Origin of the sequence: Neobacillus bataviensis LMG 21833 (assembly GCF_000307875.1) — a bacterium.
Taxonomy (GTDB): Bacteria; Bacillota; Bacilli; order Bacillales; family Cytobacillaceae; genus Neobacillus; species Neobacillus bataviensis.
The window spans coordinates 1-115,343 of record NZ_AJLS01000114.1 but is presented as its reverse complement, the minus strand read 5'-3'; the positions used below and the strand labels follow the sequence as shown (position 1 = coordinate 115,343).

110 protein-coding genes and 1 riboswitch (1 of these 111 running past the window's edge) are annotated in these 115,343 nt (G+C 39.2%); of the genes, 32 read left to right on the top strand and 78 right to left on the bottom strand.

What is annotated here, in order from left to right; genetic code table 11:
* Positions 1-419: the 5' portion of an SAM-dependent methyltransferase gene (locus BABA_RS14415; RefSeq protein ID WP_007085935.1), read on the bottom strand. 199 nt of this gene lie to the left of the window's left edge; the window shows 419 of its 618 coding nt (coding positions 1-419); it begins with the start codon at positions 417-419; the stop codon falls past the left edge of the window.
* A 252-nt stretch (positions 420-671) separates the two neighbouring features.
* On the opposite strand from BABA_RS14415, the gene BABA_RS14410 reads away from it, so the two are divergent.
* A complete protein-coding gene (locus BABA_RS14410; RefSeq protein WP_007085934.1) occupies positions 672-1,490 on the top strand; it encodes a PRD domain-containing protein in 819 nt (272 codons plus the stop codon).
* Between the two features lie 44 nt (positions 1,491-1,534).
* Here BABA_RS14410 and nagE read toward each other — a convergent pair whose 3' ends face one another.
* The 10 genes from nagE to BABA_RS14360 all read right to left on the bottom strand — a co-directional run bounded on the left by nagE (position 1,535) and on the right by BABA_RS14360 (position 11,499).
* A complete protein-coding gene (nagE, locus tag BABA_RS14405; protein WP_007085933.1) occupies positions 1,535-2,986 on the bottom strand; it encodes an N-acetylglucosamine-specific PTS transporter subunit IIBC in 1,452 nt (483 codons plus the stop codon).
* A gap of 202 nt (positions 2,987-3,188) precedes the next feature.
* On the bottom strand, positions 3,189-3,674 hold the full coding sequence (locus BABA_RS14400; RefSeq protein ID WP_040346455.1) for a PTS sugar transporter subunit IIA: 486 nt from the start codon (positions 3,672-3,674) through the stop codon (positions 3,189-3,191).
* A gap of 255 nt (positions 3,675-3,929) precedes the next feature.
* The gene (locus BABA_RS14395; RefSeq protein WP_007085931.1) at positions 3,930-4,841 is read right to left on the bottom strand and encodes a Gfo/Idh/MocA family protein; all 912 of its coding nucleotides are present in this window, start codon (positions 4,839-4,841) and stop codon (positions 3,930-3,932) included.
* Positions 4,842-4,939: 98 nt separating this feature from the next.
* Positions 4,940-5,857 carry a ribose ABC transporter substrate-binding protein RbsB gene (gene rbsB, locus BABA_RS14390; protein WP_007085930.1) on the bottom strand — a complete coding sequence of 306 codons (918 nt, stop codon included), beginning with the start codon at positions 5,855-5,857 and terminating at the stop codon, positions 4,940-4,942.
* A 14-nt stretch (positions 5,858-5,871) separates the two neighbouring features.
* Positions 5,872-6,843 carry a ribose ABC transporter permease RbsC gene (rbsC, locus tag BABA_RS14385; protein WP_007085929.1) on the bottom strand — a complete coding sequence of 324 codons (972 nt, stop codon included), beginning with the start codon at positions 6,841-6,843 and terminating at the stop codon, positions 5,872-5,874.
* 1 nt (position 6,844) lies between these two features.
* A complete protein-coding gene (locus BABA_RS14380; RefSeq protein ID WP_007085928.1) occupies positions 6,845-8,326 on the bottom strand; it encodes a sugar ABC transporter ATP-binding protein in 1,482 nt (493 codons plus the stop codon).
* Positions 8,327-8,344: 18 nt separating this feature from the next.
* Positions 8,345-8,740 (bottom strand): D-ribose pyranase, encoded by a 396-nt coding sequence (gene rbsD, locus BABA_RS14375; protein ID WP_007085927.1) that lies wholly within the window; start codon positions 8,738-8,740, stop codon positions 8,345-8,347.
* A 1-nt stretch (position 8,741) separates the two neighbouring features.
* Positions 8,742-9,620 (bottom strand): ribokinase, encoded by an 879-nt coding sequence (rbsK, locus tag BABA_RS14370; RefSeq protein WP_007085926.1) that lies wholly within the window; start codon positions 9,618-9,620, stop codon positions 8,742-8,744.
* Positions 9,613-10,602 carry a LacI family DNA-binding transcriptional regulator gene (locus tag BABA_RS14365; RefSeq protein WP_007085925.1) on the bottom strand — a complete coding sequence of 330 codons (990 nt, stop codon included), beginning with the start codon at positions 10,600-10,602 and terminating at the stop codon, positions 9,613-9,615. The genes rbsK and BABA_RS14365 overlap by 8 nt, the downstream gene beginning before the upstream one ends.
* Before the next feature lie 135 nt (positions 10,603-10,737).
* The gene (locus BABA_RS14360; RefSeq protein ID WP_007085924.1) at positions 10,738-11,499 is read right to left on the bottom strand and encodes a TerC family protein; all 762 of its coding nucleotides are present in this window, start codon (positions 11,497-11,499) and stop codon (positions 10,738-10,740) included.
* Between the two features lie 220 nt (positions 11,500-11,719).
* Between BABA_RS14360 and BABA_RS14355 the strand changes: the two genes are divergently transcribed.
* The 3 genes from BABA_RS14355 to BABA_RS14345 are packed head-to-tail and all read left to right on the top strand — an operon-like array spanning position 11,720 to position 14,803.
* A complete protein-coding gene (locus tag BABA_RS14355; protein ID WP_007085923.1) occupies positions 11,720-12,937 on the top strand; it encodes an efflux RND transporter periplasmic adaptor subunit in 1,218 nt (405 codons plus the stop codon).
* Positions 12,921-13,601, top strand: a complete 681-nt coding sequence (locus tag BABA_RS14350; RefSeq protein ID WP_007085922.1) for an ABC transporter ATP-binding protein — start codon at positions 12,921-12,923, stop codon at positions 13,599-13,601. The genes BABA_RS14355 and BABA_RS14350 overlap by 17 nt, the downstream gene beginning before the upstream one ends.
* Complete coding sequence (locus tag BABA_RS14345) at positions 13,598-14,803, top strand: ABC transporter permease (protein WP_007085921.1); 1,206 nt, start codon at positions 13,598-13,600, stop codon at positions 14,801-14,803. The genes BABA_RS14350 and BABA_RS14345 overlap by 4 nt, the downstream gene beginning before the upstream one ends.
* 56 nt (positions 14,804-14,859) lie before the next feature.
* Here BABA_RS14345 and BABA_RS14340 read toward each other — a convergent pair whose 3' ends face one another.
* Positions 14,860-15,837 carry an aromatic ring-hydroxylating oxygenase subunit alpha gene (locus BABA_RS14340; protein WP_007085920.1) on the bottom strand — a complete coding sequence of 326 codons (978 nt, stop codon included), beginning with the start codon at positions 15,835-15,837 and terminating at the stop codon, positions 14,860-14,862.
* Positions 15,838-16,148: 311 nt separating this feature from the next.
* Between BABA_RS14340 and BABA_RS14335 the strand changes: the two genes are divergently transcribed.
* Positions 16,149-17,492: a nucleobase:cation symporter-2 family protein gene (locus BABA_RS14335; protein WP_007085919.1), complete on the top strand. Its 1,344-nt coding sequence runs from the start codon at positions 16,149-16,151 to the stop codon at positions 17,490-17,492.
* A 73-nt stretch (positions 17,493-17,565) separates the two neighbouring features.
* Here BABA_RS14335 and BABA_RS14330 read toward each other — a convergent pair whose 3' ends face one another.
* From BABA_RS14330 to BABA_RS26080, 4 genes are all read right to left on the bottom strand, one after another.
* Positions 17,566-17,928 (bottom strand): fluoride efflux transporter FluC, encoded by a 363-nt coding sequence (locus tag BABA_RS14330; protein ID WP_007085918.1) that lies wholly within the window; start codon positions 17,926-17,928, stop codon positions 17,566-17,568.
* Positions 17,929-17,937: 9 nt separating this feature from the next.
* Entirely contained in the window at positions 17,938-18,309 is a 372-nt protein-coding gene (locus BABA_RS14325; RefSeq protein WP_007085917.1) for a fluoride efflux transporter FluC, read from the bottom strand.
* A 90-nt stretch (positions 18,310-18,399) separates the two neighbouring features.
* On the bottom strand, positions 18,400-18,804 hold the full coding sequence (locus BABA_RS14320; RefSeq protein WP_007085916.1) for a hypothetical protein: 405 nt from the start codon (positions 18,802-18,804) through the stop codon (positions 18,400-18,402).
* A gap of 71 nt (positions 18,805-18,875) precedes the next feature.
* Positions 18,876-19,247, bottom strand: coding sequence for a PepSY domain-containing protein (locus BABA_RS26080; protein ID WP_007085915.1), 372 nt, complete (start codon positions 19,245-19,247; stop codon positions 18,876-18,878).
* Between the two features lie 210 nt (positions 19,248-19,457).
* On the opposite strand from BABA_RS26080, the gene BABA_RS14310 reads away from it, so the two are divergent.
* Entirely contained in the window at positions 19,458-19,853 is a 396-nt protein-coding gene (locus BABA_RS14310; RefSeq protein WP_007085914.1) for a hypothetical protein, read from the top strand.
* A 106-nt stretch (positions 19,854-19,959) separates the two neighbouring features.
* Positions 19,960-21,285, top strand: coding sequence for a cation:proton antiporter (locus BABA_RS14305; protein ID WP_007085913.1), 1,326 nt, complete (start codon positions 19,960-19,962; stop codon positions 21,283-21,285).
* 66 nt (positions 21,286-21,351) lie between these two features.
* Here the strand turns inward: BABA_RS14305 and BABA_RS14300 are convergent, their stop codons facing one another.
* Entirely contained in the window at positions 21,352-22,551 is a 1,200-nt protein-coding gene (locus tag BABA_RS14300) for an MFS transporter (RefSeq protein WP_007085912.1), read from the bottom strand.
* 233 nt (positions 22,552-22,784) lie between these two features.
* On the opposite strand from BABA_RS14300, the gene BABA_RS14295 reads away from it, so the two are divergent.
* On the top strand, positions 22,785-23,951 hold the full coding sequence (locus BABA_RS14295; protein WP_007085911.1) for an acyl-CoA dehydrogenase family protein: 1,167 nt from the start codon (positions 22,785-22,787) through the stop codon (positions 23,949-23,951).
* Positions 23,952-24,002: 51 nt separating this feature from the next.
* Here the strand turns inward: BABA_RS14295 and BABA_RS14290 are convergent, their stop codons facing one another.
* The 13 genes from BABA_RS14290 to BABA_RS14230 all read right to left on the bottom strand — a co-directional run bounded on the left by BABA_RS14290 (position 24,003) and on the right by BABA_RS14230 (position 37,182).
* Positions 24,003-25,112 (bottom strand): FtsZ/tubulin family protein, encoded by a 1,110-nt coding sequence (locus BABA_RS14290; RefSeq protein ID WP_007085910.1) that lies wholly within the window; start codon positions 25,110-25,112, stop codon positions 24,003-24,005.
* Between the two features lie 155 nt (positions 25,113-25,267).
* Positions 25,268-26,515, bottom strand: a complete 1,248-nt coding sequence (locus tag BABA_RS14285) for a sensor histidine kinase (protein ID WP_007085909.1) — start codon at positions 26,513-26,515, stop codon at positions 25,268-25,270.
* An 8-nt stretch (positions 26,516-26,523) separates the two neighbouring features.
* On the bottom strand, positions 26,524-27,195 hold the full coding sequence (locus BABA_RS14280) for a response regulator transcription factor (RefSeq protein WP_007085908.1): 672 nt from the start codon (positions 27,193-27,195) through the stop codon (positions 26,524-26,526).
* A 97-nt stretch (positions 27,196-27,292) separates the two neighbouring features.
* A complete protein-coding gene (locus tag BABA_RS14275; protein WP_007085907.1) occupies positions 27,293-28,123 on the bottom strand; it encodes an RnfABCDGE type electron transport complex subunit D in 831 nt (276 codons plus the stop codon).
* Positions 28,110-29,006 carry an FAD:protein FMN transferase gene (locus BABA_RS14270; protein WP_007085906.1) on the bottom strand — a complete coding sequence of 299 codons (897 nt, stop codon included), beginning with the start codon at positions 29,004-29,006 and terminating at the stop codon, positions 28,110-28,112. The genes BABA_RS14275 and BABA_RS14270 overlap by 14 nt, the downstream gene beginning before the upstream one ends.
* A 4-nt stretch (positions 29,007-29,010) precedes the next feature.
* Positions 29,011-29,469: an FMN-binding protein gene (locus BABA_RS14265; RefSeq protein ID WP_007085905.1), complete on the bottom strand. Its 459-nt coding sequence runs from the start codon at positions 29,467-29,469 to the stop codon at positions 29,011-29,013.
* A 373-nt stretch (positions 29,470-29,842) separates the two neighbouring features.
* Complete coding sequence (locus BABA_RS14260; protein WP_007085904.1) at positions 29,843-31,534, bottom strand: metallophosphoesterase family protein; 1,692 nt, start codon at positions 31,532-31,534, stop codon at positions 29,843-29,845.
* A 173-nt stretch (positions 31,535-31,707) separates the two neighbouring features.
* Positions 31,708-32,646 carry an FkbM family methyltransferase gene (locus BABA_RS14255; protein WP_007085903.1) on the bottom strand — a complete coding sequence of 313 codons (939 nt, stop codon included), beginning with the start codon at positions 32,644-32,646 and terminating at the stop codon, positions 31,708-31,710.
* A 269-nt stretch (positions 32,647-32,915) separates the two neighbouring features.
* Positions 32,916-33,836 (bottom strand): ketopantoate reductase family protein, encoded by a 921-nt coding sequence (locus BABA_RS14250; RefSeq protein WP_007085902.1) that lies wholly within the window; start codon positions 33,834-33,836, stop codon positions 32,916-32,918.
* A gap of 137 nt (positions 33,837-33,973) precedes the next feature.
* A complete protein-coding gene (gene dmpG, locus BABA_RS14245) occupies positions 33,974-35,002 on the bottom strand; it encodes a 4-hydroxy-2-oxovalerate aldolase (protein WP_007085901.1) in 1,029 nt (342 codons plus the stop codon).
* Between the two features lie 24 nt (positions 35,003-35,026).
* Positions 35,027-35,914, bottom strand: a complete 888-nt coding sequence (locus tag BABA_RS14240; protein ID WP_040346480.1) for an acetaldehyde dehydrogenase (acetylating) — start codon at positions 35,912-35,914, stop codon at positions 35,027-35,029.
* A 46-nt stretch (positions 35,915-35,960) separates the two neighbouring features.
* Positions 35,961-36,734, bottom strand: a complete 774-nt coding sequence (locus tag BABA_RS14235) for an IclR family transcriptional regulator (protein ID WP_420805995.1) — start codon at positions 36,732-36,734, stop codon at positions 35,961-35,963.
* Positions 36,735-36,912: 178 nt separating this feature from the next.
* On the bottom strand, positions 36,913-37,182 hold the full coding sequence (locus BABA_RS14230; protein ID WP_007085898.1) for a hypothetical protein: 270 nt from the start codon (positions 37,180-37,182) through the stop codon (positions 36,913-36,915).
* A 219-nt stretch (positions 37,183-37,401) separates the two neighbouring features.
* On the opposite strand from BABA_RS14230, the gene BABA_RS28515 reads away from it, so the two are divergent.
* Positions 37,402-37,584, top strand: a complete 183-nt coding sequence (locus BABA_RS28515) for a DUF5381 family protein (RefSeq protein ID WP_162138367.1) — start codon at positions 37,402-37,404, stop codon at positions 37,582-37,584.
* Between the two features lie 211 nt (positions 37,585-37,795).
* A complete protein-coding gene (locus BABA_RS14225; protein WP_007085897.1) occupies positions 37,796-38,449 on the top strand; it encodes a carboxymuconolactone decarboxylase family protein in 654 nt (217 codons plus the stop codon).
* Positions 38,450-38,562: 113 nt separating this feature from the next.
* Here the strand turns inward: BABA_RS14225 and BABA_RS14220 are convergent, their stop codons facing one another.
* Entirely contained in the window at positions 38,563-39,546 is a 984-nt protein-coding gene (locus tag BABA_RS14220; protein ID WP_007085896.1) for an NAD(P)-dependent alcohol dehydrogenase, read from the bottom strand.
* A gap of 224 nt (positions 39,547-39,770) precedes the next feature.
* Positions 39,771-39,872, top strand: a riboswitch (SAM riboswitch).
* 81 nt (positions 39,873-39,953) lie between these two features.
* On the opposite strand from BABA_RS14220, the gene BABA_RS14215 reads away from it, so the two are divergent.
* A complete protein-coding gene (locus tag BABA_RS14215; protein WP_007085895.1) occupies positions 39,954-41,075 on the top strand; it encodes a 5-methyltetrahydropteroyltriglutamate--homocysteine S-methyltransferase in 1,122 nt (373 codons plus the stop codon).
* A gap of 116 nt (positions 41,076-41,191) precedes the next feature.
* On the opposite strand, the gene BABA_RS14210 is transcribed toward BABA_RS14215, so the two are convergent.
* Positions 41,192-41,899 carry a M48 family metallopeptidase gene (locus tag BABA_RS14210; protein ID WP_007085894.1) on the bottom strand — a complete coding sequence of 236 codons (708 nt, stop codon included), beginning with the start codon at positions 41,897-41,899 and terminating at the stop codon, positions 41,192-41,194.
* 28 nt (positions 41,900-41,927) lie between these two features.
* Positions 41,928-42,428 (bottom strand): YehS family protein, encoded by a 501-nt coding sequence (locus BABA_RS14205; RefSeq protein ID WP_007085893.1) that lies wholly within the window; start codon positions 42,426-42,428, stop codon positions 41,928-41,930.
* 793 nt (positions 42,429-43,221) lie between these two features.
* Between BABA_RS14205 and BABA_RS14200 the strand changes: the two genes are divergently transcribed.
* Positions 43,222-43,413, top strand: coding sequence for a hypothetical protein (locus BABA_RS14200; protein WP_007085892.1), 192 nt, complete (start codon positions 43,222-43,224; stop codon positions 43,411-43,413).
* A gap of 54 nt (positions 43,414-43,467) precedes the next feature.
* Complete coding sequence (locus BABA_RS14195) at positions 43,468-43,992, top strand: hypothetical protein (protein WP_007085891.1); 525 nt, start codon at positions 43,468-43,470, stop codon at positions 43,990-43,992.
* Positions 43,993-44,101: 109 nt separating this feature from the next.
* On the opposite strand, the gene yidA is transcribed toward BABA_RS14195, so the two are convergent.
* The 6 genes from yidA to BABA_RS14165 all read right to left on the bottom strand — a co-directional run bounded on the left by yidA (position 44,102) and on the right by BABA_RS14165 (position 51,522).
* Positions 44,102-44,917, bottom strand: coding sequence for a sugar-phosphatase (gene yidA, locus BABA_RS14190; RefSeq protein WP_007085890.1), 816 nt, complete (start codon positions 44,915-44,917; stop codon positions 44,102-44,104).
* Between the two features lie 87 nt (positions 44,918-45,004).
* Positions 45,005-45,673 (bottom strand): MOSC domain-containing protein, encoded by a 669-nt coding sequence (locus tag BABA_RS14185; RefSeq protein WP_007085889.1) that lies wholly within the window; start codon positions 45,671-45,673, stop codon positions 45,005-45,007.
* Positions 45,674-45,756: 83 nt separating this feature from the next.
* Complete coding sequence (locus BABA_RS14180) at positions 45,757-46,947, bottom strand: pyridoxal phosphate-dependent aminotransferase (protein WP_007085888.1); 1,191 nt, start codon at positions 46,945-46,947, stop codon at positions 45,757-45,759.
* A 136-nt stretch (positions 46,948-47,083) separates the two neighbouring features.
* Positions 47,084-48,889, bottom strand: a complete 1,806-nt coding sequence (locus BABA_RS14175) for a carbon starvation CstA family protein (RefSeq protein ID WP_007085887.1) — start codon at positions 48,887-48,889, stop codon at positions 47,084-47,086.
* A 136-nt stretch (positions 48,890-49,025) separates the two neighbouring features.
* The gene (locus BABA_RS14170) at positions 49,026-49,763 is read right to left on the bottom strand and encodes a LytR/AlgR family response regulator transcription factor (protein ID WP_007085886.1); all 738 of its coding nucleotides are present in this window, start codon (positions 49,761-49,763) and stop codon (positions 49,026-49,028) included.
* Positions 49,738-51,522, bottom strand: a complete 1,785-nt coding sequence (locus BABA_RS14165) for a sensor histidine kinase (RefSeq protein WP_007085885.1) — start codon at positions 51,520-51,522, stop codon at positions 49,738-49,740. The genes BABA_RS14170 and BABA_RS14165 overlap by 26 nt, the downstream gene beginning before the upstream one ends.
* Before the next feature lie 215 nt (positions 51,523-51,737).
* Between BABA_RS14165 and BABA_RS14160 the strand changes: the two genes are divergently transcribed.
* The 7 genes from BABA_RS14160 to BABA_RS14130 all read left to right on the top strand — a co-directional run bounded on the left by BABA_RS14160 (position 51,738) and on the right by BABA_RS14130 (position 57,092).
* Positions 51,738-52,073, top strand: coding sequence for a L,D-transpeptidase (locus tag BABA_RS14160; RefSeq protein WP_007085884.1), 336 nt, complete (start codon positions 51,738-51,740; stop codon positions 52,071-52,073).
* 1,428 nt (positions 52,074-53,501) lie between these two features.
* The gene (locus BABA_RS27705) at positions 53,502-53,678 is read left to right on the top strand and encodes a hypothetical protein (protein WP_007085882.1); all 177 of its coding nucleotides are present in this window, start codon (positions 53,502-53,504) and stop codon (positions 53,676-53,678) included.
* 219 nt (positions 53,679-53,897) lie between these two features.
* The gene (locus tag BABA_RS14150; protein ID WP_007085881.1) at positions 53,898-54,200 is read left to right on the top strand and encodes a WXG100 family type VII secretion target; all 303 of its coding nucleotides are present in this window, start codon (positions 53,898-53,900) and stop codon (positions 54,198-54,200) included.
* Positions 54,201-54,271: 71 nt separating this feature from the next.
* Positions 54,272-55,354 (top strand): hypothetical protein, encoded by a 1,083-nt coding sequence (locus BABA_RS27875; protein WP_007085880.1) that lies wholly within the window; start codon positions 54,272-54,274, stop codon positions 55,352-55,354.
* Positions 55,355-55,390: 36 nt separating this feature from the next.
* The gene (locus BABA_RS14140; RefSeq protein WP_007085879.1) at positions 55,391-56,143 is read left to right on the top strand and encodes a hypothetical protein; all 753 of its coding nucleotides are present in this window, start codon (positions 55,391-55,393) and stop codon (positions 56,141-56,143) included.
* Positions 56,144-56,158: 15 nt separating this feature from the next.
* The gene (locus tag BABA_RS14135) at positions 56,159-56,836 is read left to right on the top strand and encodes a hypothetical protein (protein WP_007085878.1); all 678 of its coding nucleotides are present in this window, start codon (positions 56,159-56,161) and stop codon (positions 56,834-56,836) included.
* On the top strand, positions 56,829-57,092 hold the full coding sequence (locus BABA_RS14130) for a DUF4176 domain-containing protein (RefSeq protein ID WP_007085877.1): 264 nt from the start codon (positions 56,829-56,831) through the stop codon (positions 57,090-57,092). Before BABA_RS14135 ends, BABA_RS14130 begins: the two co-directional genes overlap by 8 nt.
* 138 nt (positions 57,093-57,230) lie before the next feature.
* Here the strand turns inward: BABA_RS14130 and BABA_RS14125 are convergent, their stop codons facing one another.
* From BABA_RS14125 to BABA_RS14115, 3 genes are all read right to left on the bottom strand, one after another.
* Positions 57,231-57,626 carry a VOC family protein gene (locus tag BABA_RS14125; protein ID WP_007085876.1) on the bottom strand — a complete coding sequence of 132 codons (396 nt, stop codon included), beginning with the start codon at positions 57,624-57,626 and terminating at the stop codon, positions 57,231-57,233.
* 113 nt (positions 57,627-57,739) lie between these two features.
* Positions 57,740-58,426, bottom strand: a complete 687-nt coding sequence (locus BABA_RS14120) for an ABC transporter ATP-binding protein (RefSeq protein WP_007085875.1) — start codon at positions 58,424-58,426, stop codon at positions 57,740-57,742.
* A 1-nt stretch (position 58,427) separates the two neighbouring features.
* The gene (locus BABA_RS14115) at positions 58,428-59,462 is read right to left on the bottom strand and encodes an ABC transporter permease (RefSeq protein WP_007085874.1); all 1,035 of its coding nucleotides are present in this window, start codon (positions 59,460-59,462) and stop codon (positions 58,428-58,430) included.
* Between the two features lie 274 nt (positions 59,463-59,736).
* Here BABA_RS14115 and BABA_RS14110 point away from each other — a divergent pair, with 274 nt between their 5' ends.
* Positions 59,737-61,080 (top strand): C40 family peptidase, encoded by a 1,344-nt coding sequence (locus BABA_RS14110; protein ID WP_007085873.1) that lies wholly within the window; start codon positions 59,737-59,739, stop codon positions 61,078-61,080.
* Positions 61,081-61,225: 145 nt separating this feature from the next.
* Here BABA_RS14110 and BABA_RS14105 read toward each other — a convergent pair whose 3' ends face one another.
* Together BABA_RS14105 and BABA_RS14100 are read right to left on the bottom strand one after the other, a co-directional pair.
* The gene (locus BABA_RS14105; protein WP_007085872.1) at positions 61,226-61,720 is read right to left on the bottom strand and encodes a DinB family protein; all 495 of its coding nucleotides are present in this window, start codon (positions 61,718-61,720) and stop codon (positions 61,226-61,228) included.
* A gap of 36 nt (positions 61,721-61,756) precedes the next feature.
* A complete protein-coding gene (locus BABA_RS14100) occupies positions 61,757-62,950 on the bottom strand; it encodes an FAD-dependent monooxygenase (protein WP_007085871.1) in 1,194 nt (397 codons plus the stop codon).
* Positions 62,951-63,184: 234 nt separating this feature from the next.
* On the opposite strand from BABA_RS14100, the gene BABA_RS14095 reads away from it, so the two are divergent.
* Together BABA_RS14095 and BABA_RS14090 are read left to right on the top strand one after the other, a co-directional pair.
* Positions 63,185-64,135 carry a fumarylacetoacetate hydrolase family protein gene (locus tag BABA_RS14095; protein WP_007085870.1) on the top strand — a complete coding sequence of 317 codons (951 nt, stop codon included), beginning with the start codon at positions 63,185-63,187 and terminating at the stop codon, positions 64,133-64,135.
* An 80-nt stretch (positions 64,136-64,215) separates the two neighbouring features.
* Positions 64,216-65,340, top strand: coding sequence for a cupin domain-containing protein (locus BABA_RS14090; RefSeq protein ID WP_007085869.1), 1,125 nt, complete (start codon positions 64,216-64,218; stop codon positions 65,338-65,340).
* 67 nt (positions 65,341-65,407) lie between these two features.
* Here the strand turns inward: BABA_RS14090 and BABA_RS14085 are convergent, their stop codons facing one another.
* The 6 genes from BABA_RS14085 to BABA_RS14060 form a co-directional block, all read right to left on the bottom strand.
* Positions 65,408-66,289, bottom strand: a complete 882-nt coding sequence (locus tag BABA_RS14085) for a DMT family transporter (RefSeq protein ID WP_007085868.1) — start codon at positions 66,287-66,289, stop codon at positions 65,408-65,410.
* A gap of 151 nt (positions 66,290-66,440) precedes the next feature.
* A complete protein-coding gene (locus BABA_RS14080) occupies positions 66,441-67,841 on the bottom strand; it encodes a purine-cytosine permease family protein (protein WP_007085867.1) in 1,401 nt (466 codons plus the stop codon).
* 452 nt (positions 67,842-68,293) lie between these two features.
* The gene (locus BABA_RS14075; RefSeq protein ID WP_007085866.1) at positions 68,294-69,022 is read right to left on the bottom strand and encodes an amino acid ABC transporter ATP-binding protein; all 729 of its coding nucleotides are present in this window, start codon (positions 69,020-69,022) and stop codon (positions 68,294-68,296) included.
* Entirely contained in the window at positions 69,019-69,663 is a 645-nt protein-coding gene (locus tag BABA_RS14070; RefSeq protein ID WP_007085865.1) for an amino acid ABC transporter permease, read from the bottom strand. The genes BABA_RS14075 and BABA_RS14070 overlap by 4 nt, the downstream gene beginning before the upstream one ends.
* Before the next feature lie 53 nt (positions 69,664-69,716).
* A complete protein-coding gene (locus BABA_RS14065) occupies positions 69,717-70,487 on the bottom strand; it encodes a transporter substrate-binding domain-containing protein (RefSeq protein ID WP_007085864.1) in 771 nt (256 codons plus the stop codon).
* A 280-nt stretch (positions 70,488-70,767) separates the two neighbouring features.
* Positions 70,768-73,938: an ATP-binding cassette domain-containing protein gene (locus BABA_RS14060; RefSeq protein WP_007085863.1), complete on the bottom strand. Its 3,171-nt coding sequence runs from the start codon at positions 73,936-73,938 to the stop codon at positions 70,768-70,770.
* Between the two features lie 356 nt (positions 73,939-74,294).
* Here BABA_RS14060 and BABA_RS14055 point away from each other — a divergent pair, with 356 nt between their 5' ends.
* A complete protein-coding gene (locus BABA_RS14055; protein ID WP_007085862.1) occupies positions 74,295-75,737 on the top strand; it encodes a L,D-transpeptidase family protein in 1,443 nt (480 codons plus the stop codon).
* 137 nt (positions 75,738-75,874) lie between these two features.
* On the opposite strand, the gene BABA_RS14050 is transcribed toward BABA_RS14055, so the two are convergent.
* The gene (locus BABA_RS14050; RefSeq protein WP_007085861.1) at positions 75,875-76,774 is read right to left on the bottom strand and encodes a LysR family transcriptional regulator; all 900 of its coding nucleotides are present in this window, start codon (positions 76,772-76,774) and stop codon (positions 75,875-75,877) included.
* A gap of 179 nt (positions 76,775-76,953) precedes the next feature.
* Between BABA_RS14050 and BABA_RS14045 the strand changes: the two genes are divergently transcribed.
* The 3 genes from BABA_RS14045 to BABA_RS14035 all read left to right on the top strand — a co-directional run bounded on the left by BABA_RS14045 (position 76,954) and on the right by BABA_RS14035 (position 79,764).
* Positions 76,954-78,201 carry an LLM class flavin-dependent oxidoreductase gene (locus tag BABA_RS14045; RefSeq protein ID WP_007085860.1) on the top strand — a complete coding sequence of 416 codons (1,248 nt, stop codon included), beginning with the start codon at positions 76,954-76,956 and terminating at the stop codon, positions 78,199-78,201.
* Positions 78,202-78,269: 68 nt separating this feature from the next.
* Positions 78,270-79,187, top strand: a complete 918-nt coding sequence (locus tag BABA_RS14040) for an alpha/beta hydrolase (RefSeq protein WP_007085859.1) — start codon at positions 78,270-78,272, stop codon at positions 79,185-79,187.
* Positions 79,188-79,272: 85 nt separating this feature from the next.
* Positions 79,273-79,764 carry a flavin reductase family protein gene (locus BABA_RS14035; protein WP_007085858.1) on the top strand — a complete coding sequence of 164 codons (492 nt, stop codon included), beginning with the start codon at positions 79,273-79,275 and terminating at the stop codon, positions 79,762-79,764.
* Positions 79,765-80,095: 331 nt separating this feature from the next.
* Here BABA_RS14035 and BABA_RS14030 read toward each other — a convergent pair whose 3' ends face one another.
* Positions 80,096-81,481 carry an aminotransferase-like domain-containing protein gene (locus BABA_RS14030; protein WP_007085857.1) on the bottom strand — a complete coding sequence of 462 codons (1,386 nt, stop codon included), beginning with the start codon at positions 81,479-81,481 and terminating at the stop codon, positions 80,096-80,098.
* Between the two features lie 115 nt (positions 81,482-81,596).
* On the opposite strand from BABA_RS14030, the gene BABA_RS14025 reads away from it, so the two are divergent.
* Positions 81,597-82,316 (top strand): AzlC family ABC transporter permease, encoded by a 720-nt coding sequence (locus BABA_RS14025; protein WP_007085856.1) that lies wholly within the window; start codon positions 81,597-81,599, stop codon positions 82,314-82,316.
* Positions 82,307-82,633, top strand: a complete 327-nt coding sequence (locus BABA_RS14020; RefSeq protein ID WP_007085855.1) for an AzlD domain-containing protein — start codon at positions 82,307-82,309, stop codon at positions 82,631-82,633. Before BABA_RS14025 ends, BABA_RS14020 begins: the two co-directional genes overlap by 10 nt.
* Before the next feature lie 61 nt (positions 82,634-82,694).
* Here BABA_RS14020 and BABA_RS14015 read toward each other — a convergent pair whose 3' ends face one another.
* The 7 genes from BABA_RS14015 to BABA_RS13980 all read right to left on the bottom strand — a co-directional run bounded on the left by BABA_RS14015 (position 82,695) and on the right by BABA_RS13980 (position 91,323).
* Positions 82,695-83,318, bottom strand: a complete 624-nt coding sequence (locus BABA_RS14015; RefSeq protein WP_007085854.1) for a CPBP family intramembrane glutamic endopeptidase — start codon at positions 83,316-83,318, stop codon at positions 82,695-82,697.
* A gap of 486 nt (positions 83,319-83,804) precedes the next feature.
* Complete coding sequence (locus tag BABA_RS14010; RefSeq protein ID WP_007085853.1) at positions 83,805-84,374, bottom strand: dihydrofolate reductase family protein; 570 nt, start codon at positions 84,372-84,374, stop codon at positions 83,805-83,807.
* Between the two features lie 605 nt (positions 84,375-84,979).
* Complete coding sequence (locus BABA_RS14000; protein ID WP_007085852.1) at positions 84,980-86,410, bottom strand: Na+/H+ antiporter NhaC family protein; 1,431 nt, start codon at positions 86,408-86,410, stop codon at positions 84,980-84,982.
* Positions 86,411-86,468: 58 nt separating this feature from the next.
* Entirely contained in the window at positions 86,469-87,515 is a 1,047-nt protein-coding gene (locus tag BABA_RS13995; RefSeq protein WP_007085851.1) for an aldo/keto reductase, read from the bottom strand.
* Positions 87,515-87,859 carry a TIGR04076 family protein gene (locus BABA_RS13990; RefSeq protein WP_007085850.1) on the bottom strand — a complete coding sequence of 115 codons (345 nt, stop codon included), beginning with the start codon at positions 87,857-87,859 and terminating at the stop codon, positions 87,515-87,517. The genes BABA_RS13995 and BABA_RS13990 overlap by 1 nt, the downstream gene beginning before the upstream one ends.
* A gap of 811 nt (positions 87,860-88,670) precedes the next feature.
* Positions 88,671-90,041 carry a 23S rRNA (uracil(1939)-C(5))-methyltransferase RlmD gene (rlmD, locus tag BABA_RS13985; protein ID WP_007085849.1) on the bottom strand — a complete coding sequence of 457 codons (1,371 nt, stop codon included), beginning with the start codon at positions 90,039-90,041 and terminating at the stop codon, positions 88,671-88,673.
* Between the two features lie 715 nt (positions 90,042-90,756).
* Entirely contained in the window at positions 90,757-91,323 is a 567-nt protein-coding gene (locus BABA_RS13980) for a TetR/AcrR family transcriptional regulator (RefSeq protein WP_007085848.1), read from the bottom strand.
* A 197-nt stretch (positions 91,324-91,520) separates the two neighbouring features.
* Between BABA_RS13980 and BABA_RS13975 the strand changes: the two genes are divergently transcribed.
* A complete protein-coding gene (locus BABA_RS13975; protein ID WP_040346470.1) occupies positions 91,521-93,005 on the top strand; it encodes a DHA2 family efflux MFS transporter permease subunit in 1,485 nt (494 codons plus the stop codon).
* 366 nt (positions 93,006-93,371) lie between these two features.
* Here the strand turns inward: BABA_RS13975 and BABA_RS13970 are convergent, their stop codons facing one another.
* The 14 genes from BABA_RS13970 to BABA_RS13905 form a co-directional block, all read right to left on the bottom strand.
* A complete protein-coding gene (locus BABA_RS13970) occupies positions 93,372-93,932 on the bottom strand; it encodes a TetR/AcrR family transcriptional regulator (protein WP_007085846.1) in 561 nt (186 codons plus the stop codon).
* A 319-nt stretch (positions 93,933-94,251) separates the two neighbouring features.
* Entirely contained in the window at positions 94,252-95,097 is an 846-nt protein-coding gene (locus BABA_RS13965; RefSeq protein WP_007085845.1) for an MBL fold metallo-hydrolase, read from the bottom strand.
* 87 nt (positions 95,098-95,184) lie between these two features.
* The gene (locus tag BABA_RS13960; RefSeq protein ID WP_007085844.1) at positions 95,185-96,438 is read right to left on the bottom strand and encodes an MFS transporter; all 1,254 of its coding nucleotides are present in this window, start codon (positions 96,436-96,438) and stop codon (positions 95,185-95,187) included.
* Between the two features lie 197 nt (positions 96,439-96,635).
* A complete protein-coding gene (locus tag BABA_RS13955) occupies positions 96,636-97,562 on the bottom strand; it encodes an alpha/beta hydrolase (protein WP_007085843.1) in 927 nt (308 codons plus the stop codon).
* 132 nt (positions 97,563-97,694) lie between these two features.
* The gene (locus BABA_RS13950; RefSeq protein ID WP_007085842.1) at positions 97,695-98,801 is read right to left on the bottom strand and encodes an FAD-dependent oxidoreductase; all 1,107 of its coding nucleotides are present in this window, start codon (positions 98,799-98,801) and stop codon (positions 97,695-97,697) included.
* 155 nt (positions 98,802-98,956) lie between these two features.
* Positions 98,957-99,649, bottom strand: a complete 693-nt coding sequence (locus tag BABA_RS13945) for a GntR family transcriptional regulator (RefSeq protein WP_268870159.1) — start codon at positions 99,647-99,649, stop codon at positions 98,957-98,959.
* A gap of 59 nt (positions 99,650-99,708) precedes the next feature.
* Entirely contained in the window at positions 99,709-100,389 is a 681-nt protein-coding gene (locus tag BABA_RS13940) for a 3-oxoacid CoA-transferase subunit B (protein ID WP_007085840.1), read from the bottom strand.
* Positions 100,382-101,077 (bottom strand): 3-oxoacid CoA-transferase subunit A, encoded by a 696-nt coding sequence (locus BABA_RS13935; RefSeq protein ID WP_007085839.1) that lies wholly within the window; start codon positions 101,075-101,077, stop codon positions 100,382-100,384. Before BABA_RS13935 ends, BABA_RS13940 begins: the two co-directional genes overlap by 8 nt.
* A gap of 16 nt (positions 101,078-101,093) precedes the next feature.
* On the bottom strand, positions 101,094-102,044 hold the full coding sequence (locus tag BABA_RS13930) for an MBL fold metallo-hydrolase (protein WP_007085838.1): 951 nt from the start codon (positions 102,042-102,044) through the stop codon (positions 101,094-101,096).
* A 284-nt stretch (positions 102,045-102,328) separates the two neighbouring features.
* A complete protein-coding gene (locus tag BABA_RS13925; protein ID WP_007085837.1) occupies positions 102,329-104,026 on the bottom strand; it encodes a CocE/NonD family hydrolase in 1,698 nt (565 codons plus the stop codon).
* Positions 104,027-104,600: 574 nt separating this feature from the next.
* Complete coding sequence (locus BABA_RS13920; RefSeq protein WP_007085836.1) at positions 104,601-105,014, bottom strand: Zn-ribbon domain-containing OB-fold protein; 414 nt, start codon at positions 105,012-105,014, stop codon at positions 104,601-104,603.
* 3 nt (positions 105,015-105,017) lie between these two features.
* A complete protein-coding gene (locus BABA_RS13915) occupies positions 105,018-106,181 on the bottom strand; it encodes a thiolase domain-containing protein (protein WP_007085835.1) in 1,164 nt (387 codons plus the stop codon).
* A 130-nt stretch (positions 106,182-106,311) separates the two neighbouring features.
* Positions 106,312-107,316 carry a phosphotriesterase family protein gene (locus BABA_RS13910; protein WP_007085834.1) on the bottom strand — a complete coding sequence of 335 codons (1,005 nt, stop codon included), beginning with the start codon at positions 107,314-107,316 and terminating at the stop codon, positions 106,312-106,314.
* 21 nt (positions 107,317-107,337) lie between these two features.
* Complete coding sequence (locus BABA_RS13905; RefSeq protein WP_007085833.1) at positions 107,338-108,378, bottom strand: phosphotriesterase family protein; 1,041 nt, start codon at positions 108,376-108,378, stop codon at positions 107,338-107,340.
* Between the two features lie 391 nt (positions 108,379-108,769).
* On the opposite strand from BABA_RS13905, the gene BABA_RS13900 reads away from it, so the two are divergent.
* Positions 108,770-109,525: an IclR family transcriptional regulator gene (locus BABA_RS13900; RefSeq protein ID WP_007085832.1), complete on the top strand. Its 756-nt coding sequence runs from the start codon at positions 108,770-108,772 to the stop codon at positions 109,523-109,525.
* Positions 109,526-109,595: 70 nt separating this feature from the next.
* Here the strand turns inward: BABA_RS13900 and BABA_RS13895 are convergent, their stop codons facing one another.
* Both BABA_RS13895 and BABA_RS13890 read right to left on the bottom strand, forming a co-directional pair.
* Positions 109,596-110,048 carry a universal stress protein gene (locus tag BABA_RS13895; RefSeq protein ID WP_007085831.1) on the bottom strand — a complete coding sequence of 151 codons (453 nt, stop codon included), beginning with the start codon at positions 110,046-110,048 and terminating at the stop codon, positions 109,596-109,598.
* A gap of 38 nt (positions 110,049-110,086) precedes the next feature.
* Entirely contained in the window at positions 110,087-111,448 is a 1,362-nt protein-coding gene (locus BABA_RS13890; protein WP_051186053.1) for a DHA2 family efflux MFS transporter permease subunit, read from the bottom strand.
* 320 nt (positions 111,449-111,768) lie between these two features.
* Here BABA_RS13890 and BABA_RS13885 point away from each other — a divergent pair, with 320 nt between their 5' ends.
* Entirely contained in the window at positions 111,769-112,272 is a 504-nt protein-coding gene (locus tag BABA_RS13885) for a CarD family transcriptional regulator (RefSeq protein WP_007085829.1), read from the top strand.
* Between the two features lie 91 nt (positions 112,273-112,363).
* Here the strand turns inward: BABA_RS13885 and BABA_RS13880 are convergent, their stop codons facing one another.
* From BABA_RS13880 to BABA_RS13870, 3 genes are all read right to left on the bottom strand, one after another.
* Positions 112,364-112,816 (bottom strand): MarR family winged helix-turn-helix transcriptional regulator, encoded by a 453-nt coding sequence (locus tag BABA_RS13880; protein ID WP_007085828.1) that lies wholly within the window; start codon positions 112,814-112,816, stop codon positions 112,364-112,366.
* Between the two features lie 146 nt (positions 112,817-112,962).
* Complete coding sequence (locus BABA_RS13875) at positions 112,963-114,426, bottom strand: nicotinate phosphoribosyltransferase (RefSeq protein WP_007085827.1); 1,464 nt, start codon at positions 114,424-114,426, stop codon at positions 112,963-112,965.
* Between the two features lie 117 nt (positions 114,427-114,543).
* On the bottom strand, positions 114,544-115,089 hold the full coding sequence (locus BABA_RS13870) for a cysteine hydrolase family protein (RefSeq protein ID WP_007085826.1): 546 nt from the start codon (positions 115,087-115,089) through the stop codon (positions 114,544-114,546).
* Between the last annotated feature and the right edge of the window lie 254 nt (positions 115,090-115,343).

The window sequence follows — 115,343 nt, the reverse complement described above, 5'->3', positions numbered from 1 at the left end:
CTAAAAACCTGAATGGAAAATGGATTAAAGAAGTAAAATCGATTCTCCCTAGCATCAATCACATATTCCTCTGCCAGACAGCAATGAAACTGTATTCGATCCCCTCCCTTTTTAGTTTTCCTTTCGTAACTCCCCTGATTTTCAACCGCAGCCTGATAAAGTAATTCATTCATTTCCACTCCAACGACAGTAGCATGAAAAAAATAGTGGAGATAAAAATTCAATCGCCCTTTCCCACAGCCAAAATCAACCACCCTGTCACTGCTTTTCACTTCATAATGCCGAAATAACTCCTCCAACGCACTATACGGTGTCGGCTCATAGGGATGGTAATGCAACAACTTGTTAGCAGGCCCACCCCCACGCCGATTGCCCTTTGTTTTAATGTTCAATAATTTATCATAATAATATTCTTTCATCGCTTGCACCTATTCTAGTATATTTAAAACAGTAACAATACCACTTCTAGATTAAACTATTTTTTGAAAAAAAGACATTACGACAGTGATATCCCTACATGAATATGATTATCAGCAAAAAAAGAAGGAAAAAGTGGTATAATGACGAAAGTTCTATAAAGAGAAGAATGATTTGTCCTAGTTACTAATCGATGAAATCATTCCACCTCAATAATCCTCTGTTTGACAAAAAATCAAGGAGGTGGTTTCATTTTGAAGATAAAAAAGATATTAAATAACAACGCCGTTGTCGTTACAGATCATAATGAAGAAAAGATTGCCATTGGTGCGGGAATCGCCTTTCAGAAAAAGAAAAATGATATTGTTAACCCAAGTAAAATAGAAAAACTTTTTGTCATGAAGGAAAATGAGAAATTCCAGCAACTGCTACTCCAAATACCTGAAGAACATTTTGCCCTTTCAGAAGAAATTATCACCTATGCTGAAGAAGCCCTCGGAGGAAAATTAAACGACCATATTCACATTGCCCTTACAGACCATTTATCCTTTGCTATTGAACGTATCCGGGATGGCATCATTCTTAAGAATAAACTTTTAAATGAAATAAAAATCCTCTATAAAAAAGAATTTGATATTGGTATGTGGGCACTCAGGCATATTGAGAAAAAGACCGGCATCAAGATGCCCGTCGATGAAGCAGCCTTTATCGCCCTCCATCTTCATACCGCGAATCTTAATGGCGGGGACATGAAGCAAACACTCCGGCAAACGGCTATTATTGGTGATATGGTGCAAACGATTAAGGATTACTTGCATATTAACATAGACGAAGACGACCTTTCATACCAGCGCTTAATGACCCATCTTCGTTTTACCATCTCAAGGATTAGCAATGGGGAAACGAATACCATCGATGATGAAATGCTAAAAATGATTACTACTAAATTTCCTACCGCCTTTAATGGTGCAAAAAAGGTAGCCAAGGAGCTTTCCGTCAACCATAGTATTCACCTCCCCGAACATGAACTGGGTTATTTAACTCTTCACATCGAAAGATTAAGAAAACGTTAATAAAAACGCCTGGACTATTATCATGTCCAGGCATTTTTTCATTTCTATTTATTCTTGCGGATTTTAACAATTTCATCGGCAACAAATTGGACATTCGTTCCGACAATAACTTGAATGCTTTGTGGACCGACGATATTGATTCCCGGTACGCCTGTCGCTTTAATTTTCTTTTGATCGACGGCTTTCATGTCTTTTACTTCCATTCTTAGGCGTGTTACACAATTATCAACAGCCACCACATTTGCGTCGCCGCCTAAGCCTTCATAAATTTGTGCTGCCATCGCCGAAAATTTGCTTTCGCCTTTGGCAAGAGAAACTCCTTCATCTTCATCTTCATCATCATCTTCACGGCCAGGAGTCTTTAAGTCGAATTTGGTAATGATAAAGCGGAATAAGAAGTAGTAAATCACCGCAAACACCAAGCCTTGGACAATTAGCCAATATGGCTGATTTGCCATTGGATTTCGTAAGCTTAGGAAAAAGTCGATAAATCCGCCGCTAAAGGCAAATCCTGCCGTCCAATGGAATGCCGCTGCAATCGCCAATGATAGACCAGTTAAAACGGCATGCACAAGATAAAGCGTTGGAGCTAAGAACATGAATGCAAATTCAATTGGTTCTGTAACCCCTGTCAAGAAGGAAGCAAAGCCTGCTGCCAACATTAACGAAGCAATTTGTTTTCTCTTTTTTGTTTTTGCCGTATGAACCATAGCTAATGCAGCTGCAGGTAACCCAAACATCATGACTGGGAAGAAACCTGCTTGATACATACCGGTAACCCCTTTTACCCCTTTACCTTTCAAGAAGTTTCCAATATCATTGATTCCGGCAACGTCAAACCAGAACACGGAGTTTAACGCATGATGTAACCCTGTTGGAATTAATAACCGGTTGAAAAAGCCGTAAAGCCCTGCACCAACTGCACCTAAATCAGAAATTGTTTTACCAAAAGAAACTAAGGCAGTATAAATCACAGGCCAAATAAAGAACAATACACCAGACACAACCAACATTGAAACCGCTGTCATAATTGGTACCAGTCGTTTCCCGCTAAAGAAGGCAAATGCGTCTGGCAGCTTTACATGACTAAAGCGATTGTACATCATCGAAGCAACAATACCTGAAAGAATACCGACAAAGGCATTTCCAATCTTTGCGAACGCTGGGTCTACCTTAGCTGCATCAATTCCCTGCAATAATGCAACCGAGCCGGTTGAAAGCAAAGTGGTTACAACCAGATAGGCAACCAAACCACTTAGCGCCGATGAACCATCCTTTTCCTTAGCCATTCCAAGTGCCACACCAACAGCAAATAGAATTGGGATATTGTCGATAATCGATCCTCCTGCTTTAATTAAGAAAGCAGCTAACGGACTATCAGCTCCCCAGCCTGTTGGATCAATCCAATATCCAATCCCTAATAAAAGGGCGGCTGCAGGTAATATGGCAACCGGCAACATCAAAGAACTTCCAAGTTTCTGAAAATACTTCTTCATCTTCTAACCCCCTATAAAATTTTTAGCAAACTACTACTAGACATCAATAAATCTACAAATGAAATGAATAATTACAGCAAAAAGAATGACGAATAGCAGCCTAAAACCATTCTACTATTTTGTCAATCACCTCCTTAAAGGCAAATTTTTATAAAAGTGAGGTGCTGCTGCATATCGCAAACAGCACTTCACTTAAAGCACATTACTTTGCAGATGCTGTAAATAGAACCGTTTTACCGGAAGTACCTTCCTTTTCCTCAGTGAAAGTATATTGCTTCTTACCCTCTTGACTATTGGTAATCACAATCGGTGTAATGGTGCTTTTAGCGTTTGTACTAATATATTCCCAATCTACCTCCATTAGGAGTTGTCCGGCAGAAACTTTGTCTCCATCTTTAACGGCAACGTTGAAGCCCTTTCCATCTAGGGCCACAGTTTCTAACCCAACATGAATAAGAATTTCCGAACCATCTTCAGCTCGAATGCCAATTGCATGTTTAGTTTCCGCAACAAGAATGACAGTCCCTTTTACTGGGGAAACGATATCTCCGTTTGTAGGCATGACGGCAATCCCCTCCCCCATCATTTTTTGACTGAATACGGGATCCGGGACCTCTTCAAGAGAAACAATCTTACCATTTACCGGTGTATAAAATTCAACTGGTGCTTTTTTAAAAAAATTAAACATTACAATTACCCCTTTACTTTTTTGTTTATGGTTCCCAAAAGATGTAAGAAACAACAAAAAAGGCATGGGGGTACAAATAAACGGACATAGAAATCCATTCATTTTTACCACCATGCCTGATCGTATCAGTAACATGTGATCACTATTTAAATTTATAGTTCAATCATACCACTAATCAAAAAAAATACAAGATGCAAACGCAAGCATTCTCTTGGGGGAGATTAATTATTTGATCAACAGACCATTTTTAGTCCGTTAACCTTTTTTCACTAACTCTCCGATAATTTTTTCACAAATTTCATGGGTATCGAGCGCATCTAATGCCGTGAACCTTGGCTTTGCGTTTGTTCCAACAGCATCAATGAAATCAGTGGCCATTTGTTCAAAGCCACGTCTGAATAGAGTCGGCTCCCAGTCGCTGCTGCGAACTTCTACCGTTTCCATGCCCCTTGAGATCACTAGCTTCGATACATTATAAACTGTCCTCTTTTCCACCGGCCCCATGACTTCAGCAACTTCCTCATTCGTTCCATTATCTCTGTTCATGATGCCGATGGCTGTCGCTCCACCCGAAATAAATTGAACGACAACATGGTAAAGTTCGCCACCTTCCATTCTGCCATTTACAATCAGGTCTTCGATGGGGTGCGGAAATAAATATCTCATCGTATCAACTACATGTATGAAATCGTCATAAATAAACGTTCGTGGTTCTCCCGGCAGACCCTTGCGATTTTTTTGGACAATCACCATATTCGGATCAGCCACTTCCTTCAGCTTCATGTATGAAGGTGCATATCTTCTATTAAAACCAGTCATCAGGAGAAGACCCTTCTCCTCCGCCAATTCAACAAGCCTTTTTGCCCCTTCGTAATAATCCGTAATCGGTTTATCCACAAACACATGAATGTTGTGTTGTAATAGTTGATGGACAATTTCTTCATGAGTAGAGGTTGAGGAATGAATAAATGCTCCCTTAATCCCGCTTTCCAGTAAAGACTCAAGACTACTGTGAAGATGTTCAAAACGGTATTGGCTGCCAATAGATTGCAGCTTCTCTTGATTTCTTGTGTAAAAATGAAATTCCACATCTTTTATTTTACTGTAGACCGGCAGATACGCCTTTTGTGCAATATCACCCAGTCCAATTACACCAATTTTCAGCACTTACTATCCCTCCATTTTCCAAAACATTCCATTGAGTAAAGCTTATCATATTATCTATTAAAAAAGCCCCATCTATCGAAACAGATGAGGCTTAGGTTTTATTCTTTTGTTACTAATTTAAGTGGAGCTGGGATCATTTTTTCAACCTTTTTCCCTTGGACAACATCCCGGCCGGCATCTACCGCAAGCTTGCCGATGAGTTGCGGTTGCTGGGCTACAGTTGCTTCCAGTTTACCCGCTTTAATGGCATTGAGCGCATCATCGTTACCATCGAAGCCGATCACCATAATATCTTTGCCTGAGCTGTTAATCGCTTCAATTGCCCCTAATGCCATTTCATCATTATGTGCAAATACCGCTTTAATATCAGGGTTTGCCTGTATTAGATTTTCCATAACCGTTAAGCCCTTTGTCCGGTCAAAGTCGGCTGCTTGTTTCGCAGTTACGGTTAATTTCGTATCCGCAACGTTATGAAATCCTTTTCCTCGTTCCCGTGTAGCCGAAGCACCCGGAACACCTTCTAGTTCAGCGACCTGGACCTTTTCACCGAGCTGATCCACAATATATTCAGCAGCCATTTCACCGCCTTTAATATTATCCGAAGCTACTAGGGCTTCCACCTTCCCTTTGTCAGCCGAACGGTCAAGCGTGATGACTGGAATATTGATATTATTTGCTGATTGCACAGCCGTTGAGATAGCTGCGGAGTCCGTTGGATTAATGAGTAAAAGATCGACACCCTGTTGAATTAAATCCTCCACATCATTAATTTGCTTGGCAGAGTCATTTTGGGCATCTACTACTTTAACTTCCATTCCCAAAGATTTTGCCTCTTTGATTACACCATCCTTCAAAGAGACGAAAAATGGATTGTTTAAGGTTGAAACGGATAAGCCTATTTTAATATCTTTTAAGTTTTCTTTTTTAGCGGGCTTGGCCCACTCTGGCGGCTGCATCGAACATGCGCCTAAAAGCAAGAGTGTGAATGACATAAATATTGCGAGTAATTTTTTCATCAATAAGCCCCTCCTTATGCTGATTTTTTCCGATCAAGTAAGACAGCGATAATAATGACAATCCCTTTGACGACCATTTGATAGAAGGAAGATACACCAAGAAGGTTTAAGCCATTATTTAACGTACCAATGATTAACGCACCAACTAGTGTTCCAAAAATTCTTCCTTTTCCTCCAGAAAGACTTGTCCCGCCCAATACAACCGCAGCGATTGCATCAAGTTCATAGGATGTACCCGCTGTTGGCTGTGCTGAATTCAAGCGTGATGTTAAAATCGCACCTGCTAAAGCGGCAAGCAATCCGGAAAGACCATAAATCATGACCTTAACCTTGTCTACTTTAATCCCGGAAATCAAGGAAGCTTTTTCATTCCCGCCAATCGCATACGTTTTACGGCCAAACGGTGTTTTGTGAAGAATAATAAATAAAATAGCAAATGTAATAATCATGGTAATCGCTGGAACAGGAATACCAAGGAAATAGCCACGGCCAAATAATTGGAATAAATGATTATCGCCAAGTCCTGTAATAGGATTCCCTTTTGTATAAACAAGCGTCAGACCTCTAAAGGCCGTCATCGATGCTAATGTTGCAATAAATGGAGCCATTTTCCCTTTTGTAATCAATAATCCATTGACCATTCCCATAACCGCACCAAGGATACATCCGACTAGAATGGCAAGAATCGGATCAATTCCCGAAACTATCATCCCTGCAGTTAACGCGCTCGATAATGCGAGGATTGCTCCGACGGATAGATCAATCCCACCCGTTAAAATAACAAAGGTCATCCCAAATGCTATCAAAGCATTGATTGCTACCTGTCTCAACAGGTTTAAGATATTTAATGGTTCAAGAAAACTAGGGTTTAAAACGGAAACGATAATAATCAACACGATTAATCCAAGTAATGGACCAAGTTTTTGCGTCATCGTATTGATAAAATTGGCTTTGCCGGCTGGAGCACTTTCATTGATTGCTTTCATCTCACAGACCTCCTGTTGCGAATGTCATAATTTTTTCTTGGGTCGCTTCTTCTTTCGTAAGCTCGCCCGTTATTTTTCCTTCATGAATAACAAGGATGCGGTCACTCATTCCAAGAACTTCCGGTAATTCCGACGAGACCATGATGATGGCTACTCCCCGATCCGTCAATTCATTCATTAATTGGTAGATTTCCCGCTTCGCACCGACATCGACACCCCTAGTAGGTTCATCTAATATGAGCACCTTAGGACTAATTCCTAACCATTTCGCGATGACGACCTTTTGCTGATTTCCACCTGATAAATCTCCCACTCTCGTATCTGCCGATTCAGTTTTAACGGTTAAACGCTTGACCAGCATCTCGACAAAGTCACGCTCACTTTTTTCATTAATAACCCCTTTTGGCGCAAAGCTGTAAAGTGTCGGTAAGGAGATATTTTCCTTTATTGAAAAATCTAAAATTAATCCTTCATCTTTGCGATCCTCTGTGATGAAGCCAATTCCAAGTTTGACTGCCTGGTCAGGTGATTTAATCGTGACATGCTTGCCATCCAGCCAAATTTCACCGCTGTCCATTGCATCAAGACCGAAAATGGCGCGCATGATTTCCGTACGTCCAGCACCCATTAACCCAGATACCCCGACAATTTCTCCGGAACGAACGGAAAAATTTATCCGATTGAATGCACCCTTTTTCGTTAAATCTTTTACCTGCAGCATGGTCTCGCCAAGTTTGGATTCGCGACTTGGAAAGCGGTCTGTCAGTTCCCTGCCGACCATTTTTTTAACCACTTCATCAAAATTTGTATCTGGAATTGACTTCGTATCAACGGTTTTTCCATCACGCATGACGGTTATCCGATCACAAATCGCGAATATTTCCTCCATACGGTGTGAAATATAGACAATCGCGACTCCCTCTTTCTTTAGTGAAGAAATGACCTCGAAAAGCTTTTCGATTTCCCGTTCCGTCAAGGCGGCTGTCGGTTCATCCATAATAATTACTTTTGCTTCAGTCATTAACGCTTTGGCAATTTCAATCATCTGCTGTTCACCAACTGAACATGCCCCTGCCTCTTTATCCAACGGAATCGAGACAGCCAAGCGATCAAACTGCTTTTTCGCCAGCGCTTTCATTTCTTTCATTTTTAATAAGCCGAAAGGAGTCTTCAATTCTTTCCCAATAAACAGGTTTTCCAGCACCGTCATATCACGCCAAATATTTAATTCCTGATGGATAAAAGTAATCCCCTTTTGCTCCGCTTCCTTTGGATTATGGAAATAGGTTTCTTTGCCATCAATCGTAATCGTTCCTTTATCACGAGCATGAAGCCCTGTCAGGACATTCATCATCGTTGATTTCCCGGCTCCATTTTCACCCATTAGTGCATGGACCTCGCCTGCCCGTAGATCAAAATCAACGCCTGTTAATACTTGATTGGTTCCAAATGCTTTATAGATGTCCTGCATCATGATTTGCATGTTCATCACCTCAATTTTTTAGAAAAATACGCCTGATTGTAAAATAATATTGGCATACGGTGTAATCTCACCTGTGCGAATCACAGCCTTAGCATGTTTCGTCAGCTGTTTAAAGTCTTCATGAGAAACCTGCTCGGAAATAGCGTCAGTAAATTTCTCTTTTAGGTATTTAGCTGTCTCAGGATTTTCTGTTTCAATTTCAGAAGCGATGATGACTTTTTCAATCACCATATCCTCTGCAACGGCATCTACCACTTCTGTAAATGTTGGTGTCCCCGCCTTAATGGCTAAATCGATTTTGGCGACTCCTTCAGGAATCGGTAATCCCGCATCTGCGATAACGATATAATCCGTATGGCCAAGGTCGCTTAAAACCTTTGAAATATGGCTATTTAACATTCCATGACGTTTCATTTTAGAGGCTCCCTTCTACTTCTGTGCGTGTCGGCATTCCGCCTTGGGCTCCGAATTTTGTAACGGACAGCGATGCTGCCCTGTTAGCAAAACGGACGGCTTCTTTAAGTCCTTGACCCTCTGCTAGCGCTACTGCAAATGCTGCGTTAAAGGTATCACCCGCACCAGTTGTATCAACCGCCTCTACTGTATAAGTAGGAACTAGTACTTCTTGTTCACCATCGTGATAGCGGACACCATTTTTTCCTTCTGTAATAAATAACTTGTTTGGATTTTCCGCCAACGCTTCGTGGATATCTTTATTTTGAAAAAGAACAGCCGCTTCCAATTCATTTGGTGTTAGATATGCTGCCTTGGCGATCACGTCTTTACTGATCGGCCTTGATGGTGCAGGATTCAATAATAATGGCACGTGATGGGCATGACATAGTTCACTCACATACTCGACCGTTTCTTCAGGAATCTCTTGCTGAATCAGAACAATATCAGAAGTGCGAATAACATCTAGTGCCTTTCCAACAAACTCCGGTGTGACATGATTATTAGCACCCTTTACGACGATAATACTGTTATCACCTTCAGCAAGGGTTATATGTGCAGTACCGCTTTCTGAATGTGTAACCGGTTCCACATAGTCGGTTAAAACACCGTTTTCTTTAAAATTATCTAAAATTTCTTTTCCGAAGCCATCCTCGCCTACACAGCCAACCATAAAGACCTCTGCCCCTAACCGTGCGGCGGCTACTGCCTGGTTGGCTCCTTTGCCGCCAGGCACTGTTTTAAATGATTCACCTAGAATCGTTTCACCCTTATCTGGCCTTCTTTCCGCTGTAACAACTAAATCTATCGAAGAGCTTCCGATTACTGTAACTTTAACCATGTTCCTCAACCTTTCTTGTCGTCTGTCTTTCAATAAATGCAACAGGCAATTGAATATTTTTTTCAAATCCTTTTTCATTGTTTATTAATCTAATTAACAGTTTCGCTGCTTCCCTCCCCATCTCATAAGCAGGCTGCTTAATGGTTGATAAAGGCGGGAAAAGTAAGCGGCTGAGAGGAATATCATCATAGCCGATGATTTGAAGGTCGGCTGGAATCGCTTTCCCTTGGCGCAGTGCCTCATGTAGAACGGCAGCAGCGACCACATCATTACTGGCAATCACACCATCTGTATCAGGATATTTTTCAAATAACTCTTTCGCCCATTTTTCAGCATCTCCAAAAGCAAATGAATCCGTTATAATGACATTGAAATTTACATTTGCCTTAACTAGCATATCGATTGCCCCTTGAAATCGATCTTGGGCCGTTTGAACTTCAATAGGTCCTCGCAGTAAGGTAATCCTTTTACATCCCCTCGTTATCATTTCTTTTGCCGCTTTTCTTCCTCCCTCTAAACCATCAGCATAGACAGAAGGGTACTTGTCAGAAGTTCTGTCAAGAAAAACAACGGGTAAGGAGAGATTTTCATAATGACTTATATCGGTATGATTTGTTGCTGAGATGATACCGATTACATTATTCTGTTTAAATGTTTGAATATAATCCAGTTCCTTACTCTTTTTCTCATCCGCATTGCCAATAATCAGCCTGAAATCACGTTCTTGCATTTCATCCTCGACGCCGCGTGCCAATTCAGGAAAAAATGGATTGCGGATGTCCGGCAGTAACAGCCCAATTAATCGTGACTTTTTCTTATATAAAGATCTGGCCACTTCATTCGGTTTATAATTTAATTTTTTAATCGCATCTTTTATTAGCTTTCGTGTGTCTTCATGTACGTAGCCATTGTCATTTAATGTTCTTGATACCGTAGCTACTGACACACCAGCCTCTTTTGCAACATCTTTTATTGTTGCCACTTGAGATTCACCTCTATTGTGTAACCGGTTCCACATACAGATTAACATAATTTTTTTCCCTATGCAAGTCCCTAGATTTTGAGTTGTCCCAAATCCTGAGCCAGTCCCTCTCCTTGATGAGGAACTGAACCCAAATCAGTGGGAAAGTTTTTCAGCCCTTGACTTCCGAATCGAATGGATAATAAACGTAATGACAAACGCAAGCACCATGACCAAAATAAAAATTTCATTTGAAATATGGATTTCTACGAGCGTCAGCCCCATCTTAACCGCAATAAAGGTGATTAACACGTACGCAGTTGTTTCAAGTTCCGGGACTCTATTCATAAGACTAATGAAAAATGTAGCAACCCCCCGCATTAACAGAATCCCAATCATCCCGCCAAGCAGGATAACCCAAACTTCCTCTGATACAGCTAGTGCAGTCAAAATACTATCAACAGAAAACGCTAAATCCATTAACTCAACACTAATGACTGTCGCCCAAAATACACCAAACGTTTTCGTTAACCAGCCTTTTGGCTGATGTGTTTCTTCCTCTTCGCCACCATCTTTATTTTTAAATTTCTCGATAAAAAACTTGACGGACAACCAGAGCAAATAGAGCGCACCAATTAATTTAATGAACCACAGTTTAATGAGGAATGTTCCCAGTCCAATAAAAATAAAGCGGAATAAATAAGCTCCCCATAGGCCATACACTAACGCCTTCTTCTGCTGTTGTTTTGGTAATGGTTTAACAAAAGCAGACAATACCAACGCATTATCCGCGGATAAAATACACTCCAGTACTGCTAAGGATAAGATCATGCCCCACGCTTTGGGTGAGGTCAGGACATCTGCCCACATATGCCAATCTAACATGGAGGCAAAAGTGGATAAAACTTCATTTAGCATATTCACTACTCCTTTAATGTTAAAACAATCGTCACTTAGTCTGCCCATAATACACAATAAACACTATAGTACTTTTTACTGTAATAACCAAGAAAAACGAAGAAAGGGTGTCAGGCACCATCTGTTTACTCTTGTAAATTATTGAAAATATTTGAAATTGTTCCTTTTTGGTTTATAGTAGAATTGGAGAGATAAATAATAGAGTTGATGGGGGTATATTGTGAAGAAGAGGGTTTGGATTTGGGTTGTATCGATTGTTGTTTTACTTGTCATCGGAGGGACAGCGGCTTACTTCTCTATCAAAGGCGAGGCAAAGCCTACCGGTATAGAGGCAGGTAATATGGGGGTAACGGTTCAAAAAGCTAGTGAACAAGAATTGACTGAAACTATTCTTGTTACCGGCAAAATTGTCCCTGAAAGTGAGCAGAAGGTTTTCTTAGAACCTGAAAAGGGAGAGATTAGTGAATATAAAGTGGCGGAAAATCAGTCTGTTAAAGCTGGTGACGCTCTACTAATCTACGATTCTTCAAAAATAGATAATGAACTAAAAAAAGCAGCTCGTGAAAAGGAATTACTGCAAAGTAAAGGAAAGACTGAACAAAATCAAATTGCCGATTTAAACAAACGAATCGCCGAAGCGAAAAAGAATGCGACCACAAAAAGTGCCGAAACAGGTGAAGAAAGTGCACCACAAATAGACGTGAACCAGTTAGCAGCTGAAAAGGTTCAACTAGAGATGGGATATGAAGGTACAAAATCAGAAATAGCCGCAGCTGATGACCGCATCAAAGAACTAAATGCACAGAAAAAAGAGATGACGATTGTCAGCAAAATGGATGGGATTATCGTTAAGGTGAACCAAAATGTGGCAAAGACCGAAGCCGGAGCAGCTGAACCTGTTATCCATATTATTTCAAGCCAGCCTTATAAAGTAATTGGCACGATGAGTGAATTTGACGCGGTAAAGATTCAGCAAGGGCAGCCAGTCATCATCCATCCAAAGGTGTATAAAGACCGCGAATGGAAAGGTGCCATTGAATCTGTTTCCCAATTTCCGAATGCCGAAGGCGGCGGTGGTGAAGACTTTGGCGGCGGCGCTCCCGGCGGCAATGTGACGATGTATCCGTTTAAGGTAGCAATTACAGATGATACGTCAGAGTTACGTCAAGGCTTCCATGTTTCTTTAGAAATTAAAGTCGGCGGTGCTGACAAAAAACTCGTGATCCCGCATCCAGCTCTAGTTGATGAAGGTGGGAGCAAAATTATTTATATCCTAGTAGAAGGAAAGCTTGAAAGACGGGAAGTGAAAACGGGTGCAATGAACGATGAATTCATCGAAATTACCGATGGAGTTAAGCTGGGTGAACTTGTCGTCATTACTCCTAATCCAGAAATGCATGATGGAATGGAAGTGACCTCTTTTGATGAAGCTGAGTGAAATAACAAAAGTGTATGGAAAGGGATCGCTTGAAGTTCCTGTGCTGCATGGCGTTGATTTAACGATTGAGGATGGAGAGTTTGTTGCTATCATGGGACCATCAGGTTCCGGTAAATCTACCTTAATGAATATCATTGGCTTTTTAGATTATCCCACTTCAGGTACATTTGAATTAAATGGTGAAAAAGTCGATTCCGCAAAAGAAAGTGCCTTGGCACGCTTACGAAATGAACATATCGGTTTTGTTTTTCAACAATTCTTCATGTTTCCAAGGGATAACGCCATCAAAAACGTGGCATCCCCTCTCATTTATGCCGGGGTATCGAAACGAGAACGGACAGAAAGAGCCAAACAAATGCTAGTAAAGGTCGGATTAGAAGATCGAATGAAGCATTTGCCGAATCAATTGTCAGGCGGCCAAAAGCAGCGTGTTGCCATCGCAAGAGCCCTCGTCAATAATCCAACGATTATTCTAGCAGATGAGCCGACCGGGGCACTTGATTCAAAAACAAGCGCGCAAATCATGAAGCTGTTTATGCAGTTGAACGAAGAAGGAAAGACGGTTATTATCGTCACACACGAAGAGGAAATAGCGGCATATGCCAAACGAATTATTACCATAAAAGATGGCCTGATTACCGATGACCGGAGGGTGGCACCATGAACATTTGGGAGAGTTTCAAAATTGCCCTATCCTCCATCTGGAATCATAAGGTAAGGTCGATTTTAACGATGCTCGGTATTATCATCGGGGTCGCCGCCGTTATCTTGATAGTTGCGATTGGACAAGGAACAAGGAAACAGATGACAAACGAATTGTTTGGTACTGATAAGAATGCAATCGATCTTTATTATGAATACACCCCGCCTGAAGGAGAGCCGGAGCAATTTTGGCAGGAGCCGGAATTGACAACAGAAGATATTCAAACACTTGCTAAGGTTCCAGGTGTAAAAGCGGTAATTGCTATTAATCATGGCTGGGGCGCCATGGTCCGTAATGACGAGCGTGCAGATATGCAAATTACCGGTGTCGGTGCAGAGTTCTTCACTGCAAAAAGTATTAAGGTTGTCGAAGGACGTGCTTTGTACGCTGCTGATAATGATGGCTTGAACCGGGTAGTCCTTATTGACACCGGTGCAAGGAAGAAATTTTTCAAGGAAACGGAAAATCCAATTGGCGAAATCATTGACTTAAATGATAATCCCTACAAGGTCGTAGGCGTCTATGAATCCCCCATCCCTGAACAGTACCGAAATCCCGATGGCGGAGAAATGTTGATGCCGCGTTCAGTCATCTCAATGATGTTCGGCAACCGGGAGATCGAACAATTATCAGTGATTGCCAGTGATGCTGAAAAGGTTTCTGAAACCGGCAAACTAGCTGCAGCGACACTCACAGAAAAAAAGAGTCTGGAAAATGGAAAATATTCAACAAACGACTTTGAAGATTATGAAAAAGAATTAAACACGATGATTTCCTTACTGACATTACTAATTGGCAGTATCGCCGGGATCTCCCTCTTAGTCGGCGGGATTGGTGTAATGAATATTATGCTAGTTTCTGTGACAGAAAGAACGAGAGAAATCGGCCTTCGAAAGGCGATTGGCGCTACTAGAAGGAAAATTCTTTTGCAATTTCTTATCGAAGCCATCACTTTAACGTCATTAGGCGGGCTGCTTGGTATTGGACTTGCGGCAATCGGTACCATCTTAGTTTCTAAACTATCCCCGATTTCAGCAACAGTCAGTCCATTGATTGTCCTAATAGGAGTTAGTTTTTCCGCCCTAATTGGGATCATTTTCGGGCTCCTCCCTGCTAACAAAGCATCGAAGCTCAGTCCAATTGATGCTCTGAGATATGAATAAAAAGAAAAAGGTCAGTCCCCCATCTTCTTAACGAGATGGGAGACTGACCTCTTATTTTAATCAGTACCAAGTGTAACGCCGAGTTTTTTTAAGTATTGCCGATAAGCAATGCTCATTCGGTCACATTTTAATGATAATTCCACCTGCAAATCAAGCGGCAGATCCTCTGGTTTCTGATTTTCAACGATTGGCTTGTCTTGAGCAAAAATCATATCCTGAAACGCTACAATTTCCTCATCCGTTGTACCTGTTTCATAGTTGAAAGACATAATTCCATAGGCAATGGACTTACACTCTGCAACAGGCAGAATGGTTAGAAGAATCGTCATTTTGTTCTCCGTATCAGGATCTCTTTTTGTAAAAAGAACAGTTAAAGGACGAATAATTTCATACGTATAAAAAACATCCTTGGACTGTCCGCTGCCATCCGGGTCAGGCTGGAAGATGGCGATTTCATCTGTAAAAATCCGTCCCTCTTCTATATGAACATCGTAATCCCCGATAACAGGATGTTCTTGTACCCCAAGAAATCCCTCATGAATAAAGGAAAGATGACCGACATCCAGGAAGTTCTCCACAATTCTTGGCGGATTCGCATTTACTTCCTGCGGTCCCCATAAGACATTACGATAATGTTCATCAGAATAATAGGAATAATCAAAAAATGGCGGGTTATTGTTATTAAGATTAACCCAAACAAATCCATATGCTTCTTTACATGTATATTTAATTGCTTTCGCTTTTAATGGAATCGATCTTCCCTCAGGGAGCTGGGGGATTTTTGTACAGGTACCGGCAGAATTATATTCCCAGCCGTGGTAAGGACACACAAGATTCCCGTCTTTGACACAGCCAAGTGATAAAGCAGCACCTCGATGAATGCACAGATCCTTAAAGGCGTGGACTCCTTCTTCGTTACGGAAAAAAACAATCCTCTCACCTAATATGGTTACTTGTAATGGTTCCTCTTTTACATCCTCACCTTTACAAGCAACAATCCAGTCACTGCGTAAAACGTTATCTTCCAAAAGCATGATTTCCATCCCTTCGTTGACGAATTCTGTTTGATTACCTTTATTTTAGGAAGTATTTTTTAAAAAGTCAACACAAAACACGAACATTATTTGAACATAATATAAAAATATACGTATTTTACTGTTTACAATTGCTTAGTTGTTATTTATAATTCAAGTAAAGTTTTTAATACGAACGTAGTAAAAACTCCTTCTATAGTTTCAATGAAAGTTGCCTATATATGTTTGTTTCACAGTTATTTAATGTAATCTGAATACTATTTTTTCATTTATGGATTTCAAATTAATTTAAAGTAGAGGAGAATAACAAAGTGGATCAAAAAGAGCAAAACACGAACATTACAGTCGGGATCAATGAGAAAATCAGCTGGGGAAGGGCCTTTTTACTAGGGATGCAGCATGTTCTCGCAATGGATTTGTATATCGCCCCCATCATCATTGCTGGTTTACTATCACTAGATTCGATGAATACGACATTTTTCATCCAAATGTGTTTTTTGGCAGCTGGACTAGCGACACTCATTCAAACCATTGGCGGGCTGCGCTTGCCAGTTGTTCAAGGTCCTTCGTATGTCCCAATCGGCGCGCTAGCGGCTATTGGAGGCAAACTTGGATTAGGTGCTGTTTTTGGCAGTCTTATTCCAGGGGCATTACTAATTGCGCTCCTTGGATATCCTTTAAAATGGTTTGCTAAAGCTGTTCATAAAATTATTCCGCCACTTGTCGGAGGTACGGTCATTGTCATTGTAGGAATCTCCTTAATGCCCAATGCCTTTAATAGTATTTATCATGCGCCTGGAAATGTCGGACACAATATATTGATTGCGTTTGTATCAGCGGCCGTTTTAATTATCTGTATTCTTCTCGGACGCAAGGCCAAGGGATATGGCACCTTTTTCCGCTTAGTTTCGGTCATTCTAGCCATCGTTGCTGGAACGGTTACGGCGTCCCTATTTGGAACCGTTGATTTCTCCTCTGTAAAAGAAGCATCATGGATTTCGTTTCCGAGCTTTTTCCCATTTGGGAAACCTGTATTTAATTTACAAGCCATTTTAACCATGGTATTTATTTATCTGGTTATCTTAATTGAAACTACAGGGACTTGGTTCGTGGTTTCAACTGTTACTGGAAGCGATTTAGATGAAAAACGATTGAACCGGGCATCCGTCGGTGAAGGGATTGGCTGTTTTGTGGGTTCTCTATTCGGAGGTACCCCTATGACCGGGTATTCTTCAAACGCCGGAATTATTGCGATTACTGGTGTTGCCAGCAGAATGGCGATTATCGCTGCCGGAATCATTCTAGTTGCCTTAGGACTCATTCCCAAATTATCGTCGGTTATTACATGTGTTCCTGAGCCGGTGATTAATGGAATCTTTGGAGTTGTGTGCGTGGCCATTGTCATGAACGGTTTAAAGGTCATTCAACATGTTGTCATCGATGATCGCAATATGATGGTAATCGGAGTTCCCATTCTATTAACAGTAGGTACTATGGTTCTTCCAAAAGAAATCCTATACAGCGTGCCTGATTTTGCAAACTATATCCTATCTTCTGGAACAGCTGTTGGGGCAATTGCGACCGTCCTACTTAATTTAATCATCCCGCAAGAACGAGTAAAATCAGTTCCAACAGGGAAAGAATCGTTGACGTAGGAAAAAAACGAGAGAAGGAGTAGTTATAAAAACTACTCCTTCTTGTTTATATAAAATCACAGGTAGCACCGCTCTAGCTGCTCCCCCACAAATATCCCCAATAAGAGGCAAAAATACAAGTAAAATACATAGACGCACCGTAAATTAAAAACTGGGGGTTTTTCCCACCCTTTATTAGTTGAAGCATCTCATAATTAAAGGTTGAGAAGGTTGTAAAAGAGGCCAAAAAACCGACCGAAAGGAAATTTATTTGATCTTCTGAAAAATGTTTTGCCCCATAAATGAATCCTAAGGCCAAAGAACCTAAGACATTAATAATAAATGTAGCAGTTGGAATCGAAAGGATTGTCCATTTTGAGAAAAGAGTACTAAGAATGTAGCGAGAGATGGCTCCGATAAACCCTCCTGCCCCGATAATCAGAAGTAATTTAACCATGGGCTTAAACTATCCTTTCTCTATTTTCAGTGCAAAAGAATGTCCCAGGTGAACAAAACAATAACCGCCTATGATTGTAAGCAATGTATAAATGGCGCTTGTTTGAACCCCCCAATTTATAAACAGCTCCCATACTTTAACACTAAAAGTAGAAAAGGTTGTAAAGGAACCGATAAACCCTGTTGCAAAGCCGATTCTTACTAATGGGGAAAAACGCTCAGAATTCAATGATAAGAAAAAGCCGATCATAAAACAGCCTAAGAGATTGACCATTAAGATTCCAGAGGAAGGGGGTAGAAAGGTGCGAGAAAGCAAATAATCCACAAAGTACCGCATAATTGTACCTAGCGCTCCCCCCAGGCCTACAACGAAATATACCATTTTCACCACTTCTTTTTTTACTACTATATTCTCGGGTTAGTAAAGAAATGCTTAATGGTATGAAAAATTTCGCTCTACGATATTCCCTTATTAATCACGGTCGATATTATACCATTCTTCTTCCCATTCATCTTCTTCCCACTCACTGCACCATTTATAATTTCTTTTTGCAAAGGTCAGTATGTAGTTTTTTAGCATACTATGTCGAACGTTTTTTTGCTCGTCCGTTAAAGCACCCGCCCAAGCATACGTTTCTATTAAATCATGATAGTCCTTATAAATACGATGGTAAATTTGGTCGAGACGTTTTTTTTGCTCTTCTGTATACTGAATATCCTTTGTACAGTTTAAATCATCTTCCAATTTTTCCGGCATACGTTCTATTTCTTCTACTTCTTTATTCACGTTTGTGAAAGGAGTTTCGGCAAAAGAAGGGATTGCATAAGCCAAATAGAATATGAAAAATAACAGGATAACCACAAATTTCTTTATCATCTATTTTCTCCTTTTTACAAATATGTAAAGTTGCATGTCAAAAATGACATGCAACTTTTTGTTAATTTCTTTTAATCATCATCGTGATCATCACCATGGCCATCATCGTGATCATCATCATCATGATTATCACCATGGCCATCACGTGATCCTTCATGTTCTACCTCAACCACTTTACCTGTCTTGGCATCAATTTCCACCTCATAAATGGAACCGGATTTTTTTATGATGACTTCATAATATTGGCGTCCATCATCCTCTTCTAGCTTAACCTTGACTACTTCCCCTTTTACTTTGCCCAAAGCAATTTCTTTTGCTTGTTTTTCTGAGATGGGGGTGTTTTGTGTCAGTAGTAAATGTGCTGCTTTGGCATGTCCCCCCTGAAAATAGACTCCAAATCCTAGCGGAATTACAAGGGTTAACAACAAGATTAGTTTTTTCAAACTTGAACACTCCTTTTTTATTTTTACTTAGCTTGCGCAAGCAAAACGTTCTTATTCATACGAAGGGGATATTTTAAAATTGGCCAATATGGGATTTGTCCAAAAAGATCCTACAAAACTGGGACAATGCCGTTACACTACGCACAAAGAAAGCACTTAATACAGTAACAGGATTTTTTCAGCTGAAGGGGAGAGGGTAATGGGATAAGTATGTTTTTCAAACCAAAAAAAATAAAAGAATGGGTTCAGGGCAGGAAATTACATCAAACTCAAAAAGTGGAAGAAGAATATATAAATTGGGGACTAGGGGTTGAGGTTCCGTTTTTTTCAAGTTCAAAATTTTCAATTGAAAATAATTCTGTCGCAATTATTGGTTCACAAATCACACATGATCATTCATGGCCCATTAAGTATTCTATCGTAAAACTAAGTAAACTGGGGACTTCAATCAAATACTTTGACAGTGTCGTTTTTTATGGGGATCAATTCGATGGCGAATTCGAGCACACATTTCATCTCCCAAATGGCACTGGTTATCAATTGCTCATATTTAATTATTATCAATATCATTCCATCGGGAGGTTTAGAATGCTCCCCAAAAAATAAATTTGGTTAGGGATTTGTCCTTTTTTATGGGTACCTTTAATTTGCCCACTACCTCAGGACAACTTCTGCATACCTTAAAATAACCTAAATAGGAGTGGAACGCGAAATGTTTAGTTTAACTAGTGCTGAAATAAGCCATTTTCTACTAGCGATGGGATGTTTACTCGCAATGGCTCATTTATTAGGATATATGGCAGAACGAATATACATTCCCCGCGTCATCGGGGAAGTTGCAGCAGGTTTAGTTCTTGGCCCTACGTTACTAGGGCACTTTTTTCCAGATGCGTTTAAATGGCTGTTTCTTGGATTTGCTACGGAGGACAAGTTATTTGGGCTTCTATACCAGTTTGGTTTGTTGATGCTGATGTTTTGTTCAGGGCTGAAATTTCAAACTAGGTTTAACAGGGAAGATATCAAAATTACCTCCGCTCTAGTAATAGGCGCAACCATTCCCGCCTTTGTTGTTGGCTGGTTTGCTGCTGATATTTTTAATATTACCCCATATCTAGGAACGGCTAGTAATCCTTTAGCAATGAAAATAGTAATAGCGATTTCAATCGCTATTACCTCCATACCCGTCATTTCCAAAATCTTCAATGACCTTGGCATCATGCATACTAGGTTTGCAAAAATAGTAATCGCATGCGCAGGATTCCATGATATTATGCTGTGGGTCGCTCTTGGATTTGCCACAGCTATTGCCAGCAACGGTGGTGTTTTCACTGCTGGCACGGCCTTGAAAAGTGTGGGTGTTTCGTTTGGATTTATTATTGGAACCTTTGTCCTAGGGTATTTTCTTTTTAAACGGTTAACCATTATCAAACAAAATATATTATTTAGGTCATCTAACCTCGGGTATTTCTTGTTTATCATGTTTATGCTCTCGTCCCTTGCCGGCAACCTTCATGTAGAAACGATTTTTGGTGCCCTGCTTGCAGGAGTTATTGCCAAAGTGGCTTTACCAAAAGTAGTGTCTGAACGGTTGGAGCAAGGGGTTAGTAATATTTCTTTCTCTTGGTTTATCCCGATCTATTTTGCTACAGTGGGATTACAATTAGATCTTGTCAGACACTTTAACCCCCTTTTCTTCCTTGCCTATTTCTTGTTTGCCACCTTAACTCAAACAGTGGCCGTTTATATCACCTCACGGGCAATTAAGCAGGATCGTTTAACCAGCTTTAACTTAGGGGTAGCGATCAATGACCGCGGCGGCCCAGGAATCGTTCTTTCTTCCGTTGCCTACGCCGCAGGAATTATAAATCAGGAATTCTTTGCAATCCTTGTTATGTTAGCGCTTATTACTTCCTGGATTCCAGGAACGTGGCTTCGGATCGTGGTCAAAAAGAAATGGAGACTTATGCCTGGTGATGAAAATATCACTCCACAGCCAAGAGATGATGGAAAAATTAAATCTATTAATCAATCTGTATAGAAGAGGCTCGGGTCCCCGGCATTTTAAAGTGGCGGAGGACTGAGCCCCATACATAAGTTCACACCCTTATTTCGATTGCAAGGCTTTAACTGGGACTGATGAAAGTTTAACCGATAGCGGAAAGGCTAACAGCAACAGACAAATAATAAAGGCAATAACGCCGCCCCAGCCGTAATTACCCCAGAAAAAGCCGCCGGCAGTACCTGCTATACTCGAACCAGAGTAATAAAAAAACAAATAAAGTGATGATGCTTGTGCCTTGGCTGTTTGTGCTCTCCTCCCTACCCAGCTCGAAGCGATGGAATGGGCTCCAAAAAATCCAAAGGTAAAAATGGCGATACCAATTATTTTTAACACTAACGGCCCCATTAGTGTTAACGCTGCTCCAGTAACCATGATAACCAGGCCAAACCATAACACCTTCCGGCGGCCAAGTGTATCCGAAAGCCGTCCCATCCAGGTTGAACTAAAGGTACCAGTTAAATAAACAATAAAAATCCAGCCGACAATCGTCTGACTCAATTGATACGGGGGTGCCATCAATTCAAAGCCAATATAGTTATACAATGTGACAAAGCTTCCCATAAGGATAAAGGCGATGGAAAATAAACATAATAATGCCGGGTCTTTCAAATGACCAACTAATGATTTAACTAACGTTTTCAGTTTCAGAGGCTTTGGCGTAAAGTATTTGGAGTTTGGCAGATGAAACCAAAACCATAAGCTCAGAACTAAGCTTAGAACACCGATACCTCCCATCGCAATCCGCCATGAAAAGAAGTCGGTAACGGAACCGGTAATAATTCTTCCCGCCATGCCGCCAATGGAATTCCCGCTAATATAAATCCCCATGGCAACTCCAAGACTTTTTGGGTCAACCTCTTCACCCAAATAGGCCATCGCGATAGCCGGCAGCCCCGCAAGAACAATTCCTTGCAGGATACGAAACCCGATTAATGTCCCAAATGTAGGACTGAAGGCAGTAAAGATGACAATAAGGGATGAAAGTAGTAAGGAAACCCCCATAATCGATTTCCTTCCCCATGCCTCCGATAATGAACTAGTAAACAACATTGCCACAGCAAGGGCAAACGTCGTCACCGACAACGTTAAACTCCCGGTTGCTGCCGTAACATGAAATTCTTTTGTAAAAATCGGCATTAACGGCTGTACATCATATAGAATAGAAAACGTAATAAAGCCCCCGCCAAAGAGGGCGAAGTTCGCTTTTCGAAAGGCTGGAGTTCCTTGTTGCAGCTTACTCAAAGAATAGACCTTCTCTCTACTTTTTTACACTTTTTTACTGTACTCCATTAATATAGAAAATTCAAATAGTTTGAAGTACTAATTGATAATAATGCTGGTTCCATTTCTCCTCGTTTTTAACATCTATCTGAATCTTCGCTAAAATAACTTGACAGTCCAGGAATGCTTCGATATCATTTATTCCTATAAAACAAGTCGGAATAATCTCGATAAAAGAATTAGGAGGGAGAAATATGCTTAACTTGTTCATACAAACAGAACTGCAAAAGAAATGGCTGCAAAAATTGCATGAGAAAAAAGAGGAATTTAAAAATAAGTCTGCGGAAATTGATGAATTGGCTATTTTTCCAAAGGAAAATATTCAAGAATTAGTTGAAATGGGCTATTCAAGTATTACGCTTCCAAAGGCATTCGGCGGGGAAGGATTGAAGGTCTATGATATGGTCCTCCTTCAAGAAACTCTTGCAAGTTTTGATGGAACCACAGCCCTTTCTATTGGCTGGAATCTCGGGGTGGTCGGTGAACTCTTCGAAACAAAGCTTTGGGAACAGGAAAAATTGAACCATTTTGCACAGGAAATTCTTAAAGGTGCCTTAGTAAACCGGGCTGTAAGTGAAGCACAAACAGGGAGCCCGACAAGAGGCGGCCGCCCCGGAACAACTGCGATTAGAAAAGATGGTTCATGGGTGCTGACAGGGCGGAAAACATTTACCACTATGTCACCTGTATTAACATATTTTTTAACATCTGCCTGGATTGAGGAAAAACAAAAGGTGGGATTCTTTCTCCTACATAAAGATTTGGATGGATTAACGATTGATGAGACATGGGATGTTATTGCCATGAGGGGGACTGGAAGCCATGATCTTGTTCTTGATCATGTGGTCGTTGATGATTCAAAGCTTGTGGAGCTCCCGTCCACGCCTAGCGGCGGCAAAATAAACGGCTGGATTTTGCACATCCCTGCCTGCTATCTTGGGATTGCTCAGGCGGCACGAGATTATGCAGTTCATTTTGCCAATCACCATGCTCCCAATAGTTTGAACGGGCCAATCAGCCAATTACCGAATGTACAGCAGCACTTAGGGGAAATTGATTTAGAATTAATTCGGGCCAGACATCTACTCTATAGTGTTGCTGAGGCATATGATGACAAATCACGTCGGGATTACATCGAAAACGAACTTGGCGTGGTTAAACATACGGTGACAAACACGGCAATTAATATTGTCGATAAAGCCATGAGAATTGTCGGTGCAAAAAGCCTGCAGCGTAGTAACCCACTGCAACGTTACTACCGCGACGTAAGGGCAGGTCTGCACAATCCGCCAATGGATGATATGACAATTAAAAAATTAGCTCTTTCGGCCATAGAAAGCGAGAAACAGAAAAGTTTGTGAAAAAGGGTAAAGGGTCAGTCCCCCGCTGGTGGAGAGTGACCCTTTACTTTTTTATTTTTGATACTTTGATAACTTAGATGATATGCTTCCACTTTTTCTCTCCTGTGGTTTAGCTTTTAGGTTGGAAGCCCATGATATTCGGGATTCGTATTTCTGGGTATGCTCCTTTTTAACAAGTCCTTGTAAACGTTCTTTGTTTTTCTCGAGCGATTCCTCAAGCGCCTGCATCCTCCGGCTTGGGTATGGCAGGCCAGCTAAAATAGTGGTAATCACGGGGTCGGATTCCGAAATATAGGTTCCTTCAAATAATTCCAGCGGTTCACCAACCCTGGCAAAAATGGATGGTGTATTAATGAGCTTCCCCATGTTCTCAGGCCCTTCATAAATAATGCCAGCGCGAATCACACCTGCTGACTCGACCGGGCAAAAGATAGACGATCCCCAAGATTGCTGGATTTTACTGGCTACATCTGCAGTTGTTTTAGCATCAGTTATCGCAGTTGATGTAATAATCGTGACGCCCCTAGTCCCGAGTATATTCATCAAATCTGTTTCATCAAAATTCCCGTAAAAAGAACTCTTTTTCGTAACTTGCAGCACATTTTTTATTGCTTCCATGGCTTGATGATTAGAAGAAAGGTAGATTTCATGCTTACTGGATTGAGGGTTTATTTTTCGCAGCTGATCATTGTCGATAAGGAACACCGATGAGAGTGAGTCGATTTTTGATATCTGCTCAATACACTCAGCAGCATTAATTCGATTGCCGGCTAATACGTTTCGATCAGGAACAACCGCTATTGCACCGATGTTGATGCCAGGAAGGTTATCTAATAACAAGTCAATTAATAATGGGCTCATCCCCGAGCCCGTACCCCCATCCGTAGAAAAAGCCACGAATAAAAACTTTATGTTTTTAAAAGTATCCTGCACAAAGCTAATGATTTCTCGATAATTTTCATTTACAGCCTTTAACCCAATTGACCGATCCTGCCCAGCACCGTTAAATCCGGGACAGAAATACTTCTTTTCAACCCTCGTATTCACTAAGCCATCGCGTTGGTTCGTATTGATAAGCGCAGTTTGAAATCCCATGCTTGCTGCGATCTCAGCGATATTTCCGCCTGCTTGACCGACTCCCAAGATGCCAATTGATTTCACCAAATCGCCTCCTTTTCTTATAAATAATACTCAGGATTTATTAAATTAGACTTTTCCTTTTAAAATAAACAATAGGCGGTTCTCTTGCTCCCAGATTGGATGTAAAAGAACCGCCCTTACGCATCTAGGCAAGGCACAAGTATTTTAAGAAAGACCTAACTTTTCAATTTGAGAGGAAGGCTAATGATGACGTGAGTCCCTTTTCCCTCTTTACTCTGAATACGAATTTTTCCTGAATGAGATTGAGTAATCCATTTAGCTATAGAAAGTCCCAAACCAGTTCCCTCTAAATGACGAGTTCTTGATTTATCCCCACGGTAGTATCGGTCAAAAATATAGGGAAGGTCGGTATTTGAAATACCAATACCAGTATCGATAATCTCAATGATGGCTCGCGAATTTTTTTTACTGCTTATAACGGAAATTGACCCGTTTTCCTGAGTGTACTTTAGCGCATTATCTAATATGATGACCAACAGTTGTTTTAGTCTCTCTTTGTCACCTGCCATCTTTATTGGATGAATTTCTACTGTTAAATGGATGTTCTTTGGAATAGCGAGTACTTTAAAGTCTTTGACCACTTGATGAAGAATGTCATCTAACTGAATCGATTCGTGAACAATCTGTAATTGCTCGGAGTCCGATCGTGCTAATGTCAATAAATCGGTAGTCATTTTTGACATGTAATTTATTTCTTGAATGGCCTGATGAATCGTCTCACTTTCCTGTTCGATACTATTATCCGGGTGCCGAAATAAATGCTCTAAATTCAACTTCATTACCGAGAGTGGTGTACGTAATTCATGTGAAGCATCTCCCACAAATTGCTGCTGCTTCTCCCAGGATAACTTAATTGGTATTAATGCTTTATTGGCTAGGTAAATTCCAGCTAGTCCTGCGATAAATACACTTAATAGTGATCCAAAACCAATTACAATCAGTAAATGATTTAACATTTCCTTTTCATGCTTTAGGTTGTAAACGATTTGGATATTTTGTACAGGTAAATATTCTTTATCTTTTGAAACAGATATAGTTAATATGCGGTAGGATTCTAATCCAACAGTAATGGATTGAAGTCCCGCCTTATTTATCAAAGGAGAAAAATAGTTGGTATCGTTTGAAGAGATTAAATCATTAGGAATCACTTGGTATAATTTGTTTCCATTCTCCCAAAGAAAATAGACAAATCGACGATTCTCTTCCCGCTCCGGGTTTAATCGGGTTCCTAGTTTCTCCTTTTCATGTAACAGGTGATTTTTCTTTTCTAAAATGCTTTGATCGACTTGATGGTATAAACTATATTGCATATAAAAATAAATCATGGCTCCAAAGACGTTTTGAAGAATAAAAAAGACAAGAGCATTGAGGATAACAAGTCTATATTTTGTTTTTTTAAACATGGTTTGGACTACCCCTTCAACATATATCCCACTCCACGGACTGTCCGAATCAGACGGTCATAGTCAAAAGGAGCTAATTTTTTTCGTAAATAGTGGATGTAAAGATCAACAATGGCATCCGTCGTTTCAGATTCAATTCCCCATACTCTTTGAAATATTTGGTCTCTCGTTAAGATTTGCTCTTTATTTTGAATTAAATATGACAGTAATTCATATTCTTTAATGGTTAACCTTAATCCTTCATGATTAATAAATCCTTCATGCTGATTCGTGTCTAAGAGAATGGAACCATAGGTGATTTTACCTTCCATCCCCAATTTACCTGCGCGCCTGAGCAAGGATCTTACTCTCGCCAAAAACTCTTGTGTGGCAAAAGGCTTCACCATATAGTCATCCCCGCCGAAGTCTAAGCCATGTACTTTATCCTCAATCTGATCCTTGGCAGTGAGAAACAATATAGGAGTTTGAAGGCCCTCGCTCCGTAAATTTTTTATGACGGAAAACCCGTCCATTTTCGGGAGCATAATATCAAGTGTGATCAAATCGTACTCAAGAGATGAGGCCATTAAATAGCCTTCCTCCCCATCTTCCGCTTGGTCCACTTCGTATTGTTCTTCCTCTAATATTGTTGAAATAATTCGTCTTAATGGTAAATCATCTTCTACAACCAACACTCTCATTCTTCCCAACCAGCTCCCTTTAACATTTTTATAGATATAGTCTTCCCCAACTTTTATCCATTAAAATTCCCAAAAAAAGTTGGCGACAATTAAACTCTTATTTACTAAGAACGCGCTGGGATGTTTTTACCCGCTGCTTCCTACGTTCAGCTGACTTTGAAGTTGAGCGTTTGTTTCGATAACTATAAAGATTCCCAATTAACAATCCAATAAACAAATAGGTGAGGCCGCCGAAAATTCCATAAACAATCGTTCCTGATACCGCTGAAAGTAAGCCGAACATGACCTGTTCTTTATACTTAGCTGGTGAAGTTGGCGGATCTGTCAGCATGAAAAGGCCAAAAAATAGGGAGGCATTAATAAATGGAGGTCGAAGCGCATCGGCCGCACTCCCTAAATGGAAGATGCCCATTAGAAAAAGCAACACAAAAAAGGTACCTAGAAAGGAAAAGACTTGTGGAAATTTATTTACTCGTTCCGTTACCATGAAGCCTCCAATCAAAAGTAACAGGATCATCCACCAAGGGAGGTCCCCAAATGAGCCCCACCAGCTTTGCCCTGTATGAAAAATAAAAATGGATAGAAGTAACCCAAAGGCTGCTGGATTAAAAATGGGTTTCTTTTTATAAACCAAAAGATGCTTAGACAAGATGGCGATAACCGATGTACCTGCCACAATAGCCCATGGGGTCGTAACACTCAATATCAACGAAATAATTAACCCTGTAATAACGGTACCATCTCTACTGCTTTTTCGATTTGTCACCTTGGAATAGAGAAAGTCTACCGCTAATGCTACACCTACTGCAATAAGACTATTGACTATGCCCATAATGGTTTTTGATGCAATGGACGCGATTACTAAATAGGTAACCAGAGCCATGGTGACATAGCCCTTTGGTGTCCTCAACCACTTATTTGTTGTCATTTTGAAACCCTCCAGCTTTAACAATTTGTAAATTAGGTGTGATCAACATCCCTTTTACATTTAAGTCCTCCATCAATTTTTTACTTTCTTCTTCACTAAGCAGGAAGGCCGCAGTTGAAAAGGCATCTGCCATCATGGCAAAGGGAGCGATGATACTACAACTGACCCAATCATTGGGTGAGCATTTCGTTTTCGGATTCACTAAATGATGCAAATTTGGTATGGCACGATTCTTACGTTCATAACTTCCTGATGTGCAGATGGCTTCATTGGAAATTTCGATTGTGTCAATTATGCTATTTTTTTGATGCGGATGCTGTATCCCGATTTTCCATGGTTCCCCATTCTCGTCGTGACCTCCTGCATACAGGTCACCGCCAGCATTGACGACAAATCCCTCAAAATCCTTCAGTTCTTGTGCTGCCAAGTCAATCGCAAAACCTTTCGCCACAGCCCCTAAATCTATCACTAAATCCTTTGTTACTGTTAAAGTACGTGCATGGTATTCTAAGACAATATCATGATACGTAACAGAATCAGCAGCAACACTTTCAATAATATCTCCCGTTAAATAATGACGATTAAATCCGTAAACCTCCATCACTTTTCCGACCGTCGGATCGAATAAGCCAGCCGTCATTTTAGATACTTCAATTGCAAAAGAAAGTGGTTCGAAGAGATATGGGCTAATTTCAACCGGGGTACCGACAATTTGGCAAGCTTGCATTAATTCACTTGAAGGGGTAAACCGGCTGCATGCTTGCTCTACTTTTTTGAATGTGTTAAATGCACGGTCTATTTTTTCTTCCGCTTCTTCCTTTGATTTCTCTGTCACAACCTGAATATCCACTACGGTATCCATATACAATCTCGTTTTTTTCATGTTGTTAACCTTCTACGTTCTGTGCTTGGTCAAGTGCATCTTGTATGGCATCGTGGAATGCTTCTGTACTATAAGTTGCACCTGAAACATTTTGCACTTCAGCGCTTTGATTTTGTAGGACTTCATCTGGCAGACCCACTACGTCACTTTCCGAATAGTGCATAGCAAAATCACTAATTTCTACATCCGTGATTTTGTCATTATTAATCGTTACTTGCACCTCAATCGATCCACGTCTATTCATCCCTGTACCCGTATATATACCATCTTGATAAAGGCTATTTGCTTTGATGCTACCGGCTGAATTATTTAACGTACTGCTATTTGTTTGAAAACTATTTTCCTCATGCTGGTTTGGTTGATTTATATTTGCCTGGGATTCTGTCGTAACGAAGCCAGCAGTGTAAACCGCTGCAATAGCTGTAGAACAAAGAATTACCCACTTTTTGTCCATTTTTTTCATTCATAAACCCTCCTACTGCCTATTCATAACTATGAAACAAGATTAGTTTAGCTTAACAATATTAGAATTTTCTTAGAAACTAAAAAAAGTTGGGGTGAACCACCAGTTTGTTCACCTCTCTATCGAACCGGAGTTCAGGACAATTAATTAAGATTACCTTGATAAACAAAAAGTCCTGCTTTTCAAATATGTTGAAAAGCAGGACTTTTTCAATCTTATCGGTTCGGATCCTTAGTGTTAAAAATTTTTATATTTATACCATAAATACCTATAATTTACTTCAAAACAAACTTTATTTAATCATATTTACTTTCCGAAAAAATACAGGGGGTTCTCTTGCTTCTATCTTTGAAGCAAGAGAACCCTCCTATGCTTACTTAACTGTGAATGTCGTTTCCGCTACAGCATCATAGCCACTGCCATAGAAATAAACGAGTTTATAAGTTTTTCCCTCGCTGTATCTTGCAGGATAGGCATTATTTTTTGGATCATACGTGAATGTACATCTTCCACCGGTTACCTTCGCATTCATCCACCAAATTGAGGCCACATTCCCGGGTTTTTCATTCACTTCATAAACCCCTACCCAGTCCCCATTAGAAATCCTCACATTTTCCACAATGACATCCAATTGATCATCGATTCCATTCAACTCGTTTTTTGAAAGAATGATCACTGGCCCTTGTTTTGTTTTTCCCAACACCTTGAGGGAGTTTTGACTTTCATTTGCAAATGCATCAAGCGCAGATACCTCAATTTCATAAAGGGTATTGGACTGCAATCCATAGATATCTAGAGATAAAGGATTTGGAATTGGATCCTTATAAAACTCAGAAAAGGCGAGAATTTCCTTGTCCACTTTCCCTGTCTCCATATTCTTTGCCTTTAGCTTATAATCATGGACAAGCAGATTATCTTTAGCTTGTGTAAGCATGACAGTGAGACCTGCTGCTGCCGTGTCTTCTTCAACGATAGAAATCATTGCATCTTTCGCAAAATATGGAGCTTTTTTGTCGCGATCTTCTGTATATGTAAATTTATTGGGTTTCGCTGGATAGCTGATTTCAAACGGCTCTCCAGTCCAATCATTCTGATGGATATCGCGGCGCTTAATCAAAACCTTATTATGATGCACCTCCACAATCATAGCCTGATTCAGGATATCAGCTCCCTCCGGCACTTCCCCTTGGATTCTTCCAGCGTCTAGCCATAAATAAGCACCGGTCGAAGTTCCGATTGAGGTGAAATCCTTTTGATGGATGATTCTCGGGTCATCTAACGGATAATGGGTATGACCTGAAAATGAAATGACCTGCGGATAAGGTTTTAATGTGTCATAGAAAAGATCTCTATTTTTCGTAAAGCCCCATTCACTTCCATAGATTGTGTCCATAATCGGCTGATGATGGAAGACAAAAATCGGTTTATGCGGATCATCGGCAGCCGCCTGTTTGAGTCGCTCGGCCAGCCAGCCAATTTGCTGCTCGTTAAATGTTCCTTCCGTTACCCCATCCTCTGTACCTAGAATAATAAAATGATAGCCTTTAATCATTTGGTGAAAGTAAATGGATTCCATTCCCGTTTTTTCAAGGAACCGTTTTTGAGCGTCGGCAACGGGCAGGCCATTCCAATAATCATGATTTCCAATGGCAAACATTGAAACAGCCTGCACTTGTTTTTTCACATTATATTCATTGAAAAATTTATCATATTCTGGTGTAAGACCGTTATCTGTTAAATCCCCGACAACGACAAATGCATCCTGATTTGGAGAAATCTGATTCAATTGCTCTAACGTGGTGACAAACTTATCCAACGTTTGATTATTGTTTGATTTAATATGTACATCACTAATAACCGGAAAAACTAAATCTGGCTTCGTTCCATTAGAATTCATAACCGACGAACTAGAAACGGCACTAACCGGCAATCCCGTAAGCGAGTTTACTAGTGCAGCACCAACAGCAGCGCCGACTACCATCGTTGTTTTTTGCAAAAAGTCACGGCGGTTCATTTCCTTTCGGCTTGAAGATTGTACTACTTCGTCCACTATTTTTACTTCCATGATTTCCGCTCCTCCATTCCAACATTATAAAGCTGCATGAATACTCTTTTACTACATACTACTTAACAATCATTGAGCCAATGTTAAGTGCAGGTAGGAATTATGTAAATTCCAAATAAATGTTCTGGAGAGTACTTTCACAAAAACAGGTTATGCAAACTCTTGTTCACCAGCTATTTCAAGGAAAAATCATATACACCGATCATCTCTTCATTCGTTAGCAAAATCATATCAGTATGAATATAGCTAGATCCTAAAATTATTTGCAAGTTTTCGTATTTAATAGAGTTAGCTTTGAGTAAAGTATCGTCCTCGATATATATGTAAATGGTAAAATTCTCTTGTAAAAACATAAAAAATTCATCTGCTGCTATTCCTGACTTTTCGATATATTCACTATCAAATTCTATAAATCCGATGGCGGAGTCACATTTTTTCAATAATTCAGACATACCATTTAAGACGAATGCCTCATATCCCTCAACATCTACTTTAAATAGGACTTTCCCAGACGTCATATCATGAGCAAATAGAGAATCAATGGTAATGGTGCGTACAGCCACCATTTCAATCCTATTGTGAGATGGCATATAAGAAGCCGATGAAGTCCCTGACCAGTGTTGATCAATATAAAATTCTTTTTGTTCATCCTCTTTATCAGATGCTAGTGCATGAATGATGGTGATCTGCCGATTATTCGGATGTTTCTCCTTGGATCGATTAATGTATTCCAATAAATGATGATTTGCCTCAACTCCATATATTTTTGTATGTTCCGGATAGCTGGTAGAAAATATACATTCACCATAATTTACACCAACATCTATCACCAGATCTGGGTGCCAAGTTTCTATTGATTTTTCCCAAAAGTAGAAAAGCCTGTTTTGGGTAATCCCTCCACTTATCAATAACGCCCTGCCGCGATTTTCATTAGAATTCACATAAATAACCGTTGAAGATGGTAAGACCACTTTATTTGGCAGTTTATCAATCTTTAATGTTTTATATTTAAGTAAAATTCCGATGTCAATTAACAACCTCCAGATAATAGGATGTTCCTCCCACATTTTCATAAACAATGGCTTACGAACGAAATTTTTTTTTGAAATCAAGATGTGTGTCCTCCTGCTTATTGTTTTTTATTAATGGAAAGTTCTCTTTAATTTATGAAAGTCCTACTATGGATAGATTGATTTACAAAAAATTAACCTGATTGACCTCAGCTTCATCATCCGTTTACAAAATGTTTTATGATATGAATCATTTTATACGTGGGACGATTATACAGAAAAGGAGCGAATGATGTTCGCCCCTTTTTGAAAAAGTGTGATTCGTAAATACCTTCTTTCTTCTAATTCAGTTCTTTAAGAACAATTTTTGTTTACTTGTACTGACTTTCTAATAATTGTACCCTGCGATACAGCTCCCTATTTATAGGCGTAGGTACACCATGTTTTTCACCTAATCTCACAACCGTACCGGCAAATAAATCCACTTCGCTGGACCGTCTCGCTTCTACATCTTGAGCCATTGAAGGTTTTCCTTCCGGGCTTAATGTGCCCATGACCTTCAGCCAATACTGTAAATCTTCTTCCGTTAACCGAGCCCCTTCTTTTTCCGATAGTGCCATTACCTCACTCATCGCAGAAATCATCATATCCCTTGCTGGTCCATCCCTTTGTACCTCACCGTAATCGCTTCTATACACAGCAACAGTTTGATTGACCCCTACGTTCAACATGAATTTCCCCCATTGCCTTCTAACCATATTGGTGTCCACCTCATAGGGAACTTCCATTTTTTCAAAAAACTTAGTCAACCTCTTAACCTTTTCAGAGACATAGCCAGGTTCCCGTTCACCAAAGCAAATCATGCCCATATGATCATAAGTTAGCTGATTCCCTACTTTTACAGCGTCCATCCCTTGTGCAACACTATATAAGACTTTATCCATTCCGTAAGCTTCACTAATAATTGCTTCACTTGATATGCCATTCAAAAGGGATAAAATAATCGTGTTTTCTCCAACATGATGCTTCACCACTTGGATTGCATCCTCCAAACCATTAAATTTAACGGCAAAAATAAGCAAATCTGCTGGTTCGCAAACTTCTTCAGGGGTAACGTAATGGAAATGACATGGTTCTCCATTACAATACACATTGTCCGCTTCATATCTCTTGATTCGATCTTTATCAGCAATGATTCGTAAATCCTTTTTCTGCATTTTCTTAGCTAAATGATTTCCGAATAAAACTCCTAATGCCCCAAGCCCTATAATTGATACTTTTTTTATTGTCATATCGCTAATTCCTTTCTTCTTTATATAAAAATAGTTATAACAATTTTAGCATTTTTAATGAAATAAAAAAGCAAGCAGATTGGTCTATAAAAAACCAATATCTCCTTGCAAGTCACACTAATTGATATAGTTATCAGTTAACCTAAAACTACCTTGTTCTTTTCTTTAGCAATTTCTGCTGCCACATCGACGATCATATCCTCTTGACCGCCAACGACTTTCCGTTTGCCTAACTCTATTAAAATATCACGGGAATCAACACCGAATTTAGCAGCCGCACGTTTTGCATGAAGGGCAAAGCTGGAATATACACCCGCATAGCCAAGCGTCAGGCTGTCTCTTGTAATTTCTTGCGGCACTTGTAAAATCGGTGCAACAATATCTTCAGCTAAATCCATCATTTTATATAAATCTACCCCTGTTTTAATTCCCATCCGTTCACAAACAGCAATTAATACTTCTGTCTGCGTATTACCAGCACCGGCTCCCAAACAACGTGCACTGCCGTCAATACGAGTCGCACCTTCTTCAATCGCTGCAAGCGTGTTGGCCATGGCAAGCGATAAATTGTTATGGCCGTGGAAGCCGACATTAACACCTATGGATTGTTTAAGGGCGCGGATCCGTTCACGAACCTGATCTGGAAGAAGATAACCTGCTGAATCCACAACATAAACGGTATCAGCCCCGTAACTTTCCATTAATTTTGCCTGCTCGACAAGTTTGTTAACTGGAGCCATATGGTTCATCATTAAGAAACCAACTGTTTCCATACCTAGTTCTTTCGCATAAGCAATATGCTGCGGTGCCACGTCTGCTTCGGTTACATGTGTTGCAATACGGGCCATTTTAGCCCCTAATTTAGCCGCCTCTTTTAATTCATGCAATGTACCAATCCCAGGTAATAGAAGAACAGCAATTTTTGACTTATCTGCAACGGACACGGCCGCTTCAATTAACTCCAATTCATTTGTCCGGGAAAGACCATATTGTAAGGAAGACCCTGCTAAACCATCTCCATGTGATACTTCAATATAAGGAACATTTGCATCATTCAATGCTTTTGTAATGTTAAGTACCTGGTCTACTGTGAATTGATGATTGATTGCGTGGCTTCCGTCTCGTAACGCTACCTCAGTAATGAGGATATCTCTTTCATTTGTCATGATTTATTTACCCCTTTCTACAGCTCAAACTGTTTCCTTCGCTACTAGTTTTTTCGCAAATGCCTCTGCAATTTTTACACCAGCTGATGTCATAATATCAAGGTTTCCTGCATATACAGGCAGATAATCGCCAGCACCTTCTACTTCAAGGAAGATTGATACTTTATTTCCGTCAAAAATAGGTTCTGTGCGGACACGGTAACCTGGGACATATGATTGAACCACTTTCTCCATTTCACTTATTGATTTCCGGATTGCTTCCTCATCCATTTTGCCTTCCTCGACAAGCGTATAAACGGTATCACGCATAAGGATTGGCGGTTCAGCAGGGTTTAAAATAATAATGGCTTTTCCTTTTTTCGCACCGCCTACAACTTCAATCGCACGTGAAGTTGTTTCTGTGAACTCATCAATATTTGCTCTTGTGCCAGGACCGGCACTCTTACTTGAAATAGTCGCAACGATTTCTGCATATTCTACTGGAGCAACCCGGTTAACCGCGTGAACCATTGGGATGGTCGCCTGACCGCCGCAGGTAATAAGGTTGATGTTTTCTTTATCCAAATGATCTTCGATGTTGACAGCGGCACAAACATACGGCCCGACAGCTGCAGGAGTCATATCAATTACTTTTATTCCTGCTTCTTTTAACACTTTTGCATTATAAAGATGCGCTTTTGCTGAGGTGGCATCAAACACAATATCCGCTTCTAATTTTGGATCTGCTAAAAATCCGTCAATCCCTGTATCAACCCCTGCATACCCTAATTCTCTTGCACGGCGTAATCCGTCTGATTGTGGATCAATCCCAATCACAGCAGTGAGTTCTAACAATTCAGAACGTCCTAATTTGATCATTAAATCTGTTCCAATATTCCCTGAGCCAAGAATCGCAACTTTTACTTTTTCCAACATGTTTCTCCTCCTATTTTTAAAAATATTTATTAAATCCTATGTGTTAATAACCTTTATAGCCTAAGCAATTTGAGATCTCGGCTGCTGCCCGCTTAATTCCCTCAATCACTTTTGGAAGACGGTTTTCATCCAGCCTTATTTTTGGCGCGGCACAGCTGATTGAAGCGATTACATTTCCTTGATAATTGAATATTGGTGCAGCAATGCATTTAAGCCCTAACTCAATTTCCTCATCATCGACCGCGTAACCGTTTTCACGTATGGCAGGTAAATGATGTTTAATCTCTTCTTTATTTGTCACTGTATACTTTGTAAATGATTCTAAAGCTTTGGATGATAAAATTCTTTCAGCCTCATTTTCATCCAAGTAGGCAAGAATGGCTTTTCCTACGCCCGTACAATGAAAAGGGGCCCTTTTTCCAACATGGGAGTAGATCGTAAGGGTTCTAGCTCCTTCTACCTTTTCAATGTAAAAAAGTTCATCCTTTTGCCGGGTAACTAAGTGAACGGTTTCATTTAGTTCATCCACTAAATCTCTAATAATAGGCTTTGCAATATCACCTATGTCGAGGTTTTTCCCCACAAAATTTCCAAGTTCAAAAAGTTTGAGCCCTAGCTTATACTTCAAATCTTCCGGATTTTGCTGCAGGTACCCTCTATGCTCCAAAGTCTTGATAATTCCGTGAACGGTGCTTTTGGATAGATTTAGTTCCTGACTAATTTCTTTGATGCTTAGTTCCGGTTTCAATTTCAAAAATATTTCAAGTATATCAGCCGATCTTTCAATTGATTGGATTAATCGTTCTGCCACAACCATCCTCCTCTTGTTCGACATTATCGAATGGCGTTCGCAAATATTACTAACACTCTTATCGTACATCTCGTTTATTATTATGTCAATAATCAAAAATAAAAAATGAACCCGCTTCCATTTTGGAAATTAGGCTCATCTAAATAGTTTTATACCTATTCACTTTTATTCTCAATACATTCGACTAAATAATCTCAAATTGTTTAAAACCAGTCGTGTCCGGTAAAAAGTCTAATGTTTTCTGATTAAAATAATGGCACTCACCTTGATCAATAATAAAATGCATTTCATCCAAAGTTACTTCTGTGTCGTTCGGCTGAATCGATTCTTCCAATGTCAATTTTACCTTCATAAAGCAACTTTTCCGCATTTGCAGGCGGATATATCGTTTTAACTCTGTTGAGTTCAATCTGTTTTGCAGCTCCATTTTTGCCGCAGTCGTTACAATAAACATATAATCAGTCCTTTTATTAACCATTGTTGTGACTATTATATCGAATTAGAATTGGTTGCAGCAATAATAGGTCACATATTACACACTTCTTTGCTACTAAGTTCTGGTTTTGAATTCAAAAATAATTCAAGTATATCAGCCGCTCTTTCAACTGATTGAATAAAACGTTCTGCCATAACCACCCTCCTATAGTTCGTCATTAACGAATAGCTTTCGCGGATTTCACTACATCCTTATAGTAACTTTATCCGTACCATTGATAATAAAACAATTAAGTTTAATACATACAACCTAGTAACAGAAGAAGTAATTGAACATGTTATGGACACTTATGTAATTCCGCAGGCGACTCAAGAATTAAAGACAAACTGGGAGAAACGCCTGCGTAATAAGAGTGCTTGACACCAATGATCGTAACTACCCACTATATTAAGTAATTCTGAGGAAGCAAGAAGCCGTCCCCTTGCTTCCTTACTTAGATGATCACTGTCACATCAAGTTTCCAATTAAAAAGTCCGCAACAGATTATCAATGGACGAATGTTATTTATTAAGGTTAACTAGTTCTAAATATGCAATACTAACAAATAGTACAAAAGAGAGGATGTTCAAAAATGCCAACCAATTTTTACGAAAAACAAAATATACGTCATCTGAATAAATTAAAGGATTTAGCTCCTGAACAATCTCAGGCATTTGCTGAATTTAATAATGCCGTTTTTCAGGAGGGCGCCCTTAGCAATAAGGAGAAAGAAATTATTGCCGTAGCCATTACGCATGTAACCGAATGCCCCTATTGCATTGATTCCCATACTAAGAGTGCCAAAAAGGCAGGTGCTTCTCTTGAAGAATTGGCAGAGGCAGCATTTGTCACAGCTTCAGTAGAAGCAGGCGGAGCCGTCACCCATAGCACCCATATGCAAAACGCTGCCGATCCGGAAGCTGAGGATGCTCTTTATCTTCGATCAAATCTAAAAAAATTGAGTACCTTAGGTAGAAATGCCCATGTAGGATTTAGAGGCTATTCTCAATTTAGTGCAGCAGCTATGAAGGAAGGGAAATTAAGTGCTAAATTCAAAGAAATCATTGCGGTCGCAGTAGCCCATGCTACACAATGTCCATACTGTATTGATGTCCATACGAAAAACGCTGTAAATGCCGGTGCCACAAACCAAGAACTTTCGGAGGCCGTACTCGTTACCTCAGCATTATTAGCTGGGGGCGCCTACGCACATATATCGAATATGATTGAAAGTTATGGAGAATAAATAATCTCAAATTGTTTAAAACCAGTCGCATCCATTAAAAAGTCTATTGTTTTTTGGTTAAGAATTAAGATTGGTTGCTGACCCCCGGTAGGGTTGTAACTGGGGGTCACTTCTCACACACTAATAACCACTTTTCCCTGAGCATGACCCTCTGCAAAATACTCGAGAGCCTCGGGCACATCGCTCAACTTGTATTGTCGATCAATAACAGGTTTTACTTTACCGGCTTCCAAAAGTTCTTTCATAGAAATCAGATCCATTTGATTTGACCTTTGTAAAAAACTGCCCATTTTCTTTCTCCCTGTCATCGATATCAACTGCCCCAGGGTCATGGCTTGGAACATTTGAGAACCGGCACCTCCGACGTGAACAAAAATGCCATCGGGACTTAATGCACGCTTATAGGCAGTAATCGGGTGGGATCCGTTAACGCCAAGAATCAGGTTATACTGATCCGTTTTTTTAGTGAAATCTTCCTTGGTATAATCAATGGCATGATCAGCACCAAGCGATTGCACAATATCTACATTTCTTGTACTACATACAGCTGTTACCTCAGCCCCAAATGATTTGGCAATCTGTACAGCGAAACTCCCGACACCACCAGAGGCACCTTGGATCAATACATTTTGTCCCGACTGAATCTTGCCTTTATTTCGCAAAGCCTGTAATGCCGTAACTGCCGCCATAGGTACCGCTGCCGCTTCCTCAAAGGATAGGTTGGCTGGTTTTAGTGCCAATGCATTTTCGGGAACGGCTACATATTCGGCAAAACTACCCCACCCACAACCGGATAGGTCTCCGAACACCTCATCGCCTGGCTGAAACTGCTTAACATCTTTGCCTATAGCCTCTACCCTACCTGCCATGTCCCCTCCGGGTATGGAGTATTTTGGCCTATGAAGCCCAAAGGCAAGGCGCGCTAAAAACGGTTCCCCTTTTAAAAGAACCAGGTTCCCAAAATTTACAGATGCCGCATGAATTTTCACCAGTACCTGATTGTCCTCTGGAATAGGCTTTTCGACCTCTTTTAATTCCAGAATATCAGGGAGACCATATTTTTTTTGAATTATCGCTTTGATAATTTCTCCTCCCAATTTACCTCTAATTTTTCAATTTACCCATCAAAAGTAAACGATAAAAGGTTCTCAATCAAAAGGATATTCAAGTTTAAAACATTGTAGCACCGATGAGTAACAATATTTGGGATGACTTCTTCAAATGGATCCACTGATTGAATTTTAATGAGTCATGAATGGCTATCTATTTGACAGAATAGTAAAACAAGTGTAACGTAATTTATAATTTAATATATAGAATACTCTTATCAAGAGAGGTGGAGGGACTGGCCCTTAGATACCTCGGCAGCAGACTTACGTTAGTACTGTGCCAATTCCAGGAGTGCTTTGCTCAAAGATAAGAAGAGAACCAGTGCCGGTAATGATTCCTCTTCTTATTTTTAAGAAGAGGTTTTTTAATTTTTATAAGAAAGAAGGAAATATTCATGACAAAGACTGCAGTAAAAGCTCCATTTAAGGCCGATCACGTCGGCAGTTTTTTACGAACGGAACCAATTAAAGAGGCAAGAAAAGCTTATGCAAATGGGGAAATCGATAAAGGTGCCCTAAAAGTCATAGAAGATCAAGAGATTGAGAAACTTGTCCAAAAGCAAATCGAAGCAGGTCTTAACTCAATCACAGATGGTGAGTTTAGACGTTCATGGTGGCATTTAGACTTTTTATCAGGCTTAGATGGTGTAGAAGAGTTTGAAACGGAATATATTAGTAACTTCCAAGGTGCCAAAACAAAAAATAAGGCCATTAAAGTCGTTGGTAAAGTAGACTTCAATGATCATTATATGTTAGAACACTTCAAGTTCTTAAAACAGGCAGTCGACCACTATGGCGATGGCAGTCAAGTAGCTAAGTTCTCGATCCCTAGCCCTAATATGCTATTTACTAGAATTCAGGGGGATGAGTATTATAACGATAACAGTGAACAGTTCTTTCATGATACAGTAGCAGCTTACCAAAAAGCGATTCAAGCATTCTATGATGCAGGGTGCCGTTATTTACAATTAGACGATACTTCCTGGATTGATTTTGTTTCGGAGGAACGGATTCAAGCAGTCGTTGAAAAACTCAATATGGAAGTACAGGATATCATTGAAACAAGAGTACGCTGTTTAAATGAAGCCATTTCTAAGAAACCCGAAGATATGACCATCACGATGCATATTTGCCGTGGAAACTTCAGATCTACTTATATAACTAGCGGTGGATACGATCAGATCTCTGATGCCATATTTGCTGATTTAAAGGTAGATGGGCTTTTCTTAGAATATGATGACGGGCGCTCAGGAGATTTCGAACCATTAAAAAGTTTTAAACGTGATGACCAAAAGGTTGTGCTAGGATTAATCACTTCCAAATTCCCGGAACTAGAAGATATCGAAACGATTAAAGAAAGAATTAAAGAAGCAAGCCAGTATATTCCTTTAGAGAACCTAGCATTAAGTCCTCAATGCGGCTTTGCAAGTACGGAGGAAGGCAACAATTTAACCGAAGAAGATCAATGGAATAAGATAAAACACGTCATTAACATTGCTGAAAGTGTTTGGGGTTAACAATTAAATACTTTGAAAAAATGATTTATCCAAAGCCCCCTTTATCTTAAACATACCAGCGGCCTAAACGAATAGCCCTTACCTACATATGTATTAAGGGTTATTCATTTTTTAAGTTAAACTATCATTTTCCAATTTGATAACGCTAGCCAGTTTTCCTTTTCGATATAATCGGGCATTATCTTTCCAACAAGACGCCAAAAAGAGCGGTCGTGATTCAGATGTACCATATGGCACATTTCATGAACAACCACGTAATCAATTACCTCCTGTGGTGCCATTGCCAGCCTCCAATTAAAGGTTAGCTGCAGTTTTGAATTACAGGTTCCCCATGTCGTTTGGCTATCCGAGATTTGAACAGATCTCGGCTTTGTTTTAAAATTACGTTGATATGAGGAAATACTCTTTTCCACTAAAGCCTTACAACGCTGATAGTAAAATCGTTTTAATGCCTGTTTAATTTTTTCATCATCAAGCTGCTTCACATATATATGCAGCTTCTCCCCTTCAAACACTACATGGTCTTTTGTTATATTTATGTCTGTGAAAATCTTTATAGGATAAGTACTTCCCAAATAAAGAAAGCCCTCCCCATGCTCATATACCTTTTCCTGTTGTCCTTGCATCCTGTCTTTCATTTCTTGTAATTTTTGCTGAATTACATCCCATTTTTCCTCTAACAACTGAAACACTCTCTCATTAGGTGTCCCTTTAGGAGCCTGGACTTCAACATTTCCATATCCATCTATCGAAATTCCAATAGAGGTTCGGTTTTTGTATTTTATTTCAAGACGTATTGTTTTACCTAAATAGGTATGTATCATCTCATCACCTGTAGATCCATTAATGCCGTTATCCTCTATATTTAATAGCTAATCCTTTTAAGAAGTTCCTGGCGAATTTATCACCGCACTCTTTATAATTCTTATGCCCTTCTTTTCGTAACAAAGCACCAAGTTCTCCTTTTGTTACCGTAATTCCAGCCTTTTCGAATAATTCAAGCATATCTTCAGTAGTTAATGCGAGCGCTATTTTCACTTTCTTTAGCAAGAGATTGTTAACGTTTGCGCTTTTCTTAGCAGGTTCTGGTGCGTCGGACTGTCCCGGCCTTGGCTCTTGTTTTCCTCTCTTAAAAATAATAAAGCCATTTAAAAATGAATCAAACATACTGTTATTACATTTTATTTGATCCTCATTCTCCACTTCATCTTCATCTTCAGCTGATTTTGTGAGGATCTTGATTACTTCCGGTACAGTTACTTCCACGCCGCCAAGTTTAAATATCTCTGCCATTTCTTTATTTTTTATTTCGAGTGCATATCGCAAGCGAATTAATATATCGTTATTATCCATCTGTAAACCCCCTATTTTTAAAAACGAGTGTCTGTCCCCTGAAGCAGCGGGCACATCTCATTCGCAACGTCTAGCTAAGATTGTAACACAATGACCGCCTCATTGAGAAACCTGCTAAACATCATCAGTAACTTTTTTAGCTGGTTGAGCGTCGAACTTTTAAAATAAACAGATTCTACTTCGATATTTCAGCACAAAATCCACTCAAACGCCGAAGTAGAAAGGTTCTACTTGAACATTAAAGCTCTAAACCCACTTAAACATCCAAGTAAAAAGATCTGAATATACCAATTAAGTCGCACTTGGAGGCAACTATGACGTAACTTCCATCCTTTCAAAATGAAGACCAAAACTATGAACGAATCCCGGCAATATGGTCTTCATCAAGCCGATGAAGACCAAAACGCTCAGTGAACGCCTACAAAATGGTCTTCATTATGCTTTTGAAGACCAAAACAATCAGCGAACGCCTACAAAATGGTCTTCATCAAGGTAGCGAGACGACTAAGTCACCTTGGCCCAAAATAAGAAGCAGCATAGATTTCAACAACCGTAATGCTTTAACCATTTACAAAATAATGCTGTTAGTTCATCTCATTGGAATTAAAGTAACATTTATACAAAAGTGTTTACTTTTATATTATCTTTGTTTATCCTTATACATAGAATAACTATATATATAATGATTCTATGCATATAAAGCTTACGTTAATTTGTCCCCTCTCTTGGGTGTTGGACTAAAGAACCTATTTTTAATAAAGTGTCTGTTCAAAAAATTAATGGAGGTGATTGTATGGGTTTTTACTATTTACTATTACTCTTTATTGGCGTTGTTCTTCTTATCGCGGGTGCACTAAAAAAGGGTGTGTCTATTTCAGTTAAAATAGTCATATTCTTGTTTGTTATTGGAATTCTATTCATTGTTACTTCGCTGATTTTATTGATGCCCGGCAGTTCCGATCTTATTACCAAATTAATTAAATAAAATAAGTCTTTCCAAAATAAGAGACAGGATCAAGGCTTTAAGGGGGAAAATGGTATGTCATCGATTTTATTAATTGGACTTATTGGCGTGATACTTGTGATGTTTCTCAAGAATCCCATCATAAGTACATTGGGCGATAACAACAAGGTAGTGAGGAATCTAAGAAGCACAAAATGGTTTCAAAACCATTGGGTAACGGGAATTTTCTTATTTTTCATGAATGGCGTTCTATTTTTTTCAACATGTCTTATTCTTTTTGTGTTCATGCATTTCATGATTCCATATATCCATTTACTTGTGATGTTCTTGGCAGTGATCGGAAGTATTTTTTTATGGATGTTAATTAATAATGCATGGCAAGGAACAAGAAGAAATCGTTTGAAAATGGGGGTCGTTGGCAGCAGTTTTTATATCTTTTTAACGATTATTTTCATTTATATGTTCCTATCTCTAAAACCGTCTTATCCAGGTGAAGATACATTTATGAGGGCGTTTGGAATATTATTCGCTATAATCGTGACAACCGCTGCGTTTATTACGTGTTTTGTCATAACGGGATTTTCAAGAAGGAAAATATGAAAAGACCCAAAAAAACAATGTCTAAAATAGGATTAGATGCGTTGGTACGCCTTGAAGGCAGACCCCCATTTATCTCGCAGGAGAACCGCCCCCATGGTCGCATTAGTCTCTATTTTTTGTTTAATATCAATTTTTCGATGGCATATGCCACTCCGTTTTCATTATTAGAAAACGTTTGAAACTCGGCAGCCGCTTTTACGCTTTGGACTGCATTCCCCATTGCTACGCCGCAGCCGGCATACTCCACCATACTTAAATCATTTTCACCATCACCGATGCAAATCACTTCTTCGCGTTTAATTCCAAGTTTTTCTGCAAGTTGTTTGACTGCATTCCCTTTACTAACGCTTGGATGAAGAATTTCTAAAAAGAACGGGGTACTTTTGACCATCGTATATTTTTCTTTGAATGAATTTGGTATGGCAGCAATGATCTTATCTAAACGTTCTGGGTCATCAATAAACATAACTTTTGGGAGCAAAAAGTCTTTGGGTATTTCCTCAATTGCCCGATAATGAAGAGGGATTTGATTGATATGGGATTCATGAACAGTGTACGGGCTAATGTCTTTATTCGGTGTATAGAGATTTTTCGAATCAAAAAAATGCATCGGTGAATCAAGCTGTAAACTCAATTCATATAACACTTTTAAATCTTGGTATGATAAGGAAATTTCAGAAACAACTTCATTCGTATGGGTATTTTGCACAAGTGCACCATTAAAGGTAATCACATATTCATCTTCATCCGTTAATTTCAATTCCTCAATAATAGGCTGAGCCCCGACAATTGGCCTGCCGGTGGAAACAACTATCTTCACACCTTTTTCTTTTGCAGCTTGAATCGCCTCATTTACTTCCTTCGTGATTTCTTTCTGATCATTAAACAACGTACCATCTACATCAATTGCCACTAATTTATACAATTTTCCACCCTCTAATCTTCGTTGTGAAGTCCTGCACATTAAGATTAACTATATCCAATTCAAAATACAATCTCAACACTCCTGATTTTAGGCAAGTGGCGTAAGCTTATTTAATCGATCGGCCAGCAGCTCTTTCCATTCGTCAGCCAATTCTTGAACATCCAGTACTCTTTTTATGCCTTCTGCATCCTTTTGCTTATGAAAGTAAATCTCATTTCCGTAAAGAATGGATACCTGTTTTGGATGTGGTTCTAATAATGTTATTTTTGAATCTTTTCGAACAATACCTTCTTCTAATACACGACACAAATAACCTGTGAAACCGGTTTGTACCATTCTTTTTAAAAGAGAAGGATTATTCGTTCTCTTTGTAATCGTGCTGCATGGTATTCGGCCTTGACTTACTTGTATAACAGCATTACCGAGGTGGAAAATGTCACCAATATAAATATCCTTTTCCAGCATATTTGCTACGGTTACATTTTCTCCAAAAGTGGAAGATGGTAAAGGGTTCTTGAATTCTTTCTCCCAATGCAAATAATGTTCATACGGATAGACACATACTGCACGATCGGGCCCTCCATGATACCGTATGTCCGCCACACCATCTCCCCGGAATCCATCTTTTGTTAAGAAAGCTTCTTCAACTGTTTGTTTACATATTCCCGTTTCTATTTCTTGGTCATTCCCAACCTTCATTTTTTGGGGTAATCCTATTGAAAAATTTTTCAATTCATGAACTTTATTAATTACCATAATGTCTGTACTCACTTTCTATGATTAGATCGGTAAAAATGCTTCAGTCTTCAGATTACAGGCTGGAGCATTTTTATTGTTCACTATTTTCCGTACTCGGTCATTACGAACTTTTCCAATGCCGGCAGGGAGCGTTTCACTTTTTCTGTATCGATACAATAAGCCATTCGGAAATACCCCGGACATCCGAAAGAGTCACCTGGAACCAGAATCAAATCATATTTTAAGGCCTTCTTGCAAAAGAGATTGGCATCTTCCTCCAGAGCCTTCGGAAAAATGTAAAAGGTTCCATCCGGTTTTTTGCAGGTAAATCCCAGTTCGATTAATTTATCGTAAAGTAAGTTCATATTGGCTTCATAGACAGACATATCGGCCGTTAGATCGACCACTTCCGCTACAGCAAGCTGAATCAGGGATGGCGGGCAGTTGTGTCCGATGCCTCTAGAAATCTGTCCGCACATGCTGACAATCAAGTCGGAATCTACGCACGCGGGATTTACTGCAATATAGCCAATCCGTTCTCCCGGCAGTGATAGAGATTTAGAATAGGAGTAACAGGACAGTGTGTTGTCATAATAATTAGACACATAAATTGGATCTGCCCCTTCAAATAAAATCTCTCTGTATGGTTCGTCTGAGATAATAAAAATTTCGTGCCCGTATTCTTTTTCCTTTTTGTGAAGAAGATCGGCGAGTTTTTGAATGGTCACCGCAGAATAAACAACCCCAGATGGATTGTTAGGAGAGTTAATTAATACGGCAGCCACCTTTTCCGAAAGCATTTCTTCAAATAAAGTAAAGTTAATCTGAAAATCTTCTGTATTGGGGGGTACCACTTTCAGTACGGCCCCTGTTAAATCAATATATGGATGGTATTCAGGGAAAAATGGAGCAAATGTCAGCACTTCATCTCCTGGTTCCGTTACGCTGCGTACAGCATGAGCGATAGCACCGGCAGCGCCTGTCGTCATAAAAATGTGGTTTTCAGTATAATTCATATCAAACCGGCGGTTCAATGATTGAGCGATTTTTTTCCTGACGGAAGGTATGCCTAAACTAGGACTGTACCCGTGAAGCTCTGCTGGACTTTTACTAGACAGTAGATTCATCATGGTCTGAGTAAATTCCTTTGGAACAGGAACGGATGGATTTCCTAAACTGTAATCAAAAACGTTCTCATAGTCGATTTCTTTCCCGCGTTCCGCGGCAAACTCAGACAGCTCTCTAATGACCGATTTCCCTGCTAACATACTTTTGTACTTTTCTGAAACCATAATCTATTCTTCCTCCTCGACTGTCTAAAGTTAATAAGAATACTATAAACAAACTTGGGTTAATTATATCATCATGATTCTATTTGGTGCTCTTTAAAAAAACAGCACCCATTCCAGTGAATGAGTGCTGCTATTTTTAAGCGACTTCTTTTTCTGAATTTTTTACTAATATATGCTGCGGAATTTTCCACAGCTTAATCCACTTCATAATGGAAGTAATCATGATGACGATCCCAAGTATCAGCATAATGATGGACAGGACTCCATTTAAAACGTTGTAACCCGGGTTAGCTGCATTTAAATAAACATTTTTGACCATCCAATATCCTGCTGTCAAAACGGTCACAAACAGGTAGGCAAGCGGAATGAGACATGTCAGCATGTACCAGCGCTTTTCGGCAATTTTCAGTACGACTGTCGCACCAACAATCAACCCAATCGATGCCATCAGTTGGTTGGATACACCGAATAGTGCCCAAACGGAGCTAATATCACCTGAGAAAAGAAGATATCCCCAGACGAAGCAGGCTAATGCACTGGCAACAATATTGGCACCGATGGAATCCATCCGTTTTAACGGCTTAATGAAGTCACCAAAGAAATCTTGTATAAGATAACGAGCGACCCGTGTTCCTGAGTCAATAGCCGTTAAGATAAAGACTGCCTCAAAAAGAATGACAAATTGATAGAAATAGGAGGCCAATTTCTCAAAAAGTGGAACAGCAGCGAATATATACGTCATCCCTACAGCTAATGTAACGGCTCCACCTGTTCTACCTTCAAGATCCATTCCAACCTCTTTACTAAGTTCATCTAGATGAACCGTTTCCATTCCTAGTGCTGCAAATTTCTCAGGTGATGAATTGATGGCAAAATAATCGCCGGGTTGCAACGATACAGCCGCAATTAATGCCATAATCGCTACTAAACATTCAACAAGCATCGCCCCAAAGGCAACACCCTTCACATCGCTCCAACGATTAATCATCTTTGGTGTTGTTCCAGATCCAACGAATGCGTGGAAGCCTGAAATAGCTCCACAAGCAATGGTAATCGATATAAATGGCCAAACTGGACCCGCTATAACAGGACCCCCGCCATTAAGAAATTCTGTAAAAGCCGGGAATTGAACATCTGGATTCACAATGAATACCCCAATAATTAAGGCGGCAAATACACCTATTTTCATAAAGGTACTTAAATAATCTCGAGGTGCTAACAATAACCAGACTGGTAAGGCAGCTGCGAAAAAGGCATAAATTGGTAGAATAAGTGCTAATGTACTTTTTTCAAGGGTTAATAGATCACCTAACCATGTACCTTGAATGTTTGGACCAAAAATGATTGCCGCCATGATTAAGGCAAAGCCCACAATCGTTGCTAATTTTAAGTTTCCTGTTTTCTTATGATACAAGCCAACCCCCATTGCAATTGGAATGGTGATACCAACTGCAAATGTTCCCCAAGGGTTTCGTTCAAGTGCACCAAGAACAACCAAGGACAAGCCTGCCATGGTAATCGTGATAATGAATAACATGGCTAAACCTGTACAAAATCCTGCCACAGGACCAAGTTCTTCTTTTGCCACTTCTGATAACGATTTTCCATCTCTACGCATAGACGCGAAGAGAACAACCATATCGTGAACCGCCCCGCCAATAACAGCACCAACTAGGAGCCATATCAATCCTGGTAAATAACCAAATTGTGCTGCTAGAATCGGACCAACCAACGGACCTGCTGCTGCAATTGCCGCAAAATGGTGACCAAATACTACCCATTTGTTCGTTGGGACATAATCTCGTCCATCTTCTAATTTTTGAGCAGGAGTTGGCTTTGAATCATTAAGCTTCAAAACTTTTGCTGCCATGAACGTACCATATAATCGGTAAACTATTAAAAGGATACAAATTGAACCTACAACAATTGTAATCGCATTCATTTTTACTTATTCCCCCTCTACTTTCGTATCATTATCATTCATTTTACAAAATGAATATGCATTTTCTCTCTTTTCAGGATAAAATGCACGAAAAGAAGGGTGAATTACAAAAATAAACAAATGAAATACAAAATAGTTAAAAACCTAGAAGCTTTTTCAACTCTTTTACATAGGTTCGGCTAACTGGAACCTTGGAGCCGTCCGTCATAAGTAAATTATAAGTAGAATTAAACCATGGTTCAATTTCAATAATATGATCCAAGTTCACTATAAAACTGCGATGAACACGAAAGAATTTTGCACTTGGTAACTTTTTCTCTAAAACTATTAAAGCATCTGCTACTTTATATGCTTGATCGGTGGTTACGATATTGCACTTACCTTCACTCGATTCTAAATAGAGGATATCTGCAACCGTTAGTAAAATAATTCGTTCATCCACAAGGACCGCAATTTTCCCATTCCCGTTTTGTTTCAAAGGAGATTGGATGGGGATATGTTTATTCACAAGCTTTTGCATATTCTTAATTTTCCCCAACGTTTTTTGAATCCGTTCTTCATCAAAAGGTTTTAAAATATAATCGACTGCATTCAATTCGAATGCCTGTAAGGCATACTCATCATAAGCCGTTGCAAAGACAATGGCCGGTGTTTGCTCAAGGGATTCTAATTGTTTCGCTAAACTCAATCCATTATCTTCAGCTAATTCAATATCCAAGAATACAAGATCGGGCTTTAGCACCCTTATATCAGTGATTGCATCCTCTATACAATCACTGTCTCCTAAGATTTCCACTTGCTCACTTCGAATAAGCAGGTATTTTAATTCATCTCTCGCTAAGGGTTCATCATCCACTATATATGCTTTCAACATGTTGATTCAAACCTCCTTTGCTGTCAAATGGAAGGGAAATAATAATCGTTGTTCCTAGATCTACTTTACTTTTTAAACTTAAACTTGCTTGACCATTATAAATTCCTTTAAGGCGTTCCGTAATATTAAATATGGCTGTACCATTTCCTTTTTTTGAATGAACAACTTGCTTACCAAGCACTTCTAACCGATCTTCCGGTATTCCTTTTCCATCATCAGCTACAATAATTTGCAATTGATTGTCTTTCGAAAAGATCGTTATCTCAATTCTCCCTTCCGATTTACTTCGCGGGAAGCCATAATGAATGGCATTTTCAACTAATGGCTGCAAGGTAAATGGAGGAATTAGTACCTTACCTAGATCCGGCTCTATTTGAAAAACAATCTTGTATTTGTTCGGAAAACGAGTCTGTTCTAATGATAGATACGCTTTAACATTTGCTAGTTCCTTTTCCAGAGGAATTAGCATCTGTCTAGCCCCTTGGAGATTGCCGCGAAAAAAAGAGCTTAGCTCCAATAGTAATTTACGAGCTTTATCTGCATCTGTCCGGCAGAGTGCTGAAATGGTGTTAATACTATTAAATAAAAAGTGTGGATGAATTTGCGCTTGTAAGGCCTTAATTTCTGCATCCTTCAATAGCTTCGTTTGTCTTTCCGCTGCCACCAGCTCCAGCTGTGTTGAAAAAAGATTCGCCAGACCTTCAGCTAATTCCCGCTGCACCTTATCCAGTTTTTCCGGCTCCGTATAGTACATTTTTAACGTACCAAATATTTTGTTTTTTACCTTTAATGGCAGCACAATGGCTGCTTCTAACGAACATTGATGATGAAAGCAGGAAATTTCCTCCTTCGATCTTGCAATAGCAATCAAACCGTTTTCAAGCACCTTTCTCGTCAGGCCCGTCTCAGGCTTACTCTTTGGGATGTGGTGATCTGCCCCGGTACCGACATGCGCTAGGACTTGATGGTCATCAGTAATCGCCACTGCATCGGCATCGGTCAGCCCCAGTATAATTCCCGAAATTTCCTTGCATGATTGAAAGTTTAGCCCTTGGCGAAAGAAAGGCAGGGTTTGATCGGCAATAAGAAAAGCCTGGTTCGTTTGATTGGCACGAGCACGTACCTCATCACGTTTAATGGTTTGAATAATGAACATAAACAGCATGGTACCTAAACCGTTGCCGAATATCATAGGAAGACCAATGAGCTGAACGAGTTCCCAGGCATCGTGAAACGGTTTTGCTGCAACAAGAATAATTAGCATCTGAACAGCTTCTAAGGCCATTCCGATAATAACAGCAAAAGCTGACGAGATTTGTTTCCCATTTTGTTTTCGCCTTTTTCCAAAGTATCCCGCTGCCATTCCAGCTAGAATCGTAGAAAGGGCACAAGAAAAAGCGGTGAACCCTCCAAGGGTATAACGGTGTATTCCTGCAATCAGCCCGGCACCGATGCCAACCGTGGGTCCCCCTAGTAAACCGCCAATCACAATCCCCATTACTCTTGTATTTGCTAGTGCACTCTCCTGGTTCATTTCAGTAAGCCAATCAGGTCTCCCAACAGTATGATGATGCACTTCGATTCCTGTATAATTACTAATAATTCCGAATGCCCCAAACAATAAGATGAGCATGATTTTTTCTTTTGTACTATGCTCGGTTTGAATAACTTGGCGAAAAGTCCTCATTTTTGATAGCAAAAATGCCACAATGACGATAATTCCCACCTTTTCGAGCATTAATGGGGCTAAATTGAACATTTTCTCCCCTCCTTTACTGTGTATAACACTCAAACACGTTCATGAGGATCTGCTCAAGAATTTGTGCACCCTCTTATTATAAGGAATAACAGGCCTTTTCGAAAGAGTTTGATAATTACTAGAAAGATACCAAACAGATGAGCCATTTGATCACTGGTTATCACAAATACCCATTTTATTTCATACACTATTCAAAAAAATGGGAGTTGTTTTTCATGGCGAAATGGATTAACGTATCAACAGCGAAGCATCAATTAAAACTGTTTGATGGAAATAGGCTTATAAAAACTTATCCTATTGCTGTTGGAAAAATATTGACCCCCTCACCTCCTGGGACTTACACAATCATCAATAAACAACGTAATCCAGGCGGCCCTTTTGGAGTGCTATGGATGGGCTTGTCTAAACCGCATTACGGAATCCACGGAACCAATAACCCTGCTTCCATCGGTAAGAATGTCTCACATGGATGTATTAGAATGTTTAACCATGATGTTCTAGATTTATCATCTAGAGTTTCAATTGGCACTCATGTTGTTATTCATAAATGACTCTGTATATCCCGCTTACTATCTACATAGTTGGAGGATATTGCGAAGTAACGTTCAATCATACCGATGAAGACCAAGACACTCAGCGAATACCGGTAAAATGGTCTTCATCATGCTTATGAAGACCAAAATACTCAGCGAACGTCGACAAAATGGTCTTCATTATACTTGTGAAGACCAAAACACTTTGTGAATGCCAGCAAAATGGTCTTCATCAAGCCGATGAAGGATAAAGCTCCAAAAATCCTGAGCAAAATGGTCTTCATCAAGTCATCAAAGGCGAGTTTTTCACACTTGGAGGAAACTGTGTAATAGAGATCACTTAAGATCTGAAAATTCCTAATTAATATCCAGGAAACTACTATGTAGAAGGCTTTTATTGGACATTTTTATCCAAATTCACGTAGTTTTTTCCATTAGAACCCTTCAACATCAACGTTTGGACCCAAAATCTAAGGTAACCTCCAAGTAGAATAATTCTAGAACTTTTTACGACACAGTTGGAGGAAAAGACGAAAAGGCTGTTGGAATAAGAATTAAAGACAAAATATATGTTCCTTTCGCTAGAAATGTCTTTAAGACCCCTTATTAAAGACAAAATGCATATTCCTTTCGCTGGAAGTGTCTTTAAGACCCCTTATTAAAGACAAAATGCATGTTCCTTTCGCTGGAAATGTCTTTAAGACCCCTTATTAAAGACAAAATGCATGTTCCTTTCGCCGGAAATGTCTTTAAGAGCCCTTTTTAAAGACAAAAGACATTTTCTTACCATTGAAAAGTCTTTTATTATCATTATTAAGCTAGGACTCACTTATTTACAGAACAAGAAATTCATGAAAATATCAATCAAACTATGTGCAGACTACGTCACAGTTGGCCAAATCTCCGCCGCACATCCTTCTTCTAAACTCTTGATTTTTATTACAGCCATTTTCCAACAAATTTCTCAGCTGTTTTAGTAAAAAAAGCCCGTTATACTAATGTTATTCACATTTTCAATCAAACGATTGGTTAATAAAAAATAAACTAATCAAATGTTTGATTAAAACGTTAGCTATGCTTACGAATAAAGGGATCATCTCATTAAGCACAAGAAAATGATGTCGAAAAAAGGATTGAATTTGTTCCTTTCATTCGAAAATCATGGCGAATAGCAGCTCCTCTTGGCTAATTCTTCACTCTTCGACAAGAACATCTTTATTTCCCTTTCCATTAAACATTTGATTAAAAACAAGGAAAATCCTTCTACCATTTGATTTTTCCCAGGAAATTATAAAAATGAATGTCGAAATTCGCTCGACCTTTTCCTCACAAAACCAATTTAAAATTTTGAGGACGGCATGCTCCGATTTTCATAGATTTTGCCAAAGCATTGGATATTTGTGTTAAAATGCAAAGAAAGATTGTGAGAAAAAGGGGCATCTAAATATGAAAGATTTCCATTGCTGTGCGACATGCCGGCATTTTAAAGTAGAGAAAAAAGCTGAAAGAATGAAATATCATTGCAGCCGATTAGGTTTTGAAACAAAAACGAACTATAAATTTAATTGCTGGAGCCCCAAGGAGCATGTGATTACGTTAATGAATACGGATAAAAGTAAGTAAAGGGTTTCCACCTTCTCAATACTCCTCCTAAAGCACCATTTTATTAATGACCCCGTGACAAAAGGTTATACTTTTTTTATAATCTTGATAGTTCCACCTTTTACCATCAATGAAATTTGAAATGTTGTCTTATTCATTTCCACTTGCTTATTAGCCGGTGGAAAATAACTTTTATAATTACGTAATGATGTTTTTTTTAATAAGTAGAGAGGTGCCCATATGAAATTTGATGTTGACCAGGCTATCTCACATGCCAGAAGGTTAAGCCAAGATGCTGATACATTGCGGGATTTAAAAAATAGCATGGAAAAATATAAAGGAAATATAGCTGCTCATTGGCAGGCAACAGAAGTAATGTACATAAATGACGCAATTGATCATCTTAGCAGGAAGTTTTATACGCTTTCCCAAAAGCTTGATGAAATTGGCGAAGATATTGTCCTCACTGCTCACGAAATTAGAAATGAAGAAATAGAGAAAGAAAAGGCGGCTGCGGATGCAGCTGCTGCAAAATCGCAATAAGAGGAATATGCCGGACGGAATGGTGCAAAATTTATCGTTACCACAAAATACTATTTAAAGGGGGGAATTCTTTGGATCAAATCAAAATAAACCTAAGTACAATAAAAAGTTATCAAAGCAATTTAGAGAGAGATAAATCAAGAGTTTCAGATGTTAAACAAAGTGTGTCCTCCATAAGGAATCAAATCAGTAGTAAAATCCTGTCCAGAAGATCCATAGGGCAAAAACTGAATACAATTGCTCAGGATATTCACAACGCAGAAAGCCAGTTAAACAAATTGAAAGCTTTCATGGAAGAATCTATTAACCAATACACTTCAGCTGAAAGAAAAGTAGATGGCAGGGCTGCAGCTTTGCTTGGGATCAATAGTATAAATATTGAAAAACAAATGGCAGGGGCTGCTGCTGCCGGGCAGAAACATGCTTCCAAGGATGATAGTCAATGGAAAAAATGGCGTAACAGAATTGTTGAAGCCCTTACGAATGATGAAGGCGGACTTGCCAGCGAGCTGCTCTTAGGAGGCTTCTCCGCTTCCTTAGTCTCAAAATATTACAAGATGCCAAAGTTTTTAAAAGATGGCAGATACCTCAAGGTTTTGAATAGTGAATTCTATAAAGGCGGCGAAGGGTTAGCGAGAAGATACACAATAGAAAATGTAAAAAACGGCAGATATCCTAATGTGTCAAAACTAGTAAATATTGATAATGGCTTAAAAATCGCAGGGAAAGTCGGAGCGGCGGGAGCATTAATCACCGGTGCTGCTCAAGTGTATAAAGAACTCACAACTAATGATAATGTTTCAACAAAACGGAAGGTGATCAACGCCGGGGTGAAGGGTGCAGAAGTAGCCGCTGTCGCGGTTGTAGGAGCAAAACTCGGGGCTGCCGTTGGGACAATTATTGCACCAGGAGTGGGAACGGCAGTTGGTGCTGTCGTTGGTGCCGGAGTTGCAGCAGTAGGCTCCTACTTTATGGACAAGGGCGTAAATTTAAAAATATGGGGATCCGGAAAACAAAAAAAATCAACGCTGGATGTCATTGGGGATGGCGTTGAAATCGGGGTTGATGCCGTTGGAAATGCAGCCAAAGGAGCATCAAGGTGGTTCGGAAATCTATTTAAGGATAAACCTAAGCCGGTAACGGGTGCAGGATAATAGGGAATAGCAACCATCACTACGGGAGGGAAAAGAATGAAGTATTATTTTTCCAACAAAGATCTAGGCTTTCTAAGTTTTCTTTTTCACCATCCATTACCCTTAATCGTTGAAGACCCCTTTGATGGATGGACAAAGGTACAGATTCAGAAAGAATGGCAGCTTTTTATCGAAAATTTTCGTTCTTCCGGACTCTTACATACAGATGATACGGGAAATGTGACATTGGATGATCGTCTCATAGAAGCTTTATTATGCGTTTTTGGAGCCGATATGATCATTTCACTTGTCGAGGAGACAGAGATTCATTCTGTCTTCTATTTGCAGGACGCGGATCGGGGACTTTTAAGAAAGACGGATATTGGGTTTACCCTGGAGCACTTTGAACATGAGGAAGATTTTATACAAACCTTTTTAGCAATGGTAAATAGTAAGGAGACCGCTTTTTCAAACGCTGTTGAACGCTTTTCATTCCAACTCCAAACCAGTCAATTTGATGAGCTGCTTAGTTGGTATACTCAGGGGGAAGTGGGTAAAATTAACACCTTTTGCAACCAAAGCTTGGTAAATGCTGATGTTTGTATTTCTATATTACATGCGCTTCATCTCCCGGAATGTCAATTGATTCTAACAGAGAGAATTAACGAGCCTGGCACGATCACGACAAGGATCGCAAATGAATCTGGTATCCTTAAGCTGGTTAAAATAATCCACACCGAAGAAAAAGACATAACGACACTGCTAAAATGTTCACCCAGTGAATTAACCAATACAATACTAGATTTTTAGAAAGAGAGAAACTTGATGAAAACAAAACACTCAAAAACTTCTGATGTCCAACAGGAGGGATTAAAGAAAAATGTGCTTTTCATAAACATGTTTTTCTTTGCCGTTACGGCTTTTTCTACCTTGGTCTGCTATCAATTTTCAAATGTTATTCAAAATCAGTTTTTACTTTTGTTTGTTTATTTCGTGATGTTTATAAGCGCAGGCCTTTTTATTTATGGATTATGGTTGCGAAGGAGTAAAAACCTAAAAAAAGCAGTAGGTCTATTCAGTGGTGTTTATTGCCTGCTCGTCAGCACTTTGCTATTCTTAACTTCCAATGTCCTGTATGATGCCGCTGTCGTAGAAGGAACTATTATCGAAAGTATACATTACTTCTCCTTTTCATTATTGACGTATTTTGTCATCATCATCATTTCAGCAGGGCTCATTCTTATCCTATCATCACCCAAAGTGTTAAATTGGAAAATAATCACAACAAAAGCATATGTTTGGGCCAGCATACTCGGTATTGCTATAGTCCTACTTGGCTATGCAATCATGATGCAAATTTTGAATCATGTCTTCAATAATCCTGTGACAGTGAAACCTTCCTATGAAATTTTGATTAGTTCCGTCGGATTCGGATATATCGCCATTGCGATCCTCATTTTAACAGGTCGAGCAAAGAGTAAAGGAGCGAAAAGGAATGGATAAATATTTACCGATCGGTTCGGTTGTCCTGCTGGAAGGCGGTACTAAAAGAGTCATGATATATGGCCGCAGGCAACAGGAGTTAAATACAAAAAAAATTTGGGATTACATTGCATGCCTTTACCCTGAAGGTAACATTAACGAACAATACATGTATTTATTTAATCATGACCAAATAGAGAAAATCTATTTTATAGGTTACCAGGATGAGGAGGAGTTTGAATTTTTAAAGGAGAACTTGGCTGAAAAACCAGTTTAATAGTTCTTGGTAAAATTCGGCTAGGATGGTCTTGAATATTTATCTAAGGCTGCCCTGTTTTTTAGACAGGTCAGCCTTTCTTTATCCTTTATGCAACTCTTTCCCGTGATGTCCTATTTATGGGGTTTTGATTTCATACTATTTTGCGTTCGCGTCTGGCTGATGAATTCCGAAAAGGTTGCCTTCTGTATCCATATAGTACCCTTGCCACGCCATTCCAGGTAGAGCATATTTGGCCATTGCGACCTTGCCGCCATTCTTCATAATTTTAGCTTCCGTTACACCGTAGTTTTCCACTCCCATTGTACATGCAAATCCATTTAAAGCCTGGTTTGATTCCGGCGGAGCACTTTGACGCTGCATCAATGCACCATTAATTCCAAGTTCACTTTCATCACCGGTCACTGCTCCAAAGTAAGGCATTCCTGCATACTCACTCCAATCTTGGAATGACCATCCAAATACCTCTCCATAAAATTTCTTGGCTCGTTCCATGTCACTTACATGAATTTCAAAATGAACTAATCTTCCCATGATTACCTCCTAAATTTCCATAGAATAGCTATTTCCATAAATTATCTAGTATATTCTCTTCCAGCAGAGCAAATGGAAAATCTTCTACTTTAAATTTTCTACTTCGATAAATGTTAATTTTCACCTTGTAAAATCATTCCATCGCTCATTTTAACGATATGGTCGGCGTAGGAAAGCATTTCCTCATCATGGGTGACCATTAGGGTAGTAATGTTCAATGTTTTAGTTAAATCTCGGATTAACACCATAACATCTTTAGACCTCTTTGAATCTAAACTTGCAGTTGGTTCATCCGCAAAGAGAACTTTCGGTTGGTGGATCATAGCACGAGCAATGGCAACCCGCTGTTTTTCCCCGCCGGATAACGAGGAAGGATAGGCCTTTTTCCGATGATCCATTCCAACTAAGTTCAATATTTTATCAATTTCCCTTTTTTGTTCACGTTTCTTACTTTTAGATTCAGATACGTCCAGCATTAACACGAGCTGCTCTTCTACTGTAAGAAAAGGAACGAGATGTGCAAATTGAAAGACAAAACCAAATTGACTTGCCCGTATTTTTCGCACTTGTTCAGAATTCATAGCAGTCATATTATTCCCATCGAATATTACTTGCCCATTTGATGCGGGCTGAAGTCCTGCAGCTATGGTGAGGAGTGTACTTTTACCAGAACCAGAGGCACCCACTAATGCTGTTACTTCTCCCTCTTGAAGAGAAAGATTAATTCCTTTTAGTATTTCCTCTTTTATATCACCGTTCGTAAAGGTTTTTCTCACATCATCTATTGTAAATATTGTCATATTAAACCTCTCCTTGTTGGATCGCTTGTAATGGTTCAACTTTTTTAATTTGGATACCTGAAAGCGTAGCCCCAATAAATCCAATGATTAAGAAGACAATGGATAATTGTACGGTTGTCTCGGATGTTAAACTAAAAGGCATTCCTTTGGGTGCTATCATATTAAAACCTTGGCTAAGCAGAACTGATAGACCAAGTGCAATGACCGTAATAAAAACCATCTGTGTCCACATCATTTTGAATAAGGCACTTGTTTTAACACCAATTGCTTTTAGAATTCCGTATAGACCCATTTTTTGAACGTTCATCATGTAGAAAAAGATTGCAAACAACATGCCGCTGATGACAACTAAAAACCAAACAATCATATTTAAAGACATCTGTTCTGCCTTATAACTTGAAATGGTATTAAGGAACTCCTTTTTTGAAAAGGATTGTAAACCTGCTGATACCTGTGTAGAATCACCACCTGGCACGAAAATCAATTGCATTTCGTTGACCCGGTAAATTTCTTTATAGTCTTCATTGCTGATATAAGCGACAGGGGCATGGCTGTATTTACTTTGATCTACAAAACCTTTTACAATAAACTTGCCACTGTGTTGATTATTCGTTAAAGTATCACCTATTTTTATCCCCTCATCCTCCATAGAACGATCCAGTACAACTTCCCCTTTTTGAACATGTTGAAAATATTTCGAATCAGTTGATGTTACAAAGGCAACGCTACGTTGCTTCCCCGCACGATCATTTAAAAAACCCATTTGAATAGAAAATGCTGTAGCATCTTTCTGTTTTTCCAACATTTTATCTTGAGTACTTTTATCTATTCTTGAGAGATTATAGGTTTCAGCCGCATCTTTGGTCATAAGAAAAAGTCCGTTTGGTAAATCTTTAATTAAGGCTGCATTGTCTTGCGATAATCCATTTGCTAAACCGGATATAATGAACGTTAATAAACTAACGAGAAAAACGATTGAACCTAAAATGGTAAACCTCATTTTATTTTTCTTCATTTCTTTCCACGCGATGTTCATCTTTATTCCCTCCATCTCTTTTTGACACCCTTAGTTTATAATCTTTGTATGAATGGAAGATGAACAGGCTATTACATTTATTCTTGTATAACGCCTCATTGTCAGAAAATTAAAATAGCCGTCTCTAATGTAACTAAATTGTTAAAAACGGCAATTAGTCCATCTAGGACGCGGTTTGGCAAACCCCAAAAAACATCTGGGAGGTTTTCCCTCAAAAGGCATTCAATTTTATATGGTAAAATCAAAAGAATAATAAAACATTAGGAGGCTACCAATGAAAAAAACGTTAGTTACTACTTCATTAGTTTTCGCTCTGGGTTTTGGTACTCTTGGAGCTCCGATTTCTTTAAATCAAGTGCATGCATCAGCGGCAGTATTGAATGCTCAGAATAATCAAGCGTCCGTCAACGCGAAGGCCGATGAATTAATTCAATTGGGCACTAGTTTAATAGGAAAGGCAACATATAGTAATTCAGAGTATAAACCGACATATCCATATAAATTTTCATGTGCAACATTTCTTATGTACATATTTGAAAAAGCCGGTGTGGATCTAGCAACATATAATGAAGATTATATGATTCAGCAAGGGACATATGTTCCAAGAAATCAATTGCAAAAAGGGGATTTAGTTTTCTTTAGAAGCAGCCCGACAAGCACTGTTCCCAACCATGTAGCCATGTATATCGGTGATAATAAAGTTATTCACATGGCGGATCCGAAGCAAAATATTATCATAGCGGACATGGATTCCAAGCCATATTATACAGAAAACTATATGTCAGCCCGAAGAGTGCTGCCGACGTTACTTCCATCCAATCCAGCTACAAAAGGGGATACTATTGTAGAAGATTCATATAATCTTATGAAACAGGTGACGATAGGAAAAGTAAATGATGAAAAGTCCTTAACCTTTACAGGCTCTGGATTTGTTAATTACGTCTATGAGAAAAATGGTGTTCATTTAAATCAGACGAATTTAAAAGAGTTAATGAAACAAGGCACAACCGTATCACGCTCAGATTTAAAGAAAGGTGACCTAGTGTTCTTTAATAGTGTTACAGGTTCAAGTACGCCTACCATCGCCGCAGTTTATGCGGGTGATCATCGAATCATTGTTCCATCTTCAAGCGGGATATCAACAAGGGTTCTTTTCGTTGATTATTATGAAACTCACTATATTACAGCGAAACGAGTTTTTACAGAAAATTCCTTAATTGAAAAACCCGCCGTAACAAAGGCGGATCAACTTGTTGATTTTGCTTCAAATTTAATTGGCAAAGCAAGCTTTAGATACAACTCTTACGATGAGAATACCCTGGAGTTTACCGGAGCAGGGTTTACGTATTATGTATATAAAAATTTTGGCGTTGACTTAAATTCTAAATTGGCAAGCCGTCAGTCCTTGGAGGGACAAGCCGTTCAAAAGGCAGATTTGCAAAAAGGCGATCTTCTATTCTTTTCAACTGACAACAAGGGTACAAACATTACACAACCAGCCATTTACATTGGCGACAATCAGTTTATCTATTTATCAACAAAAGGATCTGTTGTAAAGGATAACCTTGATTCTATCTGGGCTAAACAAAACTATGTGACAGCAAGTCGTGTACTCTAACCTTTACACACAAAAAGAAGCATTCGCGGACAATTCCAGCGAATGCTTCTTTTATAAATAAAAGTGACTGTCACCACCCGAATATTGTTGCATGAATTCTGACAAGTTCCGGCCAGTGATAGACACTTATTTATAATATTAGAGTTTATTGAACTTTTTTTAAATGACGTTCAATTTGCCCGTAATGACCCACTACGTGCTGAACGATTAAATGATCGACTAAAAATGATAACGGTTTTCCATCAAAGTTTGGATTATAACTTGGAGCTATTTTTACTAAATCCTCTTCTTTCACTTTTATAAGTGCTGCCTCTACTTTTGGGACTAAGTTTTGTAGTGCAGCTATAGCATCATCTTTATTAAAACGGGAGACAACGTCTTCATTTACTGCAGCTAACCGACGCACATGTTCATGATTCCGTCCCCATTTTGCCCCTGGAACAACTAGCAACGCTTCCAAATCTGCAACCCAAAAATCTACAGCTTCTAATATATGAGAAACAATTTGCATTGTTGACCATTCTTTTTCAGAAGGTTTCACATAAAGCGTTGCCTCTTCAGTATTTTTCAAAATCGCTACAATATCATCTATACTCTTTTTAAACAATTCCAATTTTTCATTCAGTACTGCTGTTGTCATAGAATTCTCCCCCTTCAATTCACTTATGGTGAACTATTAGCAATCTACACGTTGGAAATTTTTATTGAAATAGCCATATAAGAAATCAACAACATTGTAATCAGTTGGTTGGTGATGTTCGAAAATAAAGTTACGAAGGGCAAGTGCAGTTGGATCCTCCGCGTGAATAATTTCTCCCCATCTGCGAGCTGATCCTTGAACCATTGCAGAACGTGGAATTCGCATTTCTTGGTATGCTTCAAATGCCTCTTCATAGGAATTATGTTCTTTTAATTTCTCACCTAATACAAACGCATCTTCAAGGGCTTGAACGGCCCCTTGAGCTAAATATTGAAGCATAGCATGACCAGAATCTCCTAATAGCGTAATGTTGCCATTTGTCCAATTGTCGATTGGCTCACGGTCATACATTTGCCAACGGAATTGACGGTTAATGTAAGTTAAAGCGTTCTCAACTTTTGGATGGCAATTTTCAAAACGACGCGCCATTTCTTCTGGAGTTCCCCAGTCTTCTACTGTAGCGTCATATGATTTAAATACAACTACTTGGTTATAGAGCTCTCCGCGGCGAACTGGGTATTGTACCATGTGCAGGTTTGGCCCAATCCACATGATTACATCATCTAAATCTAAGTTTGCGTTTGTTGACACTTCTTCGATTGGAATCGTTCCACGATAGGCTACATACGCAGAGTTTACTGGTTTATCATCAACTAGTTGCTTACGCATGTTTGATTTTACCCCATCCGCACCAATAACTGCTTCTGCAGTAAATGTTTCACCATTTTGGTTGACAATTGTTACAGTATCACCCTTTTGTTCCGCTGTTTGAATCGTTTGGTTTGTAAAGAATTTGATATTACTGCGTTTTTTGCATGCTTCATAAAGAACTCTGTGTAAGTCAGAGCGATGCAATACGATATAGGGCTGACCGAATTCCTTTTGAAAACCTTCCCCTAAATCAAGAGTTGCAAATTCTTTTGCAGAATAAACATCTTTTAGTACAAGACGTTTTGGTAATACCGCATGCTTTAAAATTTCTTCCTTAACACCTAAACGGTCTAATACTTCTAATGCATTTGGTGCTAACTGGATCCCTGCACCTACTTCACCAAATTCAGGTGCTTGTTCAAAAACTGCTACCGATTTACCAGTTTCTTGGATGGATAGAGCAGCTGCTAAACCACCGATCCCTCCACCTACTATAATAATATCGCTTACATTTGTCATTGAAAATCCCCTCCAATCAAGTTTCTATCTTCCATAAATAGTGAACAAAGTTCCCAATAAGTAAACTTTAAACCATCTTTCACCAATTCGTCAATACGGAAGTTTTAAAATTCAGAAATATCGAGGTGACCATTTTTTTGAAAACAGATAATATTGACAATCTTTTAAAAATCAATTAATATTTTTATAAATAGTGAACTGATTCCATAATTAGTGAAAAAGAGGAGGGCAACAATGAAACTTATTAATTTTACTGTCGCTGGGTATACACGTGCAGGGGCAATTGTTGATAACAAAGTAATCGACTTAAACTTTGCTTACCAAGCACAGTTAAAAACAGAAGGAAAATACCGTTTCGAAGCAATCGCAAAAGCATATGTGCCAGATAATACAGATGAGTTATATCAAGGTGGTAAAGAATCGCTGATTCTCGCGCAAAATGCAATCGATTTCATTTTAGCTAATCCTGAAAGCTTTGATAAAAAAGTGATTTACACTCTCGAGGAAGTTAAGGTAGAGGCACCTGTCGGGCGTCCAGGCAAAATTATTTGTGTTGGTCACAACTATCGTGAGCATATTTTAGAAATGGGTCGTGAAATCCCGCCGAACCCAGTTATTTTTGCAAAATTTGCTAATACCATTCTAGGGCCAGAGGACGATATTCCACACTATCCAATTTCAGATCAACTTGATTATGAAGCAGAGTTTACTTTTGTTGTTGGCAAACAAGCACGTAATGTTTCCGAAGAAGATGCCTTAGACTATGTTGCAGGTTATACGATTACAAATGACGTAACCTATCGTGATATTCAACGGCGCACTCTTCAATGGTTACAAGGAAAAACAGTCGAAGGCAGTGCACCAATGGGACCATATTTGGTAACTTCCGATGAAATACAAAATCCATCTGGCTTAGATGTAGTCCTAAAAGTAAATGGGGAGATCCGTCAAAAAACGAATACTGCCAATCTAGTATTTACGGTTCAGAAATTAGTAGCTTTCTTATCAAATTTGATGACGTTAGAGCCGGGTGATGTTGTATTAACAGGAACTCCTGGAGGTGTTGGGGTTGCTATGAATCCACCAAGATTTTTAAAAGACGGAGACGTAGTTCGTATTGAAATTGACCAAATTGGTGTTCTTGAGAATAAAGTAAAGGCAACAGAAGTGGTAGCCACTGTTTGATTAGGAGATGCAAGGGGTCAAGTAGCAAATACGCTCCCCCTTTTCCCCTTTAAAATTTGAATAGTAGAGGAGAATGTGAAATGGCTGAAGTAAATCCAGAAGTTCAAGAGTTTATGAAAAGCTCAGTTGTAACCGATTACACAAGAGATATTCAACAATATAACTTAGGACCTCTTTGGGAAGCAATTCCTGCAATTATGCACAAAACGCCAAAGCCGCAAGCACAAGCATATCTTTGGAGTGATGAATTAATCAAAAAGAAAATGGCTGAAGCCGCCCAAATCTTCACACCAGAACGCGGTGGCGAACGTCGTGCAATTTATTTCCAAAATCCTGGCTTAACCTATCGTGAACCTTGGGGATGGGGATCTACTACTCAAACGATTTATGCTGCTGTACAAATGTTATTGCCTGGTGAAAAAGCGCCATCCCACCGTCACTCACAAAGTGCATTGCGCTTCATTTCTGAAGGTTCGGGTGCTTACACGATTGTACAGGGTGAGCGTATCTTCATGGAAGAGGGCGACTTTTTAATTACTCCAAAGGGCTTATGGCATGGGCATGCACATTTAGGTACAGAGCCTATGTATTGGATGGACGCTTTAGATATTCCTACCATTTACGCAATCGGCGGTACTTTCTTTGAACCGTATGAAGATGGTTTACAACAACCGGATATCCCAGATAACTTTTCAGAAATACGTTATCGCGGTGGCATGGTTCGCCCTGTAGGTGATGATAAGTTCACTGTTGCTCCACTAGCCAATTATAAATGGGATCGCACCGTTGAAGGAATTAAAGGCTTGATGGAATTCGATCCAAATCCACACCATGGATATGCAGTAGAGTACATTAACCCATCTACAGGCAAATCGGCTAACCCGACGCTTGGCACTAGAATGCAGCATTTACCACATGGTTTCAAAACAAAGGCATTACGCCATACACACTCAACCGTTTACCAGGTACACAAAGGTTCAGGTCACACAGTCATTAATGGCATTCGCTTTGATTGGAAAAAAGGCGATTACTTCGTTGTTCCAAACTGGGCTTGGTATGAACACTTTGCATCAGAAGACTCTTACCTATTCTCAGTAAACGATTTACCAATTATGGATCGTTTCGACTTAGAACAAGAGCAATCATTTGAAGAAAATAACGGACACCAAAAAGTTACAGGTGAATTTAAAGCGGACTTCCGTTAATAGATTAGGCATTTTTTTCAATGTTAAATAAGGGAAGATCTAGAGATTTACTATCTAATGCGCTTGGTCACATACCAAGCTTTTTTCTTTTTCCCTGATACGTTGATATTACGACCCCTCCCACTATAAAGAATGAACCTAATAGTTCCACACCTATTATTGGTTTGGATAACAAAACTAGCCCCATGATCATTGCTACAAAAGGTTCTAAATTTGATAAAATGGAAGCCTTCGAAGCGTCTACATACCTTATGTTTTTATTCCAAATAAGTGTAGCTATACCATGTACAATCACTGCTGTTCCAATCAACAAACCCCAATCAAACATATTCGTGCTTATTCTCAAAGGTCTATCTAATAAGGAAAAAAACGGAATCGATACAATCAATCCAACTATATTCGAATACAAGGTAATCGTAAGTGGGTCCATTCTTTTTGAGAGTAGCCTAGTTATGATAATCATCATCGCAAATGTTATCATCGTTACAACAATCCACAATAGACCTTTATCGATTTGTATAGATGTTAAGGTACCTTTTGTTACAACAAAAAAAATCCCTATAATTGCAACAATAGATCCTAAAAACATACGAATAGTTAATTTTTCCTTCAAAAAAATAGCGGCTAAAAAGCTCGTTAGAATAGGTGTCGTTGCTAATATTAAGGCAGAAGTTGTTGGATCAGCTGTTTGTAATCCCTTAAAGAAGGACCATTGGTTAATAAATACACCAAAAACGCCCAGAAAAATAACGGCAAGAAGATCCGATTTATTTACAGGTCTATAGTGTTTTTTGTATGAGGATAATCCAATTAAAAAAAGAAAAATAAACAATAGCCTTAGCATAGTTAACAATGCTGGAGAAAAACTCCCAACCAAAATCTTTCCAAATACAAAATTACTTCCCCATACTACTACACAAAGAGTCAGCCAAATATAAGCCTTTAACATTTTACCACCAGTCCAATTCCATAATACCAACTGTCCTATTGTAAACTTAATAGGGTGTTACATATACTTTTTTGATTAAAAAAAGCTGTAAAAAAGCCAGCTCCTTAAGGCCGCAGACGGACCATATTAAAGAGCCAGCTTTTTAAAAAACCTACGATGCAATGGTTTCTTCTTCTTCTACATCATCAGCTTTAGACATACTGTAATATTTTCCTTTTGTGAAAACAGCAAAAACGACTGTAAGGATGGAAGCTAGAATTGCGGCAAAAAAAGCAGCAGTACTTTGTAAGAACGTACCCATGTATCCTAATGCAGCGATTGTACCTAAAACACTTGCTGCAATTAACGGTACGACCCCAACAGGATTCCATTTATACAATTTCTCCTGCCTTGCCTCATAATATCCAGGGCCAATTTTCAATATCTTTTTCACTACTAAGGCATCAGTTACCAATATACCAGCCCATGTCAAAAGAAAAACCCCTTGGAATGTCATGGCAGTATCTAAATGATCCAATATCCCGCCAAGCATCAAGGCCATAGATATTACCCCTGCTACAACAATCCAAAATCGTCTACCTGGCTTAAATTTAAAAACATTCTCAAAAAAATTAGAAAGCGAAAGAGAAGCACTATATATATTGGTAATGTTAATTCTTATTTGAGTTAACAAGGTAAATAGAACACCTCCGAGGCCAAGGAGCGATACAATGTAAACACCCGGGTTGGATTCTCCTAAACGAACTCCAAACCATATACCAAGACCTCCCATGACCCCAAAGCAGAAAATTTGTGGGACAAATCCGATCATGAATGACCCTATTTTAATGTCCTTTGGTTTAAGAAAACGTGCATAATCTGAAGCAAGAAGCGCTGTTAAGCCCATTATGCCATGCTGCATCCCTATACAGAGCAGTAAAGCTGTCCCGCCTGTTTGAACTCCCTCGGGCAAATACGTCCAAAAGCTTCCTTCGTAAAGTGAAGTTTTATTGAATGCGACTATAATAGTTGTGATTAAAAAAACACCGAATATTGGCAATGACCATTTTTGCAATTTATCCAATTGTTTTATACCAAACCAATTTAAAGGGATAACAATTGAACCAAAGATGATTATTAAAAGCCATACTGGAATGATGGGGAAAAATGCATGTATAGCAGCAACTAATATCATGCCTTCAAATGCACAGTACATGATAAAGTTTGATGCATAAATGAACGAGGTTAATGATGCGCCTATATACCCAAATCCTCCTCTAGATAATAAATTTACGTTCATACCAGATTTAGCCGACAAATAGGCAATGATTGTTCCAAGGATCCCAGCAACAATGATTGCATAAATAGCTGAAATAATTGCATTAACAGCCCCGAATTGAAGTGCCATTACACTTCCCATTTGAAAGTAAAAAATAGCCGTTGCAATTCCAAAAGTAATATTTGTAATACTAAACCAGCCCATATTCCTTTTTTCTGTTGGTACCCTATCGTATGAATAATCATCCTTCATCACTTCTTTTGCTTTGAGATCTGCTTTTTGTCCAGTTCTCATTTTATCATTCCTTTCATTTGTGAATGATTTCACATGTTGTTTTATTTTTTATGACGAATTCACAATGTTGTTGCAGAAATTCAACAATATCATGAAATATCGATATACAGTAATTAGGATTATGTTCATTGATTCAAACTCACTATTATTGAATCATTCGATCGTTTTATCAGATCTAAGTTATACTATACGGAGAGAATAAACTGCAAACTTCAAAAAAAAAGGATAAACCGGAGGATAATTTAATTAAAAAAAAGAATACGTAAGCTTTAATGTATCATTAGTATATCACAATCAGTTTACATAATCAAATAACAGTAACGTCCCCCTTTATATCTGGATAATTTCATTACAGGAGTCCAATAATAACCTTTAACACAGCTAAAAAAAAAGAACCTCAAAAGTTTTTCCACTTTTAAGGTTCCCCTTTAAAATAACCCTGCTATCTTTGTTTAAAGCACCTTACTTAAGAAAGCCTTAGTTCTCTCATGCTGTGGGTTACCGAATAACTGATTGGGTTCATTTTCTTCTACAATATACCCTCCATCCATGAAAATAACACGATCTCCAACTTCTCGAGCAAATCCCATTTCATGTGTAACAACTACCATCGTCATGCCTTCTTTTGCAAGCTGCTTCATGACCTCTAAAACATCTCCGACCATTTCTGGGTCAAGTGCAGAAGTCGGTTCGTCGAATAGCATGATTTTTGGATTCATTGCCAGTGCTCTTGCTATAGCAACCCGCTGTTTTTGTCCTCCAGATAATTCACCCGGATAGCTATTTGCTTTCTCTCTGAGACCAACCTTATCTAGTAACTCAAGGGCAGTTTTTTCTGCCACTGTTTTATCATTAGATAGAATTTTAATCGGTCCTAAAGTGATATTTTCTAAAACGGTTTTATGAGGGAACAGATTAAATTGTTGAAATACCATTCCAACATCTTGTCTAACCTTATTTATATTAATTTTGGTGTCAGTTATATTATGTCCGTTAATCACTACTTGACCACCAGAGATTTCTTCCAAGCGATTTAGGCACCGAAGGAATGTACTCTTCCCTGATCCAGAAGGACCTATTACACAAATTACTTCTTTTTCTTGCACTTCTGCATTAATATCTTTTAAAACCTCTAGATTTCCAAATGATTTTCTTAAGTTTTTTACACTTATAATGCTCATCGCAGCTGAATCCTCCTTTCTACGAAATTAGCAAGTACGGTCAATAAATAAATGATAATAAAGTAAATAACGCCTACAACCAGCCAAATCTTAAATGCTTCAAAGGTTGCTGAAGCCTGAATTTGACCCTGCTGTGTTAAATCAGCAATACCAATAACCGATAAAAGGGAAGTGTCTTTTAAACTAATAATGGATTGGTTTGTAATCGTAGGGAGCATTCTTCTAAAAGCTTGCGGCAGGACCACGTAGCGCATGGTTTGTGCTCCTGTAAAACCTATCGATCTTGCTGCTTCTGTTTGTCCTTTATCAATCGATTGAATACCCGCTCTGATAATCTCGGAAAAATATGCCCCTGCATTGATGGCAACAGTGATTATACCCGCTGTTGTACTGTTTAAGGAAACTACTTGCAGTGAATTTATTCCAAAATAAATAAAAAATAACTGTACAATAAATGGCGTTCCTCGAATTGCATCTACATACACCTTCGCAATCCAATTCAAGATTTTAATTGGCGCAAGCCGTAACAAGGCTATCAGTAAACCAATTAAAAAACCTAGAATAATGGCAATAATAAATATATAAAGTGTGACTTGTAATCCTTTTAGTAATATTGGTAAAGCTGCAACAATTATGTCCACAGTTTCATCCCCTTTCAAAAAGAAAGCGCGCTTTATGCGCGCCCAATCAGTATTTATTCACCTAGATAAGTTTTTACAATTTTATCATATGTTCCATCTTTTTTGAGTTCAGCAAGGCCTTTATTAATTTTTTCTAATAGATCCTTGTTTTGCCCTTTCAATACAGCAATTCCATATTGATCGCCATTTAATCGGTCACCGACAATTTTCAAACCAAGGTCCTTTTGGGCAATAGCGTAGGAGATAACAGGGTAGTCTTCAATAAGAGCATCAGCATTTCCATTTGAAACTTCTTGGAACATTGCTGGACTATCGTTAAATTGAACGACTTTAATTTCTAATTTTGATGCATTATCTACTGCATATTTAGCACCTGTTGTTCCTTTTTTAACAGCAACGGTTTTTCCTTTAAGGTCATCAACTGATTTAATAATAGAATTATCTTTTTTAACAACGACTGTTAATCCCGCATCAAAATACGGAGTGGAGAAATCTACTACTTTCTTTCTTTCATCTGTAATACTCATTCCAGCAATAGCTACGTCAAGTTGATTGGCTTGCATGGCTGGAATAATACCTCCGAAGTCCATTGGAGAAAGTTCAATTTTAAAGTCCTGGTTTTTCGCAATTGCATTAATCAAATCAATATCGATACCTTTATAATCATTTCCATCTTTATATTCAAATGGAGGATAAGTGGTATCCACGCCAACTTTATACACCTTTTCACTATTCGCTTTCTCTCCTGATGTTTCCTTGCTTCCGCAAGCTGCGATAAAGAGAGTAAGAATTAAAAGCAAACTAAATAAACCATATTTTCTCATTCAAGGCACCCCTATTTTTAGATTATTTTTAATAGAACAAAAACATCACTTTATTAATATAGCACATATATTAAACATTATAGAAGTACAAATTTTGGGAATACACATTCCTTACATTCGAGAAGCAATTAGATTAATTTACAATGTTTAGGAACTATACCCCTAAACAAAAATCCCCCAAACAAATTAGTTTGAGGGAAATTTTTTTTGCAAATGGGTAATAACCACTAGCTGATTGCTAGCTTTATTTTAAAATATTGCTTGTTATAATCATTCTAATTTAGCTATTTTTCTCAAGGCATTGATAAACTGCCATCATATCCCGTTTATTTAACTCACGAATACGATTGAAAATGGGAATGTCCCGGACAGCTTCTGTATATAAGCTTTCATCCACAACATCACTTACTGTTCCAGTTAACCATGTTTTTACTGTGATGCCTTCAACAAGTTCCTTAAGACCCTCATCATTGATGCCAGTTGCATAACAACTTACACATGGAATAGTTAATTTAAACACGCCATCATGCAGATTATCTTCTGATATCACTTTCTTTCCTTTACAAAATGGACATGGATGGCTTTTTTTCATTTTATTCATTTCGGTAACTAATTTTTTGTAACCAAATGTTTCATACACATAGGTTAATTTTTTATATTTTCCATTTGTGAAATACTGATCTATGATCGTTTCTTTTGTTTCATTAATAGAAGGAAAATCACAGATGGTCACTTGATTGTTGTGGCTAATGGATTCGATATGGTCTTTGATTATATCCCAGAATGGTAAGACATTTTGTAAAACCATTTCATACCCCGTAAAGCTTGCTTGTTCTAATTCAAACATTTTCAAAGCAACTTGTGTTTTTCTAGGCAGTAAAGAGACATCCTCTGTCAAAACCATATCGCCGCCGACAATCGATTTTAGTTTGACAAGTGCAGGTAACTTACCTACTATTTCCAATACTTGGTCAATTGGTTGATTGATCATTTCACGAATATCTGTGTCTCCAAATTTAAGCGGTTTATGGTGGTTTAAAACAGTACCCTCACAAATTGGACATGTGATTTTTTCCTTAGAGGCTTTCATTTTCTCTTTAATTATTGATTTTGAAACGACAATATACATACCAAGGATGGTATTAAACCCTACCCATGTCCTGCGTGCCTTTCCTTCCTTATCATAAAATGACTTTTCAAAATACCCGTACCAAAATGTATGTTTTTCTTCATCTGACATCTCATTATAGCTTTTCGTCAGATCGTGACCGAGCTCGTTTTTTAATTCTTCAAAAAGAAATTCTAATTTTGGGTATTTATAAAATTTTAAAACTTCCATTATTTCTGGATAGAATAGACCATCCCAGAATGGAAGATTTTTGTCTTGAATCACCAGATCTTTATCAAAGATTTCAATTTTGAGGCGTCCTGAGCATGATGGACAATGATTGTCTGGAGAATAGAAATCAAAGCTTCTCGTATCTTTGTTGGTTGGATGTGCCGCCACAATATGGTTAATCACCCCACCCATTTCATAAAGAAAACTATATTGACTATACAAATGTCTTTCAAGATCAATGGCAATAACGGGTGCAATTTTATTAGAATCGTATTCACCATAAATTAAACGAGCCATTGATGATAAGCTTTTTAAAATACCGCCCTTATAGACATTTTCTGCCCGTTTAAAATAGTCGATATGATTATCTTTTAGATACGTTATGCCATGTTGTGAATGGAGTGTAGACGCAATAGGTGATGCCAGCGCACTATCTTCCCTATTTTTAGTCTCATAATATTCATGATGACTAACAACATCAAGATTTGTTACAGGTTCATTCTTTCTTCTACCAAAATCAACGATAAAATCAGAATTCTCCATCATATAGGCATTATGTTCAATCATTATGATGGAAACGGATTCATCTTGTAAAATATCCCTGATACTATCAATGAATTGATTTAAAATATTTTGTGATAAGCCTTTTGATGGTTCATCAAAAATAAAAAGGGTATGAGGATTTCGAGAATTTGCAAACAGTTCCGAGACTAAATGTACACATTGAAATTCACCAGTCGATAATGTTTGTGTTTTTCTATTTAATGTCAAATAGCCTAGTCCAAGTTTAATTAATAAGCTCAAACGTTTATGTGCGATATCTTCATTTGGAAGCTCTTCAATGATGTCTTCAATGGAGCGATCGAATATATCATCAATTTCTTCACTATATTTTGTGATTTTCTTTTTAATATCAAGAAAAGTCGCAACGGTTGACCGACTAGTAATGGATTGGTTTCGATCTTGTCCAACCATAACGAGTTTATCTTTTTTGTACCGCTTTTGGAAATCCTCGGCAATACATTGGTTGACAAGTGTTGATTTACCACATCCAGACTCTCCGGTAATAGCTACAAGTCTATTTTTTGGTATTTTCATTTCGGCCATTTGAATATTACGGCAATATAAATCATGAAAATGGTAGTAATCTGTTGGCTCTTCCTCGTTTCGTCCTGAGTATACCGGTTCTGGTCGCGGTGACTCATCCACGATTTTCCCGCCATATTTACCACTGCCGGGTCCAAAGAATACTTGATCGTCTGTTGTATCGAGCACAGTGTCAGAATGGTCAATAAGCCAAATTTGATTTTTATAGCCTAACTGTTTAATTTGTTCTAAAATTTTTAGTAATGTTTCATGATCAATACCCACTGATATTTCATCAATGATAATGACCGTATTTTCACTTGTTGCCATGAATTCTGCCAAGTAAAGTCGCGTTAATTCTCCACCTGACAATGTACCCATAATGCGATTTAATGTTAAGTAACCAATATTCATATTGATAATATTTTTTAGAATATGCTGTTTTTCTTCACTAATATGTAAATCTTCCGATAACGAAAGAATCATTTCAATACTTAAGTTGTTAATATCTGATATACTATGCGGTTTACCAAATACATCGATTGTATTTTTCTCAACTTCCTCGTTATAACGTCTGCCTTTACACTTAGGGCATTCGACATTACTGTTCGTACCGCGGCCTTTACACTTAGGACACCAGCCTAATTCATTATTAAATGAAAAGACTTCAGGTGAAAGGTTATATTTTTCAGCAAGAGCAACACGAATCTCTGTAAAAACGCCCGTATGCGTGCCAATGGTGGAACGTGGATTAGAAGAAATCGATGATCTCCCCAGAAAAAGCACTAAAGGCATTTCTTCCATATTAATGGCACTGAAATTGGTTTCCATAATATCAGGGAATAAATACTGATATTCAGCCTTTGGCAATAAGGAAACGAGACGTTTCTTGGATTCTTCACCAATGGTCCTGCAAAAAGTTGTTTTGCCAGATCCGGACAAACCGGCAATCCCTAACGATTGATCTTCCGGCAAGTCTGCATCTAAACGGATAATATTGTTTGCAATTAATTGATTTATTTTCATCTGATATCCTCCCCATTCTCTAAATCTAGTATTGCCATGTTAGCACAACTTAAAATGAATTTGTTGTGATTTTTGAAAAAACAACCGGCTCAGTCCTAAACTGAGCCGGTTTGTCCTACATTTCCCCTATTACACTATTGTAAGTGTAATTTTTATCAAAAACATAGCTCCTACAGGAATGCAAAAATAAAAAAATAAAAAATTTAAACATACACAAAAACCGACAATGTTCGAATATGACATTTTGTAGAATAGTAGTATATATTTACCACCTTTTTCAAAATATCGGTAATGTATGACACAAATCATAAGGTTAAGGTCATAGATAGTTGAGGAACATATTTGGGGGGAACTTCATGGAAAGAACATTGAATATTCAAAAGATTGGGAATAAAAACAGTAAGGCAACTAAGTGGTATGCAAACTGGAGGTTTATTACAGCAAGTATCATCTTTATTATCGCACTCATCATTGCAGCAGGCAGCTACTATCAGGCAAACCATTTCAATTCAGAAATTAAGATTAATAACACCAAAGTCGGTGGAATGACCGTTGACCAGGCACTAGACAAATTAAAAACCACCGTATTAAAAAATGTAGTCTTTGTCGGAAGTCAACAGATTTTAGATGGAACAGATTCAAAGATGGGATTTACGGATAATGACCTGCCCAACATCAAAAAATTATTAAAGAGCCAGTGGACGTTTTTTCCTTCTTCAAAAGTAAAAGATTATTCATTAATGCCGGGCAGTCAGGACCATTTCAGAAATCAGGCGTTGAAAAAGCAGGTGGAAGAAAAGCTGCTAGCCATGAATCAGAGTTTAAAAGCACCACAAGATGCAGTGGTTCGTTTGGAACAAGGCAAAATTGTTGTCGCAAACAGCATTAGCGGAGAGCAGTATGATGTAGCTAGTCTTTTGAAGGACTATGACAAGCACGAATATATTAGTGAAATCCGCCTCGATCCAGTATACATACAGCCAATTAAAGAAGACAGCGAGTTTGTAAAAAATCAACAGAAAAAGTTTGAAGAATTCCTTGCCCAGACCGTTGAATACAAGGTGCAGGATAAAGTTTTTACGTTAAACGCGAGCGAATTAATTAAGAATGCATCTATTTCAAATGATTTACAGATTAAGATGGATGATGCGGGTGATATTCAGAATAAGATTGCTGAAATTAACAACTCCCAATCCACATTAAATAAGGATTTCACATTCAAGACCCATTCAGGTTCGGTGATATCCGTTAAAGGTAAAGGCTATGGCTGGGCCATAGATGTTGAAAAAGAAATACCACAAATTATAGAAGCTTTTGAAAATGGCGGAAAATCCGTTTCTGCGTCTAATATTTACGGACATGGCTGGAAGGGTGAAGGCTACGGATATGACACAATCACCAATAATGGTATTGGCGATACATATGCTGAAGTCTCCATTGCAGAGCAGCGAATTTGGATTTACAAAAATGGGCAATTAGTCGTCACAACCAATGTTGTTACTGGTACACATGATAACCGTCATGATACAACACCTGGAGTGTGGTATATCCTCTATAAGCAAACGCCTGCCGTACTAACGGGCAGAGAAAATGGAAAAATCACTTATCAGGCTCCTGTTAATTATTGGGCTCCTTTTACAAATGACGGACAGGGGTTCCACGATGCCAGCTGGCGAGGCAATTGGGCAAGTAATGCCTATCTTACGGCAGGATCACACGGCTGCGTCAATACTCCTCCTAGCATGATGAAAACAGTGTATGACAATCTCAGCACCAATGAGCCGGTTGTTGTTTATTGAGAATAAATGCGGTCACAACCCGAAGTATAGGGATTCTTGTTGATTAAACACTTAAGGAGCTATACAGGTTCACACAAAATGGCCCGGTTTTGTAACAGGGCCATTTCTATCCTATTGCTTTACTCCTCTTCGATTTCTCAAATTTTGTAATTTTCCATTTGGTCTTGGATAATATTTAGGAATATCTTCGCAGATTTTGATGAATTATTCTTTGTTACTACGTATCCCATAGGAATCTTTACAGGGTAATTATCTATCAGAAAAGGTTTAGAGATTATCATATTGTTTAACATAACTTTTTCATTTTTTATATCATTGACTAGAATAAAGCTAATGGCTCTTCCCTCGGCAACTGTTTTTTCGATGATATCGGTGTTATTAGTGGCAAAAAGGATCTTATTAGAAGCATATTTATCGGAAAGCTCTTGAAAAAAAGCCCTCACATACACACTGTTATAAATAACAATAGGATGCTCTGACAAATCATAAGGTGTTATGTATTCACGGGAGGCTAATGGTGAATGTTTGTTTACGAGGACATATACTTTTGAATCGAAAAGAATCTTAAATAGCAAATCATCATGCTCTTTAAGCATACTTTCGTAGATATGAATTAAACCTGCATGGGTTTTTCCTTCTTTGACCCCTTCAATAATCCCCTCTGTGGAATCTTCTTCAATATCTACTTTAATATGACATTGTTTTTCCTGAAAAGATTTAAAGGCATCAAGTAATATTGTGTTGCATAGTCCAAATATTGCTGATATTTTTAATTCTGTTTGTTTATTCCTTGCTTTCTCCTCAAATTCTTGAAGCTTCAAAAGGATCTCTTTGGCTTGTGAAATCAACTCTTTTCCATCAACCGTTAGTTCTGCCCCTAAACGTGTACGCTTGGAAAGATAGATTCCAAGCTCATCTTCAAGTGAAGCAATCGCCCTGCTTATACCGGATTGCGTAACATGCAGATTTTGCGCTGCCGTGGTAATCGATCTTGTTTTTGCCACTTCAACGATATATTTTAATTGCTCAATATTCACCTAATCCCTCCATCCATGAATAAAACTCATGAAATCATGATTTATATTAATTTTACATGGGTCACTTCCTTTTGTAAAATTAATTTTAGATTAGTCTAAAAATTCACACAACAATAAACTGAATACAGAAACTGCCAGCCACCCTAATTTGAGCCTCAATTATGAAGGAGGAAAAAGCAATGAAATTTGGATTATTCTATGAACACCAATTGCCGAAACCATGGAAAGATGGGGACGAGCATAAGCTTTTAAAAGACGCGCTGGATCAAATTGAACTGGCCGATCAACTGGGTTATGACTACCTGTGGGAGGTTGAGCATCACTTTCTTGAAGAGTACAGCCATTCTTCCGCACCAGAAGTGTTTCTCGCAGCAGCTTCTCAGCGTACGAAAAACATTCGTATTGGACACGGTATTGTCCAGCTTCCAGTGGAATTCAACCATCCAGCTCGTGTAGCTGAGCGGATTGCAACGTTGGATTTAATTTCTGATGGCAGGGTTGAATTTGGAACAGGAGAAGGTTCAGCTGAAATTGAACTGGGTGGCTTTAATGTCGACCGTGGTGTCAAGCGCAGGGAATGGAGCGAAGCTCTCGATGCGATTACCAAGATGTTTGTTGAAGCACCGTTTGCTGGTTATGATGGCGAATTTTTAAAAATGCCTGCACGTAACGTCCTTCCAAAGCCAATGCAAAAGCCGCACCCACCTTTATGGATGGCGTGCAGCGCGCATGAATATATTCGTTCTGCAGCATTAAAAGGAATTGGCGCTCTGTCCTTTGCATTTATTGAACCCGAGCAGGCTAAAGAGTGGGTAGATGAATATTATCAGATATTTGCATCTGAACAATGTAATCCTGCCGGTTTTTCCGTCAATCCAAATGTTGCTTTAGTACTGCCGTTTATGGTACATGCGGATGAAAAAACAGCAATCGAACGAGGTATCGAGGGGGCTAACTTTTTCGATTATGCTTTAGGACATTATTATGCCTTCGGTAAGCACCGCCCTGGATATTCGGATATTTGGGATGAATTTAACCAAAACCAAATGCAGGCCGCTACTAGTGTTTCTGATGATACAGGTCATGAGACCATTTCTGGGAGAGGAGCAGTAGGGACACCAGAGCAAGTGCGCGAACTCCTACGCCGTTATGAAGAAGCCGGTGTTGACCAGGTGATTTTCATCAGTCAGGCAGGGAATAACAAGCATGAGCATATTTGTGAGGCACTGACTTTATTTGCCCGGGAAGTAATGCCGGAATTTAAAGAACGTGATGAGCAGTATCAAGCACGCAAACAGGAAAGACTGACCCTGGCAATGGAGCAAGCATTGGCACGCAAGACCCCGGCTCGTCACGCGGATGAGGATTATACAGTGGTCTCACCTCCACGACTGCCAATTACGGAAACAATTCAAGCCAAAAATTAGAAAAGAATAAATTTTTTACGCACTTTATAAACGTTACCAAATCTATAGACACTAAGGAGGTATGCTAGATGGCAAGTAAAGAGAGTTTGGCCGTTAGGCAGGGGTTAATAGAATGGGGAGTGCAGCAGGCACAAAAACAGCCTTCCATTGAGGAAATGAGAAAAAGCCTGGAAGACTTGATGAGTAGTACACCACTACCGTCGGATGTTTCTGTCAATAGGATTCAAATAGGAGAAACACCGGCTGAATGGGTCTCAACACCTACCGCTGACCAGAACCGCGTATTTCTTTTCCTACACGGAGGCGGTTACATCATAGGCAGCTGTAAAGCCTACCGGGATTTGGCATCACGCCTTTCCAAAGCAACAAATAGCCGGGTGCTTACAGTTGAGTATAGACTGGCTCCTGAGCATCAATACCCTGCCGCCATTGAGGATGCAGTTGCTGCGTATCGCTGGCTTGTTTCGGATCAAGGGGTTGATCCGTCTCAAATAATTATTGGCGGAGATTCCGCTGGTGGCGGGTTAAGCTTGGCCACGTTATTAACTTTAAGAGATGCGGGTGACACTCTTCCAACCGCTGCTGTACTTCTCTCACCTTGGACTGATATGGAAGGAACGGGGAAAACAATGGAAACCAGAAAAGATGTAGATCCATGGCTAAACCCTGACCAGAGCAGGGCAACACCCCCTATGTATATAGGGAATTTGGATCGCCGTCATCCATTGGTCTCCCCTATTTACGCAGATTTACAGGGGCTGCCTCCAATGCTAGTTCATGTCGGTAATGACGAAATTTTACTGGACGATTCTGTTCGACTCGTAGAGAGAGCTGAAGTTGCAGGTGTTGAAGTCACCTTCAAAATATTCGAAGACATGTGGCACGTGTTCCACGCATTTGCTGCAAGTGTCCCAGAAGCGCAAGAAGCTATCAATGAAATTGGAAACTATGTAACTAAAAAGCTGGAAGCTATTGAAATTCCTTAAAAATGGCTTCCGACAAATTTGAGGTTTAAAAACTATTCAGAAAAGGCTGCTTCGGTAGCCTTTTTTGTAGAAAAGGGGGATCATTTTGAAACGTACAATGGAAAAAGGAGATGTCTTTAAACAAATCATGGGTCACTATCCAACTGGCGTTACGATTATTACGACTATCGACGAGAATGGAGAGCCTGCCGGACTTACGGTAAATTCCTTTACCTCCGTGTCAATCGACCCATTGTTAGTACTATGGTGTATCGATAAAAAAACATCTTCATTTGAAACGTTTTTAAAGGCTGACGGTTTTACTGTTCATACCCTAGCTTCAGATCAAGTTGAAGCATGCTGGGCATTTGCCAGAAAGGGATCTGATCGTTTTAAGGGAGTAAATTGGTATACATCGGAAAACAAATTACCAATCATCAAGGATTCCCTCGGAACTTTAGAATGCCGTACTGTTCAACGAATAGATGCAGGTGATCATATCATTCTAGTAGGTGAAGTATTAGATTTATTTAAAAATGACAAGGAACCGTTACTTTTTTATAACAGAAAGGCAGGGACCATTCCAAAAGATTGGTAGTCAATAATGATGATGATTCGAAACCTTTCTATAGAGGAGCTGGCTCAATAATAGACACTAGTTTCAAAAAATTATATGTTTTTCATAAGGATACAGTCTTTGATTGAATTCCATAAAAAATCTCCCCTAAAGTAACAATAGATTTTTGTTTTTTAATCTGTCTACTTTAAGGGGAGCATATGAATGGGTTAGTTGCCTTTCTTTAATGTTCTGTAAAAAATTAACTTTCACTTCTTCCCCCTTCACCCCGCATTCCTCCGTTCGCTGTCATAAAAAAGATTTTCCTTTTCTCCTGCTTTCACCCGTTTTCGCTTCAAAAAAGACCAAATATTTACGACTCTAGCAAAAATTTTTTTAGGATGCAAAGCCCATTCTCCAATTCATCTGAGTCCTTAGGAGATGTTAGTGAAATACGAGTAAATTGGGGAGATTCATCTTTTTTGACCAAGAAACGATGTGAATGATAAACATGAATCCCCCGGGTTAAAGCAATATGCTCAAACTGGTTTAGCTGCCATTCTTTATGCAATGGTAACCAGCGAAAAAAACTAATAGGGTTTTCACGCTTGTGATCGATTTGAAAATATTTCTGATAAATCCGATTCCGATCTTGTGAAATTTCTCGCTTTTTGTTAATGATTTGTTCGGCAGCCCCTGTATTAATTAATTCTGTTATAATTTCTGCATTTAAGGCAGATGTTTTTACGTTGAGATTGAAAATACCATACGTGATTTTTTCAACGAACTGATTGGCATAAGCGATAAATGCAACTCGTATACCAGAGCTGAGTGATTTGGCAATACTCAGGATATAAACAAACCTTTCCGGTACAAAAGATGAAATAGGGGAATAGCCATTTGGTGCCAGGAAAGAGTATACGTCATCCTCTATTAAAATAAGCCCGTGTTTATTGATGACCTCTGCTATTTCCTTTCTGCGATCCATATTCATTGTTACAGCAGTAGGATTATTGCAGGAGGGACTCAAATAAATTCCCTGCAATGGATTTGTTCTGCAGACGGCATCTAATCTCTCCGGCTTCATGCCTAACTCATCACCCTCAATAGGGATTAATTGGATATTCAATAATTTGGCCAGTTCAATAAAATTAGGATAAGTATATATATCTACCGCTATTTTATCTCCCGGATGAAACAAGGTCATTAGAATCAGCGAAAACGAATTTTGCCCTCCTGAAGTGATTGCAATATTTTCAATGGCTACATCCATGTTAAAGCGCTGCATCCACTTTTTGGCTGCCATTCGATGATAAGGCATTCCTAACGGGTGTCTGTAATCTAACAAATTTTCCAGATACTCTTTGGTGGCAATGCTTTTAATCGCTTGTGCGACGAATGAGTTTGTGCTGTCAAGGGGCTTGATGATCCCCATCTCTATACAATTCTTATTCTCATCACTGCCTGCCATGAAAATAGCATTTTTTATATTGGGAGTAACAAAGGTTCCCCTTCCAGTAACGGCATAGATTAATCCTTTCACCTCGCATATTTTAAATGCCCTTGTGATAGTGCTGAGGTTAATATCAAGAAAATCTGCTAATTCTCGTTGAGGAGGAAGTTTCGTATTGGGTGCGAGAAAGCCATTGAGAATATCATATTCCAGCAAACTAGCAATCGAGCGATACAATGGAGGAACAAGCTGCTTTTGATCCGGCTTCCAGGATATAGGATAGTTTTCAAATGAATTAACTGGCATATAACACCCTTCTCGAAAAAAATTGTATTGCATACAATTATATCATTGAAGCCATACAATGAAGATGATAAAGTTAATAACATACAAATTATTCTGAAAAAGTGGGTGAAAGAGAATGAACATAAGTGATAACACCTTTTTGCGGGAAGAAAGCAACTTCTTTGCCGGTGTACGTGATTGTCTGCCCACTGTACTTGGTTACTTAAGTATTGGATTTGCGGCCGGTGTTGTGGAAAAAACAGCAGGACTTTCGATTGTTGAAATTGGACTAATATCCTTACTTTTATACGCAGGTTCTGGTCAATTTATTGCTGCCGCGATGATTGGGGCTAATAGTCCCACTCTAGCAATTATCTTTACCATTTTCTTTATTAACCTCCGCCATCTTTTAATGAGCGCGGCTATATCGCCCTATTTCCGTCATCTTACCCCCTTCAAAAATATATTCATCGGATCTTTACTTACGGATGAAACATTTGGTGTGGCAATGAATGAAGCAGCAAGTAAGAAATGGCTCAGCGAAAAATGGATGTATGGTCTAAATATAACTGCTTATTTAAATTGGTTCATCGCCAATATTGCAGGAGCATTTTTCGGAGCATGGATTTCGAATCCGGAAAAGTTCGGTCTTGATTTTGCATTGCCTGGTATGTTTATTGGCCTTCTTGTCCTGCAGATGTTTAGCCGAAGAAAATGGATGAAAGATGTTCTTGTGGCACTAAGTGCTGTTGCTATTGTTGTAGGGGTAAGTTTAGTGGCATCTGGAAGTGTAGGTGTGATTGTGGCGACAATCATTGCCTCAACCATAGGAATGGCGGTGGAAAAATGGAAGTAAGATGGTCTATCCTTTTAATAATATTAGGCTCAGCCCTTGTAACATTCATTCCAAGAGTGCTTCCAATTGCCATTCTGAGTCGTGTTGAACTGCCAGAATGGGCCATGCGCTGGTTGAACTACGTTCCCATTGCCGTTATGGCAGCCTTAGTGGGGCAGGAATTGCTAATGGCAAACGGAAAACTGGAACCTTTGCAAAAAAACCTTGAACTAATTGCCGCATTGCCTACTTTTATTATTGCGATTGTCACACGCAGTTTATTAGGAACTGTTGTAGCTGGAATTATTTCTATAATGGTATTACGATTTGTGTTTTAAATTGGTAAAGTGCTGTTAATGAATTTAGTGATAAGCATACAGGTTACGGCTAGAGGTACCCTTAGCCGTTATCTCGTACAAATTTGTTTCGTATCAAATATACGAACACAAACATGAACAAAGGCACAATGTAGCTGATCATTTCTAGAAACATGGATTGTGGTTCGTACGTAGATATTATGATTCCCCCATCTGAGCTACCGAGTGTTCCGTTAAAGATACCATAGCAGACGTTCAGCCCCCAATGGATGCCGGTGTCCGCCCAAAGCGAACCGGTTTTATAAACCGCATATGTTAACGATAGTCCGAGGATAAGAGAAAACAGCGTGTTAGTTATACTAAACCCTTCATTCCAGGAGTCATCTAGGGCATAAAGTATAAGGGAAATGATAAACACCCATTTCACAGGAATTCTCTCTTTTAAATGCCCAAATACATACCCTCGGATGATGATGTCGTTTAAAAAAGATCCGACCAAAAATGTGAGCATCACCATCAAAAGTGACATGATCATTTCCGGGAACGACTTCCCAACCGTCATTTCAAATCCGCCAAAAAGATAAACGAGTATGTACTTCATCAGCCAAAATGAAAAACCGATAATAAACCCAATTACCGTATTTCTCCACCATTTTGGATGAAAACTGATTCCGATACTTCTATACTCTTTTACCTTAGTTAACATTAAAATTCCCTTCAATAATGGAAAAAACAAAAGAACTAATAAAACCTGTAGTAAAAATTAACTTGACTTCGCAATTCCCACGTTCAAATACAAATCCAGCACAATGAAACCTGCTATTACTTTACCGTAATAACTCATATATTCCCCCCTGATTCTTTTATTCATAATTATAAGAAATTAACTAGGCGATGCCTAGTCGTTTTCTTATAATTGAAACGAAGGATTTTACTTAAAGTAAATCTAGCATAAATTAAGAATGGCTACATTACTTAGGTAAAGGCTAGACATTGACACTGCTACAGAAGTGTCCGTATTCAAAACTGTTTTGTTATTCCGTTACATGAAACATAAAAAGGCAACACCCTATTTAATTGGGTTAGTTGCCTTCTTTTAGGTGCTGGTGAAGTTTACGGGCTTAATAAGTTAGCCCCTCTTGCCTTCGGTTGTGATATTTATTGTATTTTATCTTTGGAATGTGCAATATTATTAATTCCTATTCAAATAATAGATTAGTTGCACAACACCAGAGGAGAACGTTCTTGTATTAACCATTTTCAAATCCAACCTCTGTTTTATATCAATAAACAACGGTTTTCCTTCTCCCAAAATAACAGGGTGAACAGATAATCTAAATTCATCAACAAGCCCTAAATTGATAAAATTTGTAATAAGACTTGCTCCACCATATAACCAGATGTCTTTACCAGGCTTATTCTTTAATTTATTTACTTCTTCAAGAATATTGTTATTTATGAATATTGCTTTACTATCAGTCCCTTTTTGTATCCTGGAAAACACATATTTTTCTTTACTATGAACTATTTCCCACATTTCTTTTTCAGTATCAGCAACATCACTTTCTGGAGTAAATTGTCCCCATAAATCGTAGCTTTTTCTTCCATATAAAATAGTATCAATTTGATTCAAGAAATTAATAAATCCCATCTCAGAATCCATGATGCACCAATCAACTTCTCCATTTAGCCCTTCAATAAATCCATCTAAAGTAACTGCTAAATCTAAAATTATTCTTCGTGGTCTTTCGTTATTGATCATAGTTTTCACTCCTTTTACTCTTGAAATATTGTTATTTTCACCTGGCTATTGTATATTTCTTTAAATGTGGCAGCCATATGTTACTAATGTTACTCAACTCTGCCTCAATAATCTATTTACATAATTTAAATTAAAATAATTGATTAAGTAATTCTATTCAGAAGAAATATTGGAAGTACGCTATGGATATGGTATTTATATGTATACCGTAGCCGAATAATCATACATTGGTGAGCTATACTTTTGAAAAGGATTGGAAAGGGGAGCCAATTATGCCAACTATGATGATTGAAAAAATCACTATACCTTATGAGGAAGAACTACTTCTAAAATGGAAGAAAAGAGACTAATCCGTTGTCCCATCCTTCTTGCTTGAATGGAATGGACCTGGTATAAGCAAATGTTCGTTTACAATCTGGAAACTTGTTTCTTTGTGGAGGTGAAGAAGGGAAAAGATGTGCTTAGAGAGCCACAGATGCGTTTCATGTACCTTGCTCAGTCCATTTTAGGAATTGATTCAAAACTTATTTATTTATCCGGTTCGATTCGATGCAAAAAAAAGGCTCTCACCATATTATGAGAGCCGAACTTGGTATCCTGTTTTACTATTCTTGAGGATTGCTAACCGCTTTCCCTTCCAAGCCTTCATATTCGCGGCCCCATCCCGTTATGATAGAGAACAACAGAACCAAGAACAGTACCATGCAATAGATCATACCGCTGCTAACTTGTGTTAGTAAAAGCGGTGAAACAAAATCATAACCTTTTGACAGCAAAGCACCTAGGAATACAAAAACACTTAAAAAAGGTATGACCAGCACGATAGCATTAGCAAAACCATCCAGTAGATAGGAACGACGGTATGGATGCAAACCAACGCGTTTGCCAATCTCATTCTGTACTTTTCCGAATGTCGTCATCGATGCACTAGTCACACCACCGAAGATCAAAGTTGTGAACGAAATACCTAACATCATAGCGATTTCAGCACCGCGAACCGTCTGACCCATTTTGCTGTTAAGTATGCCATTTGTGACTTTTTCAAGCACTCCCGCACCGTTTAGCACACCCATTATACCATAGACTGAAATTACCAGCGTGACTGTTGCCATCATGCTGCTGATGCCGCCCGTTAAGAATCCTTTCGGAGCACCATCCACAACTGAAATAATATTGTCGAAATTTAAAAGGTTAAACGCCAGACCTGTTATTGTCCCTAAAATGATACCTATAGTAATAGCTATATAGATATTGCGAGTTTTGATTGCTGCAATTAACATGACGGCTACCGGAACCAGCATGACCAGTGTGGTAGGATTCATGTTCTTCGCAAGAATATCCGAAGCGCCCACTCCAACCGTGCCGCCGCCGCCGAAGACCCAGAACAGAACAAAAGAGATAATACCCGCGACCAAGGAATACTTCAGTCTGGCAGCAACACAGCCGCCCACCTCAGCAAAACCTTCTTTTTTTGTGTATTCTTGCGTTCCTGCAGAGATGATGGTGGTATCTGATATTGGAGCTAAGTTATCACCAAAAATAGAAGCACTGACGATTGCACCCGCAAGAACGGCAGGATCGCATCCCAACAATACTCCTGCCGGGTAGAAAATAGGGAAGCAGGTAAACATTGTCCCGATGGATGATCCAGTTGCAGTAGAAATGATACAAACTGCTAAGAATGTAAACGCAGTGAATAAACCACCATCCACGCCTAGTAAGTTTGCAAGCCATACGAAACCTGACGAAATATTAGTAGCTTTGATTAGCTCCGAAAACATCCCGATGACAAACAGCAGGATTGTAATCGGCACGGCTTCCTTTACGCCTTCATAGACTGAATCCCAGAAACGATTGTAGTTACCCTTTTTTACAAAAATTGCACCAACCATAAGTGCGACAAAAGCGCCCATTGCAAGAGCATACATTTCGAACGCTTTAAAAACGATAAAAAACAATATGCAGAAAAACAGAAAAATAACGACTGGAATAAACGCAGCTCCCCAGCCACCTCTAAATTCAAGTCTTTTATTCATATTGAAACTCCCTCTCCTCTACTAAACTCTCTATTCTAAACTAAACATACACTCTCTCTTATTTCTCATTTAAGTTCATCTTCATAATATCGCGATATTTCGAATCAACAGTACGCTCTAACTCAAACGGTTCGCCATCTACTATTGGATAGTTGTCTAAGAATTGTTTTATTTCTTCGATATCAGTACGATCGAGTTCGAAAGCAAATATTTTTGTATTTGACTCCACATGCCTGCTATTTCTAACTCCAATAATAGATGCCCCAACACCTTGCCCGCTTAATATATATTTTGTAGCAATCTGAGAAACCTTGACAGAATGCTTTTTAGCGATTCTTTGCAGCAGTACCAACAATTCCTGATAGCCATCCCAGCCCAAAGTATCTTCAATCACCTGAAAATATTTAACGTGAGAGCGCGTTTCGGGTTGAATCGAAGTCTGGCCAATCCATTTTTCAGCTAACAAACCGCCAGATAATGTACCGTAACACAGCAGGGAAATTCCTTTGCTTTTACAATAATCTATTAATTCTCTTTCTGGACGTCTATCAAACACCGAGTATTGATTTTGGCAAGACACAACAGGGATACCGGCATCAACGATTTCGCGCAAATGCTTCGTATCAAAGTTTGTAACGGCAATATTACGGATCTTTCCTTTTTCTTTAAGTTTTAACAGATCTCCCGCTGTCTCAACATAGCCTGGCACATTGTAATCCCACCAATGAAACTGAACAAGATCCAATACATCTCGTTTTTGACGTTTGAGACTTCTGTCAATTATTTTTTCTGTATAATTGTAATCGACCTCACTAAGCAAATTGATATCCGGCACATACTTAGTATGAATTTGAATATCATGCGGTGATAGAGTGCTCCCTTCTTTTAGTTCCGTTAAAAATTCACCGAGGAGTTCTTCAGTACCCGTATAAATATCTGCACAATCAAATGTCGTAAATCCTCTTTCAGCAAGCATATGGAAGGCCTTCATGACATCTTGCATATCTAGTTTTGTTTGTAAACTATGGCCTTCTGATAGCTGCCAACAGCCGTTGATCACTCTGCTAATTGTATAATCTTTTGCTAGTTCGAATCGTTCTGCCATTATTGTTTATCTCCTTTTTGTATTGGTTCTATTGTGCAATCCGCATGACTAAATTCTTGCGTTCCAATACGGCTTATTTTAAATTTGGCACCACAGTTCGGGTCTGGGCAGGCAATTACACTATCGGACAACATCCAGTCATTCGCGTGTAATGGCCGCTGCTTTGCAGGCAGTAATGGCAAAATAGCACTTAATGCATACATGGAAAATGAATTATTTTCTGGGAAGATAAGGTCTTCCCCAATAACTAAGAAATAGTCCCCTTCCTTATGCCTGCATACCATTGGTATATCTGTAGATACAACCTCTACTTTTAAGTTATATAGCGTAAATTTATCATCCATGGCACTTACTCCTATCAACACTTGCAATCAACATAACTGCAATTAATAATAAAGCTGCTGTTTTCATTTTTTTACAACAGTTGTTTGGGCTCATAAAATAATAAAAAACACCTGTCCTTAAATAATAATTCAAGGACAAGTGTTAACTTGCGGTACCACCTTGTTTGATATGTATCATACATACCCTCTCTGCAGAGTGCACACACACCCTTAGCACTATAACGCTGGCTATACGTCTAAGCTACTAAAAGAAATTCTTTCGCTTCGCCCTCAGAGGCCCACTTGCTGTTACTGCATCTGTCCGGCTTACACCATCCCGGATTCGCTGTGAGATCGTTTAACAGTTTAACTCCCTCGTCTTCGGTTTATAAGAATGGTAGCATCATAGTTTTTAATTGTCAATAATATTTCCTATATTTAGATAACTAGATTAAACCAAGATCTATTCCAAGTATTGCATCCATAATACCTAATAAAAATCCTTCAATTTCTTCAAAAAAATAACCCATGAAAATGCTGTAAATACAGCTTTTTCACGAGTAATTTTTTTACCTTTCCACCAGCAGAGAGACTGTCTTCATATGTAACCTATAACACACATGAAAATACCATTTGGTGAATCTTTATATAAAATAAATTTATGAAATTGACTTACCCTAAAACTAATCAACGCTTATATTACAAACCGATTAAAAAATTCCCATAGACTCATATCCGAATCTAAGGGAATATAATGTTCTTATTATTGAATGACCTAAATGATAAAAGAACAAAATTCTTTCTTGAGAATCCGTTCTAGTTTACTTTTTCATTATGCTAACTCCAACCACGCGACCGCTTCACAATGCGTTGTCATCGGGAACATATCCACCGGCTGCACTTCAACGGCTTTGTAACCTCCATCTTCTAGAATTCGCAAATCCCGTGCTAACGTTGCCGGGTTACAGGAAACATAAACAACCTTCTTGGGTTTCATTTCAATAATCGTTTGCAGTAAAGCTTCATCACAGCCTTTGCGCGGTGGGTCAACCACTAAAACATCTGCAGTGTTTCCTTCTTTATACCATTTAGGAATGACGATCTCCGCTTCCCCAGCCGCAAATTCCGCATTCGTAATGCCATTCAGATCCGCATTTCGTTTTGCATCCTCAATCGCCTCGGGAACAACCTCCACCCCAAAAACCTTCCGTGCCCTTTGTGCTAGAAATAAAGAAATCGTGCCAATGCCGCAATACGCATCAATTACACTTTCTTCACCACTAAGTCCAGCATATTCAAGTGCCTTATCATACAAAACCTTTGTCTGTACAGGATTCACTTGATAAAACGACAGCGCAGAAATAGCAAACTTCACGTCGCCAATATAGTCATAGATGACTTCATTTCCCCACAGGACACTCGTTTTTTCTCCCATAATCACGTTTGTCCGCTTGGAATTCACATTATGAACAATTGATTTTACTTTTGGAAGCCGGGCAGTAATTTTTTCGACTAACTGATTTTTCTGTGGAAAATCTGCAGTTCTGGTAATAACGACAACCATGAGCTCGCCAGTCTGTTGACCGTACCGTGCCATAATATGACGTAGTACACCTTTATGGGATTCTTCGTGATAGGCAGAAATGCCAAGTTCATTGCAAATTTCCTTTACAGCCTGCACTGCTTCATTAATTTCTGGCAATTGAATCAAGCTTTCATTTGTATCGACAATCTCATGGCTCCTCGGTTTAAAAAATCCAGCAATCAATTTGCCGTCTATTTCACCGACCGGTACCTGTGCCTTGTTCCGGTAATGCCATGGGTTTTCCATCCCTAAAATCGGGTGTACAACCACATCCTCCAATTTACCAATTCTGGTTAGGACTTGCCGTACTTGATTTTCTTTGTATTTCAGCTGACCTTCATAGCTGATATGTTCAAGCTGGCAACCACCGTATTTGTGGCGCTCGCTGCTCGCAATATCGATTCGGTATGGGCTTTTTTCATAAAGCTCGATTAAGCGGCCAACCCCGTACCCTTTACCGGTCTTAATTACCTTAATCTTAGCTTTTTCACCCGGCAATCCATTGGGGACAAATAGCGGGTAACCGTCCACCTTCGCAACCCCTGCCCCGTCATGGGTTAAATCTTGGAAAAGGACATCTATATATTCATTTTTGTTTACTGGTAGTTGTCTGCTCATTTATTTCTTCCTTTACACGTTTTGACTAGCTAAGATTGTAACACAATGCAAGGTACTTGCGAAACCCACGGCATGATAAGCGCCCTTTTTCAACAAAAGCCAAATAATTTGTCAGAACTTTTTTCTTTTAAAATATAATAAAAGTGTATATGATTAAAACAATCTCATTGGAAGGAGTGGATATCGATTAAGAAATTAAGTACCCTTTCCATTCCCTTACTGCTTGCCTTCTTTGCTTTCAACTTTTTACACTTTTCCAGCACCATTCCACACCCACATGCAGAAATAAAAGCAATCATTGTCGTAGACGATTGGACAGTAAAGACACCTTCAGACGATGAGAAAAAGCAGCCACTCGGCCTGCAAACACTCTTTGTACTTATTTCCAGCATAACTGCAGCGGTAATTCCACTTCATTTGTTATCCGAGCAATTTCGGGGAAAGTACGTTTTTTTAAGCCCCAAATTTCATCAATCAAACTACTTAGTCCTCCCTCCCAAATTATAGGGAAAATCCAAATAAGGGAGGAAGTAATATGTGGATTCGTTTTGTCTTAATTGGTTTCTTTTCATTATCAGCAGCAGGCATGCTCACCTTCCAAGGCATAGAAATTTTCCATGCCTTTATGGAATACTTTAAACAAAAATAAATGAAGGCAGATCCGATGGGGGAACTTCCCCTTGGGTCTGCCTTCTTTTTATTTCCCATTTTCCTTTTATTTGGACATCAGAATGATCTGGTCTGCTAAGTAGCTTGGGCTATAAGGAGTTCCTTCTTGTAACCACCATGAGATGATGCCAAGTGTCGAGGAAGCAATGATCTCATTAGGCACCTTAAACGCCCCGCCCTTTGCTTTTTTATCTTCAGCCCAAAAAGTGACGATATCTAGCAATATACTGAGCACTCTTTTGCGAAAATCCTTGTTTTCCAGCATCACATTGTAGAGCCCGGCATTTTGATAAAAATGCTCTAGAAAAGAGATAAGCCGGTTACGGGGTGACAGGTTTCCTTTTTTCGTTGCCTGATTATCCTCGGAAGGAATCTCCATCGTCATATTTAACTCTTCAAGAATTTCATCAATCGTTTGCTCCATTAAATCATCAATATCCTGATAATGTAAGTAGAAAGTTGCACGGTTTAATTCAGCTCGATCAGCAATAGTTTGGATAGTCAATTTGCTTTTATCGCTATTTTCCTGAATCAATGAAATGAGTGCATCTTTAAACATTTTCTTTGTCCGTTTAATTCGAGGATCAACCTTTGGCTTCTCGTTGTTAGACATTTAATCAGCCCTTTGTCTATGATTTTATATTTTTTCGACACTTATTTAATAAATTGTCAATTAGTCTACATTTATCTTAAAAGTGTAAATGGCTATTTTCACTTATCCCATGTTAATATGTACTTTATTGACACAGTATCAATTAAACAACTTATTGTCAATCAGATATAAAAAGAGAAAGGGTCGTGTATGAGATCATGGATCAACCTAATCACCAAATTAAAAAGGGTCTTCTTCTATTCGTCTTACTCTTAGGCTCATTTCTTTCAGTCTTGAATCAGACGATATTAAACGTTGCTTTACCAGATTTGATGAAGCAATTTGAGGTTTCTGCCACAACCGTTCAATGGCTTTCAACTGGCTTTATGCTGGTGAATGGTATTTTAATTCCAGTGACTGCCTTTTTAATGAAACGATTTACCACTCGGCAACTCTTTATCAGTTCAATGCTTTTGTTGTTGGTAGGTACTTTCATTAATGCCATTGCCCCTAGCTTCGCATTTTTATTAATTGGTCGAATGATTCAAGCTGCCGGAGCCGGTATTATTATGCCCCTATTAATGATGGTCGTACTTGTGGTGTTTCCTGTAGAAAACCGTGGAACGGCAATGGGAACGCTCGGACTTGTGATGATTTTTGCACCAGCGATTGGTCCGACCTTGGCCGGATTCATTATTGAACATTTTTCATGGCGATGGTTATTTATCGGCATGTTCCCGCTTGTCGCCATCGTAATCGCTTTAGCCGCTAAATTTCTAGTAAATGTATCGGAAACATCCAAACCCAAGCTCGATATTAACAGCATTATTCTGTCCACTGCAGGGTTTGGCGCGTTACTTTATGGATTCAGCATTGCAGGTGACAAAGGCTGGGGAAGCGCTTGGGTGCTGATCTGCTTAGCTGTCGGTGTTCTTTTTCTACTACTCTTCTGCTGGCGTCAGCTAACGTCGAAGGATCCTTTGTTAAATCTTCAAGTCTTCAGCGATAGAATGTTCACGATGACAACCATCGTTAATGTTTTGGTGACAATGGTCATGTATGCGGATATGATTTTACTGCCTATCTATCTGCAATCAAGCAGAGGATATACAGTCCTTGAAACGGGCTTACTGTTACTGCCGGGTGCATTAATAAATGCTTTCATGTCACCTGTATCGGGTCGCTTATTCGATAAATTTGGCGTAAAACCGCTGGCGATTATTGGTCTGGTCTTTATTATCGTTGCATCATGGGAAGTTACAGATTTAAGTGAAACCACTAGTTATAGCTATTTGATGATTCGAACCATCATCTTACGAATTGGGATGTCTTTCATCACAATGCCTATTACGACTGCCGGATTGAATGCTCTTCCTAAACACCTGCATTCTCACGGTTCAGCTGTATCTAACACCGTCCGCCAAGTAGCAGGTTCGATTGGGATTGCACTAGTGGTAACCATTATGACATCCCGAACGAAAAGCTATGCCGCAGAGTTAATTCATTCTGGCAATGTGCAGTCCAAATCCCAGCTAATAATAGAATCTTCGATACTCGGCACAAGTGATGCATACATTTTTACCGTCGTTTTAGTGATTATTGCGTTCCTTGTGAATTTATTTATGCCTAAAAAGAGTGTATCGAAGCAAGAGAAGATCATAGAAGAGCGGGAGCACCATACGAACTCAGCTGTAGAAAGTTGACTATAAAACTGAATAATTGTGAAATTATAACCCGGATAAAGCTAATTAAGTTCCGAGGAATATCAATTAATATCCAGAAAATGTTGTAAATTCCGAAAAATGAGTAATAAGTGGTCGGAATTATGTCATAATGGGAACGAATTCCGATGTAATGTCAGTTTTTATATTTATGAAGACCAAAACCCTCTGCGAATACCTGCAAAATGGTCTTCATCGAGGTGATGAAGACCAAATCCCTGATTCGAAGCCAGCAAAAATGTCTTCATAAAGCGAATGAAGACCAAAATTCCGAATAAATTCCGTGTAAGCGGTCTTCATCAAAGATGCATTAATAAGAAATTGAGCACGGCTTACTGAAACCAGTAACTAAACCTTCTTCAATAGTTTGGGTAATAAATTTGAAATGACCGTCAGTGGTTCGCTTGAATTTTGGGTTAAACAAAGCATAATCGCACCTTCAATAGAAGCATTCATCATGACAGCAATGGAATTAGCTGTTTCTTTCGAAAACCCGTCTGCTGCCAACTTAGCAGAATAAATCCGCTGCATCTTTATGTAAAGATCCGAACAGGTATGTCGGACTTGATCACTTAACGATTCCATCTCGCTAACGATACTGCTAATTGTACAACTGGTAATCGTACCTTCCCGTTCAAAGATACCTATTACTTTTTCAATCATCTTCTTTGTCGCCTCTTCAGTAGTTGGATATCGGTTAAAAATATCCTCTATATCCGAAGTAATTGCTTCACTCATTGACTGAAGGCAAGCAATAAGTGCTTCTTCTTTTCCATTAGGAAAGTGATGATAAAATGACCCCTTAGAAATGTTACATACTTTTAATATTTCGTTTAACCCTACACCCTTATATCCTTTTTGTTGGAAAAGGGTGGTTGTGATGTCGATTATCAATGATTTTGTGTCCATCTCTTTAGTAACCCCCTTCAAACCAACCGGTCTTTCCATTACTCTATCAAAAAGACTTTCCCAATTTCAAGATTTTTCAATAAGTTAATAACCAAATGGGGTTCAAATTGAGTTTAAAAAGAAAGAACTGGCTCAAAAGTCATATTCAACGACCTTTTTAGCCAGCCTCTTTATAGAAATAATAAAGCCAATCAGCGATTTATTCGCAATAATAATGCCAAATTCCTTTCCTCATTTCCTTATTAATTTTCCCCTGAAATTCGAGATAATCTAAATAACCAATAACTTCAGACATAATAATGAAAAACTGCTTTTCAACCTATTCTTTATATAGGAATTGGGCAATTCCACTTGCGGTTGATTTTCCGGATTTAATAGTGTTTTGGTATTTGTTAGCTTTTTCATCAATTTCTTTTATTCTTTCTTTTAATAAATCAGCAGGATTTTCTATGATATTACCGTGGCCGGAAAAAATGAGCTCTACGTTCAATGATAAACATTTTTCTAATGACAGCTTTTGTTGCACTAAGGATTTTGTACGGACTCCATTAAAATCTGGCTCAACGAAGGCATTACTTGGAATATTTTCAATGACTAAATCGCCTGAAAATAACCACTTACACTCTTTGTTATAAAATGCGACCTGGTCTGGAGAATGACCTGGAATTTCCAAAAGATCAAATCCCCAAAATGGGTGATCGTTCATATCTTGGATTTCACAATGGATCTTTTTATCCTCATCTAGAATAATTGGATTACGTAAATCAGTTACATGTTTTTCCCCATTTTCACCACATCCCATTTCTTGGTATAGCTTTCTAAAAAACTCTACCCTCATTTTTATATATTCTGTGTCTCTTTTCAGTACAAGGATGGCGTAAGGGTGGGCATATACGGGAATGGAATGAGTGGATAAAATTCGGTTAACTAAGCCTATGTGGTCTGTATGATGATGAGTTAGATAAATTCCTGTAAGATCAGTAAGTGTGTAGTCATATTTCTTTAAGGTCTTTTGTAAGGCATTCCAGCAATCATCCGTGTTCAATCCAGCATCAATTAACGTTAAGGAATTCTTATGTTTAACTAAGAAAAAGTTAAAACTTTTCAATTTGTTAGAGGCCGGAACGATAACAGGATATACTTCCATATTATTTTTTTTAAACAACAAATGTCCCCCCTAAAATAGAATAAAAACAACTTAGCCCGCGTCTTTCCAGAAGAAGTGGGCTAAGTTGTTGCTTACAATCGAAATTTATACTGGGAAACCAGTTTTGACATCTTGCCCTTGTGTTGATTGAACCTTGGCTGGTGCTGTTTCTTTGAAGAAGAATGAGAATAGTAATGCCAAGACAGCGGCACCAGCAGCTACGAATAATGGTGTTTGAATACCAAACATATCTGCTAAAGCACCATTCACCATTGGATTTAGGAATCCACCGATTAACTCACCGATTCCGATAGTTAAACCGATGGCAAGACCTGAGTATTGTAAAGGAACAGACTCAACTGGAATAACGGACATTGACATACCAATGACACCTGAACCAGCCGAACCAATGAATAAAAGGAGCATCATTAATGGAATTGAATCCACGAAAACGATAGCTAGTGGGATAAGAATTAACAACAAGCCAGAAACTAAAGAAGCTGGTTTACGTCCAGTACGCTCTGAAATTGTTGGGATTAAGAAACCGAAGATTGCATATCCAACCCCGAATGATGCCATTACGAAACTCATAGTTGTATCAGATAACCCTTTTGCTTGTACTAAATACGTTGGCCCAAAAATTTGGAATGCCATAAGCGTTGTCATAACTAAGCTGAAAACAACAATTGATAACCAAATATTACGGTGCTTAAGAACATCTTTTACTTTAACTTTTTCAGTCGATTTAATAGCATGCATAGCATGGAATTTCGCTTGATCTGGGTTCTTAACTGATTTGAAGATGACAAAGCTTAAAATAATCCCCGGAATAATCGTTAAATAAAATGCAGTATGCCAGTCAAAATTTGTTGCTAATGCCACGATTACTACAGGCGCTAAAATACTACCGAATAAAGCGTTACTTGTGTTCATTGTGAAACCTAAGTTAAATCCCTTTCGACGCTCCGACGATTCCATTGCTAAAATTGATTGGGTTTGCGGAATCAGTGGACCTTCTACAATCCCCATTAATAGACGTAGGACGAATAACATGGCAAATGATTGTGCTAAACCGTGCATTAATGAAACAACCGAGAATGCGAATACTAAAATGGCTAACATTGATTTCTTACTCTTCACTTTATCTGAAATAAATCCACCTAATGGACCAGAAACTGACCAAGTTAACGCAAGAGCTGCTCCCAGTAAACCTAATTGCGTGTAGTTTAGTCCTAAATCTACTGATATCATTGGAAATAGGTAGTTAATTGCTAAACGGTCAAAGAATACGAATCCGATCGTAAAGAAGACGATTACCACTAACTTATTTTCATACGTCCAAAACTTTTTCTTTTCCATAAAATAAAACACCTTCCTTAAATACTTATATTTTTATCGACTATAAAATCAAATTCGGAATATTAAGAATATTATCTGCGGTTTTTTTCATGATGTAGAAGTTTTTTTGAAGGCTAAAATTATAATATGGAAGTGATTAATCGCAATGTCTATGATTCCTATTGCGATAATCACTTCCGTGGTTAAACCAGTATTCCTTACTTTGAACTTAAAAAATTAGCTGTAAGTGTGTAAATGTCTTTATATTCATCAAGATGCGTAAATTTACCTAAGAAGCCATGAGTAGCACCTTCATACCGTTTTGTTTCTACATGAACACCACATTTTTTTAACTTCTCCGCAAATAGTTCTCCTTCGTCTCGCATGGGATCATATTCGGATGTGATGACAAGTGCTGATGGAAGGCTTTTTAAATTTTCCTCTCGAATGGGTGACACAAGCGGATTATCCGTATCGACATTCCCTATTAAATAGAAGGAGTTATATTCAGCTAATTGATCGCTTTCAACGAAATATCCCTTCCCATTTTCAACTAATGATGGATAGCGAAATTCACTTACATCAAGGTCTAGGGATGGATAATATAGTACTTGTTTCGTAACGGTAAATTCCTTTTTGTCACGGGCCATTAATGAGACAGCAGCAACTAAGTTACCACCCGCACTATCACCTGCAAGAGCGAGATTCTTGCCATCCCATTTCAATTCATCCTTATTTTCAGCTGCCCATTTTGTTACGTTATAGCAATCTTCTAATGGTGCTGGAAATGGGTGTTCAGGAGCAAGACGGTAACCAACAGATATGACTTTATAACCGGATTCCTTGCAAATCGGGCGAACGATTTCATCATGACTTTCTAAATTTCCAGAGAAGAAGGCTCCCCCATGAAAATACATGAGAAGTGGATAAGCTTCTGCTTCCTCCGGCGTATAAATTCGAACTTCTATATCTGCTTCAGCAGTCGGGATAGTTCTTTCTTCAACAGAATAAACTTGCACACGTTTTTCAACAGGTAAAATGGGTGCATCGAACATTTTTCTATGTTCTTCCGGAATGATTTTCGGTTTAGTATCAAATTGTGGTATGGAATCCAATATCTTTTTAATCTCGGGATGTACAGGCATCTGCGATAACCTCCTTATTTCAATTTGTCCCTAATTTGACTAAATAAGGGACAAATATTCCAATGTTAGCTAATACTCAGAAATCTATTTTAATAATTTGGTAAATCCTATTTGGTTTTCTTTTATATCACTTTACTCATGAGTCTTTTCAAGAAATTCCTTTTCAGGGAAAGCAGTTTCTTCCTTATCACTATGGAACTGGCGAGATAGATTTTGAAATAAAGTTCCGATTGGTTTTCTTAGAGACTCATATTTTTGTAAAGCTTCTTCAACGCTATCGGCTTCAAGTAAACATTCTGCCAATACCCCTGCGTCTTGGATGGCCATATTTGCACCTTGACCTTGGTTATGAAGCATCGAATGTGCGGCATCCCCAAGCAGTGCGATACAACTATTCGTCCACTGTTCGACTGGGTCGATATCGTATAGTGACCGAACATCAAAGTGATTTATATTTTCTGCAATCTTCTGAAGGCCAGGGTGGAAATGCTTTAATTGGTTGAGCATGTCTTCTTTCGGTACGTTCGGTCTGCCTGATCTGTCTTCGTGTGGGACGGTAATATCAACCGAAACTTGTTTCCGATATTTTAACGGCAGTAAATAATAATTGATTTTATCATCACAGAAAATTCTCAATGTGTTCTCAGAAGCTAAACCATATGTTTCATCCTCATTCACAAGAGCTCGGTAAGCATGGTAACCGTGGAAAACCGGCTCAGCTTGACTGAAAAATAGAGAACGAGTTAAGGATCGAATACCGTCTGCAGCAATAACCAAATCGGCTTCCACTTTGACACCGTTATCAAACTCAATTTCTGCATAATCTTCATAGCGAACGATATTTTTACATTTGTGGTTTAAATGGATGAACTCAGAAGGTATTGCATTAATTAACGTGTCCAGACAGTCTGCGCGATGGATTAATCTCGCCCATTTTTCTTCCGGGTCATCTGTTAACGCAGGCCATTTTTCCTCAAGTAATACCTCTCCTTGAACTGAAAGGATTTCCATTAACACGCTTTTATGGGTTACCCTTTCAATTTCCTCTAGAAGCCCCCATTTCTTGAAATAACGGATGGATGGCGGACGCAAACCGATGCCTGCTCCTACCTCTTTTATTGCTGATGCTTGCTCATAGACATCAACATTAAATCCCGCATGACGTAAAGCTACCGCTGCTGATGCCCCGCCAATTCCACTACCGATAATAGCAATTCTTAACTCTGTCTTTGATTTCATAAATATTTCCCCTCCTAAGCTATTAATTTTATTTATTTACTGATAAAAAAAGCTTCCGAATATACAGTTTTCCTATTATTTAAGGAAACCCTTCAACAGCATTGTTAATAAAGGTAGATTTAATCGCTTTCATATTTTAATAACAAAGACAAGTCTCAACGATTCGCCGTGAAAGAGAACTTATACTCATCGGCTCTATGGACAGCCCTTCTCCAGCCTATGAGGCGATTATTACGCGTGTATAACTTCGTCTCTATTACAAGAACAGGATCCCCGTTTTTGATACCTAAAAGCTCAGCCTCCTCACGGTTTGCACCTGACGCATAGATCTGGTGATCGCCTCGAGAAATAACAATGCCTTGTTCGCTTCCAAGGAGAAGGAAGACACTGTCGACCCTCTCTAGTTCCCGTTTATTCGGTTGGAAATCCTCCGAAACGGATAGATAGGACTGCGCCCATACAAGTGGTTTCTCTGCAAGCAGAATTAAACGTGATATTTTTAAGACATGATCACCCGGCTTAAGACCAAGAATTGCGCAAAGATTCTCTGTTGGTAACACACGGTCTGTGTCTACTATTTTCGACGTGCAATCTAACCCTTGATCTCGAAGGAAGCCAACTAGTCCTCCTAACTCTAACCCTGGGGGCCTTACAGGGAGTTCCTGAACGGGGAAGGTACCCTTCGCACGCTCTCGATAAACGTACCCCTCGTCGGCAAGCTCCTTCAGAGCCTGGCGAACAGGTGCCCGACTCACATGGAAGCGCTGGACAAGCTCCTGTTCCGTGCTGAAGGGTCGACCATTCTCGCCATCAGCGGTCTGTAACTCCTCAATCAAGATAGCCTTGATTTGTTTATAAAGAGGTACTGAGGAGCTGCGATCAATTTTTGGCCTTTAGGTGTACCCCATCATTGTTGTACCCCGATTGTCTCTGATTCCTTGTCTACCTGTTTAAGCGGAGCAGCAGTACGTTCCTGCAGATATTCAAACGTAACGCCAGGTGCAAGTTCTAGCACGACAAGGCCAGCATCTATCACATCTATCACTGCGAGGTCAGTATAGATTCGATCTACGCAGCGGGGCGCAGTCAGTGGGTACGAACATTCCTCAACGATTTTCGGTGTTCCCTTACTCGTATGCTGCATGCAGAGGAAGACACGCTTGCTACTAGCCGTTAAGTCCATCGCACCGCCAACACGTCCAAGAGGTGAGTTCGGGAGTTTCCAGCTTGCAAGATCCCCATACTGTGAAACCTGGAAAGCCCCAAGAATAGTTGCATCAAGATGGCCACCACGAATCATGGCAAATGAATCTGCTTGTGAAAAGAAACAACCACCTGGCTCGATTGTAATAGGTTCTTTTCCAGCATTCACAAGATCCGGATCTTCTTCACCCTGTGCTGGTTTTGGCCCTAGTCCAAGTAAACCGTTTTCGCTATGGAGAATAATCTCTCTACCTTCAGGAATGTAATCCGCTACAAGTGTTGGTAAACCAATACCAAGGTTGACGAACCAACCATCTTTAAGATCGTGCGCAACACGAGCTGCCAATTCACGTTTTGACCAGCCAATCGCTTGATCTTTACTCATTTACTAACACCTTCCCTTCTTGCCCCTGCTCTACTAGGACTAAACGATGTACGTAAATGCTTGGAGTGACAATGTTTTCTGGATCAAGCTCGCCGACTTCTACGATTTGACTTACTTCGGCAATCGTCACAGTAGCCGCTGTAGCCATTACTGGGTTAAAGTTACGCTGTGTTTTGCGGTAAACAATATTCCCCCAACGGTCTGCCCGATGTCCTTTAATAAATGCATAATCGCCTGTAATAGCCTGTTCTAACACGTGAACGCGTCCATTGAACTCTCGCGTTTCTTTCCCTTCGCCAAGCTCCGTGCCAACAGCTGTCGGTGTATAAAAAGCTGGAACACCCGCTCCGCCTGCACGTATACGCTCCGCTAATGTACCTTGAGGAGAGATTTCTAGCTCAATCGTACCTTTTTGGAGCCGCTCAATTAAATCATTTTCGTGTGGACCAACTGGGAAAGAGCAGATGATTTTTTTTACTTGGTCGTTACTAATCAAAGCTGCTACACCATCACTAACGGCGCCAATATTGTTCGATACAACCGTTAGTTCCTTCGCGCCTTGTTCTACAAGGGCCGCAACGAGATGTGACGGTAATCCGCTTCCCCCAAATCCGCCAACAAGTAACGTTGCCCCGTCCTTCATGTCAGCAACGGCTTGTGCAGCACTTTCAAGCTTCTTTTGGATCATGTAGAGTCTCCTCCTTTCATATATTGCGAGTTTTGATCAATTCTTCTTTATAGCCATGTATTGTTACAAAAAATGCACAAGGTAAATGGCGGGGATCGCCTGTATAACCAATTTCCTCAGCAACCCTTCCAAATGGTCCATACAGTTCATGTTGTTCGGCAGCAAGTTCATTTGTTATATGGCGCTGCACAACATCACGTAATTTGGCATCCCTTTCAAGACTTGCTTGTAACACAGATGCTACTTGCTCGCCTTCAATTTGTGCACTTTGCATCTCGCCATTGCTATTGCGGAATGGGTGACCTAAGTACAATCGTTTAGGACGAACTTCTTCTAATAAACGTCGCACACTTTTACGATATAATACTGGGTTTTCAATCGTTGGTAAGCCACCTGCGCCACCATACATTTGAACAGCATCCGCTGCAAATGCAAAGTCTAATCCCTCCAAAACAAATGTAACAGAACCGATTGAATGGCCTGGAGTTTCAATTACTTTAAGTGTAATATCTCCTCCTAGATTGATAGAATCACCTTCAACCACCTCCATGTCCGGTTCAATATTGCCCCCAATATCTGTTGTTAACATGGTAATATGTTTTTCTTGTATTGCTGGATCGGTAATGTATTTACCTTGTAATGCTTTATAATCAGCAATATGTTCATTGCGATCACGCAATAGTCGAGCTTCTTTTTTAGGAATGACCACTTTTGCACGGCGACCTGTTTTTTCCCATACTTCAAAAGCACCACCGAGATGATCGACATGACCATGCGTCAGTAAAATCCAACGAATATCTTCTATTCGGATACCGTGTTCAACTAAGGTTGGCTCTATGTCTTGCCTTGCTGAGATATTCACACCCGTATCAATGATTGCCGGTTCTGGGGCATCTACATAATAGGCAAATGCAGAAATGGGACCAAATCTACATTCAATTGGTATAACACGTACTGAATTTATCATCTTGTTCATTCCTCTGCTCTAATTTTAAACACAACGCTTTCGCGAGGAGCGGTCTATCGGACATTTTCACCGGTTTGGGGTCCGTGTTTTGTCCAATAGGAGCGGTCTATCGGACATTTCCATCGGTTTTGCCTCCCGTTTTGTCCGATAGGAGCATTCTATTGGACAATTTCATCGGTTTGGGCCCGCGTTTTGTCCAATAGGAGCGGCCTTATCGGCTGTGGCTGCCCTTTTAACAGGAGATACCGCCAATTCAGGGTGTAATTTATTCTGCCATTTCCTTGTTATTTATTTGTAACGTCAAATTCTTTCGGAATGACTGGTAATACTAAACGGGATTGGTGTTTTGCATCACGATAGATTTTGTGTGTTGTTGCACGTCCGCTTGGTAAGTGATAGCTATCTGGCGGTAATAATTTTGCATCTTCTCCATCAAGTGGTTCGTTACATGCAAGTTCTAATTCTATTGCGTTTCCTGGTTTAATTAAGAATGAGAATGGATATAAGCGAATGGCGTACTCGTTAATTTCACCAGGTGTTACTGGTACCACACGGTTGTGTGGGTGCCATGGCTCACCGTATGTTGATTTTTCTTCATTTAATTCACGATGGGATGCTTTTAAATAACCTGATGTTATTAATGTACGTTTGCCGCTTGGGTCTACATCATAAAGCTTAGCAATGAAGTTTGTATCATCGGTATCGATTTCTGCATGAATATATAACGCTCCTGTACCTGTCATCTCTACAGGCTCTAGAAATTTATCACTAGTCCATTTAATCTTTTCTGATGTGGTCGTTACGGTTAATGGCGCTTGATAGAATCCATCTGGATGTGCATATTCAGATGTTAACGGCTCTTTCTTCTCACTCATTTTGTGGCGAGGACGCAAGTAGAACTCTTTCTTTACTTCATATGGCAATGGCCAGTGATCTTCTTTTCGCCATTTGTAAGAACCTTCTACAGAAAACTGCACGGTTGGTTCATCCATAATGCCATTATCGATTCCTTTTAACCAGTAATCATACCAGCGGAACATTTCATCATGACTTTCATGGAATGGACGCTCTAACATTGGTGGCAGCGCTTGGATATCCAGCTTTTTAATGCCTGATACTTTATGGAAGCATTCAATTGTGCCTTCAACGTTCCAACCTCGGCCCCATTTTGCTTGGAAGTATGTTGGGATGGTAACCTTATGGGCCACTTCTATAGCGCTTTTTTCTTGCCAGAATGGGCCATCAAGTGGATTTAATAAGTAATCCATCCATAATTCGTGACGGTCTTGATAATGTAAAAGGTGAACAAAATCTGACCAATGTGCGATATCTGGATCGTTTAAGCGTTCTAGAGTTTTTTCTTTAATCTGTTCTGGTGTGAATACTTTCGAGGTCTTACTTGCTACGTTATTGAAGGCGTTACCGCTATCACCACCGCGTCCTTCACGAGAAGCACGTGGCATTAACCACATAATCCCACCGTGATAACAAAGTTCATAAAGATCGAAGTGACCACCGTTCGCAAAAATTGCCTTTAAGTGTGGCGGCTGCTCCGCTGCACCTAAAATTTGTACTGATGCAAAGTAAGAAATGCCAATCATCCCGATGTTGCCATCGCACCAATCTTGCTCTGCCAACCACTCAACGATGTCATAGATATCATTACCGTCGCCATGACCACCTGAATTGTAGTTACCGCACATTTCACCTTCAGAACCACCTGTACCACGAACGTCAGCGATTATATGTGCATAACCTCGTGATACTACTTCACGAATATCACCTGCTTCAATCGCTCCGTTCCACAGATGACTTGGGCGTGCCTGTGGAGGTAGTGTTAATGCTTGTGCTTGCAGTTCCTTCCCATACGGACTAAGGGCGAGTAGCGCTGGCACTTTGTCTACTCCATCAGGAAGGTAGATATCTGCAGCGATATGCACTCCATCACGCATGGGAATCCCTACGTTCTTTTTGATTATCATTTCAATTCGCTCCTCTTCTCAGTCCATCTAAGTATGTTTTGAATCCGACGGATTTTTCATCATTCATTCCATCGGCCTATGTCCCTATAAAAAGAAGATCAACGTTAAGTTCTGTCTACAGAGAGGCTATTAAGGACAGTTTGCTAGATTTTCGACCCTGTTTTGTCCTCAATAGCGCCTATTAAGGACAGTCCGCTAGATTTTCTACCCCGTTTTGTCCTCAACAGCGCCTATTAAGGACAGTCCGCTAGATTTTCAACTCCGTTTTGTCCTCAACAGCGCCTATTAAGGACAATTTGCTAGATTTTCGACCCTGTTTTGTCCTCAACAGCGCCTATTAAGGACAGTCCGCTAGATTTTCAACCCCATTTTGTCCTCAACAGCGCCTATTAAGGACAGTCCGCTAGATTTTTAACTCCATTTTGTCCTCAACAGCGCCTATTAAGGACAGTCCGCTAGATTTTCAACCCCATTTTGTCCTCAACAACGCCTATTAAGGGCCGTTTGCTAGATTTTCGATCCCTATTCATTGTTTGGTGTTCTTAATGTGCCGCTTACATAAACGTAGGTTCATTTAAGCTTCGACAGGTGTAAAGCAAGGTATAAAAGGCCCTGGATTATCCTGATCGCCGCTTTGCTTGAATACCACTTTTACTCTTTGATTGATGTGCACCGTATCTAAATCGCAATCGACGATATTAGTCATCATTTTCGGACCTTCATCAAGCGTAACGAAGGCGATAGCATATGGAACACCTCGCCGCATCACACTATATGTGTAAATACTGCCAGTGCCTATCGCTTCTATCCATGAATTCTTATCACTCATACAAAACGGGCATAGCACACGTGGATAAGAATGATATTCTCCGCAAGAATCACAATGTTTAACAAGTAGCTTTCCTTCTGCCGCGGCATCCCAATACTCCTTATGTTCTGGCTGAACTTCAGGAATGGTCATTGTTCTGGATTGATATATCGTTCCCATTATTTACACCCTCTCCAAGATCAATGTTGCACTGCCATGACGACTTGCCAGCCCGCCGCCAGTACCATGAACTAATGCAAGATCGCAATTGTTTACTTGCACCTTTGGATGGGCCTCTCCACGCAGTTGGCGTACAGCCTCGATTACTTTAATAATGCCTCCTCGACTCGCTGGGTGATTATTATTTAATCCGCCGCCATCAGTATTGATTGGAAGTTTCCCAACACCTGAAATCAGGTTCCCATCTGCAACAAACTTACCGCCTTCGCCCTTTTTACAGAAACCTAAATCCTCTAGCTGCATCAACACAGTGATTGTGAAGCTATCATAAATTGACGCATACTTAATATCTTGAGGCGTAACACCGGCTTCCTCGAAGGCTGTTGCCCCTGACCATACTGCGCCACTATAAGTAAGATCGACTTTACCACCCATTAATCCTTTAGCTGATTCCCCAGCTCCCATCACTCGGACAAGTGGGCGTTTTAGACTCTGGGCAATTTCAGGACTAACCACTACTAAAGCACCACCGCCATCACTTACGACACAGCAATCTAATCGATGCAATGGATCCGCAATCATGGGAGATGAAAGCACATCCTCTACTGTTACTACATCACGCAGCATCGCGTTTGGATTGTATTGTGCATGATGTGAAGCCGCGACTTTAACCCATGCTAACTGTTCACTCGTAGTGCCAAATTCATACATATGGCGCATCGCAGCCATCGCGTATTCATTTACAGCAGTTGGCCCAAAAGGAAGTTCAAACGGTGTATCCGGAACATTCGCAGCAACTACCTTTTGTTTAACACCACTTCTGCCTTCTGAGCGTGGGCGGCCTCCCATTGTGATTAGCGCCACATTACATTTCCCCGCCGCTATTGCCTGAGCGGCATGTGAAAAGTGAGCAATGTAAGAAGAGCCACCTGTATCTGTACCATCTACATGTCGTACATTTAGCCCTAAATAATCGACCATCGATAGGACTCCGCCTGGAGCATCTCCAGCACAGAAGTAGCCATCTACATCTTTAAATGTAAGTCCGGCATCTGCCAATGCACCTTTAGCACATTCCGCATGTATAGCTGCAACCGATTTATCCGGGGCCTTACGTGATGGATGCTCGAACGCCCCTGCAATATAAGCCATTCCTTTAATACTCATTTTCGTAATCCCCTCGCAAATATTGTTCAACCATTTTTGAAATCACATCATGTCACTATTCACGGAACTAAGTTATTACTTTTAAAAGAGGATTGGCTTCTGGAATCAGATGCCGACCGACACGGCGCTTCTAATTCCTTTTTAGTAACGCTTCCGTTTTTTCAAATGATTCGAATGAACGAGGTTCTTGCATAGTTAAGATCTTCGCAGGATTGTGTACTAAAAGTTGTTCAAAAACTTCCTCACCAACACCCGCTTTACGAAGATCCGGTAAGAATTCTTCAAACAGGTAATTTACTGAATGTCCTTTTAATCCTGGCCAGCCAAGAGCACAGCAGTTAGCATCTGCTGAAATAAGCGCACGGTCAACATAACCTTTAGCAAGGAAACGAAGGAAATGTTCAACACGATCTTGACGAGGACGTGACCAATATGGAGCACCTTCCATCTCACTGTCATAGCCAATTGTATCGAAACCAACCCATCCACCTAGATTTGCAATCAAATTGTCACGTTCTTCATCAAGATATCCGCCATCATCAGCATGACCCATAAGCACGCGATCAAGTGGTAAGCCTTCTTCATCAAAGATGGCTATGGCCGTTTCAGCATCAACGCATAAATGAGTAATAATAGGAGCACCTGTTTTTAACGCTGCTCGGGCAGCTGCACGATAAATACGTTTATCAAGTTCGCTTAGTTTACCGCCGCGACTTACACCTACTTTGATCGCACCTGCTTTTGCGCCCGTACCGTCAATACCAACCATAATTTCATGGATGAATAAATCCGTAAGATACTCGACTGATTGGTTACGGAAATATGGCAGCGCTGAGTCTCCTGCTACAAATCCTGTTACAGCAACAATATTTACACCCGTTCTACGTGAAAGCACTTGAAAGTATTCGACATCACGTCCATTTCCGATTCCTGTACAGTCAACGAATGTTTTACCTCCGTGTTCACGGAAACGACGTAACTTTTGAATTGTAACGTCAAACGCTTCTTCAGGTTTTTTCCACCATTGCGTGTCTAAGTCACACCCTGGTAGACCGAACCCAATATGCTCATGCATGGCTGTAATCCCTAAATCTTCTGTTGCAATTGGACCAAGAACTGTATTTACCTTACCCATTTATTTATTCACTCCTCACCTTTAGTTTTGCTCTGCTGCCACAACAGATTCCTTTTCTGCAGCTGCTAAAAGCTGGGCAGTAAGTACACGTTGTGGGTTTTCCTCTAAAAGAACACGAACCTGTTCGTCCGTCACACCGGCTTTACGTAATATTGGTACGAATTTTGTCAGTAAGTAATCGAATCCAAGATCTTTTGCCTCATGACCCTTTGCAACACCCACCGCATTCGTTGAAATCAATACACGGTCACCAAGACCCTCTGCAAATAACACTGCAACTAATTGAGCACGATCCACGTCACTAACGTAACCTTCGTGCGTTGTCCAGCCAACATGATCCAAAGCAATATAAGCACCGCGACGTGCAACAGCGAATGCTTCTTTACGTTTTGCTGCATCCAGACGGTCAAGGCCTCCGATGATGACACGGTTTGGTTCAATGCCTTCACCTAATAAAATTTCTAGATCATTAACAGCATCTGTTCCGTATTGTACAGATACAGGTACTCCCGTTGCGCGAGCTGCCTGCGCAGAACCACGGAAAAGACTCGTCTCTTTTTCCGAAATACCACTTTGACTTGCAATTGACGTCACTAATCCTGCAAGTCCTGAACGTTCAATACGTGGTACAACGATTCCTTCTGTCACCTCTTTTACGAACAAATCAGCAAATTGTTCTGCAGACCATGGTGTAGGCGGATTTTTTTGTGGTGTAAGAAAGTAACCGCTTAACATCGGCTCAGGCCCTAAACCCGTTGACGCTACGATATGGACACCTGTTGTTTTGGAAAGTGTTTCGTAAAGCTTGACATCACGACCGTGAAACATACCGCTGCGGTCAACAATTGTTTTTCCTCCAACTCTACGAAACTCAGTAAGCTTACGCTTTAATTCCTCAAATATCTTACTTCTGTCCATCTCAATTTCTGGTGCAAACTGTGCACCAGGCACTACAGATAATAGTGATTCATGAATGAGCACAATCCCTAGTTGTTGAGTCGGCACTAGTCCAAGAACTGTACGAACAGCACCTGAATTTTTCGTTTCTAAATTATCTAGCATTATAAAACCTCCTATCATTTAATAGTTCCTCACCTTAAGAGGTGTCGAAGACGATGATTGAGTTGTAAAGAGAATGTTTGTACAGACCAGTCGGTCTAGATAATAAGAAAGATTTTTATAACAGACCAGTCGGTTTAATCCAACGAAAAAAAAATCTGCTTGCTTGGGTAAATATCATTATCCTTCCCAAAATGCTATCTTAGGGTTGTAATCGCTTTCTATTCCATAAATAGTGACATGGATCACTATTTATTGATTTTATATTATAATATTGTTATACCAAAGTCAAACATTTTTCTAATAATTCTAAATTGGATAATTATTGCCCTTGTTCGACTGTAGGATTTACAGATATGGTAAAATAGGGATTAAGGTCTCTAGGAGGTTCAATATGGAAGTCATTAAAAAAGGAACAACCATCCAATCGTTAGAAATAGGGATGGGGATTATAGAAGCAATAGCCAAACAGGGCAGGCCACTTAAGTTTTCCGATATTCAAGAATTAACACAGATTACAAAAAGTAATCTTTATAAATATTTAAATACCTTCACACAATTAGGCATCCTTTATCGTACCAAGGATACGGGAGAATATATATTAGGAAGCAAGTTGATTGAATATGGAATGGCTGCTGTAGATCAAGAAAATGTGATTGACCGGGTCTCACCTTTTTTGCATGAAATTAACGAAAAGAGTTCGAGTACCGTCCTATTTGCCAGCTGGACCTCTAATGGTCCAATGGTTGTAAAAGAGTTGAACAACAATCGCGGGATTAATATTGGCGCTCAAATAGGAACCTTTCTTCCTATTCGTTCTGCAACAGGAAAAGTGTTTATGGCCTTCATGGACGAGCATCTAATTCGCGAATGGAAGGCAAAGGAATTTACTCAAATTCCGCAAGATAAGGTTTCTCAGCTTGAAGATGAATGCAAAATCATTCAAGAGAAAGAAATTTCCTTTGCACGGGAGCCACTGGTATCTTCTGTGTCATCGGTATCTATCCCAGTATTAAACTATAAGAAAAAACTTCTTGGAACCATAACGGTTGTCGGCTTTTCTGAGTTTATCCCTTTCGATGAAAATAATGAACTATCTCAATATTTAATCCGAATCAGCAAAGAAATTTCAGGTACTTTCGGCTATTAATCGCATATGAAATAAGGACGAATAGTACTTAGAAGCGGGGGATTTCCCCCGCTTAAAATGCCCAATATCATCATCCTTTAACGGCATGTAAAACTGGTCTGCGAATCACTAAAACATCGCATTTAGCTGACCGAACGATTGCTTCAGATACGGAACCAGTTAAGAATCGTTCCACCGCATTTAGCCCCGTAGCACCACACATAATTAAATCAGCTTTGGCTATGTTAGCCATCTCACCAGTAATCATAATTTTCGGGGAACCGTATTTGATTACTACCTTTACATTTTTAACCCCTTCAGCTTCAGCCTGTGATTTGTAGCCATTTAACAGTTCCTCTGCTGACTTCTGTGCATGCTCAACAACTGAGCGATCAAAAGCTTCAAATGAACGAGTATTGATTACATTTACTATTGTTAATAAAGAATTTTTATTACGTTTTGCAACATTGATTGATTTGTGAAATGCAAATTCAGCTTCTTTGGAACCATCTACCGCTACTAAAATACTTTTATAATGATCCATCTGCCACATCTCCTACTAACATTTGTTTTGCCTTTAGATTAATGGGAACTTGGCTTTTTCATGAATAAAGACAGTACAACATTCACCACCGCTAATACTAAACCGATAGTAAAGACTAGTGATGACCCAGCTGCGGTTGCTTGTGGCAAGTCATTGGCAGTAGTTGCTAGGTAACTATTTTGTTTAGCTGATAAAAGCGAAACAATTACGGCAATTCCAATGGCGCCAGCTACTTGTTGGATCGTTTGAGTGATAGCTATTCCATCTGGATAGTACTGTTTTGGAAGAGAATTTAACGTGTTTGTTTGCACAGATGCAAGCACTGCCCCTATCCCTAACATCATGACAATATGTGTGACCACAATCATCCATAAAGCCGTGTCCGTACCAAATTGTGAATAAAATACATAACCAATTGCTACTAAAATAGTTCCAGGTGTAATAACCGCTTTCGGCCCATATTTATCAAATAAACGACCAATGGTTGGAGCTAATATACAGTTAAGCAAGCTTCCTGGCAGAAGGACGAGACCTGTTGTAAATGCAGCTATTAATAGAGACATTTGCATGTACATTGGTAAAATAACAAGCATGGACAACATATTAAAAAACGTGATAAAACTTGAGATAACGCCAATAACGAAAAGCGGGGTTTTAAATGCTCTTAGATTCAGCATTGGCATCTCCATTTTCGTTTGACGAATGGCAAAAAGAATAAGTGCTGCAAATCCAATGATGATGGATCCAAGAACTGATGCGCTTGTCCAACCGGCATCCCCCGATACACTAAATCCGTAAACGACCCCACCGAATCCGATTGTCGAAAGAATAACCGATACTGCATCAATCGAAACCTTGCGAACCTCATTCACATTCGGTAAATACTTAATCCCAAAAAATAGAGAAAATAGTAAGAAAGGTACTGTAACCCAGAAAATCCAATGCCATGATAATGTATCTAAAATAAGTCCCGCAATGGTAGGGCCTAATGCTGGGCCAGCTAGCATAACTAAGCCCATAACTCCCATCGCAGCGCCTCGTTTATTTGGCGGGAAGATGGTGAAGATAACATTTTGCGTTAAAGGTAAAGCAATGGCTAATCCCGCCGCTTGGATTACACGTGCCACCAATAAAAGACTAAAGACAGGTGCAACTGCGGCTATTAAGGTTCCGATTAGGGATAGTGATATAGAAGTCAAAAACATTTGTCTTGTTGTAAACTTCTGCATCAATATGCCGGTTACCGGCACTAAAATACCTAACGTTAAGAAATAGCCAGTTGCTAACCAACCGATCGTCGTTGCACTAACGCTAAATATTTGACTTAAATCTCCTAAGGCAATATTTAATGCCGTTTCACTAAACAGTCCGACAAATCCTGCTACAAAAAGCGCAGCCATGATTGGGCCTGTTTTGAATTGTTGAGTCTGTACTGTATTACTTTGTTGATTCTGACTTATGTTAAGTTGCTTCCGTGCTGTATTATTCACTTATTTAAAACTCCTTCAATTAAAATTTCGTGTACCCTTTGTTTCTTTCCTGCTGAAATAGATATGTCATAATTTCGATTATCAGCAATAATCCAATCCGTAGTACACCCCCAGATACAAACGATTTGTTAACTATATCAAAAATTTTTTCAAAATGTCAACTTAGTTGACATTATTTTTTCATTGAGGTATTATTAACTTAGTTGGTGAGATATATGGGGAGTGAACAAATGTTTACTATTGGAGATTTGGTCATCTATTCCGCACATGGTATTTGCAAAATTGACGATATTTGTGAGAAAACTATTTCAGGTATTACAAGAACTTATTATGTATTACATCCTATGGATAATAATCATCAATTAACCATAAGTACTCCTGTAAATAATGATAAAGTGGTCATGCTTGAACTGATCCAACAAGAAGAGACCAATGAAATCCTTGAATCTTTCAAAAATCCAGGGATAAAATGGGTTGATAATCCTAATATACGTTTCAAGTTATTTTCCGATATTATAAACACCGGTGATCGGAAAGACATTGCTATGGTGGTAAATACGCTGATGCAGAAAAAAGTTGAAGCTGAACTTCATGGAAAAAAACTCTACGAACAAGACCGTAAACTATTGAATAATACACAAAATATCCTATTTAAAGAATTAGCTATATCATTGGAGACTACTTTTGAAGAAATAAATGAAATGGTAATAAGGTTTATAAAGGAAATGAAATAAGATTGACGATCTGAATATAAAGAAAAACCCACGCTTCGTCATTTAAATGAACAAAGCGTGGGTTTTTAGTTTCTTTTCGTAGCTGTAAATTTTATATGTCCCAATCTAACTTTAATAGGTCTTTAAGAATATGTACTTGCTCCGCGCCTATTTTTTCAGCAATCTTTTCCTCTAGTTGGGCTTTGAGTGCCCCGTTTTTTTCGTAGCATTCTTCACCTAAGGCTGTTAACCGGATACATTTTTCCTTCTTGTTGTTTTCTACATTTTTGACTTCAACTAATCCCTTATCAGAAAGATTTTTGATAAACTTATGGATCGCCTGACGAGAAATTTCTACATTTTTTGTCACATACGAAATGCTAGGCTGTTTTTTATAAATCCTAGCCATGATATACCATTCAGAATTTGAAATATAAATCTCACTTTGATTGTTCCATGCTTTCTCTGAGATTTTTCGAACCAAACTATGACGCTCACTTAATAGGTCGATAAGATCCAAATTTTGCAATTCAGAGTTTGAAATCAAACGATTCACTCCAATCATCATCTTCGCCACCTACTATACAAAATCCGGTATTGGTTGTCAATTTGGTTGACTAGCTATACTTGTCTATTCCATTACGGTACTTTTGCCACACTCCCATTTTTTTTCATAGAAAAAGGCGCCCTTCACAGGACGCCCGACTATGCCTATTCCTTCATTGCTGCCACTTTCTCTTTCACTTCTTCAATATTTTTCATCTTGTTATCCCAGCACTTTTGACTTAAGTCAAGCGGATAGTCCTCTGGATTCATAATCCGCTTATACTCGTCCCATAATGCATCAAGGTTTTGCTTTAGGTACTCACGAGATTCTTCAAGGCAAGGAATTTCATAAACAAGCTCACCATTAGTAAAAATATCTTCATGAAGCTCTTTTGCTGTAAAGTTTGTAACCACCTTATTAATATACGTATGGGTTGGATGGAACATCCGGAGCCGCTTTTCAGGAAGCTTCTCATCCTCCATCGTGATATAATCCCCTTCAGCATGGTGGTTCGTATTATTGATAATCCGGTAAACCTTTTTCATCCCTGGTGTCGTCACTTTATCGGGGTTAGAGGAAATCTTAATCGTATCCTCCATATTACCGTTCTCATCTTCTATCGAGACAATTTTATAAACAGCGCCGAGCGCCGCTTGATCGTAGGCAGTAATCAGCTTTGTGCCGATTCCCCAGCTATCGATTTTAGCACCCTGAGCTTTTAAGTTGATAATCGTATGCTCATCCAAATCGCTTGATGCGTAAATTTTTGCTTTGGTAAATCCTGCTTCATCCAACAGTTTCCGTGCTTCTTTAGATAGGTATGCAAGGTCACCGCTGTCTAAGCGGATCCCGATAAAATTAATCTTGTCCCCTAGCTCTTTTGCCACTTTAATAGCATTTGGTACACCGAGACGAAGGGTATCATACGTATCTACTAAAAAGACACAGTCCTTATGTGATTCTGCATATTTCGTGAACGCGGTATATTCATCCTTATAGGCTTGAACCATAGAATGGGCATGAGTGCCCGCAACAGGAATACCAAATAGCTTCCCGGCTCTTACATTGCTGGTCGCTTCAAAGCCGGCAAGGTAGGCAGATCTTGTTCCCCAAATGGCTGCGTCCATTTCCTGCGCTCGTCTTGTCCCAAATTCCATCGCGACTTCATTGCCGACGACTTGCTTGATTCTTGAAGCCTTCGTGGCAATCAATGTTTGGTAATTCACAATATTAAGCAAAGCAGTTTCAATTATTTGTGCTTCACCAAGTGGTGCTTCGACACGTAAAATCGGCTCATTGCCATAAACAAGTTCGCCCTCTTTCATCGAACGAATGGAACCAGTGAAACGCATATTTTTTAGATATTCAAGAAAATCGTCCTTGTATCCTACTTCATTTTTCAAATACTCTATGTCTTCTTCGCTAAAACGGAAGCCCTGAGTATATTGAATAATTTTCTCTAGTCCTGCGAAAACAGCATAACCGTTCCCGAAAGGAAGCTTGCGGAAAAATAGTTCGAAGACCGCACGTTTATTATGTATCCCATCTCTCCAATACGTCTCGGCCATATTAATCTGGTATAGATCAGTATGCAGAGCTAAACTATCATCATGATAAATGTGTTTCATAATTCGACCTCCGAAATACTATTACAGCTTTTCACCATTATAACCCATAATACCGTAAATGGAAACTTGCGGACTGACAAGTCATATAGGATGAAGACAGCTATTAGATTAAAAAGTCTATTTAACCGTTGCACCAAGCGATTGTTCAAAATGTCCAAGCGCCCATTCGTGTCCTGCCAGATTGAAAGATGCTACGGCATCTTTGTAAACAACAATTTTAAATCCCTTATTATAGGCATCAACAGCCGTATGAAGAACACAAATATCCGTACAAACGCCCACCAGGTGAACCTCTGTAATACCGCGCTCACGTAATTTGATTTCAAGATCCGTTCCGGCAAATGCTGAGTATCTTGTTTTATCCATATAAGCAACATTTTCAAGTTGTTTATTCTCTTCATATACTTCCTGAAGTACCCCATACAGGTCTCGACCGGCGGTACCGCGTAAATTATGCGGCGGGAACAGCTTCGTCTCCGGATGGTATTCGTCTCCTTGATCATGAACGTCAATCGCAAAAACAACGTAGTCGCCATTTGCGATAAATTCCTTCGTCAATTCAACAATCTTCCCTTCAATCGCCTGCCCAGGCTCTCCACAGGTTAACGCCCCTGCATCTGCCACAAAATCATAGGTGTAATCGATATTAATGAATGCCTTCATCTTCCATCGCCCCTTTTAACTGTCTTGACTAATGTCTTGAATCCATTATACACAGATTTATAAACAGTTGTAACATCTTAAATTGGTTCTGTTACTATTTTAAGTGCAGTTATGAGAATTCATAGGCGGAGAATTTCCGGTTAATGTATATAAAGGAAGCTTAAGATGCAGATATAAGCGGAGATATTCCGATTAATTGCTCTAAATAAGACAAAATCCAACGATTTGGATAATATTAAAGTTAGTCTAAAAAG

Coding starts and splice junctions, on each gene's coding strand:
- BABA_RS13935 (WP_007085839.1), bottom strand. CDS start 101,077: ATGATCCAAAAGAAGCTTGAAAGTGCTGCACAAGCCGTTGCTGACATG.
- rbsD (WP_007085927.1), bottom strand. CDS start 8,740: ATGAAACGTCATGGAATGTTAAATAGCCATATTTCAAAGGTTTTAAGC.
- BABA_RS14175 (WP_007085887.1), bottom strand. CDS start 48,889: ATGAATGCGATTACAATTGTTGTAGGTTCAATTTGTATCCTTTTAATA.
- BABA_RS14065 (WP_007085864.1), bottom strand. CDS start 70,487: ATGAGAAAATATGGTTTATTTAGTTTGCTTTTAATTCTTACTCTCTTT.
- BABA_RS14055 (WP_007085862.1), top strand. CDS start 74,295: ATGGAAAGAACATTGAATATTCAAAAGATTGGGAATAAAAACAGTAAG.
- BABA_RS13940 (WP_007085840.1), bottom strand. CDS start 100,389: ATGAGTAAAGATCAAGCGATTGGCTGGTCAAAACGTGAATTGGCAGCT.
- BABA_RS14195 (WP_007085891.1), top strand. CDS start 43,468: ATGTCATCGATTTTATTAATTGGACTTATTGGCGTGATACTTGTGATG.
- BABA_RS13995 (WP_007085851.1), bottom strand. CDS start 87,515: ATGGCAGAACGATTCGAACTAGCAAAAGATTATACAATTAGCAGAGTG.
- BABA_RS14305 (WP_007085913.1), top strand. CDS start 19,960: ATGTTTAGTTTAACTAGTGCTGAAATAAGCCATTTTCTACTAGCGATG.
- BABA_RS14265 (WP_007085905.1), bottom strand. CDS start 29,469: ATGAAAAAAATGGACAAAAAGTGGGTAATTCTTTGTTCTACAGCTATT.
- BABA_RS14020 (WP_007085855.1), top strand. CDS start 82,307: ATGGAAGTAAGATGGTCTATCCTTTTAATAATATTAGGCTCAGCCCTT.
- BABA_RS14040 (WP_007085859.1), top strand. CDS start 78,270: ATGGCAAGTAAAGAGAGTTTGGCCGTTAGGCAGGGGTTAATAGAATGG.
- BABA_RS14015 (WP_007085854.1), bottom strand. CDS start 83,318: ATGTTAACTAAGGTAAAAGAGTATAGAAGTATCGGAATCAGTTTTCAT.
- BABA_RS14275 (WP_007085907.1), bottom strand. CDS start 28,123: ATGACAACAAATAAGTGGTTGAGGACACCAAAGGGCTATGTCACCATG.
- BABA_RS14215 (WP_007085895.1), top strand. CDS start 39,954: ATGACAAAGACTGCAGTAAAAGCTCCATTTAAGGCCGATCACGTCGGC.
- BABA_RS14160 (WP_007085884.1), top strand. CDS start 51,738: ATGGCGAAATGGATTAACGTATCAACAGCGAAGCATCAATTAAAACTG.
- BABA_RS13930 (WP_007085838.1), bottom strand. CDS start 102,044: ATGATAAATTCAGTACGTGTTATACCAATTGAATGTAGATTTGGTCCC.
- BABA_RS13880 (WP_007085828.1), bottom strand. CDS start 112,816: ATGATTGGAGTGAATCGTTTGATTTCAAACTCTGAATTGCAAAATTTG.
- rbsC (WP_007085929.1), bottom strand. CDS start 6,843: ATGAAAGCAATCAATGAAAGTGCTCCAGCCGGCAAAGCCAATTTTATC.
- BABA_RS14025 (WP_007085856.1), top strand. CDS start 81,597: ATGAACATAAGTGATAACACCTTTTTGCGGGAAGAAAGCAACTTCTTT.
- BABA_RS14270 (WP_007085906.1), bottom strand. CDS start 29,006: ATGAAAAAAACGAGATTGTATATGGATACCGTAGTGGATATTCAGGTT.
- BABA_RS13915 (WP_007085835.1), bottom strand. CDS start 106,181: ATGAGTATTAAAGGAATGGCTTATATTGCAGGGGCGTTCGAGCATCCA.
- BABA_RS13890 (WP_051186053.1), bottom strand. CDS start 111,448: ATGGCTGCGCTTTTTGTAGCAGGATTTGTCGGACTGTTTAGTGAAACG.
- rbsK (WP_007085926.1), bottom strand. CDS start 9,620: ATGGTTAAAGTTACAGTAATCGGAAGCTCTTCGATAGATTTAGTTGTT.
- BABA_RS14360 (WP_007085924.1), bottom strand. CDS start 11,499: ATGCTAAATGAAGTTTTATCCACTTTTGCCTCCATGTTAGATTGGCAT.
- rlmD (WP_007085849.1), bottom strand. CDS start 90,041: ATGAGCAGACAACTACCAGTAAACAAAAATGAATATATAGATGTCCTT.
- BABA_RS27705 (WP_007085882.1), top strand. CDS start 53,502: ATGAAAGATTTCCATTGCTGTGCGACATGCCGGCATTTTAAAGTAGAG.
- BABA_RS14340 (WP_007085920.1), bottom strand. CDS start 15,837: ATGCTTTTGGAAGATAACGTTTTACGCAGTGACTGGATTGTTGCTTGT.
- BABA_RS14285 (WP_007085909.1), bottom strand. CDS start 26,515: ATGTTTAAAAAAACAAAATATAGACTTGTTATCCTCAATGCTCTTGTC.
- BABA_RS13980 (WP_007085848.1), bottom strand. CDS start 91,323: ATGTCTAACAACGAGAAGCCAAAGGTTGATCCTCGAATTAAACGGACA.
- BABA_RS14115 (WP_007085874.1), bottom strand. CDS start 59,462: ATGAACATCGCGTGGAAAGAAATGAAGAAAAATAAAATGAGGTTTACC.
- BABA_RS14200 (WP_007085892.1), top strand. CDS start 43,222: ATGGGTTTTTACTATTTACTATTACTCTTTATTGGCGTTGTTCTTCTT.
- BABA_RS14030 (WP_007085857.1), bottom strand. CDS start 81,481: ATGCCAGTTAATTCATTTGAAAACTATCCTATATCCTGGAAGCCGGAT.
- BABA_RS14180 (WP_007085888.1), bottom strand. CDS start 46,947: ATGGTTTCAGAAAAGTACAAAAGTATGTTAGCAGGGAAATCGGTCATT.
- BABA_RS14380 (WP_007085928.1), bottom strand. CDS start 8,326: ATGCAAATCATGATGCAGGACATCTATAAAGCATTTGGAACCAATCAA.
- BABA_RS14095 (WP_007085870.1), top strand. CDS start 63,185: ATGAAACTTATTAATTTTACTGTCGCTGGGTATACACGTGCAGGGGCA.
- BABA_RS13960 (WP_007085844.1), bottom strand. CDS start 96,438: ATGGAAAAGAAAAAGTTTTGGACGTATGAAAATAAGTTAGTGGTAATC.
- BABA_RS14125 (WP_007085876.1), bottom strand. CDS start 57,626: ATGGGAAGATTAGTTCATTTTGAAATTCATGTAAGTGACATGGAACGA.
- BABA_RS14310 (WP_007085914.1), top strand. CDS start 19,458: ATGTTTTTCAAACCAAAAAAAATAAAAGAATGGGTTCAGGGCAGGAAA.
- BABA_RS14150 (WP_007085881.1), top strand. CDS start 53,898: ATGAAATTTGATGTTGACCAGGCTATCTCACATGCCAGAAGGTTAAGC.
- BABA_RS14100 (WP_007085871.1), bottom strand. CDS start 62,950: ATGACAAATGTAAGCGATATTATTATAGTAGGTGGAGGGATCGGTGGT.
- BABA_RS13895 (WP_007085831.1), bottom strand. CDS start 110,048: ATGGATCATTATAAAAGTATTTTAGTAGCGGTAGATGGTTCCAAAGAA.
- BABA_RS14185 (WP_007085889.1), bottom strand. CDS start 45,673: ATGGTAATTAATAAAGTTCATGAATTGAAAAATTTTTCAATAGGATTA.
- BABA_RS14400 (WP_040346455.1), bottom strand. CDS start 3,674: ATGTTTAATTTTTTTAAAAAAGCACCAGTTGAATTTTATACACCGGTA.
- BABA_RS14165 (WP_007085885.1), bottom strand. CDS start 51,522: ATGTTCAATTTAGCCCCATTAATGCTCGAAAAGGTGGGAATTATCGTC.
- BABA_RS14140 (WP_007085879.1), top strand. CDS start 55,391: ATGAAGTATTATTTTTCCAACAAAGATCTAGGCTTTCTAAGTTTTCTT.
- BABA_RS14170 (WP_007085886.1), bottom strand. CDS start 49,763: ATGTTGAAAGCATATATAGTGGATGATGAACCCTTAGCGAGAGATGAA.
- BABA_RS14120 (WP_007085875.1), bottom strand. CDS start 58,426: ATGACAATATTTACAATAGATGATGTGAGAAAAACCTTTACGAACGGT.
- BABA_RS14045 (WP_007085860.1), top strand. CDS start 76,954: ATGAAATTTGGATTATTCTATGAACACCAATTGCCGAAACCATGGAAA.
- BABA_RS14295 (WP_007085911.1), top strand. CDS start 22,785: ATGCTTAACTTGTTCATACAAACAGAACTGCAAAAGAAATGGCTGCAA.
- BABA_RS14325 (WP_007085917.1), bottom strand. CDS start 18,309: ATGGTATATTTCGTTGTAGGCCTGGGGGGAGCGCTAGGTACAATTATG.
- BABA_RS14250 (WP_007085902.1), bottom strand. CDS start 33,836: ATGACAATAAAAAAAGTATCAATTATAGGGCTTGGGGCATTAGGAGTT.
- BABA_RS14280 (WP_007085908.1), bottom strand. CDS start 27,195: ATGAGAGTGTTGGTTGTAGAAGATGATTTACCATTAAGACGAATTATT.
- BABA_RS14010 (WP_007085853.1), bottom strand. CDS start 84,374: ATGATCAATAACGAAAGACCACGAAGAATAATTTTAGATTTAGCAGTT.
- BABA_RS13870 (WP_007085826.1), bottom strand. CDS start 115,089: ATGAAGGCATTCATTAATATCGATTACACCTATGATTTTGTGGCAGAT.
- BABA_RS14075 (WP_007085866.1), bottom strand. CDS start 69,022: ATGAGCATTATAAGTGTAAAAAACTTAAGAAAATCATTTGGAAATCTA.
- BABA_RS14235 (WP_420805995.1), bottom strand. CDS start 36,734: ATGGTTGTGGCAGAACGATTAATCCAATCAATTGAAAGATCGGCTGAT.
- BABA_RS14105 (WP_007085872.1), bottom strand. CDS start 61,720: ATGACAACAGCAGTACTGAATGAAAAATTGGAATTGTTTAAAAAGAGT.
- BABA_RS14205 (WP_007085893.1), bottom strand. CDS start 42,428: ATGGATAATAACGATATATTAATTCGCTTGCGATATGCACTCGAAATA.
- BABA_RS13910 (WP_007085834.1), bottom strand. CDS start 107,316: ATGGGTAAGGTAAATACAGTTCTTGGTCCAATTGCAACAGAAGATTTA.
- BABA_RS14210 (WP_007085894.1), bottom strand. CDS start 41,899: ATGATACATACCTATTTAGGTAAAACAATACGTCTTGAAATAAAATAC.
- BABA_RS14330 (WP_007085918.1), bottom strand. CDS start 17,928: ATGGTTAAATTACTTCTGATTATCGGGGCAGGAGGGTTTATCGGAGCC.
- BABA_RS14320 (WP_007085916.1), bottom strand. CDS start 18,804: ATGATAAAGAAATTTGTGGTTATCCTGTTATTTTTCATATTCTATTTG.
- BABA_RS13970 (WP_007085846.1), bottom strand. CDS start 93,932: ATGGACACAAAATCATTGATAATCGACATCACAACCACCCTTTTCCAA.
- BABA_RS14345 (WP_007085921.1), top strand. CDS start 13,598: ATGAACATTTGGGAGAGTTTCAAAATTGCCCTATCCTCCATCTGGAAT.
- BABA_RS14110 (WP_007085873.1), top strand. CDS start 59,737: ATGAAAAAAACGTTAGTTACTACTTCATTAGTTTTCGCTCTGGGTTTT.
- BABA_RS13975 (WP_040346470.1), top strand. CDS start 91,521: ATGGATCAACCTAATCACCAAATTAAAAAGGGTCTTCTTCTATTCGTC.
- nagE (WP_007085933.1), bottom strand. CDS start 2,986: ATGAAGAAGTATTTTCAGAAACTTGGAAGTTCTTTGATGTTGCCGGTT.
- BABA_RS14090 (WP_007085869.1), top strand. CDS start 64,216: ATGGCTGAAGTAAATCCAGAAGTTCAAGAGTTTATGAAAAGCTCAGTT.
- BABA_RS14080 (WP_007085867.1), bottom strand. CDS start 67,841: ATGAGAACTGGACAAAAAGCAGATCTCAAAGCAAAAGAAGTGATGAAG.
- BABA_RS14085 (WP_007085868.1), bottom strand. CDS start 66,289: ATGTTAAAGGCTTATATTTGGCTGACTCTTTGTGTAGTAGTATGGGGA.
- BABA_RS13875 (WP_007085827.1), bottom strand. CDS start 114,426: ATGAAACACATTTATCATGATGATAGTTTAGCTCTGCATACTGATCTA.
- BABA_RS14230 (WP_007085898.1), bottom strand. CDS start 37,182: ATGTTTATTGTAACGACTGCGGCAAAAATGGAGCTGCAAAACAGATTG.
- BABA_RS13885 (WP_007085829.1), top strand. CDS start 111,769: ATGTTTACTATTGGAGATTTGGTCATCTATTCCGCACATGGTATTTGC.
- BABA_RS14000 (WP_007085852.1), bottom strand. CDS start 86,410: ATGAATAAAAGACTTGAATTTAGAGGTGGCTGGGGAGCTGCGTTTATT.
- BABA_RS14060 (WP_007085863.1), bottom strand. CDS start 73,938: ATGAAAATAAATCAATTAATTGCAAACAATATTATCCGTTTAGATGCA.
- BABA_RS13950 (WP_007085842.1), bottom strand. CDS start 98,801: ATGAAATCAAAGACAGAGTTAAGAATTGCTATTATCGGTAGTGGAATT.
- BABA_RS14225 (WP_007085897.1), top strand. CDS start 37,796: ATGCCAACCAATTTTTACGAAAAACAAAATATACGTCATCTGAATAAA.
- BABA_RS13920 (WP_007085836.1), bottom strand. CDS start 105,014: ATGGGAACGATATATCAATCCAGAACAATGACCATTCCTGAAGTTCAG.
- BABA_RS13925 (WP_007085837.1), bottom strand. CDS start 104,026: ATGATAATCAAAAAGAACGTAGGGATTCCCATGCGTGATGGAGTGCAT.
- BABA_RS14130 (WP_007085877.1), top strand. CDS start 56,829: ATGGATAAATATTTACCGATCGGTTCGGTTGTCCTGCTGGAAGGCGGT.
- BABA_RS13900 (WP_007085832.1), top strand. CDS start 108,770: ATGGAAGTCATTAAAAAAGGAACAACCATCCAATCGTTAGAAATAGGG.
- BABA_RS13990 (WP_007085850.1), bottom strand. CDS start 87,859: ATGGATGATAAATTTACGCTATATAACTTAAAAGTAGAGGTTGTATCT.
- rbsB (WP_007085930.1), bottom strand. CDS start 5,857: ATGAAAAAATTACTCGCAATATTTATGTCATTCACACTCTTGCTTTTA.
- BABA_RS14135 (WP_007085878.1), top strand. CDS start 56,159: ATGAAAACAAAACACTCAAAAACTTCTGATGTCCAACAGGAGGGATTA.
- BABA_RS13905 (WP_007085833.1), bottom strand. CDS start 108,378: ATGCTAGATAATTTAGAAACGAAAAATTCAGGTGCTGTTCGTACAGTT.
- BABA_RS14260 (WP_007085904.1), bottom strand. CDS start 31,534: ATGGAAGTAAAAATAGTGGACGAAGTAGTACAATCTTCAAGCCGAAAG.
- BABA_RS13955 (WP_007085843.1), bottom strand. CDS start 97,562: ATGCCTGTACATCCCGAGATTAAAAAGATATTGGATTCCATACCACAA.
- dmpG (WP_007085901.1), bottom strand. CDS start 35,002: ATGACAAATGAAAGAGATATCCTCATTACTGAGGTAGCGTTACGAGAC.